Here is a 115,343-nt window from a genome sequence, read left to right on the forward strand (position 1 = left end):
GGGAAAAAAGAGATCGCAGCCAAAGTAGAAGAGGCGCTAGACATGGTAGATTTGTCTCATGCCGCCGCCAAATATCCCAGCCAGCTCTCAGGCGGTCAACAGCAGCGAATTGCCTTGGCGAGAGCGATTTCTCTATCGCCGGATGTCTTGCTTTTAGATGAACCACTATCCGCATTGGATGCAAAAGTAAGACAAAAGCTGCGAAGGGAGATTCGGCGTTTGCATGAGCAGTACGGCATGACAACAGTGATGGTCACGCATGACCAGGATGAGGCATTGACCATGGCAGACAAGATCGTCGTCATGGATCACGGCGAGGTCGTTCAGGTAGGTACACCCGAGGAGATCTATAACAAACCAGCCACTCCGTTTGTTGCTGATTTTATCGGAGCGATCAACTTTTTTGAGTACAGTCGCTTTGAGAATGCGCAATCTGATCCGAATCGCTTACTTGCGATCAGACCGGAGCATGTGCGGCTTTTGCAGAACGAGTCCGAATGTGCCATACCTGCGACTATTTCCGAGATAGAATTTCGCGGTGCTTTTTACCGAATCTTTCTGGAGTGGCAAGAGGAAGGTCAGATAAAAAAAGAGCTTCTGACAATCGATTTGATAGCGGCCGAGGCACAAAGACTTGGAATTGCCCGAGACAAAAAGGTGTGGCTAGAGTTTCCGCTGGAGAATTTGCTGACCTTTGAGCATGCGCCAGCCATAGAGGAACAGGGGTGAGCAGCATGAAGGAAATGACATCGATCTTCGATGGAAAAGCCATGCAAAAGTGGCTCATCGCTCTCATCGTTCTTGGATTGTCAGCGAGTGTTCTGTTGCCAATTGGCCAGCTGTTTTCCAAAGCATTCTATAACAAGAACGGTCAGTTCATCGGCCTGGACAATTTCGTTACGTACTTTTCCACGCCAGCACTGGCAGGGTCGCTGAATAACACCTTGTATATTTCTGCGATGACGACGCTGATCGCAGTTACGCTCGCTTTTCTGTTCGCGTATGCCTTGACGCGCAGCGGGATTCGTGGAAAACGAGTCTTTCGGGCGATCGCACTGCTGCCGCTGTTTGCGCCCACGATGATGCACGGAATCGCCCTGACCTACCTCTTTGGGAATCAAGGGCTGGTGACGACGGGGATCTTCGGGTTGCTCCCGTTTCAATGGGACATCGATCTGTACGGCCCAGTGGGGATTATTTTGGCGGAGATCGTCTATGTTTTCCCGCAAGCATATTTGATTCTCGCTGTTTCTCTTGCTTTTGCCGACTATCAGCTGTACGAAGCGGCGGATACGCTCGGAGCGAACCATTGGCGCAAGTTTTTTGTAGTGACGATTCCTAGCGTGAAATACGGTATCGTCAGCGCCTGCTTTGTCTGTTTTACTCTCTCGTTTACTGACTTCGGAGCACCAAAGGTTGTCGGCGGACAGTTTTCCGTACTGGCGACAGACGTCTACAAGCAGGTCATCGGTCAGCAAAATATGACGATGGGAGCAACGGTTGGGCTGCTTTTGATTATTCCCGCTCTCGTGGCGTTTGTCGTGGACCGGATTGTTGAGCGGAAGCAACACGCGGCTGTAACAGCCAAGTCCAAACCGTATCGAATCAAGGAGAATCGTTTGCGTGATTTGTTTTATTCCATCCTTTGTGTGAGCGTCAGCGGATTTTTGCTGCTCCTCATGGCTGCGGTGGTGCTAGCTTCTTTCATCAAAGTATGGCCGTATAATCTGACTTTTGGCTTGGATCATTACGACTTTTCCAACGTTGCTGGAGAAGGGATCGAGCCACTGTGGAACAGCATTCTTGTCGCCTTGCTGACGGCAGTAATCGGGACGGCGGTCACGTTTATTACCGCCTACACGATTGAAAAATCCCAAGTGTGGAAAGGGCTTCGCCAAGCTGGATACTTCCTGTCGATTCTCCCGCTGGCATTGCCGGGGATGGTCATTGGACTAGCGTACATTTTCTTCTTCAACAATCCGTCGAATCCATTTCACGGTATGTACGGAACGATCTGGATTTTGATTTTGGCGAACGTCATTCATTTTTTCGCAGTAGGCTTCATTACAGCAACGAGCGCGTTGAAAAAGCTCGATCCCGAGTTCGAGCAAGCGGCAGAGTCCATGGGGATCTCGCAGACAAAGCTAATGTGGCGCGTCACGATTCCCGTCTGTATGCCGGCGATTGTCGAGATGGCTGTGTACTTTTTCATCAACTCGATGGTGACGATCTCGGCGGTTGTTTTTCTGTACGCAGCGGATTTCAAGTTGGCATCTGTCTCCATCGTCAACATGGATGACGCCGGGGATGTGGCTCCGGCAGCAGCGATGTCGGTATTGATCGTCTTCCTCAACATCATCGCACGTGCTGGTGCAGAATGGATCGCATCCAAACTTCGCAAGCGGACAACAGGGTCCTACCAAGAGAAAGGTCAGGTGGCATAAAGCATGAAAGCAGTAGTATTTGATTGGGCAGGAACGATGGTAGATTACGGATGTTTCGCTCCTTTAGCTGTCTTTTTACAGGTGTTCAAAAAACGGGGGATTGAGCTGACAGCAGCAGAAGCGCGCGAACCGATGGGGATGCTCAAGCGCGATCATATCCAGGCACTTTGCAAAATGGAGCGGGTAGCAGCGCTATGGCAAGAGCGTTACGGTCGACTTCCAAATGAAGCGGATGTGGACGAATTGTACGCTGACTTCGAACCGATGCTGATGGAGACGCTGCACGAGTACGCCACTCCTGTTCCGGGAGCAATTGAATTGGTAGGACTACTTCGCGAGCAAGGAATCAAAATCGGCTCGACCACAGGCTACACGAGGGACATGATGAATGTTGTAGCAGCATCGGCTAAGCAACAGGGCTACGAACCAGACGTACTTGTCACCCCAAGTGAAGTGCCTGCTGGACGTCCATTTCCATGGATGTGCTATCAAAATGCGATTCTACTGGACGTATTTCCAATGAACGAGATCGTCAAGGTCGGTGATACGACGAGCGATATGAAAGAAGGAAGAAACGCCGGGATGTGGACCGTTGGCGTCCTGAAGGGTGGAAGCGAACTCGGCCTGTCCTTGGAGGAAGTGAATAGCATGCCACAGGAAGAGCTGGATAAAAGACTGGCTATCGCAACAGAACGACTGATGGCGGCGGGTGCGCACTACGTGGTCGCGGAGATCGGATGCTTGGATGAGGTGCTAAAAAACATCGAGATGCTTCATGCAGAAGGAGAGAGACCATGAATCAGACACGACTAACCGACAATTCGTACTTGTTGCTCACCCCCGGACCATTGACCACTTCATCAACCGTACGCGAGGCAATGCTGCGGGATTGGTGCACGTGGGACCGTGATTACAATGAACTCGTACAGGCAATTCGCCAAAAGCTCGTCCGATTGGCAACCTCCCAGGTAGAGGATTATACGAGCGTTTTGATGCAAGGCAGCGGGACCTTTTGTGTGGAAGCGGTGGTGAGCAGTGCGATTCCCACAGACGGCAAGCTGCTCGTCCTGACGAATGGCGCATACGGGGATCGGATCGTGGAAATGGCACAAGTCCATGGAATCGCAACAGAGGTAATTGACTTTGGTGAAGTGACAAAGGCCGATGGAGAAGCTTTGGAGCAAAAACTCGCGGCAGATGCAACGATTACGCATGTGGCTGTGGTGCATTCGGAAACGACTACCGGCATGCTTAATCCCATCAAAGAAATTGGTGAAGTCGCCAAGAAGTACGGAAAAGTCTATATCGTAGATGCGATGAGTAGCTTCGGTGGCATTCCGCTGGATGCAGCACAGCTCTCGATCGACTTCCTGATCTCTAGCGCAAACAAATGCATTCAAGGCGTGCCTGGTTTCGGCTTTGTCGTTGCCAAGACGTCAGCGCTCATCCGATGCAGAGGGATTGCCCGTACGCTGTCCCTCGATTTGTACAGCCAGTGGAAGACGATGGAGGAGCAAAACGGAAAGTGGCGCTATACTTCTCCGACTCATGTCGTGCGAGCCTTTTATCAAGCACTGATAGAGCTTGAGGCAGAGGGGGGAGTTGAAAAACGGTACGAGCGTTACCAGCGAAATCAGCAGTTACTCGCAGAAGGCATGGAGCGTATCGGTTTTCGCATCCTGTTGCCAAAAGAATCGCAATCGCCTTTCATTACTTCCTTTTATTATCCCGAAAGCGAGGCGTTCACCTTCGCGGAGCTGTATGAACGTTTGAAGCAGGCAGGTTTCGTCATTTATCCGGGCAAAATCTCGCAAGCGGACACGTTTCGGATAGGCAATATCGGAGAAGTTTACCCCGAAGATATTGAGAGATTAATCGCTGCGATGGAAAACAATCGTTTCTGGCTGGAGTAAAGAAGAGGAGGCTATCGTGATGAAAGTGTTTTGCTTGGGTGGAGCGGGAAATATTTGTCGGGAAGCTGTGCTCGATCTCGTGTTGCATTCGGATTTTGAGCAGATCACGATCGGTGATTTTAATGAAGAAGAAGGTCGCAAGGTAGTCGAGTGGCTGAACGATCCTCGCGTAGATTTTGTTCCGGTAAATGTACGCGATCATGCGGATACGGTCCAAAAAATGCGCGGTTACGACATCGTCATGGACGGAACCACGATCACACTGAACGGCCTGTCTACTGCTGCGATTGCGGAGGCTGGCTGCCATGGCATCAATTTGAACGGCTTTGGGGAAGAAAACGCCTCGGATGCGATCTTCCGCGACCATGGGAAGACCTGCCTGCCAGGCTTTGGCATGACGCCTGGACTGACCCAAATGATGGCGATGCATGCAGCGAACCAGCTCGATGAAGTCGACGAAGTGCGTGTCAGCCACGGTTCCTTTCGCCCGATTGCCTTTTCCAAATCGATCACAGAGACGACGACCTATGAGTATGATCCAGATTTGCCAGGGCGCGTCGTCTATGAAAATGGCGCATTCATTCAAGTACCGCCATTTGCTCGCCCACGCGAGATAAAGCTTCCTGAGCCATATGGAAAAACCATTCAGTACATCATTCCTCATGCAGAAACGAAGACGCTAGCACAGGCTTTGTCTCCAAAAGGAGTAAAGCTAATCGAGGTCCGGGGAACATGGCCGAAGCAAAACATGGAGCTGGTCAAATCCCTCTATGATTATGGCTTTTTACGGAACGATCCCATCACGGTAGGGGAAACAAAGGTGGGAATCCTTGATTGTATCTCCCAATACCTCTACAATTCTAGGGAGGGAAAAGAGACGGAATTATACGGGTATTCGCTTCATGTCGAGGTAACAGGTACCAAGGACGGCCGCAAAGTAGGGCACACCCTGTACCATACACATCCGGCATCAGACGGCTCTGTAGCTGACTGGGCAGGGCTGCGCGCCTATACCCGCAACGTAGGAATCCCGCTGGCGATTGCGACTGAGCAGATCGCGAAAGGAAATGTAAAAGCAATTGGCGTCATTACACCAGAAGAAGCATTTGATCCGGCTGTGATTTTTCACGAGCTGGCAAAACGTCAGATTTACATCCATGGAGAAAAGATCGAACTGACGTAAAGCACGAGATAGGGGGACATTCGGCGTGTCGTTGTTCGGGGAAGAGCGTAAGCAAATCATTTTGCAGTTGATCAATTCCAATGGCAAGGTGCGGACCAATGAGCTGGTCGAAAAGCTGCAAGTATCGTCTGAGTCTATCCGCAGGTATTTGGAAGAGCTGGAGGCGGAGAAAAAGCTGAAGCGCGTCTATGGCGGGGCAGTAAAGCTGACAGTGGAGCGCTCCGAGCCCTCTCATTTTGCCCGTGAAGTCTTGCGAGCGGAAGAAAAGAAACGGATTGGGCGGCTGGCAGCGGACTTGGTGCAAGATAGCGATACCATTGTCATCGATGAAGGGACAACGCCTTTGCAAATGATCAGCTTTCTCGTGACGAAAAAAGATTTGACGATCCTCACTAGCTCGATCACGGCGCTGAATCGATTAATCGAGTACCAAAACAATGGAATGCTTGCGGCAGATATCTACTTCCTGGGTGGAAAGGTGAGCGCCAAGCATCATCGGGTAAGCGGGACCTATGCAGAGAAGATGATGAAACAATTTTATGTGGACAAGGCGTTTATCGCGGCTGACGGCATCCTGCTCCATAAAGGCTTGACCTGCTATGAGCCAGATCGAACGGAACTCGCCCGTTGTTTCATCGAAAATGCCAATGAAAGCATTGTGCTAGCGGACCATTCTAAGATCGGTGTCAGCACATTGTGCAAGATCGCAGACTTAGGAGAGGTCGACATCGTGATCAGCGATATGGCAGCACCAGCAGAATGGAATAAAGGACTCCAAGCAAAAAACGTAGCATGGATGGTAGCAGAGGAGTAGTAGTAAGAGTAAGCAGGCCAGCGATTCCCCAAGACAGGGAAGCTGGCCTGTTTGCTTCAGGAAGAATGGCGCAGCAAAAGTGGCAGCATTTGCAGCAATCTCTCTCTGGTAAGAGCAGCGCCCCAATTCCATTTTTGGGCTTCTACAAAATAGACATAGCCGTTCTGAACGGCAGGCAGACTCTGCCACCTATCACTTTGCATCAATTCAGAAGTAGCTTGACGCGATTTAGTGTCTTCGGACAGCAGCATAAAGATCCGATCGCCTGCGTACAGGGGGATGTCCTCCTCACGAATTTCGATAAAGCCGTAGCCAGCTTGCAGTACTTCTTGAATTTTATCCACAGGAGAAAAACCGTTTGGATGGTAGAGGGCGGAGGAAAGTCCTGAGGTGCCCATTACGAACAGACGCCCGCCATGCTCATGGATAAAGACAGATGCAGTCTCACCAGGCACAAGCTCGGAGCGGAGCTGATTCCACATGGTGGCAGCATTCATGTGGTATTTCCTGAGCCATTCCCGCGCCTCGTTCTTTTTCCCCAGCCAATCTCCGAGTGTATGCAACCGTTCCTCCAGCGAAGCAAATGAATTAAACGTGAGCGTTGGGGCAATCCGGCTCATCTGCTTGTATTTGTCTTCTTCTGCGTTCGCGAAAATGATCAGATCTGGCTTCAATGACTTCAAATGGTCATAGTCAACGGGAAAGTCGATATCCTGCATGTGTCTTACCTTGTCTCGATAGATGGTTCGTTCCATCCAGGTAAAATTCCCTCCGACGATATTTTCAACATGGAGTGCGAGCAAATCATTAAACGTCTCCCCAATATAAAGGATGCGTTGTGGCTGAAGGGGGATCTCTACCTCATGGCCTGTCCAGTCCTGCACGAGCTCCATGCGGTGAGTCAGCCTGGAATATTGCCTTGGCGTGTAACCGGTCGTCTTTCGAAAGCGACGATTGAAATAATACTCATCCATGAAGCCGACCTGCGAGGCGATGTCCCGCAATGAATCGTTCGAGCTTTTCAGGAGCTCTTTCGCATGATGAATACGCAGCGCTGTCACATATTCCAAAGGCTTTTTACCCGTCAACTGGCGAAAGAGCTGCGTGTACTGCCACGACGGCACATTGGCGAGTTGTGCCAACTGCTTGACCGTCATGTTCTCTTGATAATTTTGTTGGATATAACGAATGCTGTTCTCGACCTCTTTGCTCTTGCTAGGGATAAGGTCAGGAGACAGATTTTGTTCCAGCAAAAATCCGAGCAGCTTCTGGAACCGCAATTGCTGCCAATAGCTGTCCATTTCTGAAGAAGTTGATTTGCCTAAGAGCAAAGCGTCACATAAGCGCAAGAGCCGGGCAGAGGGGTGAGCGGACAGCTCGATACGGCCATCAAGCAATGCGTATGGGTACGGTAGGGGTCTATTGTCTGGATCGAACGAGATGACAGTAAACGAGATTTGGTAGCACTCAGTCGCGCTGTCGTACAAGGATTCGATCGCAAAAGGAGTAGACGGTGAAAGCAAAAAACACTTTCCTGCCAAAGGCGAAATCGTTTGATCGTGAATACGGAGGCTGCCGTAACCTTTTGTGAAGAAGAGCAGGGTATGGAAGGGAGTGGGTGAAGGACTTGCCGTCTGCTCTACTTGACACAACTGAAAATGAAGGGAACCGAGCGGGGGATGAGGTGGTATAGATTGAAGCATCGGTTATGCCCTCCTTTTTTATATGAGAATAATTATCACTCGCTTTATCAATCGTATACAAAAAAAAGAAGCTTTTCAATCATTGTTGAAAAGCTTCTCATGTTTCATTCAGGCGGACATGATGGACTACTTCGCCAGGATTTCAGGAATCCTTTGCAGGAGCCACTCTCTTGTTGTCGCATCACTGCTAGATTTTTCGATGTCGATAAAGTAGACATAACCGTTTTTAACAGCAGGAAGGTCTTTCCAGATGCGTGATTTTAGCAGCTCCTGCGTTGATTTCTCAGCTTCCTCGCTCGCAGTATTCAGAATAAAGATACGATCTCCCGCTATTTCGGGCAAACGTTCCACAGAGATGAGTTCAAATCCTTTTTGTGCATCGAGTATTTCCTGAATGGGCGCAGTGGGCTTGAATCCGTTTGTATCGTAGAGGACTTGGGAAAGCCCTGTTCTTGCCATGACAAACAGCCGATCACCTGGATAATAGGTAAAGACAGAGACGGTCTCTCCTTCTTTCATGATGCCAGACTCCTTCAGCTTCTTCCACATCTCCTCCGATTTGAGCTTGTAATCGGCAAGCCATTTGGTGGCTGCTTCCGGTTTCCCAATCATATCACCGAGCTGGGTCATCCGCTCTTCCAACGGGGCGAATGTATCAAAAATGACGGTAGGGGCGATTTTGGATAGCTGTTCATATTCTTTTTCTTCGGTATTTGCATGGATGATCAAGTCAGGCTGTAATTCAAGGACCTTTTCGAGATTAATGGGAAAACCGACATTCTGGACATCGTGCAGTTGGTCTTCAAAGATTTGGTTGGTGTACCCGAATCCCCCAATCGGCTTCACGCCCAACGCGAGCATATCGCCAAATGTCTCACCGGAATAGATGATTCGTGCAGGGGAGACCGGGATGTTGCCTACATGCCCGAGATAATCAGTATATGGACGCGTTTGGCTTTTCTGACTTGCCTCGCTGCTCGTTGCGCTTGTTGCTTCTTGTCCAAGTGTGGAAGCGGTAGTTGTTTGCGAAGCGGATGGACTGCATCCAATGAGCAAGCTGGCAGCCAGTATGAAAATTCCTAACGTTCCGGTCATGTTGCGCATGTGTTTCATTTCTATTTTCCTCCAGTAGTCGTTTGAATCTGTTTGTTATCTAATGATAATCATTATCAGATATAGCTTAGCAGCTCAATGGACAAACGTCAGATAGCCATCATTGATTTTGTACAAAAAGTAGGATTTTACATGGACAGTTGTGGAGTTTGGACAAAAAATAATGGAGAAAATGCATTGTCAGATGGCGAGGAAACACATATGATCAGGATGCAAATAGTGAGAATGAGAATCAATTCGATAATCATCAACAGATGTGAGAGAGGGTAGAAAGATGGTAAGAACGGTTCGGAATGCAGGATTGGCATGGATGGCATTATTATTGATCATGATGCTCGTGTTAACTGCGTGTGCAGAAAAAGCAGCGGAGCCAACATCCACTGAGCAGAAAGCACCGACAGAGAACACCGCTGCGAAAACCAAAGTGGTGAAAGACGCCTATGGCGATGTAGAGATTCCGGTAAAGCCACAGCGGGTAGCTGCTATTTATCAGGAGGACTTCTTGACAGCATTGGGTGTGACCCCGGTTGTCCAGTGGTATCACCCGGCATGGGGCAAACAGGATTACCTCGGGCTGGACGTGCCGCTTTTTGATATTACAGGAAGTATGGAAGCGTTGCTTGCAGCCAATCCGGATATTATCATTGTGGATGGCTACGCTGATCCCAAGAAATATGAGGAATTCAGCAAGGTAGCTCCTACGTACAAGCTGCCGGATGAACTCCGTAACGACACGATTGGAAGACTCAAGAAAATCGCCGAGGTGCTAGGCGTTCCAGAAAAAGCAGACGAAGCGATCCAAAAGTACAATGAGAAAATTGCGGATACGAAAGCAAAGCTAGAAAAGGCGATTGGCAATGAAACAGTAGCTGTCATTCGTTTGAACGTGGGAAATAAGCCGAATTTGGCCCTCTTCGGAGATGGCAATGTTTACACAGGCATGCTTTATAAGGAGTTGGGCCTTACGCCATATTCCGCTGCCAAAAATCAAGAAACACATGTGGTATTATCAGAAGAAGCCATCCCGGCTATCGATGCAGACCATATCATTGTTTTCCCGTCGAACGGCACGTGGACTTCCGAAGAAAACAAGGATGCGCTCAAGATTTTGGAGAGCCCAATCTGGAAATCTGTTCCTGCTGTGAAAAAAGGCCATGTCTACCCAATGGATCGGACACATTGGCAATCCGGTGCCATACTGGCCAATATGAAGAAGGCAGACGACTTGGTCAAAGCGTTTGTAAAGTAATCGAGTTCAATAGAGAAAGCGCGTCATATCGGCTGATGCGCTTTCTTTTTCATTTGTGGAGCTTGTCCTCGGGATGTTTACTCATTATAATAATAAATGATAATCATTCTCACGAGAAGGGTGAGGGAGATGAATAACGAAGCATCCGGGACCAAGCTATCTCCTCCATCATTCTTTGCAATGACGGCCATCCAAAAAGGAAATGTGGAAAGATGGCAGGACTATCAAGAGCCGGAAGACTACACGATGATTGTAGCGACAGACGGAGAAGGGCTCATTGAAATCGAATCATCGACTTATCGGTTCACTCGGGAGCGTTGCTGGATTGCAGCACCGCGTCAGAACGTTCGGATCAGTTGCACGAGTCATGTTCTCGACTATTATTATCTGACTTTTCGTGTCGTCCACACGGGATCTCCGACGAAGGCCCAATCTTCCGAGGCTTTTTTCTGTACGGGGGAGTTGACCTGCACGCCTTTTTCACGTGTCGTTGAATCGATTGCGGAGATTTACAAGCATCGCGATGCCACGGAGGCGCTGCAACTATTTTTTAATCACGTGCGGTTTGAGGAATTGCTATGCGTTTTGGCCCAGCAAAATGTGCCAGGTAAAACAAGTTTGGACCCGAGGCGAGCTGTTGAACGTTCGATTGCGTATGTAGAGGAGCATTACCAGGAGCCGCTGACCGTAGAGCAGTTGGCAGAGGAAGCGCATGTGGCACGTTGGCGATACACACAGCTTTTCAAAGAAATAACAGGACAACTACCGCTTGATTACATCCATCAGCTGCGGATGAATCAGGCGAAGCAGCTACTGCTCATGACAGGTGATCGGATCAACGAGATCGCCCAAAATGTCGGATTCAACAGCGAGTATTATTTCAATCGTCGTTTTAAGCAGAGTGTAGGGCTCGCGCCAGGAAAATATCGCAACATTCATCGGGATGATTTACGAGTCGTCTCTCTTTATATGGAGGATTATTTGCTAGCTCTCGGCATTCGACCCGTTGTTCAATGGGCGCATACATATTGGGGGCAGCAGGACTATTTGGGCCTGCATGATGTACCGACCTACGATGTGCTGACAGATGACGTGCAGCTCTTGTCCAGTCGTGCCCCAGATGTCATTATGCTTCGCGAATGTACAGGCTGGAAGGAGAATGCGTATGCCAAATGTGCCCGGATTGCCTTCACATGCGTGATTCGGCAGTTCGGTCCTGAGTGGCGAAAAACATTGCGCACCCTTGGTGATCGGTTGGGCCGAAGTGAATTGGCAGAGCGGTCAATCGAGCAGTATGAACAAAAAGTAAGAGCGGCCAAAAATGTAATGGGACGCAGTCTCAAAGGGCAGAAGGTAGCCTTCTTGCGCATATCGGCCGATGAAATCCTTGTGGAGAAAAACTACACATCGCAGGTGTTGTTTCAAGATTTGGAAATGGAGCCAGCTCCACTGGTAAAAAAACAATTTGCCAAGCAGGGGAGAGAAGGGGTATCGTGGGAAGAGTTGTCTACGCTGGATGCTGATCATATTTTTTTCGCCTTTGACAAATGGCATCAGGGAAAACCAGGTGCCGAACAGCTACAGCTCAACCATCCCGTGTGGCAAGCGCTTCCTGCTGTCCAAAACAAGCGGGCGTACCAGGTGGATTTCATGACCTGGATGAACCACGGTGTGATCGCCAACGGGAAAAAAGTCGATGATGTCCTCAAGGTGTTAGCCTAAATGTACAAAGATAAGTGCACGTTTGTCCATTGACACTGTTTTCATACATCGCCTAAAATTCTTTTATGATAATAAGAATCAATATCATCAAAAACAACTCAGCTCCATACTAACAAAAAAAGGTGGCACGTATGAGTCAACACGCACATTCCCTGAAAGAGGGGAATAACGGAAAGCCGGTTGCGTTTCGCTCTCGCCCTTGGGCAGCGACGCTAATTTTGACCGGCGGGGTTTTCGCATTAATACTGGGGATGTTTTTGTCTGTGTCATTTGGAGCAGCCGACATCCACTTTGCTGTCGTATGGGAAGCTATTTTTCAATTTAATCCTGATATTACGCAACACCAAATTATTCAGGAGATTCGTTTGCCGCGACTGCTCGGTGGTGCAATGGTCGGGGCCAGTCTCGCTGTTGCAGGTGCCATCATGCAAGGGATGACACGCAACCCGCTGGCAGATTCCGGATTGCTTGGTTTGAATGCAGGCGCCGGATTTGTTTTGGCTCTCTGCTTCGCTTTTTTCCCGGGTCTGCCGTTCATGTACCTGATTCTCTACAGCTTTTTGGGTGCTGGTGTCGGGGCAGGTATGGTTTACGGGATTGGGTCCTTGGCAAAAGGCGGCTTGACTCCCGTGCGACTCGTTTTGGCGGGTGCCGCATTGACCGCACTATTGTCTGCGTTAAGCGAAGGGATCGCCCTTTACTTTAAAATTGGACAAGATTTGGCCTTCTGGTATGCAGGCGGTGTGGCGGGAACCAAATGGTTTCAGCTTGAAGTCATGTTTCCGTGGATTCTCGCAGCCCTCATTGGTGCCATGATGCTGTCGCGTTCCATTACGATGCTCAGTCTTGGAGAAGAGGTAGCAAAAGGATTGGGGCAGCGCACGGCGTTAGTGAAACTGGCAGGCATGATCATCGTTCTGATTTTGGCTGGATCAGCAGTTGCCGTTGTTGGGGCAGTAGGCTTTGTTGGATTGATCATTCCGCATATGACCCGCTTTTTGGTTGGGGTCGATTACCGATGGATCATTCCTTGTTCAGCCATTTTGGGCAGCTTGCTCGTCGTTTTCGCCGATTTGGCCGCAAGAATGGTAAATCCGCCGTATGAGACGCCGTTAGGGGCACTTATTGCGCTAATCGGTGTACCGTTCTTCCTTTACTTGGCGCGTAAAGAAAGAAGGGAGATGTAATCATGCAGCATATGGTTTCCCATTACCAAACCCGCAAAAGAAATAGAGCCTTTGCGGTTATGACGATACTCGCTATCCTCATTTTCATCGCGTTTATCATCAGTATGAACACAGGCTACATACGATTGTCACCAAGCGATCTGCTGTTGACGCTGATCGGTTCTGGAACAGACAAACAAAGCTTGATCTTGTTTGAATTCCGCTTGCCGCGGATTGTTATTTCCCTCTTGATTGGGGCAGGACTTGCCGTATCCGGGTGTATTATTCAAGGGATTTCCCGCAATGCATTGGCAGAGCCCGGTATTTTAGGGATCAACGCTGGTGCTGGCTTGATGGTGATGCTGTTCATTTCGTTTTATCCATCCACGTCTGCCGCACCTGTTTTTTTGCTACCGGTGTTGGCTTTGCTTGGAGCCAGCGTGACAGCAGCGCTGATCTTCGTATTGTCATATAAAAGACACAAGGGATTGTCTCCGACCCGTATCGTATTGACGGGGATTGCCGTGGCGGCTGGGATGAGTGCCGCGATGATCGTCTTGACGCTGAAGCTGAGTCCGGATAAGTACCAGTTTGTGGCGACTTGGCTCGCCGGTAGTATCTGGGGGACCAACTGGAAGTTCGTTCTTTCGTTGCTGCCCTGGATCGCCATTTTAATCCCCTATGTTTTTTACAAAGCACGTGTCATGAACGTGCTCAATTTGGGAGAAGAGTTGGCGAAAGGCTTGGGTGCACCCGTTGCCAAAGAGCAATTGAAGCTGCTGGCTGCCGCAGTCGGGCTTGCTGCTTCCTGCGTGGCAGTGAGTGGAGGCATCGGTTTTGTCGGGTTGATCGGTCCGCATTTGGCCCGCAGACTAGTGGGGCCAAAGCATGAGATGCTTTTGCCTACATCAGCGCTAGCGGGTGCACTATTGGTCATCGTGGCTGATACCATCGGACGCTGGATCATGCAGCCGTCAGAGATTCCGACTGGTATCGTTGTAGCCGTTATCGGTGCTCCGTATTTCTTGTACTTGCTGGCACGTTCAAAAGCATAGTTTCGCAAATTGTGGATTTGGCGAGCGTTTTCCCGTCTAGTTACGAGGAAGACGCTCGTTTTTGTATACAGCGAAGTGGAGATCAGGCAATTTGGGAATTGAAAAGAGGGAAATGTTGGAGGACAATGGGGGGAAGAAGCAACCGCCTTGTGTTTGCTATAATATCAGCATAAGCATGTATCGGGACGAGAAGGAGTAAAGGCATATGATCGATCGATTAGACCACTTGGTTTTGACGGTAAAAGACATCGAAGCAACCTGTCACTTTTACGAAAAAGTCCTGGGAATGAAGGTTGTAACGTTTGGCGACGGCAGGATGGCCCTGCACTTCGGCCAGCAAAAAATCAATTTGCATCAAAGCGGACAAGAATGGGAGCCAAAAGCGATGCATCCAGTCGCCGGCTCCGCTGATCTATGTCTTGTCACATCGCTTCCACTGGAGCAAGTCATCCAGCATATTCATGCATGCGGCGTCCATTTGGTGGAAGGACCTGTTCCAAAAACAGGCGCCATCGGGCCAATTCGTTCGGTGTATTTGCGTGATCCGGACCATAATTTGATCGAGGTCTCCCAGTACCTGCCACAGGAATCAGGGGCGGCTTCCCTTGCTCCTGCCATCAAGGAGATTTCCAAGAGATTGCAAGAACGTGAACGAGGGACGAGCGGCGCATTCAGTGTCTTGCTCCCGCTCGTCAAAATGGCTGACAACCAGCTAGGCATTTTATTTGAAAAAAGAGCCAGTACGATGCGGCGACAGGCGAACGAGGTTTGTTTTCCGGGAGGGCGTGCTGAGAAGAGTGACGAATCCCGTTGGGCGACGGCTGCTCGGGAAACAAGCGAGGAGCTGGGTATTCCACTTGATCGGATTCATTTTGTAGGCGAACTGGATCAGGTGATTGGGCCAGGCTCCTCTATCATTACGCCCTTTATTGGATACGTGGAAGGAATTCCTGACATGAAGCCGAATCCAGACGAGGTCGGAGAGGTCTTTATCCTTCCACTCGATCGGCTGTTGGCAACACAGCCAGCGAAGTATCTTTCCTCAGTCATGACCGAGCCCGAAGAGGATTTTCCTTATCATCTGATCCCGGGTGGCAAGCGATATCCATGGCGAAAAGGGACAGTCGAGCATTTGTTTTATGAGGTGGACGGGCGTGTCATCTGGGGGTTAACCGCCCGGGTGTTGGCTCAGTTTCTTGAATGGATTCGCAGCGACGACCAATCAACTAGTAAACAATAAAAGCGGTTGTCATTTTGAACAACGATAAGCTGAGGAGTGGATTTACCATGTGGACAAACAATCCTATCACTTCGCGTTTACATTTGAAATGGCCGATTATTCAGGCGCCAATGGCAGGGGGGGCGACCACACCTGCCCTAGTAGCCGCTGTCTCAGAAGCAGGGGGACTCGGAACGCTCGGTGCGGCGTATATGTCACCTGAGCAGATTCGTGAGGCGATCAAGTCTATTCGGGCGTTAACGGACAAACCGTTTGGGGTGAATCTGTTTATCCCGGAAGATTATGATGCCGACCAGCCGATCGCAGAGAGCATTACCCAGGCAATGAATGAGGTACGAGATCGACTGGGCATCCCGCAAAATCCGCAGGTGACGCAATTTACAGAGCCGTTTGGTGAGCAGATGGCTGTCGTTTTGGAGGAACAGCCCGCCGTTTTCAGCTTTACCTTTGGTGTTCTGGATCATCGCTTGATGGCAGAGTTGAAGCAGCGGGGAATCACTGTCATCGGAACTGCGACAACCGTTCGCGAAGCGATTGCATTGGAAGCGAGCGGAGTTGATATGATTGCCGCCCAAGGTAGCGAAGCAGGCGGGCACCGTGGTTCCTTTTTGCCAGATTCACCAGGCAATATGATTGGAACAATGGCGCTCGTCCCGCAAATGGTGGATCGGGTCAAGATTCCCGTCATCGCGGCTGGAGGGATCATGGATGGTCGAGGGATCGCAGCAGCACTCGCGCTCGGGGCACAGGCGGCACAGCTCGGAACGGCTTTTCTGACGTGTAAGGAGAGCGGAGCACATGCCCTGCACAAGAAGGCCATTTTGGAGACGAGGGAAGAGTCCATCGTGATGACACGTGCTTTCTCTGGTAAATGGGCAAGGGGTATTCAAAATGAGTTTATGACAACGCTCGCCCCATTTGATCACGAGCTCCCGACCTATCCGGTACAAAATGCCCTGACCAAAGACATTCGAGCCGCAGCGGGCAAGCAGCAGCAAATTGCGTACATGTCGATGTGGGCGGGGCAAGCAGCTCCACTCAGCCAGGAAATTAGTGCGAGTGAGCTCGTTGAAAAGCTGGCAGCGGAGACGACGAGGATTTGCAGCAATCTGGGGCAACCCCAGTAGAATAAAGGCGCAAAGAAAGCCACGCGAAAGACGGAGGAAATCAAAGTGAACCAGGAATACGCTCTCAAGGGGAACCTTGTCGCAGATGGACAGGAATTGCATAATGGTCTCGTAGTCGTGGGAAATGGAAAGATCACCTATGTTGGCAAGGCTGATGAGTATGGAAAAGCTTTGCCAAATCATGTGGTGACAGTAGAGGATGGCTGGATTTGCCCTGGATTCGTCGATATGCACATGCATGGGATTGATGGATACGACACGATGGACGGGACGCCGGAATCACTTCAGGCTATCTCGACTGCACTTGCACGGCATGGGGTGACGTCTTTTTTGGCGACGACGATGACAGCTCCTTATGATCAATTGGAGCAGGTGCTGGTAAACATCGCGCAGAACAGCAGGCAAGGGCTTCCGGGGGCGCAAACGATCGGCATCCATCTGGAAGGCCCGTGGATCAATCCTCGTTACAAGGGAGCGCAAAAAGAAGAAAACATCGCGATCCCCAAGCTCGATGCAGTGCAAAAGCTGTACGGGTTATCAGAAGGTCTGATCAAGGTCGTGACGATTGCGCCTGAACAACCGGAAGCACTTGAAGCGATTGCATGGTTAAAAGAACGTGATGTCATCGTGTCTGCTGGACATACAGGCGCTACATTTGCCCAGGCGACGGAAGCGGTAGATGCGGGCGTGCGCCATTTTACACATTGCTTCAATGCCATGACAGGACTGCATCATCGGGAGCCGGGCGTAGTGGGCGCCGCGATGTATCATGAGCAGTTGAGCACAGAGCTGATCGCAGATGGCATCCATGTGCATCCAGCAGTCATGAAGATTTTATATCGGGTCAAAACGGCTGAACGTCTCGCCCTCGTCAGCGATTCCATGCGGGCAGCCGCGATGGGCGAAGGGACGTACGACCTTGGTGGACAAGAGGTTCACGTCCACGACAACCAGGCAAAGCTCGCAGACGGAACACTTGCTGGAAGTATCCTGACGCTGAATCGGGCCGTCGGCAATATGGTTACGCTGAGCGGAGTAGCGTTGCCAGAGGCAGTGGAAATGGCTTCCCATACGCCAGCAAGTATCCTTGGCTTTGGCGACAGAAAAGGACGTCTGGCAGCAGGGTACGATGCAGATATCACGGTTTTGAATACACAATTTGACGTGACAATGACTTTTGTAGCAGGTAAAGAAGTTTATCACCAGTCAAAGTAGTTTCTTATTAGAAAAAAGCAGTCCAAGATCGCTCTTGGATTGCTTTTTTTTAGCTTGAAAGAATAAAGATGTCCTTGAACGGTTGTGGTCGGGGAGAAGCCCTGCCACATGTTTTCCAGTCGCCTATATCCTCTCTTCGTTCGGGCGGTCTCCTTCCAAACATGTGACAGGGCTTTCGTACAGCTATTGTTAAGTTCAGGGTTTTACCCCATTTTCTGAGGTCAACTCAGGGATGCTTTCATAATCCTTCGAAGAATGGCTTCTAGTATCACCTTGTTTTAATAAAAAGCCGCGTGGGAAGAAGTGCATTTCCAGTCTAAGCGCCTCTGGAGCCCGCCCCAGCGTAGAAAAGAATGGCGGGGAATTTCAGCTTTTATCACATACAAAAACGTTGGAACGTTTTCTGGTTTGAAGCGCTCCCGCCATTCTTTTCGGAGCGGACAGTGATACCCACAGCGGGGCGGAGGCCGAAGCGTAGACTGGAAATGCACTTCTTCCTCCACCACAACCGCGCCTCTCGTTACAACTGCTGCTGCAACGCCTCCGGCTGAAACCAGATCTTATGAAAGTCTAGCCACCCCGACGAATTGATCGATACGCCTCGTAGAGACTTGTGAAACGACGTAAGGGTCTTTTTCTGAACCAGGTACAAGACAGCATAGTTTTCCTTGATCATGGCTTCGATCCTGGCGAGATGGTGTTCCCGAGCAAGCCGGTCTGGCTCCTGAAACGTCAAGCAAATCTCCTTGTTAATCGCTCGAGCCAATGTTTCATCAAATGCGGGGAGAAAGTAATTTCTTTGCAAATACATCTCCAGCTCGCTAATTTGATCGCTGCTAAACACATTGCCGTACAGCTGGCAGTCATGTTCAGGCAAACAATCGCGATTCGAAAATTCCCATGGTTCTCTCACGGCGACTTCCAGATGAATGCCATAATCGCCGCATCGTTGTTGAATCCATAGCGCATCTTCTTCATGGTAGGCTGTGGTCACGAGACGCAATGTTTCTCCCTGATAGTCGCTTTCCTGTAGCAGGGACATGATCTCAGCATGGCAGAGCTGCTCGTTCTCTCTCGCTCTTACCTCCCTTAAAGCAGGGTGATACGTGCGGAAGCCTTTTGCAGGGTGTATGCGATCTCCGCCCAAATCGGCTATCATTTGATTCCGGTCAATTAGCCGATCCAGCGCTTGGCGGAACTTGAAATGATTGTGCGGACCGCTCTTCCACTGGTTAAAAACAAGCAAATTGCAGCAGGAAAAAAACGCCTCCGTATCGCACCAGTCCTGACCATCCTGAATGACTGCTTCCTTCAATGCTTGTGCTTTCGACTGGACCCCGTGCGACACCATCACTGACGCCCAATTTGGTTCTTTTAGGCGCCCCATATCCAACTCGGGGAAGATCAAAATTTCCACACGATCCAACTGCGGTCTCCCAAGAAAATGAGCTGGAAATGCCTCTAGAATACAGATCCTCTCATCAAGGCGGGTCAGTTGAAAGGGGCCGGTTCCAATTGGCTTTTCTCCAAAGCCTTTTTCATCCTGCCGAACGATTTCTTCTGGAACAATGCTTGCGTGAATCGTTGCTAGTAGCCGCAGCAGCAAGTAATTCGGTTCTTTTAGCAGGATGCGCACGGTTCGCTGATCCATAGCCTCAATCAGTTCTATGTCACGAAACATCCAGCTTGCTTCATACTTGTCTGGATGAAAACGTAGTCGATTCAAGGAAAAAACGACATCATGGGCAGTCAATTCCCGTCCATGGTGAAAAAGCACGTTCTTTTTCAAATAAAAGGTCCACTGCTTTGCATCAGGGCTGCTTTCCCAAGAATGGGCGATGGAAGGCAAAATAGACCGACTGTTCAGATCATAATGGACGAGCGTATTGAATATCTGTCCCGCCAAATGGGCATCGAAGTGATAATAAGCGTGACCAGGGTCCAGCGTCACAATCGTGCGGTACACCGGAAAGCGGATGATATCTTGGGAACGGTTCGATACCGAGTGGTTGGAGAAGCCCATTCCTTCTGAGAGCCAATCCATGATCTGGTCTTTGACGGCAGCTTTGCCGTAGCGATTCATGAGCTCCATCGCTTCTTTGACGTCGCCCTTGTCTATTTGCAGCTTGACCTCGGTGAGGAGGATTTCATCGGAATCAGCATGAAGCGTCATGACCGAGACATTCCCTCGCCCGCGTCCCGCCTTCCATTCGATCCAACGCAGCTCGACTAGCTTACGGACAATCAGCTTGGCGTAGCGAGGCGTGCAATGCCAAATCCCAGCCAGCTTTTCGATGGAGACAGGGAACGGTTTCCCGAGTTCTTCTTGATGAAAAAACGAACGAAGCTCTAAAAAATGCAGAACGGTAACCATGCAGGCCCCCATTTCTCATATAAAAATGCATAGGCGAAAAGGTGATCGAATTCAATCAAATCGAACCCTTTTTCCCCTTTTTCTAGATCCATATACTGAAGATAACACGAGAGATAACAAACGGGAATGGGAAAGAGAGATGGGGAGAATGAGATTTCATCCGGTGGCATGGGGTGTCATTATTGGAACCTTTTTGTCACGCACAGGCTTTTTTATGACGCTTCCGTTTTTAGGCATTTATTTAGGAAAGGTAAAAGGAATTGATCCGGCGATCGTTGGTTCGATCCTCGCACTCAGCTTGCTGGTTGGAACGATTAGTAGCTTTGCCGGGGGAGCACTGTCAGACCGATTGGGCAGATATCCAGTGATGATCACTGCGATGGGAGCTTGGAGCATCGTCTTGATCGGATACGTTTTTGCGACGGAGACGTGGATGTTCTTTGTTTTAAGTGCCTGCAACGGCCTTTTTCGAAATGTATTTGAGCCGACTGCCCGTGCCCTGCTGGCGGATGTCACGTCGGATGATCAGCGGGCAGCTGTTTTCAACGCCAGGTATTTCGCAATCAACCTGGGGGGAGCAATCGGTCCGTTAATCGGCTTGCAGCTGGGCGCAGGGAGCACATCCTTGTTACCCTTCCTCGTCACAGCCATTATTTTTGCCGTGTACGCAGCTGTGTTGGTGGTATTTATGGTCATATTCAAGGAACAGTTGAAGAAGGACGTGGCTGCTGATCCGGTCACCATGAATCAGATGGCACGCATTGTTTTTACAGACAAAGTATTTCTTTACTTGTTGCTCGGGAATTTGTTCGTTGCTGGTGCCTACTCACATCTGGACACCACACTCTCCCAGTACATTGGGCATGATCGAATAGAGGCATATTCCTTTTTGTTTGTCGTGAATACTATCTCGGTTTTAGCGCTTCAATATCCGCTCGCGAAGTTTATGAAGCGGTACTCATCGATGACCGCGTTGAAGCTGGGCTGTCTATTGTTTGGACTGGGGTTGCTCGGTTTCGGGCTATTTACGAATTTATTTTGGCTCTCCGTGGCGATGGTGGTATTTACGATCGGCGAAATCTTGTGCTTTGTCGTCGGAGATATCCTGATCGGTGAGATCGCTCCCCAGCATTTACGTGGAGCGTATTATGGCGCCAGCGGCTTTGCCTTCCTTGGACAGAGTGTTTGTGCGTGGGTCGGCGGGGTATTGCTCCAAGTACTCGGCTTTGGGCAAGGGCCGATCATCTTCGCTATCCTCATGCTGTTGACCTTTATCGCGTTTCCGTTCTATCAACGCGGCCAGCACTTATGGGAGCAGCTGCAACATCAAAGAAAAAGCTGTGAAAAATCATCACATGTAATGATTTGAATAGGGTGCGATCTCTTGTTTTTTCCATATCCAACTGACTAGTTGTTCTTCTGAATGACTCCCCACATGTTTCCGCTCGGGTCAAAAAACTTGAGCACCCATCCGAAGCCATCGTTTTGGTAGTGGGTAATCGAGACTTCATGGGCCTGCAAATAATCATGGAGTGCATGCACATCGGAAGTGGTGTACAAAAAGACAGGCATGGGTTGATGATCAACGGTAAAGGTTGTGGACGTCTGCTCATCCGTTTCCCATATCATCAAGGTGGGCCCCGCAGACAATGCAAGAAAAGCGGAAGTACGATACTGCGCCTGTAAGGAAAAGCCAAGGTGATTGCAGTACCAGACAATGGCCTCTTCCAAATTTTTTACGGGAACTTGTACGTGAAGCAACGATTCCAAATGTGCCATGATCAATCATTCCTCTCTCCATCCTTTTTCTTTATATTGCCAGAATCCCCCATCTTTCGTTATCATTTTTTGAGAGGAAAGATAGGGGAGGCCATGACATGGGACAGATAGAACGGGAAAGAGGTCTGAAAAAAGGCACGATCCTGCAAAAAGCTTATCGGATCAAAAAGACCATTTCCACAAGTGAGCTGTCGAATGTGTATGTGGTCTACCATATGAAAAGCAAGCGGACACTCATTCTCAAAGAGTTTTTCCCTCAAGTATTAGCTATGCGAGATTTGGATCACGTGAAGGTCATTTGTCGCAGACCATCGTTACAAGCCAAATTCGACATGCTACTAGACAGCTTTTGGCAAGAGGCGTCCCTACACCAAGAACTGAATCATCCAACTATCATCGGATACATCGACCATTTTGCCGAAAATGGCACAGGTTATCTCGTCGTTGACTATTGCAAAGGGAAGACGCTGGATGAGTATGTATTAGCCCAAGCCGAGCTTGATCTGGGAGCATTTTTGCATCAGACGGTACTTCCGGTATTTGACGGATTAGACTATTTGCACAAAAAAGGCATCATTCATCGCGATATCAAGCCGAAAAACATCTTGGTCACAGAAGCTGGTCATCCTATGCTGATCGATTTTGGCTCCGCGATCTATTTCGATAAGGATGAACCCAAGCCGATCGTGACGACAGAAGGATATTCACCGCTTGAGTTTTACTCGGGTCAATCCAAGCAAGGAGTCATCTCAGATATTTACAGCCTGGCTGCCACGCTGTATTACTGTCTGACCAAAGAGCGTCCCGTTGATGTGGCGGCAAGAGTGATTGAGGATCGCTTGCCATCGCTTCGAACGATCAACCCTGAGGTTCCGCTGCTTCTGGCGAATGTCATTATGTGGGGCTTGGCCGTCGACTCGAAAAAAAGATGCCCCACACTCAAGCTGTTTGCGACAGCGATTCGTGCAGAGCATCTGATTTGGAAGGGAAAGGCGCGCTTCTCTTTTAGGAAGCTTCCTCACTAGACGTTTTCTTAAAGCGAATTTCGATCTCGGTCATCCGATCCTCGAAGGTCACATACACCTTGTCGTTGTATTGGAGGACGAGCTTTTTATGTCGGGGCATGGCTTCCTTGCCCTGCTCAACTGTGCAGTGACTATGATTGACCAAGAGTAGCGTCTGATTTTTTCCTGGCTGGAAGTAAATCTTCTGCGCTTCGGGCAAATGCTCATTCACGTCCAAACTGGAGAACAGATCCTGCAACGTGATCCGTTGTTTCTTGCCAAAGGAGGCGAGAGGCCAAAACTTGACAGGAATGTCATTGCCGCTTGCCGTGTGCAGGAAATACCCCTCAAGACGTCCCACAAAGGCAGGTTTAGGACGTGTAAGCAGGTAAACACCATAGCCGATCGCAGCTACGAGCAACACAATCATGCCGATGGTGATGTAGCGATCCCATACCGAGTGTACGGTAATGACGAGCGGGCCAGTGACACTTGCTCCTTCCGCATCCGTGGCGGTGATGGTGATTTCTGATGTGCCGCTTTTCTCTGGTGAGAGCTTCAGAGCCGCGTCTTGAATCGTAGCGACAAATCGTTCGTCTGGATCAGCGGTGACGATGGTATAGGTCAGCTTGTCGTTATTGGCGTCGGTGAAGAACGAACCTAAATCGATAGCCTGCTCACCGTTTTCCTTCTCGATCGTCAAGGTATTTACCGAGGCAGCAACTGGCGCGATATTCGTGATATCAAAAACGCTCGTAGCCGTCTCGCGATAAAAGTCCGGGCCATTCATAAAAATTCTCCACTCGTACTTGCCCGTGTGAGGGAAGACGTAGTCGACTGTAAAGCTATCGCCAAGATTCTTCATCGGGACCTTTTCTTCTTTTTTCCCCGCGAGATCGGTTACGATCAGTTCTGCTTGCATGGATGCGTACACATCCTTGTCATCCAGTCGTTTGCCACCCTCCAGATGGTGGAGATAGGTAGTAAACGTAGCAGGATTCCCCTTGATAACAGGTTCAGGTTTGACCTCTACACCAGCCATCAAACTGTAATTCCCCAGTAAATTGATTTTCACCAAATCCCCGGGTTTGCCTCTAAATTTTACGAGATAGTTTCCCTTCTTCGGCTTTTCTATTTTCATCAGGGAGTATTTTTTTGATTTCATAAAATGCACATTTTGCGATTGATAGTACACTTGCGATTCCAGCAGCGGATTGTTCGACAATAGGATAATGTTCGCTTCCTGCATGCTGGCGTTAGGAATGGTCACGGTCACTTCCTGCAAGCCTCCGGTAGCTGTCATCGCCGCCACCGACACGAGCTGCGATTGAATATGCTTGGCAAAAATCTGATTGAAGATTTCGGGCAGATCATCCGTACTTTGTGTGACAAAGGAAGTTCCGCCTGTTGCCTCTGCGATTTTTTTCAGTTGTTCCTTTTGGACGGTGCCATCGCTATTGAGGCCAATCGTATAGATGGGATAGCCTTGCGCTTTTGCTTTTGCGATAGCTGTCTCCACGTCCTTGTTGGATGCTGCCACACTCCTGCCACCCGCATTTTGCCGCAAATCTGTTCCCCCGTCTGAGAGAAGGATCAAAAATGGCTTGCGTGCCGGGTCCTTTGCTTTTTCAATCAGATCTGCCCCTCTGCGCAAACCGAGTCCTAAATCCGAATACCCAGAGTACCGCATCCCTTGAATGGTTCGCTTGAGCTGTTCCCGATTTCTTGCTTCGGCCATGCTCGCTAGAGACTGAGCTTGTACAATTCGATCATTATAAGCGACAAAGCCAATGCGGGTACGCGTGGCTTCGCTCATATCAATGAACATACTCATGACCTCTGCGGCTGTTTTGCCAGGGTCCGTTTTGTTCATGGAATTACTCGTATCAATGACAAAGACCGCGTCTACTCCCGCATCTGCTGTTCCATTTGCCCCCGCAGTAAGAGGGGCGGACAAGAAGAGCATGGGAAGAAGCAGTCCAATGACCACCATTCGAAAAAGTGGCGGCAGAGAGAGGGTTGACTGACGATTTTTGTACATACATTCACCTTTTTTCTGAAAAAAATTTTAAAAAGTTCATACCTTACTAAAATGGGACGATTTACCTATAAATGTTTGTTCGTATAAAAAATCGGTTTCATATTGCCGATGTATATAAAAGTTAATAACACCCATTTATGTAAATATGAGGTGAATGCATAATACTCCCCAGCGGCAACTAGGGAGAAATATCTATCAGTCCTTGTGCTTCTTTCCTAGTAAGAGAGTGGACAAGGCTGTGCTTATCACAATTTTTTCGAAGAACTAGGAAAGGAGACTCTGTGTCTTCAGCATAAAACGAGAATCCAAGAAAAGGAAGATTTGTGGAATAAAATGGGTCTAAATACTGGGAATGGTCTTCGGGATATAGGAAAATCGTCACATTCCGAGGAATGTTGACAAATTATGCGGGCTACGTTTAATTTAGAGGCAAGATTTTTTGCTTGTTTTTGGTATAAATGTCACGATTTTCATTTTCTTTCGAGAAGTAGGACTCATCATCTATCAAGTAGGACTAAGTGGTTATGCAGACAACCGAAAGGGGCCATTTATGGACATTATTAACCAGACCAACCGAACCATGCTGTTCGAAGAGATCAACCCGGAAAAATTGGACCTGATCACTATTGTTGGAGATGTAAAAGGCATCGACAGTCTCAGTGACGACAAGATCAAGGAGATCAACGAGCACCTCCTCGTGCGCAGCTTCGATGAGTTTTTGGACAAGTTCTCCCCGAGCGTGTATTCGTTCTACAATGCAGCGAACCAAAAAGTGATGTACACCTTGAAAAAGCCTGACGGAATTGCAGAGGATGCGATTTCTGAGATCAAGATCGATCAGAGCAACGACTTCTTGAAAATGCTGTTTACCCTGATTGATACGAAGCGTAGCCAAGGGATCACAAATGTGGATTTCAAATTCGAGAATTTGCTCGATATGATTTCCCCGAAAAAAGTGATGGATGACATCCGTCAGGTGCGCAAAGAGATTCACTACTTGTACGGCCATTACGAAAAGCTCGATGATGGCGATCCGAAGAAGCTCGATCTCGGTGACAAGCTGAACACGATGTTCGAGGATGCCAGCAGAAACTACAACAACGTCATGGCGATGCTGCCGCTGGCAATTGAAGATATCAAAACACGACTGCTCTTGGGCGGCGCACAAGAAGAGAACCAATCCGAAGCGATTCAGATCGGGATGCTGACGATTGGGGAAGACGGAGAACTGAAGATCATCGAAGCACCGAAGAATGACAGCCGCGAGCTGATGGTTCTCGATGAAAACAGCGGAAACGGTCTGATGAACGTTTTCGAAGAGGATTACGAGTCGATCACTGAGACGCCATCCTCCTATGTAAAAGATCTCGTGGTGCGCACCTTCTGCCCGCTACCGACGGTACATACCGAAGTCAACATTGAGACAGAAGTACAGAACTACAATACGTATCTGGAGTTTTACAAAAACGCCAAGGACGACTTCGTAAAAACGGTGAAGCCTTTGGTTGAGAAAATTTTGGGCGTGAAGATGTTCTTCGATCAGTACGTGACCAAGAACAAAGGCATGCAGCCAGCTATGCTGATCACGAATACGAAGCTCGACATGCTCGTGAAGTCCAGCAACATTCCACGTCTGGAGACTTACCTGAACACGGTCAACGCGAAAAACGACTTCACGGATACGATCTGGTTCGGAATCGTTCCATCTGTTGATATGGATTCCGCCGGAAAAGCACAAGTGACTCGCGAGCGTTTCCGTGGGAACGAAAAAGTCGTCAAGCAGGACGGCAATACGATGGAATCGCTCACCATGCTGCTCCAAGTCGTCAAGGACTTCAAGGTACAAGTGTTCTTCAGCTTCAGTACAGGTGAAGAAACGACCTTCAACAGCATGGCGACTGCGGGTATTGATAAATACATCGACAAGTGCGGAATCCTGGTGCGCAAAGAATTCAGTGAATTCGCGATCCCGAGCATTCCGAACTTCACGATTATTCCGAAAGATAAATCAGGAGTTGTCATCGACAGCAGAATGCTGCAAACCGAAGACGGCGTGAAGCTGTCCCAGGAAAAAGAAGACATCCTGAAGCTGTGGATCGAGGGTGTTTATGTCGGTGCCAGCTATGTAGCTGCTGGTGTCGTGGCAGCGTACCAGTGTCCAGAGTACTTGCGTGAGGCATTCAAAGTGGTTAGCCGCGAATATCCGGGTGTGCGCTTTGACATCGAAGCAGGTGAAAATGGACTGCGCGCTATCACGACAATGGCCAAAGAAATCTCTGGCTTCACCAACAACATTAAAGATTCCATCAACCGCAAAAACTTTGGATTCGTCTTCTCTTCGGAAAATGCACAAATCCAAGGCAAAGATATCAAGCGCATTACGGTGTACAAGGCACGCAGCCTCGCCATGGCAGAGGACGGCTTTGATTCCATCTACAAAACACTGGTCAGCACCTATATCGAGCGGATTCTCCGCTTCCAGACTGGTGATTTCAAACACGATAACATCGTGAAGTTCTTCAGTAACAATCCGAGCAGCCAAAAAAGCAAATGGCTGGGCACACGCGGCTTCGTGAACTCCATCATTCACGATGGTGATGACATGAGCTACATCATTGATGACAAGAGCAATCTGTGCCATATCGATCTGGTGTTCAACGGCAATGTGAAAAATCTGGAGGTCACCATCACCAAAGGAACGACTCCGGTCAAAGCATAGCATTGATCCCCTGGAGAGCTGTTTATGAAACTTTTTGACACATTACGCAGGTGGTTAGAGGTGTGTTTCCCAAAACGCACCCTTACACATAAGCCTCGAAGCCAATCAGGTATTTCGAGAGCAAGATTTCATTTCAAGGAGGTTTTATCCATGGGTTTTCGACTCAAAGTAGAAGGTTCTGAAACAATTGAGCTGGGCATGGACAACATTCAGACAGTAAAGTACGACACTGACACGCCAGACGATTCCAACGCGCGCTCCACAGATGTGGGTGCAACACTGAAACTGACTGGCAAAATCATCACTGCAACAGATGGTGACAGTGCGGATGACACCATGAAGCTGGCTCTCTGGTCTTTGGTACCAGCAGAAAAAGCGGATTGCTACCGCAAAGTAACACTGGAAGTAATCGCTGCTGATCAAGTGATCCGCAAAATCCATTTCCCGAACGCATTCGTAGTGGATTACAACGAGAGCTTTGGCGATACCGAGGGTGTAGGAACATTCAGCATCTTCATCAAGCAAAAGAAAGACAAAACCGAACTCACCAAAATCGAAGGCGGCTACGCTGTTTAGGTTTTGAGAGAAGTAAGGTAGGAAGAGCCGTACCTCGAAAGCCGTGTTCGAGGTACGGCTCTACAAAATAACGAAAATCATTGCCAGACAGAGGGTGCATGCATGAAAAATTATTACGAGATTCTGGGGCTAACCAAACAAGCTTCCACGAATGACATCAAAAAAGCATACCGTCAACTGGCAAAGCAGCATCATCCGGATGTAAATGCCGGGAGCAGTGAGTCAGAGAGAATTTTTAAAGAAATTACTGAGGCCTATCAAACATTGCAGGACCCAGCCTTGCGCGAGGCGTACGACGCGCGTTACGAAGCTTTTCAGCAGAAGAAACAACAGACAGGCCATACAAGTGGCACGAAACAAGGGCAAAGCAAACAGCAAGCACAGACTGCACCGGGTATGAACTTCGAAGATTTGGGAAGCACCTTTGAACGATTTTTTGGATTTAATCCGAAGACAGGCGAGATGAACGACAGCATGAAGTCCGGCAAAAAAAATCCACTGGATACAACGGATATGTTTGAACAGTTTTTCCGCATGAAGAAAAAATAAGATGGAAAAATCGGGCTTGGATGACAGCTCTTTCATGACATAGAGGTAGTAGCAACCTGCTCCTGTCTTTGGATGGATGTCCATACATACACCATTCGCCCAAAGCTCGGAGCATTTTTCTTGAAAGGAAGTTCAAAAATTCGTCTTTTGATCACGAAGTCATTCGCGAAGTTGATTCGGCATCGAAAGTTACGTTCACCTCTGAAGTCCGGTGCTCATGTAGGGCCCCTACACTGCGCTCCTCCTTCTTCAGGTTCACGTAACTTTCTCGGTGCTGAAAAGACAAATTTTTGAACAAGAGCAGTTATAGGTAGTTGATTGGGGGTAAGGATGTGGCGAAGAAAAAAGGGTACCAAAAGTCCATCAGAGTGAAGCTCATAGAGCTGCTGATTTCCATTCTTGTGATTAGTGCACTCATTTATGTCTTTGGTTATACGGACAGCAACACTCTGAAAATTATTACAGGAATTGCCTTCGGACTCTTTTTGTTCGGGGTCATTATCGTCAAATTCGGAAGCCCTGACGAACCAGAGCCAAAGAAAGAGGATGGCGTCACCAAACTGGTTCTATTAGATGAAGAGGGAGAGAGCGTGAAGGAGTGGTTCATCCAAGGAGAGACATCCCTTTTGATCGGCAAAAGCTCCGCGCAAAACGAGGTCGACATCGACTTGGCGGACGCGGAATACGCTGCTTTGATCAGCAAGCAGCATGCGGTTCTGAATCAAGCGTCTGGGAATTGGTTCATCGAGGATATTCATTCCAAAAACGGCACAGGCATCAAGCAGCCGAACAAACGAGACAAGAGTAAGCTGGAGATTGAACAGCCGCATAACGTTAAGGCTGGCGACATCATTTACATAGCCAATACCCGATTGTTGTTGAAATAACAACGGGGGAAACAGCGCTTTTACACACATACATATCGTCCTTGCACGGAACGAAACGGGGGAGCAGAAGAATGAGTTTGACAAGATGCGCGAATGGTCACATGTTTAGCACCAGAAAACACGGAAGTACCTGCCCTTATTGCAGTATGGTCGTTGAGCCTGGGGCAAAGCCGGACAACAAAGCACAAGCGAGAGTGGCAGACGACGATAAAACGATGCCGTACCTGGGAGAAACAGAAGGGATTGAGCCTGTTACCGGATGGCTGGTATGTATTGAGGGGCCGCAACAAGGTCAAGATTACCGCATTATGGCGGAGAAGAACTTCATCGGTCGCGCAGAGGATATGCATATCCGAATCGTCGGAGACAACACGATCTCTCGCCGCAATCATGCGGTAATTGTTTACGATCCGAAAAAACGCAACTTTTACTTGCTCCCGGGTGATGCGTCGGGGCTTGCCTATCATAACAATGAAGCAGTGTACACACCAGTCGAGCTTACTGCGTACGATGTGCTTCAGCTCGGAAAGAGTACCTTTATTTTCATCCCGCTGTGCGGTGTTCACTTCGAGTGGGACAACTCTAACAAAGGCAAGGAATGATGAGCATGTTTCAACAGGGCGCAATCCCGTATCTGGTCGTCCTCGGCGTGATCATTGCCATTACTCTTTTATTTCGTCTGCGTGCAACTTTGATCCGGCAAGAAAAGAATCCCGTCATCCAGATCGGAAATGGACAGACGATCGGCAGACGAGAAGAACAGGATGATTACTTTTCTACAGCAACATCGTCTCATGGGACGATTGCGATCTTGGCTGATGGAATCAGTGGACTGGCTAACGGCAGACTTGCTTCAACGCTTGCCGTGACTACATTTATCCGCGAATTTACAAAGCTGGACAACCCGAAGCATATGTCCCTCTTCTTTTCCCGGGCTGCTTCTCTGGCCAATTCGGAGATTTTGCAGGCGCTGAGAGGAAGTCGGGGTGGGACCACGCTGGTCGCTGGCGTAATCGTAGAGGACAAGCTGTACTGGGGAGCGGTTGGAGACAGTATCATTACTGTTTTCCGGGATGGAGAATTCATCCCGATCAATCAAAAAGACATTTATGAGTCGGTGCTGGAGGCTCGTTTTCTGTCCGGCGAGATTACGAAGGACGAGGCGCTGGAGCATCCGCAGAAAAAACAGCTGATCAACTACTTGGGTTACGACAACTTTCAAAATATTGAAATTGGACGTGAGCCGTTTCCGCTTGAGAAGGGAGACAAGGTCATTCTGTGTAGTGACGGCGTCTACGATACGTTAACCGAGATGGAGCTCGAGCAGATTTTGTTCCAAAAAATCGCTGCCCATGACGCGGCTGACCAAATCATTGAAGCGGTGGAAAGCAAGCAAAAAGCCAATCAGGACAACGCAACCATTCTCATCCTGGAAAAAGGCTGGTAACGGGGGAGCGGGTAGTACGAATGAGAAAGGACAACAGTGAATTCATTACCGGGTTTCTATCCGAATCAGGCAGCTTCGTTCGCAACAAGGATTACTTTGCCTATGCCGAGCTGGATGATATCGCGTGCTGGGTAATCGCCCGCGGATTGGACAACGATCAGGAAGTAGAGAGTGCAGAGTTGGCGGCCAAAAGCGTTCTTGGCTACTTTTTGCAGAGGCCGTCTATTTCGCGTTATCGCATTCGCCGCTATTTACAGGAGGCCCATCGTGTCTTGCAAGCCGAGAGCCATCGCGTCAGATTAAAAGCGAGCTTGACGGTAATCGTAACGGACTATGCCAGAGTGAGGTACGGTGTCGCTGGTAACACCCGTCTGTATCAGTTTCGCAATGGCCGACTGCAATGGCAAAGCAAGGATCAGAGTCTTGCCCAACAGATGGTGGATGGGGAGGAAATCGCAGAGGACTCGCTTGATCAGCACGAGGAGCGTCATAATCTCTTGAGCTATTTGGGGACACCCAATGAATTTCGCCCGTTTATCTCCAAGAAGCTTCCACTCTATGACGGTGATGTTTTTCTGCTTGCCACCCCAGGTCTGTGGGAAAAGGTGAATTCGGCCGAAATGAAGGACGGACTTCAAGAGGCGACAGATCCGGAAACCTGGATCGATACGTTGGAAGACGTGCTTTTGAGCAAGCAAGAGCATGTCGTTCAAAACTACACGGCAGCCGCTATTTTTGCGAACAAAATTTTCAAGACAGACCCGCAAAAAAAATGGCGGATTATCAAACGGGTGGCACTCATCCTTCTCGTGCTTGCCTTGGCTGGAGGCGGAGCTCTGCTGTTCAAAATGAAAGAAGCGGAGCGCATCGCGGATGCTGCGACAGGCATGTTCGAGCATGAAACAGCCGGAGACGCTTTCATTGCGGAGAGCGATTATCCGAAGGCACTCAAGGCGTACAGCGAAGCCCGAAATGCCGCAAATATCGTCAAAAACAAAATTCAAGCCACTCTCTTGGCGAAAAAAATCCGCATTACACAGTTGATCGTGGATGGAGATACGGCTGTAAAAGATGAGCAGTTCGCCAAGGCATTGGATAAGTACGACAAGGCGCTCAAGGAAATGAAAGGGCGCGAAGATTTTAACGAACCGGAGATTTTGGAGAAGAAAGAAAAGACGCAATCGTATGTACTCGTCATGCAGTGGAAAAAGGAAGGCGATCTCTTGTTTGAGGCGCAGGATTACGCTGGGGCAGAAGCCTATTACCAAAAGGCGCGCAAGCTGGCGTTGGAAACGTCTTTTGTAACAGGAGAAAAGGAGCTTCGCACCAAGCTGGATGAGGTAGCTTCCAAAAAGACCGGCATTGACAAGGAAAAGAAGACGCTCGATGGTGACAAGCTGGAGAAGCAAGGCGACGAGAGCTATGCGGCGCAAGACTTCGAGGGAGCGATCCAATCGTATACGCAGGCGCAGGAAATTTATCAGGAGATTGGTGTGCTGGAAAAAGTTTTGGCGATGGAGCGCAAGGTGACAAAGGCAGAGGAGAAGCTGAATCCTCCTGCTGCTCCACCTTCGGCAGGTGCGCCAGCAGGCCAGCCACCGGCAGCTCAGGTGAATCAAACGGCACCAGTTAACCAGACAGCTCCGATCAATCAGGCAGTCCCAGTCAATCAGGCAGTCCCAGTCAATCCGGTGGCGCCAACGTATCAGCCAGTTCCGGCGCCCCAAGTAGCGCCGACCAATCAAGCAGCCCCGCCAGCCGAGACAGCTCCGGCGACTCAGCCAGTTCAGTCACCGCAAGCTAATCCACCAGCTACAGCCAATCCGACACAGGAGGAGGCAGCGAAAACGCCATGAAAGAGATCGTACTGGATCGTTTGAACAAAATGGAGGAGCTGGAGCAGCGCAGGCTACTCAAGCAGATCATGAACGGTGTCTTCCTCAACCTGGTCGAGTATCAGGAGGAGATGCAGAAGAAGCTGGAGGAGCGTGTTTTTTCCGAGATCGAGGACAAGGAAGATAAGCATGACATCTACGTGACCCTCTGCCATCGCGATGATTTTGACCCGATCCACGAGTATTTGTACCCGATGATCCCTGGCGATGAGGAAAAGAAGATATGTGATCGCAAAGAATTGGCGGTCAGGCTCAGCAACCAGGAAGAAGCGGTCATGATGACGATCTTTTTAGAGTGTGAATATGACAAGATTCAGGCGCTGATGATGAGCAAGCGAACCTTCAAGGGTCGTCTGAACACGGCAGGCAATCACTATCCAATCGAGGTGCGCCTCCAACAAAGTCGTGTGTATATGGATGAGCTGGAAAAGCTGTACAACATGTTTCAAAAGAACGGGATGCCGTGGAAAACGGTGAATCACCCTTACGCCAGCAAGTTTTTCGATGTCATTCTGGTTGCCTGTGAGGGCACGTTTACAGAAGACGAAGAGATACTGGAAATGTCGATGACCCTTGATGAGTGGGAGCCTTACAAAAAGCTGGACGTGATCCCGTTGTGGAACATCGAGCGTTTGGCTTTAAAAAACATCGGCTTTCCCGTACCTGCCATTGACCGGGTGAACTTCGAGCATGTCCTGTCGTTACGCAAGACGGGTAGTGAGCACGGGTATTTGGTGGATGGAGATGAGGAGCTGATTCGCTACATCAAGCGTTCGCCGGAAGAGCTCACGATCGTCTCGCCTCAGGAGAAGTCGGGAGTTTGGAACGTATGCAAAATTACACAGCCTGTCACGACCCGCATCGGGAGACTGGATTACGAATTGGTGTCCAATCGTCGCAAAAACAGCTTCGTTGGGAGCTATGCGCGGAAGCAGGCGATGACCGTACGGGCTAAAGGAGAGATTATCCGAATCGTCCATTCCTTTGAAGCCGCTGAACAATTGGAGCTAGTGAATGTAGAGATCCGGGACAAAAACAATCGGCCTCCCGCTACGTACGGCTTAAATCCGTTCATTAGCGATAACGTCCGTGTAGAAAACGACAAGAAGATCATGGCTCTCGGCTTTCGGAGACGCGGGGCGAACAGCTTTCTTCTCCAAGACATGATGAGCTTCCTCGTCTCCGAGGTTCAGATGTATTTTCCGGAATACAAGTGTGAAGGAGAATGGGCTTGAATTACATCTGGGATTTGGTTATTCGTGCAAAACGCGCCGGGATCGCCCCAAAAGACATCCAGTTCCAAGCGGCCAAAGTGTATTCACCCTACATGGAGCTGAGTCATGAGGCCATCAACGCCAAAACGGTGGACAAGACAGTAGAAGTGAATCCGTACTACCGCTTCGACGATATTTTCCGTGACCTTTTCGACGCCAATTACTCGGACGATGTAGAGCTTCGGCATACCTTGTTTGATATCATCATCCATTTGCTGGCCGAGATTGATCTGTCGCAAGGGATGAACAAGCGTGAATACCACATCCGTTTTGTATTGCGCGATTTGGAAGCGGGGCTGTTCGGCAGTCGGGTACAGGAAAATATCCGACTTTTTACCAAAGAGGAGCGAGAGATTATCGCAGGCAATATTTTGCGCTTGTATGAGACCGGCGAAGCGGTGTACCTGCTCAAGGATACGATGCGCAAAATTTTCTCTCACTCTACGATTTACGCCAATTGCGAAGAAAAAGATGAACTGCTGATTTACGTTGGGCAGTCGGAAAGTGAAACGGCACATGCCAAGCTCGCTTTAATCAAGGATATTTTTCTACCGGTTCGGTTCCATACAGAGATTTATTGGCGAAATCATTTCGGCATTTTGGATGTCGAGGAAACGATGCAAATCGACAGTGTTGCACTGTACTAGAGTTTTTTGACCGATTGACCCCAACGAAGGTCGGGAGAGAGGAGAGTTGGGATGACTACCTATTCATATAAGCTTCATCTCCAAAAAGGCAGCGGGGATGGAAATCAACGCAATCATCCAGGCGAAGCGACCTACACACGGGACGAGCTGATGGAGATGACGACCTTTCAGCTCCGCAATATTTGCTACAAGGAAAAACTGGTCGGCTCTGTCGTGAACAATCTCGATCGGGAGGGACTGCTGCAAACGCTTCTGCGTTTTCGTGGGGCAGAAGAAAACCTTCTGATTGAGCGCGCTGTTCCAGGTGGTATTGAACGCCTCGAAGCTGTACTCCACAAATATTTAAACACACCGATGCCAGGTGTAGATGCGATCAAAATTCCAGCGAAGATGTGCTTGTACATGGGTCTCGCCATTGACAGGCTGGATAACTATCGCGTCGAATCCTCCCAAGGCTTGTCCGAATCCAATGTGCTTTTAGTGAATGACCATATGGAGCTATGCGGCATTCTGCATCTGCATAAAGACAAAGACGATAGGAGAGCGGGGCATTTTACGCTGCACGCTCACCAGGATGCTCCATTGAGAAAAACCGTCAATCAAAACTACAGCCTGCTCTTTTTCCGCAAGCAGGATTCGGAGTATTTGTACAAGGCGTATCACCAGGACCATCCGTTGCCGCCTGTCAATCTCCACTACTACAAAGTACCGGTGACTGACCTCGAGATCAGGGAATTGGAAGAAACAGATGCCGTTCTCGCGATTGATTTTGGTACCTCCTCGACGACAGCGGGTACTTTTCTCGACCATCAGTATGTCAGCTCCCCTTCTAGCAACGACTTGTTGAATGGACGTATACGCTTGAATGCGATCAATTACGTCTCTTTCCCCGATACAACGCAAAAAAACGAGGAATGGATCGAGGTGCTGCCGACGTCTGTCAGCGTGGCGGATTGCTCCTCCCCACATGACGTTCGCTTTCACATCGGTTATGAAGCACTGCGGCACATGAAAAAGAACGGATACAGCACGAACGCGACCGTGTTTCAAGGCATCAAGCGCTGGGTGAACAGCTATCACAAGATCGAAGAGGTCATGGACAGCCAAGGGAATACCGCGACTGTGAAACGAAGCGACATCCTGCGCCAGTACCTTCTTCACGTCATTCAAATGGCCGAGCATCAATTCAAATGCCGCTTTCGTCATCTGCATATCACAAGTCCGGTCAAGCTGAAAACGCAGTTTCTTGAGATGTTCACCGAGATTTTGCCTGAGTACCGCATCGAATCAGAGCACGCTCTCGATGAAGGAATGGCCGTCCTGTTCAACACGATTGCGGATCAAATTGACAAAAACAGCTTTCTGGACGGGGAAACGTACCAAGCGCTCGTCATCGATTGCGGTGGAGGAACGACGGATCTGTCATCATGCCATTTCCGGATCGAGGACGGACATATCTCCTATCGCATCGATATCGATACGACCTATGAAAACGGCGACACCAATTTTGGTGGCAACAACATTACGTATCGCATCATGCAATTTATGAAAATCGTCTTCGCGGACTATTACGGAAAAGGGCGGCAAGTGACCGACATCGACCAGATCATCGACATCCCTGGATCGGAAATTTTCCGGTACGTGGATGAATACGGCGTCGACTCCATCTATGAACGCTTCGAGGCGAGATATCGGGAAGCTGAGGCGATTTTGCCGACTCGCTACAAGGAGTACGAGAACAAGAGCCGGGACGAGTATCAGCGTGTCCGCAATAATTTTCACTTTTTGTGGGACCTCGCTGACCACATGAAAAAAGAATTTTTCCGTCAGACCGGTATTCTGCGAAATCGCTTCACATCCGATACAGAAAATCGTCAAGAGCCTGATCTAAAGCTGACGGCTGTCGAGCGATGGGTGTTGTCGATACGGGAGGATGGTCGCTTCCGGGATGTGTTTGATTTTCCGGATGTCGTTTTCAACGCGAAAGAGATCAATCACCTGATCAAGGCGGATATTTACGAGATTTTGCGCGTCTTCTTGGACGATTTTTACCAACAGGGAAGGCTGGCTGACTTCTCGATCATCAAGCTGACTGGGCAGTCGTGCCGGATTGATGTTTTCCGTGAAGCACTCAAAGAGTTTGTCCCAGGACGCAGTATCGAGTTCCGGCAAAAGTCAGAGGATGCAGGCAAGGTGCCAGATCTGAAGCTGTCTTGCTTACGTGGGGCACTGCGCTATCAAAGTGCCAAAAAGGCAGGCTTCATCGAAGCGCAAATTACGAACCATGCACCGATCGTCCCGTATTCCGTGACCGCCTTCACGCATAACAAGCAAGAGAGAGTGCTGATTCACAGTCAGGAAAAGCTGAGTCTCGTGCATGGCTCTATCTCGCGTCCCTACGGCGTGAGCGAGGTTGAATTTTATCTCAAGGAAAATGACGGCCAGCTGCGCCAGCGGTACTTGTACATGGATGAGCCTGCTCAATACAAAAACGTGTTGTATGAGGACATCGCGAGCAAGTACGGAACGCATATCCCGCAGGATGAGACTGACTCGATTCAAAATGGCGAGTCGAAATACTTCGTTTTTGCGAGCGGCAGTGAGTGGGGATTCCATGTCGTGCCAGTAGCTCGTCTGAATGAACAGCTTGCTTTGGGAAAAAAGGTTTTCTTTGCTTTTGAGAGTGACTTGTCCGAGCTGGATTTCTTTGATGGGATGAAATGATCAAGTAACCAGGCAGCTTAAATGAACAGGAAGGGGGAACAGCGGTGTTTTCCCATCTCTATCCCAATTTTCATAAAGGGCGAATTCTCAAGCGAGAGATGCTTGAAAATCTGCGTGATTACCCGCGGCATTTTGTAGATTTATACTTTCAGGATTATACAGACGGCATTATTTCTGGGGTGGATGTATCGATAGGCGAAGGGCACCTCACTGTCGGCAGAGGAATCGTCAAGCATCAAGGACGGATTTATTTGTTCGACCGCGAAGAGCGTGTTCCTTATGAGGCCACAGGTACGGAGACGGTACTCAAGATTCGCTTTCACGAGGAGACTTCGTTGACCGACTATTACGTTTACGAGACGTCATTTGTACTCGATCAGGAGATAGAGTCACGCCAGGATGAAAAGGAGCTGGGGCGCTTCAAGCTCAAGCAAGGGGCAAGGCTTCGCGGGGATTATCAGGATTTAGCCGATATGGCGACGGAATTCAATACATGGAATATCGTGCATGTCGAACATGCCGGGAGAAACGAGCCAACACTTGCTCCTTTCATCCTGCGGTATTTTGCGAATGAAATGCTGAAAACGGTCACCAATCACCCGTATGATCTCGCCTTTGCCATGCAGTGCTTGAATGCGGACAGGGTAGAGCGGGGGCTCATTCTTCATTACATAGGTAACAGAATGGGGACTGGTTACCGCGAGTACACGAACCTGCAGATTCTCAAATACCTCGCACGTATATTGGATGACGCCAAGAGTGGCGGAAAGTCCTCAAAAACGGAGTGGAAAACAGGCGGGCGTCAGCGGGTTATTGTTGATTAACGAGAGGATGGTGAATGGAAATGGCGCGCATGGATGAAAGCATTATCGGCATGTTGAATGAGCTTTCCGGTGAGGATACACAGCCAGCAGCAATACGTTTTGGTCCAAAGGGCAAAAACCGACTGGATGTCGTGAACAAATCATTTATTACAGTCGGTGAAGAGAGAATTCCCATGGAGGACAAGCGCGTTCTCGACGATCTCGTACAGATTCGACTCCCGAAGACATTTTCCATCATGAGTCCAGAAGTAGCAGCGCTGAAGTATCCATCGGAACGTAGGCCTTCACTGATTTATACGAACGAAACGGCGTCCATTAACTTGGCTTTCACCTATACCGAGAGCAAGCTGACCGATTCTCCTGCACAGCTGAAAGCCTTCATGGATGTCATGAAGCAGGTTTTGCGGAGAACACAGCCACTCGCTCGTTGGCAGGAGGAAGGAATACGTGAGATTGCGGGGAACAGCGTCGGATTTTTCGAGTTTGTTGCGCCCGCATTGGATACGGACATTTACAACCTGATCAGCTTTGTCTCTCTACAGGAACGCGCTCTTCTCTGTACGTTCAATTGCACGGAGCAGGAGCTGTCGGACTGGAAGCCAATAGGCTGGGGGATCATGGATTCCTTGTCGCTCGTATCCACCAATTCGAATGAAAATGGGAAGGGAGAAGGGAAAATATGAGTCTTCCTGTCATTGCCTACAACAATTTGCAAATCTCTCCTTATCAATTGACGCATCTGGTAGAACTGACGATTACGAAAAAGATTAATGAGCACGCTCGCCTGACATTTACGGGGATCGTACCAGAAGAATTGAAGGACAGCTATGTAGAAATGACGGAAGCACAGACCCCGATCGAAATCAGTCAGGTGGATAGCGACGGCAACGCCACGCCGCTTTTTGCGGGGATTGTTCTGGAGATAGGCATCAAAGCCGTACGAGACGTTTATTATCTGTACGTCGAAGCTGTCTCGCCTACGTACAATCTCGACGTGAAGCGCAAGAGCCGTTCGTTTCAAAACAAAGCCATGACCTATGGTGCCCTTTTGAAAACAATCGCAGGAGAATACCCAGGCATGGACATGATGGACATGGCCTCCAATGGCGGGAAGCTGGGCTCCTTTACCATGCAGTATCAGGAGACGGATTGGCAGTTTCTCAAGCGGCTTGCTTCGCGTTTTCAGACCGGACTGATGCCGGCATCCGTTTTTGAAAAGCCAAAGTTCAGCTTTGGTGTGCCAGAGGGTGCCTCGAAAGGTAAGCTGGACGATTTTCACTATCGAGTGCGCAAAAATTTGAACGAATACCGCCATTCCTCGGAAAACGGGGTCAAGGGCGTGGATGAAAATGATTACATCTTTTACGAGGTCGAGACGGATCGCGTGCTCGATTTGGGCAACGGTGTGGATTTCAAAGGGAAGAGCCTGTATGTGTATGAGGCCCATACCGAGATGAAGAAAGGCTTGCTCAAGCATAAGTATTTGCTTGCGTCCAAAAAAGGAATGAGCCAAAAACCGCTCCACAATTCGCTCATTGTAGGGGCATCGGTGCAAGGAAAAGTCATTGAGGTCTCCAAAGACAACGTCAAAATCCACCTTGATATCGACGAGAAACAGAGCAAGAGCGAAGCGCACTGGTTCCCGTATTCCTCGGTTTATACGGCTGAAGGAAACAGCGGTTGGTATTGCATGCCGGAGCTCGATGACTACGTCCGCGTCTATTTTCCGAGCAACAAGGAAAGTGACGGGATTGCGATCAGCTCTGTCCGGAAAAATTCAGACGAGGGCGAAACGAACAAGCTAGGGAATCCCGATATCAAATACTTCCGCACGGCCAACGGAAAAGAACTGATGTTCAGCCCGTCGGAGGTATTGCTTAGCGCAAAGGACGGGGAAATCCTCATTCGCATGACCGATGCGGACGGCATCCAGATTTTCAGCAAGAAAAATATCAAGGTTGTCTCCGAAAAGGACATTTTGATGGATTCTGCCACGAAGGTGATTATCTCGGCGAAAGAGGAGATCAGTCTCACCTGCAAAGAGAGCAACATCAAGATGGACGGAAATACAAGCATCGTCGGGCAGGAGCTCAAAACCAATTGACACACATGGTTGCCACGCGGGTAACCGTGTGTTTGGTGTATGCAAAAACGGTGAGAAGAAGGAGGGATTGGCATGGAGAGAGAGGAAGCCTTGCAGCATTTCAAGGAGCACGAGGTGCCGAAGAGAACCATCGCCAGCCTACATACCTTGGATGCTTACTATCAAGCGAATAAAGAGAGGCTGGCAAAAGAATTTCTCCGTTCCTTTGAAGCAATATGCCGACGTGTGATGGATAAGCAGGAGCAAGGAACAAAAGGCAAACTGGCGTACTTGACCTATTCCATGCTGCGGACGGAGCTTCTTCTTGGAAGCAGTCATTATTTGCTGGAAGCTACAGACAGCAGTTGGTTTTTCGATCCGGTGGAGTGTCAAACCAGCTATGATGCGAGCTGGGCTTTCCGCTTTTTGGATCGGCTCGCAATCGAATGGAACGAGGCTGCCAGAGCGTATGCCGGACACGTAAGACTTCCCGATATCGAACGGATCAAGCTCGTGGAGGCAGAGAAGTTTCATCAATATGTAGTCCACCTGATCCGTTATGCCATGGTGCAGGCTGTTCAGTTGGAAGTCTTTCAACAGGTGGACAAGGAGCCGGAGCTCGAGGTGCGTGTCGGAGAATATTTGGATCAAAGCGAGATCGTGTACTGTCTGGACACTCGCCACAAAGATTCTGAGATGATCCGTGCTTGGCTGGAAGAAAAGCAAGAGCTGGAATACGGCTACAAGGTTTTGGCTGGTCTCGATTTAGCAAAAGGGCATTTCGACAGTTTGGACCTGCGCTATTCGGACTTGTCGGACAGTCACTTAACGAATGCAACCCTGCGAGAAAGTGTTTTGGTCGGAACGAGATGGCATCGTGCCCAGCTAAAAGCGGTTGATTTCGGCGACAGTCTCATTCACGGAGCGGATTTTACCGGAGCGAATCTGCTAGGCGCGAGCTTTCGTGAAGCATCCGGGCCAAGGGGTCTTTTGGAAACAGATGCGTGGGAGATGCCCGGTTTTGATGGTGTCTTGTTCGTCCGGGCGGACTTGACCGGGACTGATTTTACTGGGGCCGATCTGCGCGGCGCAAACTTTACCGATGCGATTTTGACCGGCGCGAATTTTAGCGGAGCGCTTCTGGAGAGAGCCGTATTCTCGGCGGAGGTCAGGGAGTCCATTCTGTTGGATGAGCTTCAGGAGCGACAGGTCGTTTGGCGAGAGGGGAGTCAGGTATGAATTATTTCATCTTGTCACAGGACGAGCGCATCGCGAGTGCGGTAGAGCCAACCAACGTTTTTGACGTCATCCGGCAGGAGTGGCTCACCCCGGATTATCAGGAAGAGCTGGATGAGGCGATCATCCAGTTCGACATCAAGCAAAAGAAAGAGAACGACTATCTGGATTTTCTTGATAGACCGATCCCGCTCTATTCCAACCGCTTAAAGACAATCATCCACAAGTTCGCGCCGAAGCTGTTCGTCAAATCCGTCGTGCTGGTAGACAGGGAGCGGATCAAGCAGGATTTGTACTGGATGATGAGCCTGCCGCGTGTGAACTGTTTGTCAGAGCAAAGCGAGTTTCACAATGACGGCTCACTTAAACGGCTGGTTCTCGATCCAGAAAAGATTGGGCGTCATACGATTTTTCAAATCGAAGGGATTCGTGAACCGTATATCATCATCGATTTGCGGCTGGCGGAAGCTTTGCTGCGCAGGGACTTTTTCGGTATCCGCTTGAAAAAAGCAGAGCAAGCAGGGAGGAGAATGAGTCATGCCCATGATTGAAGATGTCGATGTTGTACCTTCGTCGGCTCCGAAGAAAAGCTACGTCGTGGCGGGAGCAATTCTCACGTGTGACTACGGGAGCCAGAAGAACAAGCTGAAAACGCCGTTTAGTCATGGCGTGTACATTCGCAACCAGGCACAAATGAACGTGAATGACTATATGCCGCAAGTGAACATCATGCCGTTTGGCAAATGCAAATGCGAGAAAAATCCAACCGTCGCGGCTGCTACTGCTGCCAACAACGGTGTACTCAAGCCGATGCCATGCGTTCCTGTAGTCACCATGCCCTGGATCGATGGCAAAGCAGATGTACTCGTGGAAAACCATCCCGCCCTGTTAAACAACAGCACGAACATGTGCATATATGGAGGCTGCATTCGCATCGAAGACGACGGACAGGAGCAATAGTGAGGGGGATTGTATGAATACGACAGAGAAGCTGGCTGGATACGAGAATATCCAGTTGGTCTCACCCTTTGAAATCCAAAGCCTACAAGATGTCAGAATCGTAAGGAAAGTTAATGAGCACGCCAGATTGTTCGTCACCGGAATCATCCCGGAGGAGAAAAGCGACCGGTACATCGAGATGGCGACGAGCGAGGATACAGTCGCGCTGAATTTGGTGGAAAACGGCGCGCTGACGAAGACACTGTTCAAAGGACTCGTGGATTCCGTCAGTGTGAACTTCGTTCACGGCGTCTACCATTTGGAGCTGGAAGCGGTCTCGCACACCCAGCGAATGGATGGTCAGCGCAAGCTGCGTTCTTTTCAAAATAAAAAAATGAGCTATGCGAGCCTGCTCGACGAAATCACGAAGGACTATCCCGGTTCGGATTATTTAGACCATGCTTCGAACGGCGCGCCGCTTGGGACCATCGCGATTCAGTATCAGGAGACAGATTGGCAGTTTTTAAAGCGACTGGCCTCTCGCTTCGGCTCTATTCTCGTCGCAGAGGCTGTCGCGGATAAGCCAAAGTTCTGGTTCGGCTTGCCCGAGGGACGCACCGCCCAATTGACAGACGCCAGCTACACCATCAGCAAAAGGCTGGCGCCCTATATGGAAACGACAGAAAACGGCTACGCAGCAGGTATGTCGGAAAATGATTTTCTCACCTATGAAGTAGAAAGCGGACAGGTGCTTCAGCTCGGAGACCGCGTGAACTACCAAGGCAAAGAGCTGGTCGTCGCCGGGTCAACAACGAGGATCGACCATGCCCTTCTCATTCACACCTATCAGCTCATGCCCGAGGCAGGCATCCGGCAAAACCCTATCCGCAACGACGACATCTGCGGCGCTGCCCTGGAAGGCAAGATCATCGACATCCAGAAGGACACCGTCAAAATCCACCTCGACATCGATCAAAAGCAGCCAAAGGCAGAGGCGAGCTGGTTCCCGTATGCCACGGTCTACTCGGCAGAGGGCAACAGCGGCTTTCACTGCATGCCGCAAATGGGCGACTCCGTGAAGCTGTACTTTTCCACACCAGATGAAGAAGGCGCCATGGCAGTCAGCTCCGTGCGAAAAGGTGGAGGAAGCACGGCGAAAACGGGCAATCCCGGCATCAAGTACTGGGGAACCAACTTCGGCAAAGAGCTGATGATGGGCGGCAAGGAACTCGTTCTTACTGCCAAGGAGAGCAAGGAAGGCAATATTTTTATCAAGCTGCATGAAGAGGACGGCATCGAGATTCACAGTATGCATCCCATTGTTTTTTCTTCGGAGAAGGATATGGAGATTAGGTCAGATACGAAGGTCGAGATCAAGGCCAAGGAAGCCATCTACCTCATGTGCAGCACCAGTAGCATGATTTTGGACGGGGAAGTGGATCTTCAAGCACCGAAGATTGAGATGGTCGGGCTGACGAAGGCGCCTGTGGTTGTGGAGGATTTGCCGCAGGAGGAAGAAGAGGAAGAAGTCGTTGAAGAGGAGCAAGAAGAGGAAGAGTCTGGCTGGGGTGGATTTCTGGATGGTGTACAGTTAGCGCTGGATGTTGTGGGACTCATTCCGGGTTTGGGAGAAATAGCGGACTTAGCGAATGCGGGAATCTCGCTCGCACGTGGAGACTATGCAGGAGCGGCGCTATCTCTGGCAGCGTGTATCCCTTTTGCAGGCTGGGCGGCAACCGGAGCCAAGCTGGGAGCAAAGGCGCATAAAGCACTAAAGGGAACGAAAGCGGGACAGAAAGTGCTCGAGGTAGCAGACTCAGCGGCGGATGTTGTGAAGAACGTAGCAAATGCTGTCGAAAGCACCGTCGGGAAGGTCTGGACGGCAGCCCGCAAAACACTAGACGAGATGGATGTGATGCAAGCGGTCCAGCGAATCAAGGAGCAGTTGTACGCTAGCGTCATGGCCGCAAAAGATGCAGTCATCAACAAGGCAACACAGATGAAAGAACAGCTCAAGCAAAAGGCTAGGAAACTGCGCGATGATATGCAAGAAGGCTTGCAGAATTTAGCGGATAGTTTAGGCCCTCAGTTACAATCGGCGGAAGGGTTTCCAGTAAAATTCTCGAATAAAAATGATGTGGTAGAGCTTGCCCCTACGGAGAACCAACTGAAGTGGCGCGAAACATACGGGGGACCGAATGGGCAGAAGCCGAATCAAAAGCCGCCGGAGAGTACGGGGGACGTTGATACTCCACCTGCCTTCAAGCAAACTGAATTTGCTAGTTCATATGAAGCGCGAATTAATCAAACACCTGCACCAGATAGTAAAAAGTCGAAGGTTTCATTTGAAGGGGAAAGAGGTGAATCTAAATGTACACTAAAGCCACCGCCAGACCCTGAACTCAAAAAAATACTTGATGAAGCTGGAATTGATGGTATCCAGTATAAAAATGCTGTACCTGATTTTTCACCAGTGACAAAAGCGCAGGTGGAGATCGATCATATGGTAGGCGGAACTGGTAGAAATGGAACTAAAGCTAGATACTCTAATTTCGCTCAAGCAAACTCAAAACTAGCTGAACAGCTTAATAAATCACCTGAATTAGCAAGTAAATTTGGAATGAAACCTGGGGAAATTAAAGCGGCTGATGTAGAAGCTTACCGAATTGCAAACAACTTAACATGGCATGAATTAAATGATGTAAAAACAATTCAACTTGTGCCCTCAAAGATAAACAGTTCTTTCGGACACCTAGGCGGAGTAGGGGAAATAAACGCAGGGGCATATAAGCCCGGAGGCTTTGCCAATAAGTCGTCTGTACCTTGAGGATTCGTAAATAAATAAAAAGAAATAAATAAAACGAAATTAAAAAAGGAGATTTTAAAATGACAATAAATGATGCAGTTTTTGGCGAACTCGAATACAATTATGCATGGTTTAAGGATACTACTATTGAATTTTGTGGAGAAGAAGTTGAGATTGCATTAATGATAAGTGGTGAACAAGATGGTAAATTTTCCGAAAAACAATATGCAGCGTATCACTCATTGATTCAAAGTTGGGAGCAACTTCAACAAAGTATTTTACAACCAATTCTAGATTATTACGAACAGAATTATGATGCAGGACTTAACGAGAATTACCCTTTAATTGAAACAGCCGTGCAGCTACTTGATTATATAAGTCTAGTAGGAATATCTATTCCCTATGCGAAAGGTTTGGAAGGCAGATACATCGGTTTAACTTTCGACTGCACATGGGACGAAGAAAATGGGTTAGGTTTACTACTAATAAATGAAGAAGTAGCCAGAGTAGGATACCAGGATGTTGCGATGTAAATAATTTAGGATAGGGGGTCTATCAAGAATTTAGGGTAAACCCATGTCCCCCCAAAAAAACATGAAAGTACAATACAAATCAATTTATAAATAAGAAAAGAAACTCCATGATTAGTTAATTTTCAAAGGCTGATTCCATCTTTCAACAATGAGATGGAATCAGCTTTTTTTGCATGTTCAAAATCAAATGAGCGATGGCTCACCCCGGATTATCAGGAAGAGCTGGACGAAGCGACAATTCAATATCAAACAAAAAAAGAAAATGACTACCTGAATTTTCTCGACAGACCGATCCTGCTTTATTCCGACCGCTTAAAGACAATCATTCACGAGTTCGCGCCGAAGCTGTTTATCAAATCCGTCGTGCTGGTAGACAGGGAGCAGAGCAAGCAGAGAGGAGAATCAGTCATGCCCATGATTGAAGATGTCGATGTTGTACCATCGTCCGCTCCGAAGAAAAGCTACGTCGTTGCAGGAGCGATTCTCACGTGCGACTACGGGAGCCAGGAGAACAAGCTGAAAACACCCTTTAGTCATGGCGTGTACATTCGCAACCAGGCACAGATGAACGTGAATGACTATATGCCGCAAGTGAACATCATGCCGTTTGGCAAATGCAAATGCGAGAAAAATCCAACCGTCGTGGCTGCTACTGCTGCCAACAACGGCGTACTCAAGCCGATGCCATGCATTCCTATGGTGACAATGCCCTGGATCGAAGGCAAGGCAGATGTACTCGTGGAAAATCATCCCGCCCTGTTAAACACCAGCACGAACATGTGCGTATATGGAGGCTGCATTCGCATCGAAGACGACGGACAGGAGCAATAGTGAGGGGGATTGTATGAATACGACAGAGAAGCTGGCTGGATACGAGAATATCCAGTTGGTCTCACCCTTTGAAATCCAAAGCCTACAAGATGTCAGAATCGTAAGGAAAGTTAATGAGCACGCCAGATTGTTCGTCACCGGAATCATCCCGGAGGAGAAAAGCGACCGGTACATCGAGATGGCGACGAGCGAGGATACAGTCGCGCTGAATTTGGTGGAAAACGGCGCGCTGACGAAGACACTGTTCAAAGGACTCGTGGATTCCGTCAGTGTGAACTTCGTTCACGGCGTCTACCATTTGGAGCTGGAAGCGGTCTCGCACACCCAGCGAATGGATGGTCAGCGCAAGCTGCGTTCTTTTCAAAATAAAAAAATGAGCTATGCGAGCCTGCTCGACGAAATCACGAAGGACTATCCCGGTTCGGATTATTTAGACCATGCTTCGAACGGCGCGCCGCTTGGGACCATCGCGATTCAGTATCAGGAGACAGATTGGCAGTTTTTAAAGCGACTGGCCTCTCGCTTCGGCTCTATTCTCGTCGCAGAGGCTGTCGCGGATAAGCCAAAGTTCTGGTTCGGCTTGCCCGAGGGACGCACCGCCCAATTGACAGACGCCAGCTACACCATCAGCAAAAGGCTGGCGCCCTATATGGAAACGACAGAAAACGGCTACGCAGCAGGTATGTCGGAAAATGATTTTCTCACCTATGAAGTAGAAAGCGGACAGGTGCTTCAGCTCGGAGACCGCGTGAACTACCAAGGCAAAGAGCTGGTCGTCGCCGGGTCAACAACGAGGATCGACCATGCCCTTCTCATTCACACCTATCAGCTCATGCCCGAGGCAGGCATCCGGCAAAACCCTATCCGCAACGACGACATCTGCGGCGCTGCCCTGGAAGGCAAGATCATCGACATCCAGAAGGACACCGTCAAAATCCACCTCGACATCGATCAAAAGCAGCCAAAGGCAGAGGCGAGCTGGTTCCCGTATGCCACGGTCTACTCGGCAGAGGGCAACAGCGGCTTTCACTGCATGCCGCAAATGGGCGACTCCGTGAAGCTGTACTTTTCCACACCAGATGAAGAAGGCGCCATGGCAGTCAGCTCCGTGCGAAAAGGTGGAGGAAGCACGGCGAAAACGGGCAATCCCGGCATCAAGTACTGGGGAACCAACTTCGGCAAAGAGCTGATGATGGGCGGCAAGGAACTCGTTCTTACTGCCAAGGAGAGCAAGGAAGGCAATATTTTTATCAAGCTGCATGAAGAGGACGGCATCGAGATTCACAGTATGCATCCCATTGTTTTTTCTTCGGAGAAGGATATGGAGATTAGGTCAGATACGAAGGTCGAGATCAAGGCCAAGGAAGCCATCTACCTCATGTGCAGCACCAGTAGCATGATTTTGGACGGGGAAGTGGATCTTCAAGCACCGAAGATTGAGATGGTCGGGCTGACGAAGGCGCCTGTGGTTGTGGAGGATTTGCCGCAGGAGGAAGAAGAGGAAGAAGTCGTTGAAGAGGAGCAAGAAGAGGAAGAGTCTGGCTGGGGTGGATTTCTGGATGGTGTACAGTTAGCGCTGGATGTTGTGGGACTCATTCCGGGTTTGGGAGAAATAGCGGACTTAGCGAATGCGGGAATCTCGCTCGCACGTGGAGACTATGCAGGAGCGGCGCTATCTCTGGCAGCGTGTATCCCTTTTGCAGGCTGGGCGGCAACCGGAGCCAAGCTGGGAGCAAAGGCGCATAAAGCACTAAAGGGAACGAAAGCGGGACAGAAAGTGCTCGAGGTAGCAGACTCAGCGGCGGATGTTGTGAAGAACGTAGCAAATGCTGTCGAAAGCACCGTCGGGAAGGTCTGGACGGCAGCCCGCAAAACACTAGACGAGATGGATGTGATGCAAGCGGTCCAGCGAATCAAGGAGCAGTTGTACGCTAGCGTCATGGCCGCAAAAGATGCAGTCATCAACAAGGCAACACAGATGAAAGAACAGCTCAAGCAAAAGGCTAGGAAACTGCGCGATGATATGCAAGAAGGCTTGCAGAATTTAGCGGATAGTTTAGGCCCTCAGTTACAATCGGCGGAAGGGTTTCCAATAAAATTCTCGAATAAAAAAGATGTGGTAGAGCTTGCCCCTACGGAGAACCAACTGAAGTGGCGTGAAACATACGGGGGACCGAATGGGCAGAAGCCGAATCAAAAGCCGCCGGAGGGTGAGAAACCACCGAAGACTGAGGAGACTGGTAAACCTGCAACAAGAATTGCAGAAGTGGAAGTTAAGTTTAAACGTAATCCTAAGCATGATTCAGAGGAGTTTGCTAGACAGCTGAAAGATCAGGAAAAAGGTCTTAATGAATTAACTGTAGATGAATTTATAAAGAATAGAGATAAATATATACAAAACGGTAGAGCTAAAGAGGGAGATGCCGCTCAAAAACTAGCTAGAAAAAAAGCATTACAGGATAAAATTGAAGAATTACGAGAGCAAGGATTGTCATATAAAGACGCAGAAATAGAAGCAAATAAATGGATAAAAGATCAAGCAGCACTTCATAATCCCGACCAAATTGCTGGAGGAGATCCGCTTCATATAACCGGTATGGGGGATAAAAGAATTAATTCTTCCATTGGTTCACAATGGAAGAATAATATAGATAGCATGGATAAGCAAATTAGAGATATGGCTAAAGAAATGACAGAGGAAGAAAGGAAATCAACTTATTTAAATATTAAATTAAAACACTAAGACAATGGAGGAAAAATTAATGATGATTAATGATTTCGTATTTATACAGCAGCCCTCTATAAGCTTGATTGAACAATATAAAGGGAGAATTCCTGACCAAGTTATTGAATTTTGGGAAAAACACGGTTTTGGAATTGCGAAAAATGGATATTTAAGATTTGTAAACCCACAAGAATATCAAGAATTATTATCTGAAGTATATGTTCGACATAATTTAGCGGTCCCTTTATTTACAACAGCAATGGGTGACGTTTTGGTTTGGGAAGATGGATATTTATTAGGACTAAACTTTAGAAAGCACGAAGTAAATGTATTGGCGAAAAACTTTAAATTCTTTTTTGGAGATCTAGATGATGAGTATTTTTTAGAGAAGGCTCTTGATTGGTTACCGTATCCAGAAGCTAGTGTCAAATATGGAAATGTGGAGTTTGATGAATGCTTCGGTTATGTGCCGATTCTAGGATTAGGTGGACCAGAAAAAGTGGAGAACTTAAAAAAAGTAAAGCTTATTGAACATATTTATTTGATTACGCAGTTTATGGGTCCTATAGAGTAATAGAATTAATATAAATTACACCATTAATAAGACTTTCAAAAGCTTATTCCGACTTGAATGATGAGGAGGAACGAGCTTTTTTCATGCCAAAGCTAAGGTGAAGATTTAATGGACGATTATTTTGGAGATTAAAATTAGTAAGTATTAGCAAAGGGGGAGCATAATGAAGATACCAAATGAAAGTAAATTACTTGCTAAATCAGCTTTAAAAGCATTTGGTGGCAATCCTGCTATTCACAAATACTGGGATGACGAAAAAATAGGTAATATTGATATTTTATCAACAACGGATAGACCATGCGAAGGTATTACATCGTATTCAACCATTGGATTATATATGCATTCAATAGGAAAAATTGTAGATGAAAAATTTTTGAGGGTAGAAATTGTGGGGGCAAGTGCAACTATCCATGAAGAATTTCCTAATATATTAGCGACTTGCGCTTTTTGTATAATCAATTCCAAAATGCCGATTTATCCAGGTAAAATATTTTTGGATGTGGTGAAGATGTATTATCCTGATATTGAAATGAAGCATGTGCTCTTCGTGCCTCCATTTCTGTGGGAAGATCAGTTACAAACAATTGATCTTCAAGATAAAAAAGTTGCATGGTTACTTTCTGTCCCGATTTCAGAAAAAGAATATTTATTTGCTGAACAACATGGTTCAAATAAACTTGAAGATTTATTTGAGCAAAATCAGATAGACATTTTCGATATTGAGCGAAAATCAGTTTTATAGTATCACTAGGTCTGTCAAAAGTTTTGTGTAAACTTGATATACAACCTCAACAATTAAGAGCGTACAATACAAGCAACAAACCACAACTCGGGCTACCCGCCCGCGTTGTGGTTTTCCTTTTTTGGATATAGAGCGGCGGTTGATGTAATAGCCCCCCTCCCAGTGCGGAATAACCCCATCATTCAACCAATTACACACTTAACCCATGTAATACCCGTATAAAGGTTTCTTCATTTTGGTTGTACGCACATGATGCTTGAATTTTATACCCTATTTAATGCAATAGCGTTACGTTTAACAGGTTTATTATGGTCAGATAATACCATGGTTGACCTGTTTTTTGTAATCTTCTTTTTCTTGGACTACAGAAATTTCCATATCAACTGTAGCACCTAAGAAGTGCGAGGAGGGCAATGTCTTCAGGGTACCAACTGGACAGAAGCCGAATCAAAAGCCGCCTGAAATTGATGGACCCGGAAATGGTCATATTAAACAATTGTTGATAATCCATTTGATGAAACAGGAAAACTTAAACCGAATGTGAAGTATAAAGCAGGTGAACACAAATATGACTATGAAACTGATCATCTGGGCAAAATTGAAAGCTTTAAAGCGGATGATCTGAAATTAACTACAAGAGATGAACGATTACCACATGAATCAAATACGCCAGGTGAGGAACCTAGTGACCATACAGAGCATTTGGCAGGTGATAGGTTTGGGGGGTCACCAGATATCGATAACCTTGTGTGTCTGTTGACGTAAAAGTAAATTATGAGGGGGATTCGCTACGAGCGTCTAGTAATAATATAAATTACATAATAGTTGGTGAGCTAAAAGTTTTCGATTTAATAAATTAAAGGAGATTGGATTATGACAAAAGTATTTGAAGATTATTTTTCAGAACTACAGGCAGATATGGTGTCCATTTGTCTTGAGTATGTAAATAATAAAGCTGATATGATCTATATATACGCTTCGAATGAGTGTGGACAATTTAGTACAGATGTATTTTATCAGATTAACAAGGTTATTGTTAAAAAACACAAGGTTAATGAAAATCTCCGTGAAATTGGTGATTTGTGTAAGAAAAATAACAGGGAAATGCCCACGGAGATGAAAGTGATTTATGATGCATCTGAGAACAAATTAAATGCTCAATATAGTTACGAGATAAAATATACTAATGATCCTGAAAAATTACCTAGTCATATATTCAATGATTGGTTCGAAGAAATGGGTGGAAAAATATAAGGATAGTATATGGGGGTGTTAAAAAAGAACCGTGCAATACAATGAAAAATACTTACAATAAATAACATAACTATCGCATGATAAACTTTCAGAGGCTTATTCCGACTTGAATGACGAGGAGGAACGAGCTTTTTTCATGTCAAAGCAAGGAGACTCCGTCAAACTCTACTTCTCTACTCTAGCGAAGAAGGCACCATAGCAATCAGCCTTTGTTTTATATGCGGAGGAAACACGGCGAAGACGAGAAACCCTGGTAGTGAGCAACATGGTATTGAAGCTTTAGAAAACGTTGTAAATCAATTGAAAGCAGTTGATGCTGCTGGCGGGGAATATGATGATTTTGTTGAGAGACTAGAAGATCTTGGAAAACCAGCTGCATCAAGACGATAAAAATTATGGGGGAACTAAAATGGATAAGACTCAAATTGCAAAAGACATTAGAGGTGCCATAAAAAGTGTTCAACTGGATAGATTAAGAGATTTTCTTGAGAAAAATCCAGAAATGTTAGAATGGATGACGCCCTTTGGTACGTGGTTACATGTAGCAGCAGCTCATGGACACTTAGATTTAATAGAGTATCTTATTAATGCCGGGATAGATATTAATGCACAGGGTGGAATTTTTTCTACAAATGCCCTTGAAAGAGCAACTGCAAAAGGGCATTTAGATATTGCAGAATATCTCATTAGCCATGATATTGAGGTTGATACTAGTGAACCAGAGAGAAATCCTCTGTTTGCTACAATATATGGCGGTCATTTTGAGATTGTTAAACTGTTAGTTGAAAATAATGTAGACATTTCTATAAAATACACTGGTGACAACATGACAGATATGGATGCTTATGCATTCGCCATTGAAAGAGGAGAAACAGAGATTGCAAAATATTTAAAACAAAAACTGGATGAAAAAGAGTAAAAAAGAGTAGTACACAATGCAAATACTTGAAAGCAATTCATTAACTCATATTCGTCCAAAAAATAGAAGACATCTGCACACTCCCTTAGGATGGTTGCATCAAGTCAACTTTAAGAAAGGGGGGAGTGTCAAAAATTTTGTGTGGTACATCTCCAACTACAAACAAGATCGTATAATACAACCAACCAAACACTAATAAGCTTGACAAACACATTTAATAAACGAGCAAAGGCTTATTCCAGCTCGAAAATGAGGAGGAATAGGCCTTTTTAGCATGTCAAAAATCATTAGCGAATTAGCGGAAAGAGCAGAGCTTGTTCTCACTGGAGAGGAGAACAAAGAGGACGGCATCGAGATTCACAGCATGCATCCCATTGTTTTTTCCTCGGAAAAGGATATGGAGATTACGTCAGATACGAAGGTCGAGATCAAGGCTAAGGAAGCGATCTACCTCATGTGCAATCGGCTACACGATTTCAGAAAAAGTAGAATCCATTACGAACGTCTATGGTGAAGCCACTCGTTATGAGTATGACAAGGAATGGCAAATTATTGGGGTGGTAGACCCAACTGGAGCGAAGACCAGCATCGAACGCGATGCCATGGGCAGAGTGACGTCTGTCACCGATCCTTTGGGGAACCGTCAGTGCTATGAATACGATGCGGCGGGACGTTTACTGGCTGTCTATGATGCAACCGGACAGAAAGTGAGCGGGCTCACCTATGATGGCGCAGGCAATATTCTTGCCCATATTGACGGACTCGGACGAACAACCCAATACCAATTCAACAAGCTCCATCAAGTCATAGCCACGACGAATGCGGCTGGACAGAAAACCAAGTTCTCCTACGATGCAGCCGCACGACTGACAGAGGTATTGGAAAATGAAGCAGCCGTCTACAGGCAGCAATACGACGGAGAAGGACGCCTAACGAGCTATACGGATGCCAATGGCAATGCAACCACCCTCTCCTACGATGCCAGTGGTACGCAATGCTACCGGAGAAGGAACGACCTATCGCTATGACAAGCGCGGATGGCTGACCGACAAGACCAATGCGCGCGGTTTGGAAACGCACTACCGCTACGATGCAGCCGGACAGCTTATTGAGCAGCAGGACGAAGCGGGGACTGTTCGCAGGACTTTCGACGCCGAGGGTCGCGTGGTAAGTGTCAAAGAAGATGGAAAAGACACCAAGCGCCGTACCTACGATCTTTTGGGACGAATCGTCTCCAGCACAGATCAGTATGGGAATACGCTACAGTACACCTATGATGCGGGGGGCAGACTGGCAACGCTTATCTATCCAGATGGCAAAACGGTTGGCTATATCTACGATCTCGCAGGTCAATTGACCACGGTCACAGACTGGGCAGGTCGTGTTACAAGGTACACGTACGATGAAAATTACCGCCTCATCCGTACAGAGCGACCGAACGGTACGGTAGAGCAGCGTCACTATGACGCAGCTGGACAGCTTCTGCGTCTTTGGGATCAGAATGCGCAAGGCGTCATACTCCAGCAATATCGGTTTGTGTACAACGAGCTCGGGCAGATCATACAAGAGGAAGAAAAGCAGTACACCTATGATGCCTTGCGGCGCCTGACGAGCGGAGCCATGGCAGGACGAAAGATCCTCTATACCTATGACCAGGGCGGGAATATTACCGCTATTGGGGATTCAGGTTCGAGTCTAGCTACGGCGATGACGTACGCCAAGGACAACCGACTGGACACCGTAGATGGTCAACCCGTTCAGTATGACGAGGACGGCAATCTGCTACTGCTACCGGGCAAGCAACAGCCAGATGCATATGTGTACGATGCCCGTAATCGTCTCGTCCGTGCCGGACAAGCTCGCTACACCTATGATGCCGAATACGTGCGCACCTCCATGACTTGGAACGGAAAGACGACACGGTATGTGGTTGACCAGAACGCCGATTTGACCCAGGTTCTTATGGAACTGGAGGAAAGTGGAGCCGCCAAAGCGTATTATGTATATGGACTGGGGCTCATTGGTCGTGAGGATGAGCAAGGCGATTATTTGTCCTATCACGCGGATACGCGCGGCAGTACGACCCTGTTGACCGACGAGCATGGTCGAGTCACAGACCGTTATACCTACGGATTGTACGGGGAACTGGAAGTACACGAAGGAAGGACAAAACAGCCGTTTTGCTATAACGGCCGCGATGGAGTCATGACCGATCCGAATGGGTTGTACTACATGCGGGCGCGGTATTACATCCGGGTTTGAAGCGGTTCCTGAACCGAGACGTGCTCCAAGGGGACATGACGGACGGGCAGACGTTTAACCGTTTTGCTTATGTGAATGGGGCTCCGATTGGGTTCATTGATCCGTTGGGGTTGATGAAGTGTAAGGATGAAACGGCTAAAAAGAAAGTAACACCAGCAACAAAGAAAGTAGATGAGCTAGGGGAATATTACGAGACAACAATACGTTTTGAAACGAACGTAAAATGGGGTGACGAGTATCGTGATATGAACCGAAGAGATTTTAACCGGAAAGTTAAATATTTGCAAAAATTGAGCGATGCGAATTTATTAAGGAAAGTAAAGCCGGTAAGAGATCAAGAGTTAACAAAGAAATACAAAGCCGCTGTAATTAAGAAAATAATTAAACATTATTATCATAGGGATAAAGAATTAGCTAAAAAGCTAATAGACAAAGTTAGAGATGATTTGGATCCGGATCATATGTGGGATTTAGGACTAGATGGACCAGATGTTAAACGGAATTTAAAACTTATGGATCAATTTACAAACAGAAGATTAGGTGGAGTATTAGGAGTACAATTAAAAGATGTTCCGTATGGTTCTAGAATAAAAATAAAAATAGAAAGGTGAGGAATATGATCGAATTATTAATCAAAAAAATAGATAAAATTAGTGAAATATTAAGTGACGACCCATTTAGTTTGACATTTGCGGACATTACAAAAAATACTAATGAAGAACAATTCACAAATTCCGAGAATAGTAATTTAAAAGATTATTATTTAATTACAAATCGATATGAAAGATTAATTGGAGGAGTTATTAATATTTTGGGTCAACAGAAAGTTGCCGAAATTCAATTTTATGTAGAGGAAATGCAAAGGTTTGATGGTGACTGGATTTGTATAGGAAAAATTGAAAGGTATCCCCTGTTTATTAATAAGGAAAATGGTCAAGTAACGTGTTTATTTGGAGATCCATTAGATCAAAATTATGTTTTGGAGTCGTATGGAGACTTCAATAACTTCTTACTTAACTATTTTCTAGGGGAACAATATGGAGAAATTGGATTGAAGCTTGTTGAATCTGGAGGAAGTATAAATACCGTTGGTTCAAAAGAGGATGAATGGTATAAAATGTTAGAAGAGAATGGTTTGTTAACGCAGTAAGAGCCTTTCAATACAACTCAAAAATTATTTTCATTTGATGAACTTACAAAGGCTTATCCATCTTAAAGATGAGGATGGATAAGCCTTTTTTATGACGAAGCAGGGAGACCGTCAAGTTCTACTTTTCCCTTTATATGAAGCTTTAGCCTTGGAGGTCAGATGCGTGCGCGGTATTACCATCCAGGGTTGAAGCGGTTCCTGAATCGAGATGTGCTCCAAGGGGATATGACGGACGGGCAAACGTTCAACCGGTTTGCTTATGTGAATGGTGATCCGATTGGGTTCATTGATCCGTTGGGGTTGATGAAGTGTAAGGATGAGAAGGGGAAATCTCAAACTAGAACGGAAATAATGGAGATTGTTCGAGAGACTTTGAGTCCTGAAGTGAAGAAGATAAAAAAATTAGATCCAAATGCAAAAGTGGGATATAGAGGTTCCCTAGCTACTCGTAGGAAGGGTAGACACAAGGGATATGCGCCTTTTGATCCAACAGATTTCGATATCGATGCATTTATTGTTAGCGATAAATTAGCTTCAAGATTTAATCCTGATGTCACTTGGAGAGCAGGAACCGAGATAAGAGAAATTAGGCAGATACAGAAGGAAGTAGATAAAACTCTTAGAGGATCTTTAAAGGGGTTAAGAAAGTTCGATAAGAAAGGAAGACCGGATAAATTTACTTTCCGAATATTCACTGAGGAAGAGTTCGCCAACCAATATAGAAAAGGGAGTAAAATAATTGACTAGGAGAATTAGCATATATGAGAAAAAAGTACCCCTATTTTACTTGTTCATTACCAATAGCATCTGAAGAAGATATTTATGGTGTTGCAAATATTATTTCGGAAAAGTTAGTTGGTGGTATTACATTTGGTGGATTAGAAGATTATATTTACGAAGAGGTTCCAACAGTATACATTAATAAGAGTATTTTGGGACTGGAATTTGTTATACAAGGTTATGGAGGTGAAAAAGGATATATAGTAGAAGTTCATTCTCACCCTGGTAATGATGAACCAGATAATGTAAATGAAGTTGAAATTGATATAACATGTTACGTTGCTTCTCTTCTTGAAGGAACGGAAAAAATAAAGATAAAATATGAACAAATTGCTGAACAGGATTATATTATTATCACAGAATAGTTTCCAATACTGGATGAATTGGTAAAAAGTTGTTCATAAAAAGGGGCTTATTCCAACTTGAATGATGAGGAGGAATGAGCCTTTTTAATTTGTTGGTGAACAAAAGAAGATGATAAGTTAACCGATTTTTTAGATTAGTTAGAGCTATGAAATCGGGTATCCTAATATTAACAACATATTTAAAGACCATAAGGAATTGCTCCGAGAATTGATTTTAATTCTTAACTTCCTACTTAATAAGTGCGTAAGATGTAATATTTGGAGCATCTGCTCAAGAGCTAGGTTTCGAAAAATACATACACTCGCTAGTAGCTTTAGGAGATAAGTAAATTGAGCGATGTCATAAGCCCTAAAGACTTAGAAAGTACATTATAATATGTTAGGAAAAGGAAAAACTCGGATAAAAAGTATCACTTGAATAATTGAACGAATGTATCATAAAAGTAAAATATAGGAGGATTATAATGACAAAGAAATTAAGTAGAGAAGAGATTATTGATACGATTGATAAAATACTATTAGCGGAGGGGACAGACGAGGAGGAAGATCTCTGGCTAGAGCAACTTAGCATCAGTGTGCCTTACTATCAAGAGATTTATAGAATTATTGCTACTAGTACCGAAGATTTAACTGCAAAAGAAATTCTTGATAAAGCTAAGACGAATCATAAGCCTATTATTTTATAGTACACTTCACCATAATGGGGTGGCAGGGTCATAACAAAGGCGCTGTCCCAAAAGTGAACTGTAAAACGTCAAAAATTCGAATAAGCGGCTTTGGTCCTCAACTTTAATGGGACTAGAGCCGCTTAATTTTGCTTGGATTGGTTGGTTATAGTACAAACGGATGAAGTCAAACATACTTGAGCTCCTTAAAGGTACTGAATGTATAAAAAAATACTTCAATTATTGTAGCATTCATTAGAAGACTTTCACCGAACCACTATCAATACAACTATTAACTCGGGGCATGCTTTAGGTTACTTTTTCCACTAACAACTTTTTGAATACTAACAGAGTTTATATTGAAAGCCTCGAACACTCGCTGTAAAGCATAGGCTTGCTACTACGGCTCATGGTCGAGTCACAGACCGTTATACCTACGGATTGTACGGGGAACTGGAAGCACACGAAGGCCGGACGAAACAGCCGTTTTGCTATAACGGCCGCGATGGAGTCATGACCGATCCGAATGGGTTGTACTACATGCGGGCGCGGTATTACCATCCGGGATTGAAGCGGTTCCTGAATCGAGATGTGCTCCAAGGGGATATGACGGACGGGCAGACGTTTAACCGTTTTGCTTATGTGAATGGGGATCCGATTGGGTTCATTGATCCGTTGGGGTTGATGAAGTGTAAGGACATTAGTTCAGACCTAGGAATATCAAAAGTAAATGATAAAACGCGTGGTCATGTTGTTTTGGGTGAGCTTGATCACTTAAATCGACCGACAGGTATAGTTGCTACAATAACGAAGGACATGATAGGAACTGGTTCTGAAGCACTGTCCTCAATTAAGCCTCCTGGTTCTGCTGGTGGAAAAGGGACAAAACATGCACGTGGTCATCTCTTAGCAAAAATTCTGGGTGGCTCAGGGAAAGACAAACGAAATTTAGTTACCCTGTTCCAAAATCCTACAAATTCTCCGCTGATGAGAGATTTGGAGTTGAAAATTAGAGATGCTGTGAAGGATGGTGAAATTATTAGGTACAGAGTTATACCTATCTATGATGGTGCAAACCCTATACCAAAAGCTGTAACGATGCAAGCAAGAGGAACAAATGGATTCCAATTAGATATCTCTATTTTAAATAAACCAAAGAAATAATAAGGAGAGTGTCGGAATCGTGGCTATTCAAAAATTAAAAGAAATTTTACCCCCACCTATTAAAGCCATTCATACTGGAAATGAAGAAGCCTTTAATGAATTTCAGGACAAATTAGGTGTGATGCTTCCAAATGATTACAAACAATTCGTATTAACGTACGGTGTGGGCTCAATTGACGACTTCATTTGGGTTCACAACCCATTTGTTGAGAATACAGCTTTAAACCTTAATGAACAAATGAGCGACATGCTTGAGGCGTATAATGAATCACGAAAAAATCACCCAGACCATTTTAAATTTCCAACATTCCCTGAAAAAGGAGGGATTTTGCCGTGGGGAGGGACTGACAATGGGGACGAATTGTATTGGTTGACTCAAGGAGATCCTGAAAATTGGAAAGTGTTAATATATGGTACTAGATCTTCAGATTTTGTACAATACGCTTTGACGATGACTGATTTCTTGCAAAAAGTATTGAACAAAGAAATAATATGCGAGTTTTTCCCTGAAGATATTCCAAGTGAAGCACCAAAGTTTACACCTTATGAATAGGTATTAGTAGAAGAAAATAGAGCCTTGTTGAGGGTCAAACCTCACAAGGCTTGTTATTTTAAAATCCTGTACCAGTTCCGATATTAATTCTTAATTTCTCTATTTAATGAGTGTGTAAGGTGTAATATTAGAAGCTTCTGTTAAGAGTTAGACTTCGATGTATACATTCACTCGCCAGTACCTTTAGGAGGAAAGTAAATTGAGCGATGGGATAATTCCTAAACACTTAGAAAGTACACTTAATATGTTAAAAAGGGCTTATCCAAATGGTATTAGTGACAAAGAATGTTTTCCATTGATGTCATTATTGTACGAACATATGTCTGACAGAAACTTAGCTGAGGTTATTTCTTTTATAACTGGGAAAGAAGTTGCAATCGCTCTTAATGATATTCACAAATCAGTATCAACAAAGCAACTTAGTGAGCAGGAATTAAACATGGTAAGAGAAAAACTGCTGGAACACGGATTTGAAAAATGGATAGATGAGTAATGTCTTTAACGTTGATTGGCTGTTGCCTTTCAAGGTTTCATTATTTGGATGGCTGTTGAAGAAATAACCATCCAACCAATAAAGAATTATTTGTCCTATCACACGGATACGCGCGGCGGATATTTTTAATGATAATATTACTAGTTTTGAAAGGATAGAAAAATGAATCAAGAACTAAGAATACTAATAAAAAAACTTATTGGTGGCGAAATAACAGATCTAGAATTTTTGGATTTGGTCAAGGGAAATATAGAAATAACTAGCTACTTTGACAAACTGTTAGAAGTTATTTGTATAGAAAAAAATAAAGATGACCTAGGATTACTATTTTATATAGGATTTACATTCGATTTGTTTGATGAAAGACATTTGGTAATGTTAAACCAGTTAATTACTGAGGCTTGGCATAAGGCACATGAGGATATTGCTGGCTTGCTTCAATATTTTCAATCAAATTCATCAGTAGAAAGTCTTTATAAAGCAGCAATAACTAAATTTGAGTATCTTCATTACACAAATGCCCTTGCCGTAAAATGTATCTGGGCTCTAGATGATATTAATACGCCAGAGTCTAAAGAGAAATTAGAACTCTTAAGTAAATCAAAGGAAAAAGAAATTAAAAAGAATGCGTTGCACCAATTAAAAAGAATCTCTATAAAGAAGGGATTATAAAATAATTCACCAAAAAGAAAATTTTAGGAAGGAAGGAGACTTTAAAAGTAGATATAACCGCAAATAATACCAGTTTTCAAGATGAGAAAAAACAGCAGTGAAGGAGATTGTGTCATGATCATAAACGATCCGGTTTTTGGTGAACTTTCATACTTTCTTGTTTGGTCAAAGCACATGACCATTCATTTTTGCGGGAAAGAAACCGAGATAGCACTCACGGTAGAGGGTGAGGAAGACGGTAAATTTGATGAAGAACAATACATGGCTTATCAATCACTCATGCAAAATTGGGAGCACATACAACAGCGTGATTTGCAAGCGATCCTCGACTACTACAAGCAAAAGCGGCATGAGCTCGGGTATGATATTGGATACCATGATGATTATCCCCTAATTGAAACACAAGACCAACTACTTAAAAGGATCGTTTTACTTGAAATTGTTGTTCCCTATGGTGATATTTTTGAAGGCCGTGATATCGGATTACTCTTCGATTGCACCTGGGACGAAGAAAATGGTCTAGGACTTCGGCTTTTAAATGAAGAAGTAACGGAAGTCGGCTACCAGGATGTTGCCATTTAACCTTTTATATAAATCGTGGAAAATATTGTTGTTTTGAATATGAAAACGGACTCATTATAGAACGAGAATGTTACCGGATTCGGTTGTTGCCTTTTATGAGGCGTATAATCCTCACTATCTGCCTACTTTAAGCGGTGGAATAAGGCTATTGAATATAGAATCCATAAAGGTAGAGAACTCATCTGCTGTACCAAGTATGTACCTGCTAAAATTCGGGCTGCTCACAATCGCTACAACAATAGGTGGCGATGCTAGTTGTCTCGATTTGAATAGCACAAATGATAGCCAACTACGTGTAGTAATCGCAGATCAAGCGTTTTGCTCCTATAACCATGATCTGAAAGTCGTAGAATGTGTCCTTGTTCAAGATGATATCGCTGAACCCTACGCGGATGACGAGCCTATTCTTTTGTCTTATTCACTCATCAAGCAATGTCTGCCAGAGATAGCACCATCTTTTCGAGCATTTTTAGAAAGACTGTCCAATGAAGCTTATGAGACTATCGAAGAAGGCTTTTTAGCATAACCTAAATAGGAACCTTGTTACACCAAGAACGGTTATATCAAATAGTTTTCTCTGAGTGAAAATCCAGATCGACCCAGGCCTCTCCTAGGCTTTTTGTGTTTTTCCCAAATCCCACACTTTCCCCTTACTTTTCACGAGGTTATCCCGAACATTCCCAATGCTCGTACGTTACGATTGGTTTGTAAGAAACAATAGTAGACAGGGAGTGTTCACACATGAAAAAAATGCTTTCCGTATCTGTAATCGCAGCGAGCTTGTTGGCAACGAGTGCCGTAGGAGCTTTTGCCGCTGAGAAAGAAGGGAAAGAAGCAGGGTGGAAGAGCCTGCCTGAAGTTCAAGCACTAAAAGCACTGCAAGTGGAGCAAAAAGCTCTCCAAGATAAACTGAAAACTCAAACCCAGACTAACAAACAAGCATGGCACATTCTTTGGGGCGATGTGACGCCAGAAGTACGTGAAACTGTGAAAAGCGCGCTTGCAGAGACAAAGCCGCTGCGAGAAGAGAACAAGGCGCTGTCTGCTGAATTGAAAGAAGCGAAGAAAGCAAAGGATAAAGAAAAGGTAGCGAGCATCAAGGCTGAAATCGCCGCGAACCATACAGCTATCGAAGAAAAACTCGCTCATGTCCAAAGTGAATTGGCGCAGGTAAAAGAGAAAAAAGCTTCTTTCAAAGAGATGAACCAAGAGCTAAAGCCAATCCGCACCGAAAAGAAAGCGAACAAAGAGCAAGCAAAAGAACTGAAAACAAATGAGAAAAACGCAGTGAAAGAAGCAAAAGAAGTATTCAAGTCCGGTGACAAGGAGCAAGCAGCTGCATCCTTGCAAGAGGCTGCTGATCTGTTGAAAGAACTGATCGAGGTACAAACCGAGATTTTGGAGCAAAAGCAAGCGATTTCCGAGATTATTCAATAAGGAACGTCTCCGAGAATAGTGACAGCCCGAATCCTGTTATTGACTAGACAGATGTTCCCCCTCACATAAGAGACAGAAAGCCCGTTGCACGCCAGCGGGTTTTTTTCATTCCCCAATTCGTCAAACTCCTTTGGAACATCTATAGTAAAATGGAAAATAACGCCATAGAGGCAGGAGGAGGTTTCGCATGGATATTCTAGAGAGAGCGGGTACGGTTGAGAGCAGAGAGGATATGGTTCAATTCATTTCTCACTTGATTAAGGATTATCAGCAAAATAAAAAAGAGTGGGCGAATATGTCCCTGGAAGAGTTCCTAAGTGGGATGGAGTCATGGATTGAAGATTGTGATAATATGTTAGCTGATCTTGAAGATGTAGACTGGAATTTGTTTGCTACCATTTTAATTGCAGGAAGCCGTTATGAGTAAATAGGAAAGGCCCTTGAACTAAATTCAAGGGCCTTTGACGATATAAGGGTTATCAATTTCTTCCCCGAGATTATCCAAATCTCGCGTAATATTGATGATAATTAAGTATCTCGACTTGCCTTTATGCTTTCCCAGATCGACAACTTGATGTACCTCGATTACATCGTTTTCATACTCTTTATGAGAGTAGCACATTTCATATAGCGTGGATGTAAGATCTGTGTTGTTCAAATTCGCTATCTCCAATTCTACAAATACTTGATTTTTCTTTGTGTTCACCTGGATTCTCTCCCTTGTTTGATCTCTATGAATTCTCCTATCATCCTATAAATGGTAGCGCAAGTGCAAATCGCAGGAATACTCGAGGTAAAAGAAGGGCTTCCATCGGGCTCTCGAGCAGATAAGAAATGGTACAAAGCCTCTCCCTTTGCCTCCAAATCATACCATTCAGGACTAATGACCCATTCAAAAAATCCCAAATAATACCGATTGTAAGATTGTGTGTAAAATAATGGTCTTATTTGGAAGGGTGAATCCATTTCCCTAGGAGCATCGGAGAAGGGGGTTCATCTGGCAGGGAGGGGATACCATGAGCAATCGAACACTCACTTATGGAGATATACAAGTTTCGCCCTATGAATTTACTCATCTGCAAACGATGAAAGTCGTGAAAAAAATGAACGAGCATGCGCGACTGACGCTCACGGGGATTATTTCTGAAGAGCGAAAAGATAGCTACGTGAACCAGACAAATGCGCAAACGCTGATCAGCGTGGCACTGGCGGATGAATCGGGCAAGCCGAAAACATGGTTCCAGGGCATCGTCTTGCGCGTCCATGTTAAAGCGGTTCGCGGTATTTATTACTTGTCGCTGGAGGCAATTTCTCATACCTATTTGTTGGATGTCAAAACGAGAAAGCGTTCGTTTCAAAATCCGGCGATGACCTATGCGGGGCTCGTGAAAACGGTGCTGTCCGGGTACGGAAAAGCTGATTTTATTGACTCTGTTACGAACGGAAAGGCTTTGAATACGTTTGTCATGCAGTATGAAGAAACCGATTGGCAGTTCCTGAAGAGGATGGCGTCGCGCTTTTATACAGGTTTGATCCCGACAACGGCTTTTGACATTCCAAAGTTTTATTTCGGTTTGCCAAAAGGTCAAGATAAAGGAAAGCTTGCGGTTAGTCATTATACGGTGCATAAGCGTGTGGGGGATTATCAGAGTGATGCTGAGAACAAGGTTCCAGGAATCGATGACCAGGACTATACCGTGTATGAAGTACAGAGCGAACGAGTGCTGGAGGTCGGCAATGAGGTGAACTTCAAATCCAGACCACTTGTTGTCGGAGAAGCGGTCACAGAGATGAAGGAAGGCATTGTCACACACACGTACAAGCTTTATCCACGCCTAGGTCTGGCGCGTAAGAAGCAGTATAACCATGCCATCATCGGGGCGTCCATCCAGGGCCGGGTGCTGCAAGTCCAGAAGGACAATGTGCGGGCCAAGCTGGACATGGATGATCAGCAGGATCAGAGCACGGCATATTGGTTCCCTTACTCCACCATTTATGCCTCCGAGGATCAAACTGGATGGTATGTCATGCCAGAGCTGAACGACCAGATTCGGATTTATTTCCCGAGCAAAAAAGAAGAGGACGGTATCGCGATCAGCTCTGTTCTCAAGGAAATTCCAGACGACGACAAGCCAGCGCTCAAACAGAAATCCTCACCGAAAAGCAGTGCAGGAGGAGGCGGCGGTGGAGGAGGCGGGGGAGACCGAATGAAGGACCCTGCGGTAAAAACGTTTCGTACCAAGTATGGCAAGGAAATCGTACTGGCTCCGGACAAAATTGTGATCACGACAGGAGATATGTCGATTACGATCAGTGATACGAGTGGAATCGATATCCAGAGCAGCCAGAATGTGAACATTACAGCCGGTAAGGACATGAAACTGTCAGCTGCTTCTCTTCATATTAGTGCGGATAAAGTAGAACTGAGTGGAAAAGGAAATACGATCAAACTGGAAGAAAAGATCGAGATGAAAGGTTCGGAAATCAAGATGAACTAGAGGGGGCACTTACATCGATGAAGAAAGAGGAAGCGCTCCAGCATCTGCACGATAACACCTTCCGGCCAGCGTTGGCTGAAAGCGTAGCGGCACTCGAGCGCTATTTCCAGCAAAACAAGGATCAGCTCGTCCAGGAGTTCGTGGAGTCTTTTCGGCAAATGCTCCAGCATATTGACTTCATGCAGAACAATCAGGAGCTTCCCCCTGTCGGTTTTATTCACTACTCGTTGCTTCGGACAACGGTATTGGATGGCACACACACATTTTTAATAGAGGCTTATACGGATCAATGGTACTGGGAGCCAGTGGAATGCTATGCACGATACGATGCAGCGTGGACATTGCAAGAGGTGTCCACGCTCATTTCGCTACTGGACGAACGCCGAAAAATGTACATGGGGATCATACACGCAGCTGATGTGGAGTATATGGTCCTAAAGGAAATGGAGCTTTTCTGTCAGTTTGTCACAGCGCTTTCCCGAGTAGCGATTCCGGAAGTTATCAAGCTGCCTGAGTACCAACAGATTAGGAAAGCGGATCGTCTGTACATACGAGTGGGCGAATTCAAAGACATCAGCGAAGTGGTGTACGTAGAAGAGCGAATCAAGCGGGAGGAGAAAGAGAGCAGAAGCCTGCTTGGGCAACCAAAAGGAACGTTTTGTACCCATGAAACATTCGCCCACATGGATTTGCCGCGAAGCAATGTGGATGCACTGGATTTGCGCTATTGCGATTTTAGTGGCAGTAATCTTACGGACAGTCAGTTCCATGAGTGTGTCCTATTCGGAACAAGATGGGTAAAGAGCAAGCTTCAACGCACTGATTTCAGCCATTCGCTTCTTTGTGATGCCGATTTTCGTCATGCTGACTTGAGTGGAGCCATCTTCTCTTATGCCGAGGGACAAGGAGTAAGTGCGGACGAGCTACATTGTGTACCGGGCTTACTCGGTGTCCAATTTGCATATGCTGATTTGGAAGGAGCGGATTTTCGCCATTCTCGTCTGTATCATGCGAATTTTCATGGAGCGAATATGCGGAATGCCGTTTTTTTCGAGAAGGACCGGGAGCGCTTTGCATTGAGTGAAGGACAGATACAGCAGATTGAGTGGAAAACGGAATAAAGGAGGCGGGATGACATGCGCGATTATTATTTGCTAGCAGATGACGGTCGAATAGCTCAAAGGGTCGTACCATCGGGGCTGGGGCTGCAAAAGGAAAACACCTTCGAGCAACTCCCGCCGATATCCGTTCTCGAGGTGAACATGGATGGGGCCAATGCCTGCACAGATTGGTTGGAAAAGCCACTGCCGATGATTTCGGAGCGGATGAAAACCATTACTGCCAAATACAATCCGAGTGTACAATGGAAGCGCGTCGATTTGATCGACAGCGAAACCAATCTGCGAAACGTTTACTGGGCCATGCAAGTACCTGCTGTAGATTGCCTTTCCATGGAGACTGCGTTTCATTTGAATGGAACAGTAAAGAGGCTTGTATTAGATACCGATAAGATAAAGGCACATCATTTCTTTAAGATTCAGGGGGTTTTGGAGCCGTATATAGTGGTGAGTCTGGATGCTGCGGAAAGCTTCCTTCGCAGAAGCTTGAACGGATTTGTTTTGCAAAAAGTGGAACAGGCAATGCGGAGGGAGCCATGACGATCTACTGGGATGAAAAGATTTTGGATGTATGGAACAGCATCCAGACAAGGCGTCAATTAGCTGAAATGGAAGAACAGCAGGTGCAATTGACGCTTGCGGAGTGTTTGGATGGTGTGCAAAAAGGCTACATGGAGTACGAAGGACGCAGATTCGAATTCGAGGAGAAGGTTCTCTTTGACGGGCAGCTCGGCATTCAGTTGCCCCGTTCGATGCAGCTCATGCCGAGGGGACGCGGGTCAAATAGCGCAGGGAATCATCAGCACGAGCAGCTTACCTATAAAGAGGAAAATAGCGAGGTTATGCTCGGCATGAATCATATGGCACATCTGTTACCGATGAGCGGCGTGGAATCGTTTGTGCAGGCGATGACAGCACAAATTAAAAAGGCGCAGGCAGGCTTGCAGGTCGTACATAATGAGCTGATCGAACAGGATGGATGCAGGGTTGCCTGCAGCGAATTCATCATTCCGGTCGAGGACAAAACCTACTATCAAATCTTGTTCGCGACATCGGCGAACGGGCGGGCACTACTCGGGAGCTTTCATTTTGAATCTGAAGAAGTGCTCGTATGGCAGCCTCTAGCCCATGCGTTGATTCGCACGCTACGGGTTGAGCAAAATGTGAACATGACATAACAGGGAGGGTTCCAATTGGAACAGCAGCAACATCAACAGCAACTGCAAGTGAACGTGCCTGAAAATGAACGGGTCATGTCGGTCAAGGAATGGTTGATTACTTTTTTAATTATGATGGTGCCCGTGGTCAATCTCGTGATGTATTTTGTTTGGGCATTTGGCAGTGAAGGCAATCTAAACAGAAAAAACTGGGCAAAAGCGAACTTGCTCATCGTAGGTATTTGCATCGGGTTGTACTTAAGCATATTCTTTTTACTTCTTATCGTGGCATTCATTGCAACATCGGTTAAACAATAGCAAGAACAGTGGAATGGTAAAAAACGTGGAGGGTATAGAATGGATCACCAAACGTATGTGGAAGGAAGCGTAGCGGAAAACGAAAAGGTCATGACAGTGAAAGGATGGATACCCGTCTCGTTGCTCATGATGCTTCCGTTTGTGAATATTGTTTTTTTATTCGTCTGGGCTTTTGGTTCAGATGGGAATCTGAATCGTAAAAACTTTGCCAAAGCTAGCTTGTTATTTATGGCCATTCTTTTGGGTTTATACTTCGTCTTTGGTACGATAACCGCAATTATCACGTTTATTTTAATCGCCATGGAAGGGCAATAAGGGACGATACTAAGACGTCGATAAGGCATATTCCAACTCGAATCACCGAGGAGGAATATGCCTTGTTTTTTTACGCGGAGCATTACACCAGCTTTGCTTTTTTGACGTGCTTTTTCATCAACAGATTGCCGAAATAGCAGCCGAGCAATCCGCCGACAAACGAAATCGAGCACATGGTGAGAATCATGCTGGGGGTTTCAAAGTAATAGAGCATCGCAGAAAGCTGTTCAGGTGTATAGCTTTTTTCCAAGGTCGCGAGATACGATTCGCGGAAGAAAATAAGCGGGACAACCCCGCAAAGCGAATAGCCGACATAAAAAACAGAATAGCTGATTGCATTGCGCACAGGATTCAGATAAGAGCCTTTTCCCCATAGGATCAGTTCGCAGATGAGTCCGATAACAGCTAAGGTAAGTAAGTAATTCGCGTAGCCAAAACCGACAAAATACAATCCAGTCAAGACAGCTGTAAAAAATAGAGTCCCGGGCTTGGCGATTTTATTAGACATGACCATATAAATCGGACCGTTGAGTAGCGCGGTAAAGCCGCCAACCAGCAAATGAGAAACAACGGTAATAATCGGGGCAATCGTCATCAATATGAGCATGACGACGTTAAAGATCGCGAGCGTAATAATATCCCGCATGGTCCATCTGCCGCTTTGGGCAGCTAATGATGTTTGGGCTTGCATGTAACATCCTCCCTCAGACATAAGTAGCCGATCTGCTTGACGAATTCTCTGTACTTGCGATCCCCCTTTTGCAGGAATGCTGGAAAAAGTTTGCTAGCTGTACGCACGGTTGTCAGTATAAGAACACAATATTGATAATGAGAATCGTTGTCAAAATAAAAAAAGCCCATATTTCAATATTTTGGGATATTTTTCGAGCTTTTTCGCCTATTATCTCCGTGTTTTTCCGTTTTTCTTGAACAATCGCCAAAATATTACAAGTCGGATGATCTGCAAAATAATCATTCTGGTGAACGTAGGACGAGATAATCGGGGAAAATCACGGAAATGTACCAAAAAACGGAAAAGGAGGGACTTGTATCTATTTGGCAATGTTGCATGAGGATCATTATCATGTACGTTGTATCAAAGCGTTTAAGCAAGAGACGAAAGGGAGGAGTACATAGGAGCATGGATGCGATAACGAAAACGAAAACATGGCTGCTTACTCAGCCACAAGCAAAAGACAGCATTCGCCTGTTTTGCTTTCCATATGCAGGGGGAGGGGCCTCGATTTACAGGGGCTGGGCACAGGCTTTTCCCAGTGATGTCGGTGTTTACCCAGTTCAGCTGCCAGGAAGGGAAAATAGAATTGCCGAGCGAGCGTACTCAGATATGGGAACGCTGGTGGAAGAGCTGGCCCAAATGATTTATCCGTATTTGGATCGCCCGTTTTTATTTTTCGGTCACAGTATGGGAACGCGAATCGCCTTTGAGCTGGCACGTACCGTACGGAGCAAATGGGGTCGTCTTCCGCTTGGCCTCATCGTTTCAGGAGGACGAGCTCCACACTTCCCGGAGCCGAAGCCTATTTACCATTTGCCTGAAGAGGAGTTTGTTGCAGCTCTGCGACGCTTTTCCGGGACACCAGAGGCGATCCTGCAAAGCAAGGAGCTCATGGAGTTGTTCATGCCGCTGTTGCGTGCGGATTTTACCCTCGACGAAACTTATGTGTATACCGAGGAGCCCCTGCTTAATTGCCCGATTGCTGCGTATTGCGGGACTGAGGATCAGGAAGCCACGCAGGAAGAAATGGAGGCTTGGGCTAGCCATACAAGTGCCGGATTTACGTTGGAAATGGTAAACGGCGGCCATTTTTTCCTGACGACAAACAAAGAGGTGCTCTTGCAATCGGTAACCAAAATGATTGGACAATACCGGAGTGTGGTAGCAGGAAAAGGGGAGCACTAACGAGATGCAGCAGGTGCGAATAACCCACTTGTCTGAGAGGACAAAATCAGCTCTGGAGGAAGCGTCCTCTTGGTTACTGGCTAAAGGGGAAGTACATATTTGGCTGACGTTTGTGCAAGCATGGGTACACAGTATGCAGGAGCTGGAAGGCGATCTGTCTGCCGAAGAACTCGATAAACGGGCACGATTTCATTTCCACGCAGACAGGGAGCGCTATGTTGTCGCACATGGACTACTGAGAAGAATGATTGGGCGGTACCAAGGGATTTTTCCTCGCGCGGTTCAATGGGAGTACAATTCGAACGGGAAACCGTTTTTATGTGGACCAAACAATGATTCCGAACCACTTTTTTTCAATCTGTCGCATTCGAATGAGCTTGTGGCGGTCGCTTTTTCTCGCGATCGCCTTCTCGGCGTTGACGTGGAGCATTTGCGACACATCCCGGAAATGGAACAGCTCATGAGCTACTTTCACCCTGTGGAGCGAGAGGGAATCTTGCGTTTACCCTCTGATGAGCGGCAACAGGCTTTTTTTGATTGCTGGACACGCAAGGAGGCTTTTGTCAAAGCGACAGGGGAGGGCCTGAGCCGTCCTCTCGATTCTTTTTTCATGGAAAAACTGGATGGCAGCTTCACGGTAAACGGAGATGGAATCAGGAGCGGGGAGTGGAAAATTCACGGGTTTACGCCTGGCAGAGGCTATGCCGGAGCAGTTGCAATCGGGATAGGAAGACCGTGAATCGGAGTAGTTGGAACGATAATCTTCTATTATACTGATAAACTTTATCGGGTTTAATGAGACTATATAAGTGTGTAAGAATGTGGAAATCTTACAGTGAGAAACGAAGAAATCGTGAGAAAACGGAAGATAATCCAACCTATTTTTCCCAAATGTAGAAAAAACAGCTTACGGATGAAATTGACAATGAGAATCACTATCAATATCTTGTTGTTAGACAAACCAACATGATGCGTACACCGACAAGGCAGTACTCTGCATGATCCGGCTTCGGGCGCAAAGAGTGACCCGCAGTTACACAGGAGGAGGACGGAATGAAAGTAAGTACGGAGTGGTATGAGCAAGCTGCAATAGCTTATGAACAGCGTGGTTTTTGGGAGCCGTTGACACTTGGGCAGCAATTGCGCAAATGGGCGGAACAGTACCAAAACAAAGAAGCGCTGGTGGAGGACGAGGAGAGACTCACTTATAGCGAGCTCGACAGCAAGGTGGATGCGCTTGCTTCCGGTTTTTATCACATGGGAATTCAAAAAGGCGATAATGTAGCCGTCCAGCTTCCAAATAGAATTTCTTTCGTACTGACTTGCTTTGCCCTGTTTCGCATCGGCGCTGTGCCGATTCTCGTATTGCCTGCCCACAGAGAGGCTGAATTGGACGGGATTTTTGCACTCGCGAGGCCAGTTGCCTACATCATTCCAACGACGTTTCTCGGTTTTGATTACACGAAGATGGCAGAAGATTTAGTCAAAAGGCATGCGTCTGTCAAATTCGTCATGACGGATGGGGACAGTCCGATCGGGCGGAATTTGGCTGAGATAAGTGGACCGCCAATCGAGCTGGAAGCCCCTTCGTACAAAGACACTGCGTTATTGCTTTTGTCTGGTGGTACGACAGGGATACCCAAGCTGATTCCTAGAACCCACGCAGATTACGTTTACAATGCAAAAGCAACCGCAGCTCGTTGCCAACTGACAGAGAAAAGCGTCTATCTCGCCGTTTTGCCGATTGCACATAATTTCCCTCTGTGCTGCCCAGGTATCTTAGGCACACTGTCCGTTGGTGGCAAGATCGTGCTATGTAAAACTACCAGTTGCGACGAAGCTTTTCCGCTGATTGAGAAAGAGCAGGTGACCATTACCGGCCTCGTGCCTTCGATCGTGCAAGTATGGCTGGAAGTGCTGGAATGGGATACAGAAAGCGATCTGTCGAGTCTGGAGGTTCTTCAGGTTGGAGGCTCCATGCTGGATGATAATCTCGCCAGCCGTATCACGCGAGAATGGAAATGCAAGCTCCAGCAAGTATTTGGAATGGCTGAGGGGCTCATCTGCTGCACATCACTGGATGATCCAGAGTCGATCATTACCAGCTGCCAGGGTCGTCCGATTTCCGAAGGGGATGAAGTGCGAATCGTGGATGAACATGGAAACGATGTCGCGCCAGGTGAATACGGAGAGTTGATTGTGCGGGGACCGTATACAATTCGCGGCTACTACAGAGCAGAGGAACAAAACCGCGAGAGCTTTACGCCTGATGGCTTCTATCGCTCTGGGGACAAGGCTAGAATCACGCCAGAAGGAAATATTCAAATCGGTGGACGGATCAAAGAGCAAATCAACCGAGCGGGTGAAAAAATTATGCCAGCTGAAGTAGAGACGTACCTGCGCATGCACCCAGCAATTAAAGACGCGGCGCTGATCACACTTCCCGATCCAGTACTGGGCGAGAAAAGCTGCGCATTTTTGATCACCGACGATGAAATGATCAGCTTGGCGGACGTCCATGCCTTCTTCCAGGAAAAAGGAGTGGCACGCTACAAAATGCCGGACCAAATCGAACTCATCGATTACTGGCCGCTGACCAGCGTCGGAAAAGTCAATAAAGCGAAGCTAAAAGAACTGGCGTTAGCGCCAAAGTCAGAGACGAAGCCAGCGGAAATTGCCTATCTGGAAGAAACATTTGCTTTTGCGGGTGATGGGCATATGGCAGCGGCACTGATTGCAGAGCGCAGCGGGTATGAAAACTACCTGCTCTATGAAAATGGAGATGAGCTTTCGCTAGGAATGGGGATTCATGCGCTTCTCTATGTAGATGGGGAGCAGACGACGTTGACTTATCGCAACGAGACTCTCCGTTTCGACAACAATGAGCTTAGTGAGACGCTCGAAAAAGCAATGGCACAGGTGCCGATTCAAAATTGGCGCGCTTATGGAACGGTTAACTTTGGCATGGCGCGTTATTATCAAGGCTTGCCGCTCATACCAGAAGAGGATGGCTTGCTCAAGCTGTTCATTCCTGAGGTCGAGCTGCGTTTCAACAAAGGAACGGTCCTATTGAGAGCCTTGCGTGAAGAGAAGCGGAGCGAATTCAGCCAACTGCTGAGCGAGCTGTCGATGAATACGCAAGACGAGCAACAGCTGACCCAAAGAGTGGACAAACCAAAGCTGTCCGTCCCGCAAGCCGATACATACGACGCGGAAGCCTACATGCAAAACGTGGCAGAAGGTGTACGCGAGATTCAGGAACGCAAATACCATAAGGTCATCTTGTCGCGGAAAATTCCGCTTGATCACGAGCTGGATCTGGTTGCGAGCTATATAGCTGGCAGACGAGTGAATACGCCGGCCCGCTCTTTCCTCGTTAGCTTGGATGGTCTCGGTGCAGCCGGTTTTAGCCCGGAGACGGTAGTAGAGGTCGATAGCGATGGATGGGTGAGTACATTCCCACTCGCGGGAACACGGGCAAAAGGCAGGAGTGAAGACGAGGCGAACAGGCTCAAAGAAGAGCTGCTGAATGATCCGAAGGAAATTGCCGAGCACGCTGTTTCCGTCAAGCTGGCATTCGAAGAGCTGAAAATCGTTTGCGACTCAACAAGTATCGTCTTGAACGATTTTATGTCAGTAGCTAGCCGAGGAACGGTTCAGCATATCGCTTCTCGCTTGAAAGGGAAACTGAAACAAGAATGCAACTCATGGGATGCCTTCCGCGCATTGTTCCCAGCTGTCACCGCTTCGGGAATCCCGAAAAAAGAATCGATCGAAGCGATTGGCAGATTGGAAACCGTGTCACGAGGTCTATACAGTGGGTGCGTCATGACTTTTGACAGCGACGGTGCCATGGATGCGGCGCTTGTGCTGCGAACGATTTATCAAAAGGACAACCAAGCTTGGCTTCATGCCGGAGCTGGTATCGTCGAAATGTCTTTGCCGTCCAGAGAACTGGAAGAAACGCGTGAAAAACTGAGCAGCTTCTCCAGACAGCTGATTGGAAAAGAATAGGGGCTTGCACGAGAGAGGAGGGAACGAGGATGTCCAAAATGCTCAATGACAGTCTGACCGCAAGTCCCACCGCTTCCTTGAGCTATGAGGAGATGAAGAGGCAAATTCAGGCGTTGCTGCCCGCGCCTGTTGCGTTTTCCGATGATCAAAACCTGATCGAGCTGGGACTGGATTCTTTGCAAATGATGAGGATGGTTAACAAATGGCGCAAGGAAGGCGCAAAGGTTACGTTTGCCGAGCTGATCGGTGCTCCTACCTTGCGTGATTGGCAGGCGTTGCTGCAAAAAAGCAGCGCCTCGCTTCCACGGGTGGACGAAAGAAAAGCAGATGTGGCACTGGAGGTGAATGTGCCCTTTCCACTCACGGATGTGCAATACGCTTACTGGATTGGACGCCAGGATGATCAGCCTCTCGGAGGAATCGGGTGCCATGCGTACTTAGAAATCGATGGTGTGGGCGTGGAGCCGGATCGATTGGAAGCAGCGTGGGGCATGCTGCTGATGCACCATCCGATGCTTCGGGCAAGATTTTTGGCAGATGGACAGCAAGAGGTGATGAGTGCCCCTACAGCCACTGGAGTAGCGGTCCATGATCTGCGGTCTTTTTCGGAGGACGTATTGGCACGGGAGCTAGATCGTATACGGGAGCGGCTGTCTCATCGTCGTCTGGCGGTGGAAGCGGGAGAAGTAGCCGGTTTGGAGCTGAGCTTGTTGCCAGAAGGCCGCACCCGCATCCATTTTGATCTGGATTTGCTGGTCGCTGACGTACAGAGTCTGCACATCGTATTACGCGATTTGGCGGCAGCATATGCACGAGGCAGCAAGCCTCTTGCCCCGACCAACTGGAGCTTTGCCCATTATCTCGGGCAAGAGGCAGAGCGTCGGGCACAGGACAGACAGGAAGCAGCCCGCTATTGGCAGGAGCGCCTTTCCACATTGCCGGGAGCGCCAGGGTTGCCGCTGAAGGAAAAGCCAGAAATGATCAAGTCGCCTGTTTTTACGCGACGGACACATTTCATGAACGCAGTCGAATGGGCACTTTTGCAAAAAAGCTCCGCAGCACAGCGGGTCACACCAGCGATGGTACTGTTAACGGCTTATGTTGAAGTACTGGATCGCTGGAGCACACATTCGCAGTTTCTCATCAACATTCCGCTATTCGATCGCCAAACCGGAGACGCTGGCATTGAAGACGTCGTTGCCGATTTTACCAATCTGCTACTGCTTGCGGTTGACTTGCGGGAGCAAACCTCTTTTCTGGCGCGGGTGCGATCTGTCCAATCGCAGTTTCATCAGGATGTAGCACATGCGGCTTATTCCGGGGTTCAGCTACAGCGTGACCTGGCGCGTGTCCGTCAGGGAGAGCGGGATTTTGCCCCCGTGGTGTTCGCGTGCAATTTGGGTACGCCGCTGATCAACGACGAATGCCGTGACACGTTGGGCAAGCTCTCTTACATGATTTCGCAAACGCCGCAAGTATGGCTTGATTTCCAGTCGTATGAAATGGACGGCGGGCTCCTGCTGGCGTGGGATGCGGTTGATGACCTGTTTCCTGACGGGATGCTTGACCAAATGTTCGGCGCTTTTTGCCAGCTGATGAACTCTTTGGTGACCAAGGACAATGACTGGCAAGCCGCATCCGTGCTGCTCCCCGATTTGGAACAGAAGAGGAATGATCAGGCTGTAGATAATACACAGACGCAATCGAGTCAATGCTTGCACAGTGCCTTTTTTGCTTATGCAAGAGAGAATCCACACGAGCTGGCCGTAATCGATAGTCATGCTTCTACTACGTTTTCGTATGGCGAGTTAGCGCAGTACGCATTGCAGATTGCAGCGTATCTCCAAAAGCAAGGCGTTGAAGCTGGAGACCCTGTGGCAGTCAGTCTGCCGCGCGGAATCGATCAAGTCGCTGCGGTTCTTGGTATCGTGGCACAAGGAGCATGCTACGTCCCGGTTGGAATCGGGCAGCCATCCACAAGGCGCGAGCGCATTCATCAAAAAGCGGGGATTCGCTATGTGCTTACGGATACGGAGATTGCGCAAACGCTGGAGTGGCCGGAAGACGCTGTTGTTCTGTCGGTTACAGATGCGTTGAATGTCTCACCGCTGGCTGAACCCGTGCCGATTTCTTTTGATAGCCTTGCCTACATCATTTTTACTTCTGGCTCTACGGGTGAACCAAAAGGAGTAGAAATCAGTCATTCCGGGGCATGGAACACCATTAGAGAAATAAATAGACGCTACGGAATCGGGCATACGGATCGGATTTTGGCGGTTTCCTCACTTGATTTTGACCTGTCTGTCTACGACCTGTTCGGATTGCTCAGTGTAGGCGGCTCGATTGTGCTCATAGGCGAAGAGTTACGACGGGATGCGGCTCATTGGGCGAGACTGGTGGATCAGCATCAGGTGACGCTGTGGAACTCTGTGCCCGTGCTGCTCGATATGCTCTTGATTGCTGCGGAGAGCGGATCGTATGAGAGCTTGCCGCTTCGCCTAGTCATGCTCTCTGGGGACTGGATCGGTCTCGATTTACCGCAACGCCTGAATCAGCTCGCACCGAACAGCCAGCTTGTGGCGATGGGCGGAGCGACAGAAGCGTCGATCTGGTCCAACTTTTTTGATGTTACGCTGCCCTTGCCTGTTCACTGGACATCGATTCCGTACGGTCAACCACTCACGAATCAGGCTTATCGGGTTGTTGATGCACTTGGACGTGATTGCCCTGACTGGGTAGAGGGAGAATTGTGGATCGGCGGAGCAGGTGTGGCAGTAGGCTATCGGGGTGATCCTGCACTGACCGAAGAGCGCTTTGTCAACTGGAACGGTTCACGCTGGTATCGGACTGGTGATCTCGGACGTTATTGGCCGGATGGGACCATTGAATTTCTCGGGCGCAAGGACTTCCAGGTGAAAATTAGAGGGCATCGCATCGAGCTGGGTGAAATCGAATCGGCCATGAAGCAGCATCCGGGAATTCGCGATGCAGTTGTGACAGCGGTAGGTGATCCGCGGGAGAACAGGCAACTGGTTGGGTATGTGGTACCAGAACGGGAAAGCGAGTCAGCGCTGTTTGATCGTGTAGAGGCTGATCCGAAAAAGAGTGAAGAACTGTGGGCAGATGTCATAGATACGGGGCGTGTGCAGACCTTATCGGAGCATTTTGCAAGCATCAGACCGGAAGATTTCACCTCGTTTTGGACGTACATGGAGCAACTTGCTGTTCGATTCATTTACCGCACATTGGAGATGGTGGGAGTGAAATTTGAGCAAAATGCCAACTACTCCCTCGATGATTTGATGCATAGCTGCGGGATTCAAGAGCGTTATCACGGGCTGGTCAGACAGTGGCTCCAAACATTGGAGGACGAAGGTCTTGTCCGTAAAGACAAATCGGATGTCTATAGCATCACGCAGGCGAACCTGACTGAATGGTTGGAAAAGTCGCAGGTCACTCAGGTATCGCCCGCATGGGAACCGCATGCACAAGCCCTTTTACGTTATTTGGAAAAAGTCAATGACGAGAGTGTTGCGCTGTTGCGTGGCGAGCTTGACCCGTTGGCCCATTTCTTCTCGGAGGAATTCAGTCTGACTCCGAATGATCTGATGCAGACACTCCCTGGTGCAAAGCATCGTGACAGAGCGGCACTGGCGTTGGTGGAAAGGCTGGTCCATCGTTTTGGAGAAAGGTCTGAATCAGAACCGATACGTGTGCTGGAAATCGGGGCGAGGAGCCTAACGCTGACGGAATCATTGCTGGCTGTACTCCCGGCAGATGCGACACATTTTACATGCACAGACACCTCGACTTTCTTTACAAATGCCGCAAAAGCGAGGTTCCGGGAGTACCCGTTTGTGCACGATCAACTGCTGGATATCAATCAAAATCCACTATCTCAAGGGTTTGAAGCACATCAGTTCGACGTTGTGATTGCCTCTGATTCCCTGCATCGTGCGAAAAACATCGGGATGGCCCTCTCGCATGTACAAAGCCTTTTGGCTCCGGGTGGCATGCTGATTTTGCTGGAGATGACCTGCAACAGCCGATTGCAGCAAATCAGCACGGCATTTCTCGAAGATGGCTTTACGCATTTCGAAGATGAGCGCCGTAATGAGCAACGCCCCTTGTTATCGGTGGAAGCATGGCAGCAGACTTTGCAGCAGCAAGCCTTTGCAAAAGTGTCAGCTTTCCCAGAAGACAACGATTTTGGTCAGCATGTACTGGTTGCGCAGGCGCCACTTCAGGCCAAGCGCTTCAATGCTGCACAACTACCCGGCTTCTTGAGTCAAAAGCTGCCTGATTATATGGTTCCGTCCGCTTTTCTTTTGTTGAGCGAACTGCCGCTTTCTGCAAACGGCAAGGTAGATCGGCAAGCCCTGCCTACTCCTGACAGCCTGATGAAGGCCAAAGCAGACAAAGCGTATACAGCTCCAACGACACCAATCGAAACAGCACTCGCGGCTATTTGGTGCCAGCTATTTGAAGTGGAACGGGTAGGCGTCACAGACAACTACTTCGAGCTCGGCGGAGATTCGTTATTGGCAACCAGACTCAGTGCGATGGTTCGCAGCAAGCTTGCGGTAGAGCTGTCGTTAGGGCGCATTTTTGAAAAGCCGACGATTGCCGGACTGGCCCAGCATGTGCAGATGCTTCTCGAGGAAAAAGGAACATCGTCAGGCTTGCCAGCAATTGTACTGGCTCCACAAGACAGGCATCAGCCTTTCCCGCTAACGGATATCCAGCAAGCCTACTGGGTCGGGCGCAGTGGTGTTTACGCCTTGGGCCATGTCTCCACGCATTGCTATTTCGAAATCGAAGGGCAGCACTTGGACCTGGAGCAGATCAATCGAGCTTGGCAACGGTTAATTGACCACCATGAAATGATGCGGGCCGTGATTTTGCCGGATGGCTGGCGTCAGCAGATTTTGGAGCAGGTACCTGCTTACCGGATCGAGGTCACTGATTTGCGGAACCAATCTGCCGAAGAAGCTGAGTCCGAGCTGCAAGCGATTCGGGAAGAAATGTCCCATCAGGTATTGTCTACGGATGTGTGGCCGTTGTTCGAGGTGCGCGCTTCCCGCTTTGGAGACGAACGGGTTCGCTTGCATATCAGCTTTGACAACCTGATTTTTGACGGGTGGAGCATGTTCCACCTCTTGAGCGAGTGGACGAGGCTGTATTATGAGCCGGATGCGCCTATGACACCACTGGATATGAGCTTCCGCGATTATGTACTGGCGCAAGAAGCGCTCAAGTCTACAGAGCTGTACCAACGCGATCTGGACTATTGGATGGATCGATTGCCTGATTTGCCGCCAGCACCACAGCTGCCTTTGGCGAAAAATCCTGACACGATTACCGACCAGCGCTTCCATCGTTTAGAAGCCAGAATCAATAGCGAAGCATGGCAGCGGCTCAAAAAGCGGACAGCAGAGGTCGGTCTAACGCCGTCCGGGATCTTGCTGACAGCGTATGCCGAGACCCTTGGTGCATGGAGCAAGAGTTCGCGTTTTACGATCAACCTGACGCAATTCAATCGATTGCCCTTGCACACGCAGGTAGGCGAAATCGTGGGGGACTTCACTACGCTAACCTTGCTGGCAGTCGAGTTGTCCGCTGGCGAGACGATTTTGGAACGCGGCCGTAATTTGCAGCAGCAGCTATGGCGCGATTTGGACCATCCTTATGTGGGCGGAGTTCAAGTCCAGCGCGAATTGGCGAAGCAAACAGGAGAGCACAATGGTGTTGCGATGCCGATTGTCTTTACGAGCGCATTGGGTGTAGAGCAGTGGAGTGGGTCTGACTCCGATGGCAAATGGCTGGGCAAGCTCGTCTACAACATCACGCAGACGCCGCAGGTATGGCTGGACCATCAAGTGGTCGAGCAAGATGGAGAACTGCTGTTAATCTGGGATGCCGTAGAAGGACTATTTCCAGAAGGACTCCTTGCTGACATGTTTACGGCTTATGGCGAGCTGCTGCATCGACTGATAGAAGAGGATGCGGTATGGCAAGAGTCGGCACCGAGCCAGATGGCTGTCCCTCGACTGGAAGAAAGAATCGCCGCAAACGATACGGCTGCGCCTGTATCCTCAGAGACACTCGTCGGACTATTTGACAAACAAGCTGCATGCCAAACGGATCAGCCTGCCGTGATCTCCACACAGCGGACATTGACCTATGGGGAGCTCGCTGACGCTGCTGACCAAATCGCGAAGTGGCTGCGTTCACAAGGAGTTCAACCAAATACGTTGGTCGCTGTCGTGATGGAAAAAGGCTGGGAGCAGGTCGCAGCCACGCTCGGGATTATGAAATCCGGGGCCGCTTATTTGCCGATTGATCCGCTGCATCCAGAGGAACGACGTTCTCAGCTTTTGCATGATGGACAAGTACAGTTCGTGCTGACGCAGTCTTGGCTGGATGAGCGATTGGGCTGGCCTCTGGATGTGGAGAGACTGATTGTGGACCAGCTGATGACAAGGGACGAGGCAAGCACGGTGAACCCAGTGGCATCAGTTGCCGGACAGCCGGAGGATTTGGCCTATGTCATCTATACATCAGGGTCGACGGGCCAGCCAAAAGGAGTCATGATCGACCATCGAGGCGCGGTCAACACGATTGAAGATATCAATCAACGATTTGCAGTGGGGGCACAGGATCGGGTGCTCGCTTTATCCAATCTGAATTTCGATTTGTCGGTCTATGACATTTTCGGCATGCTTGCCGCGGGTGGAACGATCGTCATGCCGGATGCTGATAAAGCCAAAGACCCTGCACACTGGCTGGAGTGGCTGGAAGCCGAGCAGGTGACAGTGTGGAACACAGTTCCGGCGCTGATGCAGATGCTGATCGAATACGCCGTGGGGAGAAACCTTCACTTGCCACAATCGTTGCGCCTCGTCTTGTTGAGCGGTGATTGGATTCCACTGGATTTGCCAGACAAGATCAAGTCGTTTTTCCCTCACGTTCAGGTGATCGGTTTGGGCGGCGCAACAGAAGCCTCGATCTGGTCAAATCTTTTCGCAATCGAAGACATCGCCCCTAGCTGGAAAAGCATTCCGTACGGTCGCCCAATGGTCAATCAGCGCTACCATGTGCTGAACGAATCGATGGGGGATTGCCCCGTTTGGGTGCCGGGACAGCTGTTTATCAGTGGCATTGGGCTTGCCAAAGGCTACTGGAGAGATGAAAACAAGACGAATGAAAAATTCATTACGCATCCGGGGACAGGACAACGACTGTACCGCACGGGGGATTTGGGCCGTTACTTGCCTGATGGCACGTTGGAGTTCCTCGGTCGGGAAGATTTCCAGGTGAAAATCAGAGGGCACCGGATTGAGCTGGGCGAGATCGAGACGGCATTGAAACGCCATGAAGGGCTCAAAGATGTTGTCGTGGCCGTGCCAGATGACGGTGCGGATGAAAAGCGCTTGGTCGGGTATGTGGTGCTGGATCGTGAAAAGGATTCCGCGTTATTCGAAACAGAGCAGGCCGACCCCGCTGCAAGTGCTGCTCGTTGGCAGGCGATCAACAGCATGGGTCACGCGCAGGCCGATACCATTCCCGCGAGTGTCGATGTGGAAGTCGTCACGCAATTCCTGATGGAGGCTGACCGTGTAAGCACCGCCTACATGTGCCGCACGCTTGAGCATATGGGGATGTTCTCGCAAGTAGGAGAAAGCACTTCAATTGCGGAGCTCATGGATCGTTTTCAGATTCATCCTCGTTACCAGACCTTGCTTGCGCATTGGCTGGAAGTACTGGCAGAAGAGGGAGTGCTGGAAAAACAAGCTGCGGGTACGTACGTGAGTCTGCGTTCATTGCGTGAAGGTGTGCCGGATGTTGTTCTGTCAGCATCCTCGCTTCGTACGGAAGCAGCACGTGAGCTCGAAGCCGTTTTCCGCCGCGACTATCCGTTGTTTATTGGTCTGTTAACTGGTGAGCTCGATCCGTTGGAGCTCTTTCTAGCAGAGGATGCTTTCTTAACACCTGCCGGCTTGAGCCGCTTTGACCTGACGCGGGAGTTTTACAGCAGCCTTGCCGGGGCGGTGTTTGGCAGTATCGTAAACCACCATCCGTCTGATAAGACACTGCGGGTGCTAGAGCTTGGCACGAGAGCCGGAAGCTTGACACAAACACTGGTGTCCACCTTGCCTGCAGAACGCAGTCGTTATTTATACGTCGACGAATCCTCCTTTTTTACCGACAGGGCAAAGAAGGAATGGGGAGAGCAGGCTCCGCTGGAGTACGGTCAGCTTGACATGAACGTGGCACCGCTTGCGCAAGGCTATGATCCGCATTCGTTTGACGTCATTGTCGCGGACAATACGCTGCATCGCTCTCGTGATATAGGGAAAACGCTGGTGTACTTGAAAGGGCTACTCGCACCTGGGGGGCTTCTGTTCCTGGTCGAGTCGACGCGCAACAGTCGTCTGCTGCTAACCACTGTCGGCTTCTTCGAGGATGGGTTTAGCCATCTGGAGGATGAGCGCAAAGCCAATTATCTTCCTCTGCTTACGGTAGAGCAATGGCGAGCGGGCTTGGAACAACAAGGCTTCGCTAACGTCCTTGCCATTCCGGATAAAGCGCAGGTCACAGAGGCGTTCGAGCGCCATCTGATTGTGGCGCAAGCACCGGAGGCGGTTCGTTTGTTCCAGCCGGAAAAATTGTCTGAAGCTCTGCGGAATAGCTTGCCTGACTACATGGTACCAAGTGAGTACGTGTTGCTGGATGAGCTGCCGCTATCCGCCAATGGAAAAGTAGATCGGAGGGCAATCACAAAGCTTGGCAAAAGAAAGGCAAGTATGCCGAAAAAGACGCATGTAGCGCCTTCCAACGAGATCGAAGTCAAGCTCGCCAAGGTCTGGGAAGAGGTGCTTGGTGTAGGGGAAATCGGCATCCACGACAACTTTTTTGCGCGGGGTGGAGACTCATTGCGCGCGATCCAATGCCTCAATCTTATAAAAGAGAGATACCAGATTGATTTGTCTTTGCAAAGTTTGTTTGAAGCTTCCACGATCTGCACCCTTGCCGAGCTGATCAAGACGAGCACACAGGCAACGGAAGATCTCGCAGCGGATTTTGACGAGGGGACCATTTAAAAAAAGAAAAACCGCAGATGAGTAGGTGGGCTGCGACTCAGTGGCAGGAGCAGCCCCGCCTTTTCTTGGAAGAAGAATGCGGGGAGCAGGTCAGGAGGGAGAGAACATTGGGTATCAAAAAGATTGGCATTTTGGGAGCGACTGGTGTTGTAGGCCATACAGCCTTTCAAACGATTTTGTCTAGAACGAACTATCCGATTTTGCTGGGTGGTAGAAATCTCGAAAAGCTAAGTGAGCTTTTTACTGGGACGGAAGGTAGGCTGGAATGCCAGCAGGTGGATGTATGCAACGAGGAGGAACTGCATGACTTTTGCGGTCAAGTCGATCTCGTTATCAATTGTGCAGGGCCCTCCAAGCAAATCGTTGATAAAGTTGCGGTCGCATGCCTCAAACATGCGGTCCATTACGTAGATGTGTCCGGAGATGAGCATCTGTATCAACAATTGCTCACGCGAAAGCAGGAAATCGAGGAAAAGGGACTGCTGTTTATCATCTCTGCTGGCGTTTACCCGGGGCTGTCGGAAGTTTTCCCAGCTTACGTCGCTGAAAATGATTTGGACGAAATCGATTTGCTCGAAGTCTTTTTTGCAGGGCAGGGCGGATTTTCACTCAATGCGGCATATGACATCGTCTGCAGCATTGAAGAAGATACCGGATGGGGAATGTCTTACTTCAAGCAAGGCGAGGTCAAAAAAATAGACGGGCCGTTCCATCGCAACTACACACTGCCGCATCCCGCTGGAAAGCGCGACACATATCCGGTAGTGACAAAGGAATTCGGCCTCATGACCAAGCAGCATAAAATCGAATCCGCTTATTTTTACAACAGCTATCAAAGCAATGCCATCTTGAATCAATTTGTGATGATCAAGGCTTTGCAGCAATACAAAACCGAGGAACAAAAAAGAGCATCAGTCAAGCTGCTGCTGGAACAGTTTGAGGCGAAGAAGCCGGGTGTGAAGGATTTTACGATGTTCCACCTGCATGCGACCGGAAAGCGTGACGGTAAAAAAGTGCGGGTCTTCTCCACTCTTCTGTATCCGGGCGACTGGAATCGGATATCTGGCATCATCGCGGCCACAGTGGCTCACTTAATCGCGGAAGATCCGAACAGAAAAACAGGCTGCTTTTTCGTGGCAGAAGGCGTATCGGCGACAGGTTTGATTGATGCACTTCGCGAGCAGCAGGTCGAACTCATGCATTCCATCATGGAAATGAAGTAGGGGTGACGTATGACAAAGAATCGTAAGTTGCGTACCGTGGTATGCGGTTCCCGCTTTGGACAGTTCTACTTGGAGGCGGTGAAGGCATTGCCTGAGCAGTTTGAATTGGTAGGGCTGCTGGCAAAAGGAAGTGAACGCTCGCGTCAATGCGCCGAGCGAAATGGCATCCCGCTGTACACCGATGTCAATCAATTACCTGCTGACATTGATCTGGCTTGCGTCGTATTGCGTTCCACCGTGATGGGCGGCAATGGAACAGAGCTGTCGATCCAACTGCTTGCCAAGGGCATTCACGTCATTTCGGAAGAGCCGATCCACCATAAAGATTTGGCGCTGTGCCTAAAGCATGCCAAGCAGAACGGTGTTCATTTTATGACGGGCGATCTCTACGTACATTTGCCTGCTGTTCGCCGCTTTATTGCTTGCGCTCGTACGATGCTGGCTGTGCAGCCTGCCTTGTACATCGAGGCTGCTTGCGCTACACAGGTGTCCTTCCCGCTCATGCACATTTTGCAGGAAGCCCTCCCTTCTATTCGTCCGTGGAAAATCAGTCATGTCATCAAGGATGAGGGACCGTTTCAAGTGTTGATCGGACAGCTGGGCAAAATTCCAATTACGCTGCGCGCCCACAATGAAGTCGATCCGGATGATCCAGACAACCATCTGCATTTACTGCATCGCGTGACGATTGGTGTAGCTGGCGGGAGCTTGTCGCTTACAGACACGCATGGCCCTGTCGTGTGGCAGGCGCGTCTGCACGTACCGGATCTTCCCGACATTCACGGTGATCTGACAGTTTCCCCACCTGCACACATGCTGGAAAACAGTACACACATATTGGGACCGCAGGAGACGCCGACTTATCGGGACATTCTTACGAAGCAGTGGCCGCAAGCTATCGGACGCGATTTACTCATCATGCGAGATAGGATCATGGGGCAGGTCGATAAGGCTACGATGGAAACACGCGCGCAGCAGGAACTATTGTGTTCACGACAGTGGCAAGAATGGACGCAGGCATTGGGATATCCCGTGTTGCGCTCGAATGGCAGTCATGAGCCGTTGACGTTAGCGTCTCTCGAACAAGCAGCCTGGAGCATTCCGGACGACGAATTTCACGGCACTGCATCACCTAATGATGCGACTTTGGCGGAAAATAACGATGTTTTTGTATGCACGGCGTCTGCCGAGAGCGAGCTAAAAGGGATCGATGCTGTGCAGGTAAATACGTGCATTGAGTGCCTGGATGCAGCTGCGGTGGCCTCCATGCTGCTCGCGCTGCAATCTCAAGGAGCACTGACAGCGGGACAACATTCCTTTGCGGCGTCAGATATTTTCACTGCTGCAAACATAGCAGAGCGTCATCAACCAGTCATCAAGCGCTGGCTGCACATACTGACGGACCGTGGCTACCTGAAATTTGCTGCTGGCGAGTATCAATGCGGCATTCAGATGACGCGAGAGGAAGTAGAACGACGGTGGGATTTAGCCAAAAATGCCTGGAATGGCAAGCTGGGCTCACCGCTCGTCATGGACTATCTCAAGGACAATGCGGATCGGCTGCCACAGCTGATGGATGATACCCAACAAGCTGCTTTGCTGCTATTTCCTGAGGGGCGTATGCATGTTGCCAATGCGCTTTATCGGGACACCCTTGTGGCGCGTTATTTGAACAAGTCGGTCGCAGAGGCAGTAGCGCGGATCGCGTCTACGACAAACTCGCTTCGCATTCTGGAGGTAGGCGCTGGGACTGGAGCAACGAGTGATGTGGTTGTGGACCGCCTGAGGGGGTCTGTTTCCAAAGGACTGCATGTGGAGTATGTGTACACGGATGTGTCCCACTTTTTCTTATCCTCTGCACGTGAACGCTACAAAGCTTGCCCATGGATCAAATATCAGGTGGTTGATATCGACAAAAATTTGTTTGCACAAGGCCTCACAGAAGGCAGCTTCGATATCGTGATTGCGGCAGGCATGTTGAACAACGCGCGGGATACGGATGAAGTCATCCAAGGGCTGTTGAAGACCCTTGCTCCAGGAGGCTGGATGATTATTACCGAGCCAACTCGAGAATTCGTAGAAATGCTCATCTCCCAAGCTTTCATGATGACTCCACCAGTAGATGACAGGAAAAATACGCAATCGACCTTCATGACTGTCCAGCAGTGGCTCGATGTTTTTGAACGGGCAGGTGTCAAGGAGCTTGCGGTCTTGCCTGAGGAGTCTCACCCACTGGCACCACTTGGACAAAAGCTGTTCCTCATCAAGAACAACATCGATGTTGGCGTACGTCAGCAGCTTTCCCCAAACGAAAACGAAATGGCGAAGCTCATTTAAATAGGAGAGTGTGCATATGCCCCAAAACCTCAAGACAAATAGTGTCGAGCTCTTGATGCGCCTACGCAGAGATGGAATTTTTTTATGGGAGGAAAATGGGAGCCTGCGTTACAAAGCCCCAAGAGGAACACTTGCAGCCGATGATTTACAGGCGTTAAAAGAACAGAAAGCAGACATTCTCGCTCTTTTGCGAGCCGAATCCCAACCGGTGACGGTGATACCCGATCCAGCAGCGCGATTTGTACCTTTTCCCCTGACAGATGTGCAGTCTGCTTATTTACTGGGACGGTATGAGCTGTTTGGCTATGGTGGCGTGGCGTGCCATATTTACATGGAGCTGGACTATCCTGAGCTTGATCCGAAACGGGCGGAGGATGCGTGGAACCTGCTCATTGCAAGACATGACATGCTGCGTGCAACCATTGATCAGAACGGTCAGCAGCGCATTCTAGAGAAGGTCCCGCATTTGACGATTACCTATACGGATACAAGTGGCATGGATGAGCAGGAGGCAGGAAGAAGGCTCGATGACATACGCGAAGCGATGGGACATCGCGTGTATGATACAGCCAAATGGCCGTTGTTTGATATCGGCTTGACGAAAACGAGCGACAGGGCTGTGCTCCATGTATCGATGGAATTTCTCATCGCGGATTGGGCGAGTATTTGGCTCTTGCTAGGTGAGTTTGAGGCCCTTTATAAAGAACCGGAAAAAACAATGCCCGCGCTGCCGATTACGTTTCGCGATTACGTCTTCGCCGAACGCAGCCTAAGAGAGACTACGGCATATGGCAGAGACAAAGCGTACTGGCAGCAACGGATCGATGCATTGCCACAGGCTCCAGACCTGCCAATGGCGAGACAGCAGACCCAGAATGGAGACGCACGCTTTCGCCGTCGCTTCATTCGCTTACATAACGCTTCGTGGGATACCTTTAAGCAGCGTGCCCAGCAGCGAGGATTGACGCCAACCTCCGCCGTGATGACTGCCTTTGCCACTGTGATCGAGCGCTGGAGTCGAAATCGTGCGTTTTGCCTGAATTTGACGTTGCTGAACAGACAGCCGCTACATGAGCGAGTCCATGAGATTGTCGGGGATTTCACATCAGTCAATTTGCTTGCGGTTGATTGGGGATTGGAGCGTTCTTTTCAAGGGCGGGCGAAAACTATTCAAAAGCAGTTGTTTGAAGATTTGGATCACCGTTTGTTTTCCGGCGTGGAGGTCATGCGCGAGCTAGCGCGTAGGCGCGGTCGTGAAGCTGCTCTGATGCCAATCGTTTTTACGAGTGCAATTGGGTTAGTAGAACCAGCGGAAGGCGGTCAGCTACAGGGCAAAATTGCTGGGCACGGAATCAGTCAAACACCGCAGGTTTTCATCGATTGCCAAGCCATGGACAGCTCGGCAGGCTTGCAGGTGAACTGGGATGTGCGGGAGGGTGTTTTCCCAGAGCATGTCGTTGACGACATGTTTGATACTTTTGCAAAATTACTGCAATCTTTGGCGGACAGCGAGCAAATGTGGGAGGGAGTTGACGAAATTACGTTGCCAGACTGGCAGTGGGAAGAGCGTCAGCAGGTAAATGAGACCACGGCAGCTTTACCAGAGTACGCCTTGCATCAGCCAATCGTCGCACAAGCAATGTCGACGCCAGATCGTCCGGCTGTGATTGACAGTGAAGGACAGATCTCCTACGCGGAACTGGTCAAACGTGCTGCCGCAGTAGCAGGGAAGCTTAAGGAACTAGGCTGCCGCGAGCAAGACCGCGTTGCTATCGTAATGGATAAAGGCGTGCATCAAGTCGCAGCCGTACTCGGTACATTGTTTGCCGGAGCTGTCTATGTACCTATTGATCCGAAGCAACCCGAGATGCGTCGACAGGTCATGATGGAACAGGCGGACATTCGTTATGCTTTGACGGTATTTACCAACCAGTTGCAATGGTCAGACGCTATTCAAACGATTGCAGTGGATCAAGTAAGCCCGCAGCATGAACCATTGATACTGCCTGAATTAAACCCGGATTTGCCTGCGTACATCATTTATACGTCTGGTTCCACGGGACAGCCTAAAGGGGTCGTCATTAGCCACCGCGCAGCAGCAAATACGATCGAGGACATGCTTCGTCGTTTTGCGATCACGGAAAAGGATCGCGTGCTTGGCCTTGCCCAGCTGAGCTTTGATTTATCTGTCTACGATATTTTTGCCACGCTCTCTGTGGGTGGTGCAGTTGTGTATCCTCATTCCGACCGGCAAACAGATCCTTCCCATTGGAGTGAGCTGATAGCCCGGCATGACATCACCGTATGGAATTCCGTGCCGGCCCTGATGCAGATGCTGGTCACGTATTTGGATGCCACGCCAACTGTCAAAGTAGACAGCTTGCGACTGGCCTTGCTTTCCGGTGACTGGATTCCCTTGACGCTACCTGATCGGATGCAAAAATATCTCCCTTCTGCACAGATCGTCAGTCTCGGCGGTGCCACAGAAGCATCGATCTGGTCGAACTATCATCTGTACAACGGACTGGAAGCAGACTGGAACAGTATTCCGTATGGCCGCCCGCTCGCCAACCAAGGCTTCCGCGTCCTCGATTCACAGATGCGCGATTGCCCAGTGTGGATGATCGGGGATCTGTATATTACCGGAGCAGGCTTGGCGGAGGGCTATGTCGGAGATCAACGGCTCACGGAGGAAAGGTTCTTTTCCCACCCTGTGGATGGAGAGAGACTCTACCGAACCGGTGATTTGGGCCGCTACACACCAGGGGGCGAAATCGAGTTTATCGGTCGCGAAGACAATCAGGTCAAAATCAGAGGGCATCGGATCGAGCTAGGTGAAATTGAATCGGCCCTGCTCAAACACCCTGCTGTCGCCGCAGCTGGTGTCGTGCTGGATGGAGCGAGTGACGAGCCTGTTTTTCTGGGGATTGTGGAGTGCGCCCGCAAGATGGATCGGGACCTTGGGACGGAAAGAGCGGAATTCGCGATGCTCGTAAATGGGATCAGTGAAGAAGTGGACATCGAGGTCAATCAGCGCATTGTCATGCTTCTGCAAGAGATTGCGCGACAGCATACGAGCATGCCTCTACGGGTATTGCAAGTCGGCGCAGGGAACGGGGCGTTAACAGAGCAAGTCTCGCAAGCGTTGGAAGGCCATGATTTAGAATATATAAGCATGGATACAGTTGAAGAAGAGTATCGGGCACAAGGATTGGCACCGAACTCGTTCGACGTAGTGTTCACTGATGGAGCGATAGATAGCTCTGACATGAACAAGCTGAAAGAACTGATTTGCCCGGGCGGGTGGCTCATTCTTGCCAAATGGACAGAGGCGTCATGGATAAGTGAGTTGCAGAAGGAAGAAGACGGTCTTGTGTTCGTGTTGCAAAAGGAGGGAGAAAATCATCTGCTCGCCCATCGCGTGAAGCTGGACAGGGTGAGGGTCAGTGCCGCAGAGCTGGAAAAATTCCTTTCCCTTCATCTGCCTGCCTATATGCTGCCTGCCCACTTGCAAGTCGTAGACGCACTGCCACTCACCGGAAATGGAAAAATAGATCGCCGTGAGCTGGCAAAATGGCGCCCTGCATCGACGTTCGAACAAAGTGCTTTTCTGGACGCTACAGAGGGGGCTGAAACTGATCCGTTAGAAGTGCAGCTTGCACACGTCTGGGCTGAAGCATTGGGACTCTCGGGAATCGGCCGAACCCAAAGCTTTTATGAGTACGGTGCAGATTCTCTCATCATGGCGCAGGTAGCCGGAAAGTTGCGCGACAAGCTGGTGGAGGACCCGACGCACGCTGCCATTCCGTTTGATGTCTTGCTCCGACAAATGCTTAACTTCCCGACCGTGGAAGCACTGGCTGGCTTCATACACATGCGCAATCAGGAAGGGCAGCAAAGTGAGGAAGTCGCATTGCCGAAAAAACGCAACAAGTCGAGCAATGCCGTGCTGATTCCATATGGCGGTGACGAATCTGGGCCGCTGCGGGTTGTGTTTCATGCCGTTTTGGGGACGATGGACAGTTTTCGCCCATTGATTGAACAGCTCAAAGCCCAGCAGACAGGAAGCATCGTCGGGGTCGCCATTGACGACAGCGAACGTTATTGCGCGCTAGAACCGTCTGAGCTGATAGAAACTGTGGCCGATGATTATGCCGAATGCTTGATCGACGTCTTGCGTGAAGGAGAGCAAAGGCCTGTACAGCTCATCGGCTATTCCTTGGGCGGGTTGATTGCCATTGAAGTGGCGAGAAGACTTGGGGAGCAGGGCGTCCCACTTCTGGACTTGGTTTTGATCGACATTCCTCCGATCCTGACAGAAGTGAATGATGATCTCTTGATTGAGGCACTCTTTGTTCCAAACCTGAACATCACGCTGGAACAGGCTGGTTTTGGAAAAGTGGATGAGCATGATTTTTCCCGGGCGATTTTGCAGCTCGTAGAAAAACACGGGGATTGCATCCCGCAAGGCTCAGCGTGCACCATCAGTGGAGATGATGGGCTAGACCAGGTGGGAGAGATATTCCGCAAATTATCCACGTTTGACAGAAGAGAACGCTTCACTGCTTATGTCCATGCGCTAGGCAAAACATCAGGGGAACAGATGCCAGTGGAAATGGCAGAGGGCCTGTGCAAAGTGTTTGGGCAGAGCTTTAAAGCTGCTCGCTATACTCCTTTGCCCTATATGGGAGACATTCGCTTCCTGCTGGCTCGCGAGCCGTTTCAATTTTTGCCAAGCACGAGCGAAGAGACCATCGCTTTTTGGCAAGATATATGCATTGGAGAACTGGAAGTGACAGAAATCGCCGGTAACCATTACAGCTGCATGGTAGGAGAGAATGCGGTCAAACTGGCGGAGCTGTTGACAGTACCACTCGGCACCAAATAACTTCTTTGGTAACAATCAAGACAGCGGGAGACAAGGACGACAAAACAACGTCCTTTGTCTGCTGCTGCTCCTTTTCCTTAAATTACCAAGTCAAGAACCGTCATAGATACGATCAAAGACTGTGTTGAAATTCGTCAGCTCATTTTTCCAACCTTTGTAGCAAATGTGTAACGGAGCTTTTCTCCTATTCGTGATATCCTGAAGATAGTAGCAATTCCGATCACGCAGAAAGGAAGAGGTCCATGTCAGCTGAGAAAGAGTCCCGACTCTGCAAACGCTCTAAACAGATTCATAACCGAACGTTTGTCGTGACCTGCAAAGAGTTTTTGGTGAAGCAAGCAGACTTTCTGTTGGACGTATTCGCCGATGTAGAAGACGAGACTGGTCCTATTAAGAACGGTGCGAAAATTCAGGTAGGCTGGACCATTCTGCTGGTTTTCGAACGAGATGGGTATATGGAAATCGTGGCACCCGACTACGATGAGAATCCTTTTTCCGAAACAACTTCTGACCTGTCTGTGTCCTTGGTCGTGCAAATGGCGCAAAACAACTGTTTGCAAACCGTGCGAGCAGAAGGGGAAGCTGCTTTGTTCCAAGATAAAATCGTGGTGGCAAAAGGTGCATTTGAACAAGAACATGTCTATTTGCAGCGTGCAGAAGATGTTCGAAAAGGTGACTCCGGATGGTATCTCGGGCCTGTGGAAGGCGAAGTAGACAGTGACCAGCTAGAGTCATACTACGTTTACCAACTGCTAAAGCTACGTCCGTCTCTTTTGCAAGCATTGGCTCTTCCACGAGGGTATATCGTCGTGTTCCAAGGAGATCTGATTGAAGCAGTCTTGGATGAGCACGATGAAAATGTATGGCCGACACTCCATTAGCGGCTGTTATTTAACTTTGCCGATACTTTATTCACGAGCTGATCCGCTTGCCGCGTCGTTTCGGGCAAACGATATTTGGGAGAGAGCTTGGTGATCCATGCGCATGCAGTTGGCAAAGAGATTCCGTGTCCGATCGAGACGAATATCGGTTTGATATTCGGTTGTGTACGCAAGACTCCACCGATGATTTCACCCTGATCGATCAAAGGGGAATACACGCCTCTTTCCTGTGCGGGTTCTTCGTATTCGCCTAGCAGTCTCGTTTTTCCACAGCCAATGGTAGGAATGTCAAACAGGACGCCCAAATGACTGGCTAGTCCGAATCTTCGTGGGTGAGCGATTCCTTGTCCATCGCAGACGACAAGCTGCGGTGTTGTTTTTAGCTCCTTGAATGCACGGACCAACGGAGGCAGCTCTCGAAAAGAGAACAGGCCGGGAATGTACGGGAATTCGACGGTGTCTTGAATGACGACAGACTCGACGACTTGCAGGGAATTAGCGTCGAGGATCACGACACCAGCAACTAACAAATCAGACTCGGCATGATAGGCGACATCTACTCCAGCGATAAAGCGTACGTCCGCTAGTTGATCTTCTTTTTTCACTTGTTGGGCTAGTTGTCGCTGTAAGTTGATAGCCTCTTGCTCATCAATGCTCCAAGGATGTTGGATAATCGGCTCCATCTGGTTACCTCCGGATGATAGAAGATTTGTTCATTATATCCAATGGAGGCATTGCGCTCCAAGTCTTCTTAGGAACAATCCTGAGAAAATACGTTGACTTCTCGGATGAAAAGCACTATTTTGTAACCGACAGAATGATCATGTTCGAGATGGAACGAGGAGGGCTTGTCGTGAAAATCGCAGTAGTAGGAAGCATCAATATGGATCTCGTAACCCATGTACATCATTTGCCCAGAGCAGGAGAAACGATCGCAAGCCATCACTTCGAGCTGATCCCGGGTGGAAAGGGAGCGAATCAGGCAGTAGCAGCGTCTCGCCTGGGTGCGCATGTCTCCATGATTGGAATGGTAGGAGAGGATGAGAACGGCCGGGTTATGCTGGGAGGGCTAACGGATGCACACGTTCACATAGAGGGGATCAAATGCTCGGGTACGACAGGCATGGCTTTTATCAATGTCAGTGATGACGGGGAAAATAACATCGTGCTCGTTCCGGGTGCGAATGCGCTCGTCAGCACCGAGCATATTGCAGACAATCAGTCTATTTTAAAGGACAGTGACATCGTATTGCTCCAACTGGAAATCCCGATGCATGTCGTGGAATATACCGTCAAAGAGTCTGCTCGACTCGGCAAGCTGATCATTTTAAATCCGGCACCTGCACGCGAGCTATCCAGTGAGCTATTAACCCATGTACATACCTTAACCCCAAATGAAACAGAGCTTTCTATTCTCACGGGAATGCCTGTATCCACAATAGATGAAGTGCATGCCGCAGCCCAAAAGCTTTTGTCTGCTGGACCAAAGCGCGTCATCGTAACGTTGGGGGAAAAGGGCGCTCTCTTAGTAACCGCCGATGAGGCGACCCATATCCCGGCATTCCGCGTAGAGCCAGTGGATACAACTGCGGCAGGTGATTCCTTTACGGCAGCTTTTGCAGTTGGGATCACACAAGGAATGACAGAAACGGAAGCGGCCACTTTCGCCAGCAAAGTAGCAGCGATTGTCGTAACAAGGAACGGTGCTCAACCATCCCTGCCTACTTTCGAAGAAGTACAAGCATACTCTTTTTAATGGGGACGATAGATGGAGAAGGTCAACTTAGCTGAAGAGTTTACGTTATTCCAACAGTGACAGATGTAGAGTCGATATAATCAATGATTAAGCCTATTTTGAGAGATGATTTTCAAAATGGGCTTTTTCTATAGGTATGGTTTACAGTTGCAGACATTTCATTTGTTGACCGAACGGTACATAATGTGTAAGATTTCCATAACAGTTGGAAACGAAAGGAGGATTCCGTTGAACAAACGCGGCAGACCTCGTGATTTTGATTACACTTCCATTGTAGATGTGGCCATGAAAACATTTTGGTCAAAAGGCTACAATGGTTGTTCTACGCATGATTTATGCAGTGATACTGGACTAGGTAAAGGCAGCTTGTACAATACGTTTGGCAGCAAACAGGACCTTTATCTAGCAGTGGTGGAACACTATCACGAAACTGGAATTCGTGAACAGCGGGCATTATTGGAAAGTCCGGGTTCTGTGAAAGAACGATTGCAAAATTTTTTAGCTTGGGCATTGGTGGAAGACTTTGAATCTAGGAATCCAAAAGGATGTTTGCTGATCAATGCGGGATTGGAACGGGCAAAAGACGATCCCAAGATTGAAGAAATAGTCTCCAGACATGTTGAACTTTTGAAGCAAACCATGGAAAAAGTGATGGAGGAAGGCTTGCGAACGGGCGAAATCTCCAAAAAACGATCTGCTGTGGATTTGGCTAGCCTATTTTTAAGCAGTTACTACGGCTTCCGTGTGTTGAATACATCTACACAAAATCGGACATTGGCTGAACAAATCATGAACGGCACCATGGAATCTATCTTCGGCGCGTAATGCGCTCTTTTTTTGAGTTATTTTTGTACTGATTGTTACAATAATAAATAGAGGAGTGTTCCTTCATGCCGTCGATGATTTATTTGTTAGCGATAGCGATTTTTGCGATGACGACTTCTGAATTTATGGTGGCAGGTATGATGAACGAGCTTGCCGATGTTTTCGACGTGTCGATCCCATCCATCGGGTATTTTATTACGGCGTATGCAGGAGCAATGGTGATAGGTGGCCCGATCCTAACAGCAACTCTCTTGCACATTCGCCGAAAACAAGCGCTGCTTTCTTTGGTTGCCGTCTTCTTTATTGGCCAATCGCTGGGAGCCATGGCTTGGAATTACGAGTCGATGATGCTTGCACGTATCCTAACAGGTATTGCTTCATCCGCAGCGTTTGGTATCTCCGTCAGTATTTCAGCCAGCTTGGTTCCCCCTCATTCACGGGGAAAGGCAGCTTCGATTGTTTTGGCAGGCTTAATGATTGCTACTGTCATCGGCCTCCCTCTGACAACCGTGATTGCACAATATTTCGGCTGGAGAATGAGCTTTTGGGCAGTTGCAGTCGTCGTATTGCTATCTGGGATCTTGATTCAATGGTTGCTTCCTTCCTCCGCACAAAAAGACCAGCTGAACGGAAAGGATGAGCTTGCCAGTTTTCAAAATCCACACCTTTGGGCCGCGTATGTAACGAGTATGCTGATCATTGGCGGTACCTTCGCAGCGTTTAGTTATTTTACTCCGATTCTTACGGATGTAACGGCATTTTCGGATGCGAGTATCCCGTATTTGCTTGCCCTTTATGGCATCGCGACCGTGATCGGAAATATCGTGATTGGCAGACTTGCTGATCGTTTTACCATGCGCATCCTTGTAACGGGATTAAGCATACTCTTAGCGGCATTGGTTCTATTTGCCGTAGGCGCCGAAAATAAATGGATCGCTGTGCTATCCATTGTTCTGATTGGGTTGACGGGTGTCGCGATGAATCCGGCCATGATCGCACGAGTGATGAATACAGCAGGCAGTGGGACAATGGTAAACACTATGCATACTTCCTTTATTACATTGGGTGTTGCCATTGGTTCTTCCTTAGGCGGGATCGGGATCAGCAGTGGCTATGGGCTTGTTTCACCATTGTGGATAGGCGCTTGTTTAGCTGTTATTGGGTTACTTTCAATCGTTCCCTATCTGCAAAAGGGGAAAGTGTAAAAAACCAAACAATCCCTCTTGAAAGTCAAAAAAGGTCAAACTATAATAAAGTCAACGAAGGTCAGGAAAGGTCAAAGATCTTCTGAATTCCAAAACAACGCTTTTGGGGGGATTGAATATGCATTGTGAAATCTGCAAACAACGAGAAGCAACTGTGACTGTTCATATACGCGTACAAAATCAGCAACAAAAATACGATCTGTGCAAAGACTGCCAGACAAAGCTGACCAACAAAATGGGAGTGGGTATGGGCTTTAGTCCTTTCTCCTCCTTCTCTGGACTGGATGAGTTCCTGCAAGGCTTTGCCCAAGGCCCGATGAATCCGGGCAAATCTTCCAGCCAAACGCAACCACAAGCACCAGAGCGAGGTGGAGGCATCCTCGATGATCTGGGGCGTAATCTAAACGATGCGGCACGTGCCGGACTGATTGACCCTGTGATTGGACGCGAACAGGAAATTGAGCGTGTCATTGAGATTTTGAACCGACGCAATAAGAACAATCCGGTTCTGATCGGGGAGCCAGGCGTCGGGAAGACGGCGATTGCGGAAGGCCTCGCCCTGCGTATTACGGAAGGGCAAGTACCGACCAAGCTGAAAAACAAGCAGGTGTACATTTTAGATGTCGCCTCTCTGGTTGCAGGGACGGGAATTCGCGGACAGTTCGAGGAAAAAGTGAAGCAAGTGATTGCCGAGCTGCAAAAGCGCAAAAACGTCATCCTGTTTGTGGATGAAATTCATCTACTGGTGGGAGCAGGCTCTGCGGAAGGATCAATGGATGCAGGGAACATCCTGAAGCCTGCACTGGCTCGCGGTGAGTTGCAACTGATTGGGGCAACTACGTTAAAAGAGTATCGTGTGATTGAAAAAGACGCAGCTCTGGAGCGCCGCCTGCAGCCAGTCATGGTAAAGGAGCCAACCGTAGAACAAGCCATCGAGATTTTAAAAGGATTGCGTCCGAAATACGAAGCATTCCACCAAGTCGCTTACTCGGATGATGTCATCCGTGCCAGCGTGGAATACTCCCATCGTTACATTCAGGATCGATTCTTGCCTGACAAGGCGATTGATCTCATGGATGAAGTGGGCTCGCGTTTGAACCTGAGGTCCTCCGCGGTTGATACGGCAGAACTGCATGAGCGGCTGGCGCAAATCAATCAGGAGAAAAAGGAAGCGACGGAGCAAGAGGCATACGAACGAGCTGCCCGTCTGCGAGACGAGGAAGCAAGCATTTTAGAGAAGCTGGATCAGATTGAGGGCAAGGAACAACGCGTCCAGGTTGACGTCTCGGACATCCAAGCCTTGATCGAGCAAAAGACGGGGATTCCTGTTACAAAGCTGCAAAGTGATGAGCAGATGAAAATGAAAAACCTAGCGGCTCATTTGGAAGCAAAAGTCATTGGTCAATCCGAGGCGGTCACACAAGTCGCGAAGGCGATTCGACGCAGTCGTGCAGGTCTGAAACCGAAAAACAGACCGATTGCTTCCTTCCTGTTCGTCGGTCCAACTGGCGTAGGGAAAACAGAATTGTCCAAAGCATTGGCAGAGGAGCTGTTTGGTACCCGCGATTCCATGATCCGCCTCGATATGAGTGAGTACATGGAGAAGCACTCGGTATCCAAATTGATCGGTTCTCCTCCTGGCTACGTTGGTCATGAAGAAGCAGGTCAGTTGACAGAACGCGTTCGCCGCAACCCGTACAGCATTATTTTGCTGGATGAGATCGAAAAAGCACACCCGGACGTGATGCACATGTTCCTGCAAATTCTGGAGGATGGTCGTCTAACAGACAGTCAGGGCCGTACGGTGAATTTTAAGGAGACGGTCATCATTGCGACGAGCAATGCCGGCGTGAGCGAGCGTAAAATCTCTGTTGGCTTTGGAGTAAAAGCGCCCGAGCCTGCCACCGTGCTGGATTCTCTGGGGGCATACTTCAAGCCAGAGTTCCTAAACCGCTTCGACTCGATCATTTCCTTTGCCCATCTGGAAAAACAGGATTTGGTCAAAATCGTCGATCTGCTGCTGCAAGATGTTAGGGGCAATCTGTCTGAGCAAGGAATGGAGATCAGCGTGACAGATGCCGCAAAAGAAAAGCTGGCTGAGTTGGGCTACAACCCTTCCTTCGGGGCACGTCCATTGCGCCGCGTAATTCAGCAATATGTCGAGGATGGCATTGCGGATCTGGTGATGGAAGAAGACAATGTGACAGCGATGCTGATTGATGTAGAAGAGGAAGGCATTCGTGTCAAAAAAGCATAACAGGCGTAAAAAAAGAAACCCCAATGTGTGAATTGGGGTTTCTTTGCTATTTATTCAGGACTTTCTCATTGATGCCATTGCTGACGCCAGCGTTTTCCATTTTCAGCTGGCGGCGCTTGGTGACAATTTTCTTCACCCATAATCCGCCCAAGATGAGCGGCACCATGATGAGGAATATATAGAGAGAAACGTTATGGACCATATTTTCCGCCATTTTACCGTAAAAATAAAACAAAAATCCGACTGCGTAAAATTTGACTGCCCGTCCAATTGCCGCATACCCAAGCAATTTCCACAACGGGAATTTCAAGCAACCTGACATGATTGTAAATACTTTAAACGGAATCGGTGTAAATGAACCGATGAAGATCGCGACTTCGCCCTTCTTTTGAAACATCGCTGTGGCAGAATCAATCCATTCCTTCTTGAGGATTTTGTACAGAACGGATTTGCCCAGGACTTTACCGATAAAATAACCAACGGGTGTCCCTAAGAGACAAGCGATATAGCCTACCGTTGCAATCCACAATGCCTGCGAAGGATCAACGAGACTGAGTGGCACTTGAAGAAAGAAGGCAGGAACGGGAAAGATGACTGCGTCTGCAAAAGAATGGATGAACATTCCCAAATAGCCGTATTCCATTAAGAAATCTAAAATGTTCTGAAACATCTATTTCTCCTTTGTCATTCTATCGTTAACTGCCAGTCATCAACTTTGGAGGCCTTTTTGCGCTTTGTCGGAATATTCAGCGTCACGCCGAGTAAGCCCAACAAAATACATGTGTCTAGATGCGATTCTACTTCAAACTGGCCGACTATGGAACGAATTTTTTTGAATTGGGATTCACTTACTATACAACGATATACCGCATTTGATGCATTTTAAAACCATTTTCTCTGCATATTTTCTTTTACAAAGCCGCCATCATTCTGCTAAAACCATATTCCTGTATTTGTAATACGTTGTAGATCGTTAATAGGTTACGTACCAATCAATTCACATCCGCCTGTGTGCTATGGATCAACTCAACAGCTCTATTATGGAGATTTTTTGGTTGTCCAAAAACGCACCCTCGTCGGATTTTATCTGCGACTTAAGGCGGAGAGGTTAACGGTGCATGCGGCGTAACACATCCATCAACACCTCAATCCCTTGCTCAATCACTGCTTCCTTGGCATAGGACACATTCAGCTTCAAAATATTTTCTTGCGGAAAGCCCACCAAGTAATTTTTGTCAGTAGCATCCACAAGAATGGAGTACTTTTTTAGCTGGTTGATAACAGCAGGGACCGGGATGGCATCGTTCAAAACAATGTGCGTATGAATCCCCGGATACGCAAAGGGCTGAAAGGTGAACAGATGCTCTTCATTCGTCGCAAAATGGTTCAAAGACGCCATCAGCAGGTTGGATCGCCGTTGATAGGAACTGCGAATTTTTTGCTTGTGACGCTCGAACATTCCGCTTTTTAGGTAAATTTCCAACGCAGCTTGAGATAGCATGGAGCTGTCGATATCCATGAGTCGCTTGTGCTGGTTAAAGGAATCCTTTAGCGCGTCAGGTATAACGGCCACACCCAAACGCAACCCAGGAAAAATAATTTTGGAATAGCTTTTTAAATAGATGGTGCGAGAAAAGCGATCATAGGTAAAGAGGGGATCAGCTTTGCTGTCATGCTCAAGGTCTGCCATGTAATCGTCTTCTACGATATAGACGTCGTACTGTTGGGCAAGCTCCACAATGCGCTGTTTATCCTTTCGACTGTACGTCGTACCGAGCGGACTATGGTAGCGAGGCATCGTATAGAAAAACTTGATCTCTCCCGTTCGGAAAATAGACTCCAGCTCTTCTAAATCGATTCCTTGGGCAGTGCGCTTGATCCCGACGACAGGATGCTTGCGTACTTGCAAACTTTCAATGAAAAGATGGTAGCTGGGCTGCTCAATCAGAATCGTTTCCTTGCCATTTGGAAAAGGCAGACTGCACAGCAAGGATAGCGCTTGTTGGACACCGGAGGTAATGAAAATATTACCCGGGTCCGTAAAAACCTGATGGTTCCCAAGCAGCCTGGCGATGACGGCAATGAGCGATGGCAAGCCTTGGGTGGTTCCATATATGAAAAGATCGTTTTTATAGGTTTCAATCGCTTTATTGATGCAGTGTTGAAAGTCGACATAAGGAAAGAGGTCAGGATCGGGAGCAGAGGTCGCAAAATCGATCACCGACGTATCTGCAGGTTGGATCTTTCTTTGTTTTTTCACGACGTAGTAGCCGCTTCGGTCGACCGAGTAGATGAGGTGACGCTTTTCGAGCTCATCCAAAGTGCGGATTACAGTGCTCTTGCTGCATTGGTAACGAGAGGCGAGCTCCCGAATAGAGGGAAGCCGGTCTCCGTCTCGATAGGAGAGGCTTTCAATCAACGTTTCGAGTTCATTTTGTAGCCGCAAATATTTGTGCATCCAAAAAACATTCCCTTACCGCTGGATTTGTATCGGTACAGTTACTCCTTTTTTGCATTGTAGCACGATTGATCCCCCATTACTATTAACCTAAGACGGCCGTCTGTAAAAAGTCCCCAGTAGGAGAGATACATACGATGAAAGACCAACGAAAAGCGATTCTTGCGGCATTACTGAATGCAGGGATCACCGGCTTGTCGTTTTTGTTTCTGAAAATGGCACTCGCTGTAACCAGCCCGGTTGATACTTTGGCGCACCGTTTTACCGTGGCATTTATCGCTGCATCTATACCGATCGTGTTTGGGTGGATCAAGCTGTCCATCAAACCAAAAGACATGCTCACGATTATACCGCTCGCCATGCTGTATCCCATTCTGTTCTTTACCCTTCAGGCGTTTGGACTGGTGTATACCACTTCGTCTGAAGCAGGGATTATTCAAGCAACCGTTCCGATTTTTACTATGATCATGGCGGCATTCTTTTTGGGGGAGTCTTCTACGTGGCTGCAAAAGCTATCCACGCTTTTATCCGTAGGAGGTGTCGTGTACATTTTTGCAATGAAGGGGCTCGGTGTCAGCTCAGGCTCAGGGAGCAGTATCGGTACCATTCTCATCCTGTTATCCGCGTTTTCTTTGGCGGGGTATAGTGTTCTGGCGAGGAAAATGACTAAGTCCTTTCATTATATAGACATGACATATATGGTGGCGTTACTCGGATTTTTGTTTTTTAACGGCTGGTCAGTCATTCGCCATAGTGCAGAGGGGACTTTGTCGACGTATTTTGCCCCTTTCGCCAGCTCATCGTTTATCATCTCCATTGTATTTTTGGGGATACTGTCCTCGCTCATGACGTCTTTTATGACCAACTTTGCCTTGTCCAAGATGGAAGCATCCAAACTCAGCGTGTTTAACAATTTGTCTACGTTGGTTACCATCGTGGCAGGCGTCATCTTTTTGCAGGAACAACTGGCATACTACCATCTTATTGGCGCGGTGATGATTGTTATCGGGGTGATTGGGACGAATTTCCTAGGGGCAAAAGCGAAGAACCAGAATCGCACGCCTCAACCAAAATCCACTTCTGTGTGAGAAAATAAAATGGATAAGCAACGGAGCGAATGTTTATTCATTGGCTCTGTTTGTTTTTGTGGAGGAATCTCTCATCCTTGCTGGTCGCAAAAAAATCATTCTAGACTTGGTGAAACTGTTTACAAATCGTATCATACACGATATAGTTACCTAGATTGTGAGTATAATGACATATGGTGAGATGACGGAATGAAAAAAATTATACATCTGGATTCGATTGAAAAGAGATTTGCAGATACTGTCGTCGTCCCCTCTTTTTCTCTCTCCATTGAAGAAGGGGAGTTTTTGACGTTACTCGGCCCAAGCGGCTGTGGGAAAACGACACTGCTTCGAATGATTGCTGGCTTTGAGCAGCCAACGACTGGGGAAATTTTCCTGGACGAAAAACCCCTCAGCCATGTGCCGCCGTATCAGCGCGATATGAACATGGTGTTCCAGCAATATGCTTTGTTTCCACACATGACAGTGGAGCAAAACATCCTGTTTGGTTTGAAAATGAAAAAAGTCAAAGCAGCTGAACAACAAAAGCGTTTGGAGGAAGTACTTCAGTACGTCCAACTGACAGAATTGCGGAAGCGCACGCCAAAGCAGCTGTCTGGTGGACAACAGCAACGCGTAGCAATCGCACGGGCGATTATTAACAACCCACGTGTTCTGCTTCTGGACGAGCCTCTAGGTGCTTTGGACTACCAATTGCGAAAAAGCTTGCAGCTTGAACTGAAAAACTTGCAGAAAAACTTGGGAATAACGTTCATTTACGTCACACATGACCAAGAAGAAGCGATGGCGATGTCCGATCGAATCGCGGTTATGAACAAGGGACGAATTGAACAGATTGCTTCTCCAGCAGAGATTTACAACTCCCCGCAAACCTTGTTTGTGGCTACCTTTATTGGGGAAAACAACATTTTCCGGGAAAACGGAACGAATGCAGCCGTACGTCCAGAAAAGATCAAGTTGTACCCGATTGACTCCGACAAGGATAAGCACAAGAAGCTGGGCACCATTGCTGACGCGGTGTTCCTCGGCAATTTGCGCAAGGTATTTATCCGCCTCGAGGGGCAGGATATGACCGTAATGGCACACCAGTACGCAGGTGACGGTCTTGACTGGCAGGTGGGAGATCAAGTGGCCATTGGCTGGGCACAGACGGACGAGGTGATTCTTCCTTGTTAAACAAGAAGCCGGTAAAACTGCTCGCGCTTCCCGCCCTTTTGTGGATGGGTGCGCTTTTCGTCCTGCCTATGCTTATGATCGCCGTACTGTCTTTCCTCAAAAGAGGCACGTACGGGCAAGTTGTCTATGAATTTACGTTGAACAATTACATCCGTATTTTCGATCCGCTGTATGGCCAAATTTTTTGGGATACGCTGGTCGTAGCGGTTTTAACAACGGTATTTTCGATTTTGTGCGGCTATCCGTTAGCGTATTACATTTCACGACTGGAAAAATCGACTCAGCAAATATGGCTTTTGCTCGTGATGATTCCGTTTTGGATCAACTTCTTGGTCCGTTCCTATGCGTGGGTAATCATCCTGCGTTCGCAAGGTGTAATCAATACGTTCCTGCAATCGCTGGGCATTATTTCAGAGCCGTTGCCGCTTCTGTACAATTCGGGTTCTGTCCTGCTCGGGATGGTGTACACACTCATGCCATTCATGGTCCTGCCGATTTATGTGTCACTGGAGCAGATGGATCGTCGTAAGCTGGAAGCAGCGTATGATTTGGGCGCAACACCTTGGAAAGCTTTTTGGCACGTGACTCTGCCGATGACCAAGACAGGTGTCGTCACTGGATCGATCCTCGTATTTGTTTCTTCCATCGGGATGTTCGTCGTTCCGGATGTCATGGGAGGAGCGAAATCGGCTCTGATCGGAAACGTCATTCAAAATCAATTTTTGTCTGCGCGTGACTGGCCGTTTGGTTCTGCCTTGTCCATCGTGCTGATGCTATTGTCCATGCTGTTGATTCTTCTTTATTTCCGCGCTACCAAAGCGAGCGAGACGAAGGAGGAATCAGCATGAAAACATTACGTCGAAACGCACTATCTGGATACTCGTGGCTGATGCTGGTCTTTTTGTATCTGCCAATCTTGATCCTTGTCCTTTATTCGTTCAATGATTCACGGATCAATGCTACGTGGACTGGTTTTACGTGGAAATGGTACGTTTCTTTGTTTGAAAACAGGCAGGTCATGCAAGCGCTGATGAACAGTATGACGATCGGGGTTATCAGCAGCGTCATCGCAACGGTTTTGGGTACGGCTGCCGCTCTGGCGGTCAAGCATTATTCGATTCGTTGGAGCAACATCTTCAACGGGCTGATGTACTTGCCGATTGTCATCCCTGAGATCATGATGGGATTGGCTATGCTCGTGCTGTTTAGCCAGGTACAGATGGAGCTGGGGAAAGTGACCCTGATCCTGGCGCATGTTACGTTTAGCATGCCGTATGTGATGGTCATTATCTCAGGACGTTTGGCTGATATGGGCAAAGAACTGGAAGAAGCGTCTCAAGATTTGGGAGCAACTCCATGGGAGACATTGCGCTATGTGACGCTGCCTCTGATCATGCCAGGGATCATCGCAGGCTTCCTGATGGCGTTTACCCTGTCGCTGGACGATTTCATTATTTCGTTCTTCGTGGCTGGTCCGAATTCGACCACATTGCCACTCTACATTTATGGGTTGGTAAAACGAGGCGTCTCGCCAGAAGTGAATGCACTCTCGACACTTTTGATCGTGAGTACTGTGCTGTTGGTTGTGGTGGCAGAGATTTTCCGCCGTAAAGATTCGAAAAATAATCAATCCATCTTTTAGATCCATCATGGAGTTTTCATAAAAGCAATCCCATAACTGATTTGGAGGTTGAGAGGAAAAAATGAAACGTTTCAAGTCCTTGATGATCGGCGCTTTGACCGCCGCACTTGCGGTGACTGCTGTAGGCTGCTCATCGTCATCTGAGCAAGAACAACAAGTATTGAATATTTATAGCTGGGCAGACAACTTCGACCAAGACGTCATCAAAGATTTTGAGCAAAAATTCAACGTCAAGGTTAACTATGATGTATACGGCAGCAACGAAGAAATGCTGGCAAAAGTTCAAGCAGGTGCATCCGGCTACGACTTGATTCAACCTTCCGATTACATGGTAGGCACGATGATTCAGCTGGGCCTCCTGGAAGAGTTGAACAAAGCCAACATCCCGAACATGGGCAATATTGTGTCTACGTTCAAGACACCTCCTTATGACAAAGAAAACAAGTATTCACTCGTATATACATGGGGAATTACCGGGATCGCTTACAACAAGAAATATGTAAAAGAAACCCCGACAAGCTGGAACGATCTGTGGAATGAAGCTTACAAGGGCCGTGTCATCATGCTGAACGACCCGCGTGAGGTTATGGGAATGGCACTGATCAAGAATGGCTTCTCCAATAGCACGACGAACAAAGAGGAACTGGAAAAGTCCTTTGCTGATTTGAAAAAGGTAGTACCGAATGTTGTTGCCTTTGATACAGACAACATCAAGCAAAAGATGATTGCTGAGGAAGCATGGATTGGAACGGTTTGGTCCGGTGACGCCGCTTTCATTCACGCACAAAATCCAGATGTTGAGTACGTCATCCCGAAAGAGGGCGCAACGATCTGGGCAGACACGCTGGCAATTCCAAAAGGCGCTAAGAACAAGGAAATGGCTGAGAAGTTTATCAACTACCTGATGGACCCAGAGGTCAGTGTGAAAAACTACGAGTCGATTGGCTACAGCAACCCGAACGAAAAAGCATACCCACTGCACAGTGAAGAATATCGTTCCAATAAAATGGTCTTCCTGGATACAGCAGACATTGCCCGTGCAGAGTGGCTGGTGGATGTAGGAGAAACCTTGCAGCAATACGACCGCTACTGGACTGAAATGAAGAGCGGCAGATAAATAGTGGTGAACGAACCGAGATGGAGTATTTCCGTCTCGGTTTTTTTGTGTTCATTTTGTCTGGGAGCTTACTCTTCGGCTGGAAAGGGGAATAGAGCGAGGGCATTGGAAAAATAATAAGGGGACACCATATATTGGGGTAAAAATAAGATGACAACTAACTTGATTACTGAATCCGTCAGCGAGACGCGAGAAAGATTATGGGATCACATGCGAAATCCGCGATTGGTGTTTCGTAACCTTTCTTGTGGAACCAATAGCTTGTTGCTAGCCTACCTCCCCTATCTAGTGGATACGGTAATTCTCCAGCAGGTGTTGCTTCCCTATTTTGAAAGGTTACCTGACGAGAAGATCGTTCCTGATACGATTTTGGGGAATGTTCCTGTTGCTCATGTCACCCAAACCATGGATTACAGTCAAATCAGCGATTATCTCGTGAGAGGATGGATTTACCTTCAAATAGAAGGAACGGCGTGCGGGATTCTTCTTTACGTAGCAAGAATACCGAGTCGTTCTTTGGGAGAGGCTCAGGTCGAAACCCAAATTTTCGGTCCCCAGGTTTCTTTTACGGAAGCCTTGGAAACCAACTTAGGGGTTCTACAGGGATATCTGTCGACTGATTTGCTTACCAACGTATCCATTACGATTGGGAAACGTAGCATGACGAATATGGAAATATGTTACATGGAGGAACTGGCTGCTCCTGAAAATGTGCAAACCGTCATTCAGCGTATAAGCGATCTAGATATAGACGGCGTGATTGACAGCGGAAAATTGGTTCAACTAATTGATGACAATACGTTTTCTATTTTTCCGCAGCTAATCCTAACAGAACGACCTGACCATGTAAGTGAAGCCCTGTTGGAAGGAAAGGTTGTCGTGTTTGTGGAGGGGAGCCCGTTTGCTATCGTCGGTCCCAGTTCCTTCGTTGACTTTTTCAAGGCCAATGAAGATCTCTATATTCGGTGGCAAATGGCTTCTTTCATTCGATTGTTACGTTTCTCGGCCCTTTTTGTCTCTTTGTTTTTTACAGCTACTTATGTGGCTGCACTTACGTTTCACTATGAAATGATTCCATCTGCTCTCCTTGTATCGCTAGTAAAGTCTCGTTCCAAGGTGCCTTTTCCCCCGTTGTTTGAAGCTTTGCTGCTTGAGATGATTATTGAATTCTTGCGGGAGGCTGGAGCAAGACTTCCTTTCAAAGTTGGGCAAACGATAGGGATCGTCGGCGGTATCGTAATTGGACAGGCAGCCGTTGCAGCGGGTTTTACCAGTAACATCTTGATCATGATTGTGGCACTCAGTGCATTAGCTTCGTTTACTTTTCCTTCCTACATGATGAGTACGGCAGTACGCATCCTCCGCTTTCCGATTATCCTGTTAGCTGGAATTTGGGGAGGGTTTGGTATTATGCTTGGCGCGTCTTTTCTATTGATACACATCCTACGTCAATCAAGTCTGGGACGTCCGTTTTTTCTCCCGTTTTTTCCTTTTCGCTTGCAGGATTTTAAAAACAGTCTGATCCGGTTTCCTTTTGACTCTCTCGGCAAGCGTCCGGTTATGACACGTTCTCCTGACGATACCCGTGTGCCTGATGAAGTAGGGAAAAAAAGACCAGTTCAGTAGGTTAGGTGTTGAATGTGAATGTCACTATCCACTTTTCGGCGGAATAGCCATATGGCTATCAGCGTATCGCTTGCGCTATTTATGGTTCATGGCAATCAGGTTGGAATCGGCATAGCGGGCGTACAACGGTTTATTTATGATAGGGTGCAACAAGACGCTTGGATTGCGGTCATAATAGCAGGCATTATGACCCATATAGCAGCGTGGTTCATGCTAAAAATCCTAGCGAAATTCAAAGACATGGATTTGTATGACATTCATCAAAGTGTATTTGGAAAATGGCCAGCTCGCATTCTCAATTTCATCTTTATCATATATATCATGGGTTCTGCCTTAACGATCTTGAGAGGGTACATCGAGATTATTCAGTCATGGATGTTTCCAGAAGTGCCTTCTTGGATATTAAATGCCTCCTTGCTTTGCCTGACCATTTATGGAGTGACGGGTGGCATTCGGGTGTTGGCTGGCATTAGCTTTTTTTCTGTTGGATTGACGATTTTGCAGCTGTTGCTCATGGCTTATCCCTTGCAATACGCTGATTTTCATTTATTGCAGCCAGTATTTCATCATGACATTGGACAGTTGTTGGACGGTGCGAAGAAGATGTCTTTTTCCACTATCGGATTTGAGATTATTTTGTTCATCTATCCTTTTGTGAAGGAAAAGAAAATACTACCGCGGTATGTACATGGTGGGTTGTTTATGACTACCTGCTTGTATGTTGTCGTCATGCTGGTTACACTCTTGTACTTTCAAGGCGAACAGCTTCAGCATCTTATCTGGGCAACGTTCATGATGATGAAAATTGTAGAGTTTCCGTTTTTGGAGCGTTTTGAGTTTGTCTCCATTTCACTGTGGATGCTCGTCATGCTGGATAATTTGCTGATGGACTTGTGGATAGCCATGCGGGGGGTTCACCATATTAGTGGGGTCAAGGAAAGAATGGCCCTTTTCGGGATTGTTGGTGTCATGTTTTTTGCTAGCAACTTTTTGGAAACACGCCAGTCGATTAATCTCATCACGGATATTTTCGGTGGAGTAGGTTTCTATATCATTTTTATTTATCCTATCGTGCTTTATGTAGTGATTCGGCTGTTTCGGAAAGGAGCAGTCCGGACATGAAAAGGTTACGTTTGCTTGTTCACTATTTATTAGTGGTCGTGTTATTGAACGGCTGTGGGGAACAACATGTATTAGAAAAGTTGGGACTGGCGGTTGCAGTGGGGTACGATCTTAGTAAAGACGGAAAGCTTTTAGGTACCACGGTATTTTATCAAATTGATCCGGAGGCACGTGAGTTGGTTACTGTGATTTCTGGCACAGCGCATACAAGCAAAGGACTTACCGTTGCACAGAACAGGGAGTCTTCCAAAAAAATTGTAGGCGGTCAAATTCGCGTCGTGGTCTATCATGATGAGCTAGCGCGTAAAGGGATCCTTTCTCTTGTGGAAAACTTAACGCGTGATGCCTCCATTGGAAGCAATGTCTATTTAACTGTAGCCAAAGGGCGAGCTTATGATATTTTGACACATCGCTATCCCGAGAACAGCAACATTGGAATTTACCTCTATCAAGCCATACGACAGAACGTCGATGGAGAGAATATGATCTCCTCGAAACTTCATGAGTTTATGAAAGATTTTTATGCAATCGGGAAAGATCCTGTGATGCCTTATATCGAAAGAGTAAAGAATGAATTGCATATTAATCAAATTGGTCTGTTTCGAGATGATCGATTGGTGGCAGAGATTACAACAAGGGAGGGATTTTTCCTCAAGGTATTACGTGAGCGTTACAATAAGGGAGAATTGGAAATAAACATTTCCCTCGATAAAAAGCGTATTTTTACTGTCATTGAACATATCTCAAGCAAAAAGCAAATGAAAGTGCTGGATTTGGAGAAACCAAGATTTTCTGTGAAAGTCAAGATGACAGCGCAGATTCAGGAAATGGCTGAAAAAATTGATTTATCAAAGCCTGAGCAATTGAAAAAGGTACAAAAAGCAATCGAACTGGCAGTGAAAAAAGAGACGGAACATTTACTGGAAAAGTTAAGAAAATACGACGTAGATCCGGTAGGATTTGGGGAAATCTACAATATAGCCAGTCAAAAGAGCGGGAAAAAGAAATTGAGTAAAGATGAATGTCGGGAAATCATCAAAAGGGCAAAATATGATGTAGATGTCGAGATCAAGATTTTACGTACAGGCGTCATTGGGTAATCACAGGACCGTTTGAAAAGGTATGGATCGGAGAGATTTTCCGCTCATGCCTTTTTTTGTTTTCAACACTTTGCCACATCAGATAGCCCGATGGAGCCATATAGATTCTCGTAGTATTTTGATAGGATTAAGGACGAAATAAGGAAGCAGGTGATAGGGTGACATATAACATCAGACATTATGCGGTTGTGTTTTTGCTCGCCTTCTTACTTGTACTGACAACGGGTATGACGACTGCTTACGCCCATGCTGGGTTGATGAGCAGCTCACCGCAAGATGGTGAGGTACTGAAGGCGAATCCGGGACAATTTTCTGCGCGGTTTACCGAAACATTGGAGCCAGACCTCGTTACCGTTCGTCTATTTGACTGGGACGGCAAGGAAATAAAAGTAGAGCGGCCGACATTGCAGCCGGGTGATGCCTCGCAGTTAAATGCGAATCTGCCGAGCGATTTGGCTGAAGGGACGTATTCGGTTATCGTGTCGGTCGTTTCCGAGGATGGACATCCAATTGAAGAGAAGCTCACGTTTTCCATCGGACAAAAAAGTGCGGTCGTGGTTCCGCCAAGTGAGCAAAAAGCAGATTCAAGCTACTTGATCATGTACCGCTATTTAGCGCAAGGGATTATTCTCGTAGGTGGCGGCTTGTATCTAGTAGCGTGGGCAGCTCAGCGTCATGGCTTGCCTTCGCTTGCCCAGCTCATCGGGATTGGCAGACAAATCGGATGGAGTTTGGCGATAATCGGACTTATTTTTTTGTGGTTCTTGTATGACGAAGCGTTAACGGCTGTATCACTTACGCAAGCACTGTGGCAGATGGACGGGAACTTGCTCAGTCAGTCTCCGTTTGCGATCATGCTGCTGGTGTCCTTTGCATTACTGCTATTGATGGCGATCCCCAATATGGTGTCTGGCTGGTATGTGGGAATCTGGATTCTCGTGATCAGCGCACAAGCTTTTGGTGGTCATGCATGGGGCATTGCTCCTGTCTGGCTGTCCATTTTGCTGAGACTGTTGCATGTATTGACGGTCGCCGTGTGGATGGGGGCACTTGTCTACTTGCTACTAACAGTCAAGGTAGCTGAAAGAGGACAGGAGTCGTTCAAGAGGTTCTTTTTGCAGACAGTTGCTGTGGCGGCAGTGCTTGCTGTAGTGACGGGTGTTGTCATGCTCATCGTGCAGACGGATGTCATGAGTATTTTCCAGAGTACAGCGGCATGGAGCTATCTGTTATATGGAAAAATAGCAAGTGTCTGCCTCATGCTTCTTCTAGCCTTTAGGCAAACAAGACGTTGGCGGACGAAAAATACCTTGCAGCCCGCTTACTTGCGTTGGGAAATAATATTCGGGATTATCGCTGTTCTGGCTGGACTTTGGATGAGTCAGATCAATTACCCGACTGCGACGACAAATAATCAGGCCGTGATTCAAAATGATAAAAACTAGGGAGGATTTCATACGATGAAAATGACAAAATGGATGAGCAGTGTACTGGTAGCAGGTGCAGTTTTGACATTGGCGACAGCAGCACAAGCACATGTGAACGTATATCCGAAAGAGACTACTACAGGCTCCTATGAAAAATACTCAGTGCGTGTCCCAGTAGAAAAAGACGTCAATACGACAAAAGTGAAGCTGGAATTCCCGGCAGGTGTGAAGGTAAATACTGTACAACCGATTCCGGGCTGGACCTACGAGTTCGAAAAAGATAAAGACGGTGTGAACACAGCGCTTGTGTGGACAGCAACAGAAGGCGGAATCAAGGCGCATGAGTTCCAAGAGTTCACGTTTGTAGGGGCAAACCCGAAAGAAGAGGGCCAATTGGCTTGGAAGGCTTATCAGACCTATGCAAATGGCGAGGTTGTGGAATGGACAGGGGACAAGGATTCCAAAACGCCAGCGTCTGTTACTACCATTAAGGCTGGTGTAGGCGAAGCAGGGCATGAGCATGGACAAGAACAAAAGCCAGCAACCGCTCCTGCCGGAGAAGCGGCTGGTGCAGGCAGCAACAATACCCTGCCATTGGTACTTTCTGGTTTGGCGTTGCTGATTTCCATCGTTGGTCTGTTTAGAAAAAAAGCGTAAGTACTTCATAATCAAGCTGTGCAGTGTGTCCAATCATGCTGCACAGCTTTTTTCCATTGTATGACAATTAAAATCATTCTATAATAGCTGTAATTACTTTCGGAGGTGCATATCACATGTTAAAAACACTATTCAGAGCAAGCAAGTACACAGAAGGAAAAATAGGAACGGCAGCTTGACGCGTACGCATTTTGCACAGTAGAGGATTGTAGAGTAACAATCAGTATGTGAAAACGGAACGCGTCATCTGCCTAAAAAAGGTGGATTCTGCTTCCATGTCTATGAATGCGACAAAAGTATATACGATCAAAAGCTTTTTGACTTCCCTGGCCAATACGACCATGTTCACGACCTATGCGCTTTACTACATCGTGACACTGGGTTTTAACCCGTTTGAATTGCTTTTGATCGGGACGGTATTGGAGTTATCCGTGTTGGTGTTTGAAGGGATAACAGGAGTAGTTGCGGATACGTACAGTCGCCGTCGCTCCGTCATTATCGGGATGTTTTTGCTGGGAATCGGATTTGCAATGCAGGGGATTGTTCCCACGCTTGATGCTTGGGTACCGTTTATTTCTGTCTTCGGCTTGGTGCTGTTTTCGCAAGTCGTTAGTGGTCTCGGGTATACGTTTATCAGTGGAGCGGATACTGCATGGATTGTGGATGAGGTCGGAGAAGAGAAGATCGGTACGATTTTCATGAAGGCCAAGCGCTACTCCTTGTTTGGGAATCTGCTCGGGATTGCACTTAGTGTGGCATTGGCAACACTCGCTCCCAACTTGCCTTACCTCATAGGTGGCCTCATGTATCTGGGGCTTGGTGTCTTTCTGATTCTGTTCATGAAGGAGACCGGTTTTGTTCCTCGTGAGCGTGAGCAAGGTGCTTCCCACGTGAAGGAAATGATTCAGACGTGGACTTCGGGTGCCAAAGTGATTCGCAGCCAGCCGATTTTGATGTTGATCTTGTTCGTGACGCTGTTTACGGGTGCAGCTTCTGAAGGGTATGACCGTTTGTGGGAAGCGCATTTGATCGCAGAAATTGGCTTTCCAGAGCTGGCTGCTATTTCGATGCCAATGTGGTTCGGGATCATTGCCGCACTCGCAAGCTTACTCGGCCTCATCGTCGTAGGCGTTGTGGAAAAAAGGCTGGATGTGAACAATGAGCGGGTTGTCCTTGTGGGCATGTTCACGTTGACGGGTCTCAAAATTGCAGCGATGATTGCTTTTGCCTTTTCCCCTAGCTTTAGCTGGGCGTTAGTAGCGTTGCTGTTGATCGGTGTGATCCAGTCATTAAGCAGTCCGCTGTATGATACGTGGCTGAATCTGAACATTGAGAGCAGTGTGCGAGCGACGGTTTTGTCGATGATGGGCCAGTCCAATGCCTTGGGACAAACGGCAGGTGGTCCGGCTGTCGGATGGATCGGGACCCGGTTTTCGATTCGCGCTTCGCTGGTTGCGGCGGCCATCTTGTTGGCACCGATTCTGATTGTGTTCGGACGTGCGCTTAGAAGGCGCTGAGTTGTAACAAGCATAAGGCATGTGTCCATTTTTAGGGCGCATGCCTTTTTTGTTGAGGGAATAGTTGGGTGTTGAAAACAAACTTGCGAACAAATGTTCTCTTTTGGTATGATGATCTCAACAACAAGAAGACACATTTTGTGGTGGTGGCAGCATGATGATTTTGGAGTTGAGAAGGTACGCGGCCCGGCAGCAAGCAGTGGAGATCATCTATTTGAAGAAGAATGGAGAGGCTAGCAGGCGTACGATCCGTATTGTGCATATTGATGAGAGCAAAGGGAGCTTGAAAGCATACTGTTATAGGAGGAAGGCGTTTCGCGTGTTTGTGTTGGATAACATTTTTGCGATCGCACCTGTGTCTGGTCATTTTGCCGGATGAAAAGGAATCATCCTCCACGCCCCCAGCCTGTTCCAGCGGTACTATGTTATACTAAATAGGTAAACAACTTCAAAAAAGAGGAAGGGCGGGGACAAATTATGGAGTTCTTCATTGTCATCGTCATCATGTTTTTGATCGTAGTATTTGTCTTGGCGTCCAAAGCTGCAAAAGGCGGAAGTGGGCGCTCTCATTCCTCTTCAGACAGTGGGGGCGGAGCCTTCTATGTCGACAGCAATCACAATCACCATCATCGAAATCACGACTCAGGGGATCGTTGGGATAGCTATGACAGCGATAGCGGAAGTGGTGGAGACAGTGGTGGTGGCGGAGATAGCGGAGGAGGCGGCGGCGGGGGAGATTGACGCTGTTGCATTTTGTTTCATTATGGTACAATAATTGGGAAATATGATTCCAAACCTGAATGATAGGTTTGCTAAAGGAGAGATGTTTTATGGTAGCCATCAAATTTGTTCAGAGTGTCGTAGTCGGGGTCACAGGAATCCTCCTTTCAAGCGAACAGTAATATCGTTCACCAAATGAGGATTCGACTGTGACTGGTTCTGGCTGATAGCCATATATTTAACCAATTGCAGGGGGAATCCGCAGTGAATCAACTAACCAATCAACAAGTATTGCAATCTATGGGCTGGAATGAGTATTTTGCTAATCATTTTGCCCCTTATGCCGAGCAAGGCTACAGTGTGGGACGTATCACACTCGAACATAAACGTATTTATCGTCTGTGGAGTGAGCATGGTGAACTCTTGG

At 47.8% G+C, this 115,343-nt stretch carries 98 protein-coding genes (2 of these 98 cut by a window edge); 88 read left to right on the forward strand and 10 right to left on the reverse strand.

The features are described from left to right. The 6 genes in view from HPY28_RS16485 to HPY28_RS16510 are tightly spaced (at most 25 nt apart) and all read left to right on the forward strand, a layout consistent with a single transcriptional unit that may run on beyond the window. A protein-coding gene (locus HPY28_RS16485; RefSeq protein ID WP_173624000.1) for a putative 2-aminoethylphosphonate ABC transporter ATP-binding protein crosses the window boundary here: on the forward strand, positions 1–729 show its 3' portion. Its footprint begins 321 nt before the window's first position; only the last 729 of its 1,050 coding nucleotides appear in the window; the start codon falls outside the window, past its left edge; it ends in the stop codon at positions 727–729. A gap of 5 nt (positions 730–734) precedes the next feature. Continuing rightward, positions 735–2,444 (forward strand): putative 2-aminoethylphosphonate ABC transporter permease subunit, encoded by a 1,710-nt coding sequence (locus HPY28_RS16490; protein WP_174230955.1) that lies wholly within the window; start codon positions 735–737, stop codon positions 2,442–2,444. 3 nt (positions 2,445–2,447) lie between these two features. After that, complete coding sequence (gene phnX, locus HPY28_RS16495) at positions 2,448–3,242, forward strand: phosphonoacetaldehyde hydrolase (protein WP_174230956.1); 795 nt, start codon at positions 2,448–2,450, stop codon at positions 3,240–3,242. Beyond that, entirely contained in the window at positions 3,239–4,357 is a 1,119-nt protein-coding gene (gene phnW, locus HPY28_RS16500; protein ID WP_174230957.1) for a 2-aminoethylphosphonate--pyruvate transaminase, read from the forward strand. Before phnX ends, phnW begins: the two co-directional genes overlap by 4 nt. A gap of 19 nt (positions 4,358–4,376) precedes the next feature. Further along, on the forward strand, positions 4,377–5,540 hold the full coding sequence (locus HPY28_RS16505; protein ID WP_017252102.1) for a saccharopine dehydrogenase family protein: 1,164 nt from the start codon (positions 4,377–4,379) through the stop codon (positions 5,538–5,540). Between the two features lie 25 nt (positions 5,541–5,565). Further along, the gene (locus HPY28_RS16510; protein WP_017252101.1) at positions 5,566–6,354 is read left to right on the forward strand and encodes a DeoR/GlpR family DNA-binding transcription regulator; all 789 of its coding nucleotides are present in this window, start codon (positions 5,566–5,568) and stop codon (positions 6,352–6,354) included. Between the two features lie 56 nt (positions 6,355–6,410). Here HPY28_RS16510 and HPY28_RS16515 read toward each other — a convergent pair whose 3' ends face one another. Together HPY28_RS16515 and HPY28_RS16520 are read right to left on the reverse strand one after the other, a co-directional pair. Beyond that, positions 6,411–8,057, reverse strand: a complete 1,647-nt coding sequence (locus HPY28_RS16515) for an AraC family transcriptional regulator (RefSeq protein WP_017252100.1) — start codon at positions 8,055–8,057, stop codon at positions 6,411–6,413. 126 nt (positions 8,058–8,183) lie between these two features. Beyond that, positions 8,184–9,170, reverse strand: a complete 987-nt coding sequence (locus tag HPY28_RS16520) for an ABC transporter substrate-binding protein (protein ID WP_174230958.1) — start codon at positions 9,168–9,170, stop codon at positions 8,184–8,186. A 274-nt stretch (positions 9,171–9,444) separates the two neighbouring features. Here HPY28_RS16520 and HPY28_RS16525 point away from each other — a divergent pair, with 274 nt between their 5' ends. From HPY28_RS16525 to nagA, 7 genes are all read left to right on the forward strand, one after another. Beyond that, positions 9,445–10,419: an ABC transporter substrate-binding protein gene (locus tag HPY28_RS16525; protein ID WP_174230959.1), complete on the forward strand. Its 975-nt coding sequence runs from the start codon at positions 9,445–9,447 to the stop codon at positions 10,417–10,419. Between the two features lie 129 nt (positions 10,420–10,548). Beyond that, the gene (locus HPY28_RS16530) at positions 10,549–12,141 is read left to right on the forward strand and encodes an AraC family transcriptional regulator (RefSeq protein WP_174230960.1); all 1,593 of its coding nucleotides are present in this window, start codon (positions 10,549–10,551) and stop codon (positions 12,139–12,141) included. A 131-nt stretch (positions 12,142–12,272) separates the two neighbouring features. Next, positions 12,273–13,328, forward strand: a complete 1,056-nt coding sequence (locus HPY28_RS16535; protein WP_069848110.1) for a FecCD family ABC transporter permease — start codon at positions 12,273–12,275, stop codon at positions 13,326–13,328. Positions 13,329–13,330: 2 nt separating this feature from the next. Beyond that, on the forward strand, positions 13,331–14,362 hold the full coding sequence (locus HPY28_RS16540) for a FecCD family ABC transporter permease (protein ID WP_174230961.1): 1,032 nt from the start codon (positions 13,331–13,333) through the stop codon (positions 14,360–14,362). 205 nt (positions 14,363–14,567) lie between these two features. Continuing rightward, a complete protein-coding gene (locus HPY28_RS16545; RefSeq protein ID WP_174230962.1) occupies positions 14,568–15,602 on the forward strand; it encodes a VOC family protein in 1,035 nt (344 codons plus the stop codon). 47 nt (positions 15,603–15,649) lie between these two features. Then, positions 15,650–16,729, forward strand: coding sequence for an NAD(P)H-dependent flavin oxidoreductase (locus HPY28_RS16550; protein WP_174230963.1), 1,080 nt, complete (start codon positions 15,650–15,652; stop codon positions 16,727–16,729). Between the two features lie 45 nt (positions 16,730–16,774). Further along, positions 16,775–17,944, forward strand: a complete 1,170-nt coding sequence (gene nagA / locus HPY28_RS16555) for an N-acetylglucosamine-6-phosphate deacetylase (RefSeq protein ID WP_174230964.1) — start codon at positions 16,775–16,777, stop codon at positions 17,942–17,944. 520 nt (positions 17,945–18,464) lie between these two features. On the opposite strand, the gene HPY28_RS16560 is transcribed toward nagA, so the two are convergent. After that, entirely contained in the window at positions 18,465–20,318 is a 1,854-nt protein-coding gene (locus HPY28_RS16560) for an SgrR family transcriptional regulator (RefSeq protein WP_174230965.1), read from the reverse strand. A gap of 148 nt (positions 20,319–20,466) precedes the next feature. Here HPY28_RS16560 and HPY28_RS16565 point away from each other — a divergent pair, with 148 nt between their 5' ends. Further along, a complete protein-coding gene (locus tag HPY28_RS16565; RefSeq protein ID WP_174230966.1) occupies positions 20,467–21,687 on the forward strand; it encodes an MDR family MFS transporter in 1,221 nt (406 codons plus the stop codon). A gap of 38 nt (positions 21,688–21,725) precedes the next feature. Here HPY28_RS16565 and HPY28_RS16570 read toward each other — a convergent pair whose 3' ends face one another. Then, a complete protein-coding gene (locus HPY28_RS16570) occupies positions 21,726–22,097 on the reverse strand; it encodes a VOC family protein (RefSeq protein WP_026043370.1) in 372 nt (123 codons plus the stop codon). A 98-nt stretch (positions 22,098–22,195) separates the two neighbouring features. Here HPY28_RS16570 and HPY28_RS16575 point away from each other — a divergent pair, with 98 nt between their 5' ends. Further along, complete coding sequence (locus HPY28_RS16575; RefSeq protein WP_173623989.1) at positions 22,196–23,122, forward strand: serine/threonine protein kinase; 927 nt, start codon at positions 22,196–22,198, stop codon at positions 23,120–23,122. Here HPY28_RS16575 and HPY28_RS16580 read toward each other — a convergent pair. Continuing rightward, complete coding sequence (locus HPY28_RS16580; RefSeq protein WP_174230967.1) at positions 23,103–25,142, reverse strand: VWA domain-containing protein; 2,040 nt, start codon at positions 25,140–25,142, stop codon at positions 23,103–23,105. The two genes, HPY28_RS16575 and HPY28_RS16580, sit on opposite strands and share 20 nt — an antisense overlap. Positions 25,143–25,692: 550 nt before the next feature. On the opposite strand from HPY28_RS16580, the gene HPY28_RS16585 reads away from it, so the two are divergent. The 41 genes from HPY28_RS16585 (at position 25,693) to HPY28_RS16785 (ending at position 63,876) form a co-directional block, all read left to right on the forward strand. After that, positions 25,693–27,861, forward strand: a complete 2,169-nt coding sequence (locus HPY28_RS16585) for a transcriptional regulator (RefSeq protein ID WP_173624061.1) — start codon at positions 25,693–25,695, stop codon at positions 27,859–27,861. 150 nt (positions 27,862–28,011) lie between these two features. Beyond that, positions 28,012–28,437 carry a hypothetical protein gene (locus HPY28_RS16590; RefSeq protein WP_017252084.1) on the forward strand — a complete coding sequence of 142 codons (426 nt, stop codon included), beginning with the start codon at positions 28,012–28,014 and terminating at the stop codon, positions 28,435–28,437. A 102-nt stretch (positions 28,438–28,539) separates the two neighbouring features. After that, a complete protein-coding gene (locus HPY28_RS16595; protein WP_017252083.1) occupies positions 28,540–28,986 on the forward strand; it encodes a J domain-containing protein in 447 nt (148 codons plus the stop codon). A 332-nt stretch (positions 28,987–29,318) separates the two neighbouring features. Continuing rightward, positions 29,319–29,873: an FHA domain-containing protein gene (locus tag HPY28_RS16600; protein ID WP_106834193.1), complete on the forward strand. Its 555-nt coding sequence runs from the start codon at positions 29,319–29,321 to the stop codon at positions 29,871–29,873. 71 nt (positions 29,874–29,944) lie between these two features. Next, positions 29,945–30,475 (forward strand): FHA domain-containing protein, encoded by a 531-nt coding sequence (locus tag HPY28_RS16605; RefSeq protein WP_174226070.1) that lies wholly within the window; start codon positions 29,945–29,947, stop codon positions 30,473–30,475. 5 nt (positions 30,476–30,480) lie between these two features. Continuing rightward, the gene (locus tag HPY28_RS16610; protein ID WP_017252080.1) at positions 30,481–31,320 is read left to right on the forward strand and encodes a PP2C family protein-serine/threonine phosphatase; all 840 of its coding nucleotides are present in this window, start codon (positions 30,481–30,483) and stop codon (positions 31,318–31,320) included. Between the two features lie 20 nt (positions 31,321–31,340). After that, the gene (locus HPY28_RS16615) at positions 31,341–33,176 is read left to right on the forward strand and encodes a PP2C family protein-serine/threonine phosphatase (protein ID WP_174230968.1); all 1,836 of its coding nucleotides are present in this window, start codon (positions 31,341–31,343) and stop codon (positions 33,174–33,176) included. After that, positions 33,173–34,450 carry a normocyte-binding protein gene (locus HPY28_RS16620; RefSeq protein WP_173623985.1) on the forward strand — a complete coding sequence of 426 codons (1,278 nt, stop codon included), beginning with the start codon at positions 33,173–33,175 and terminating at the stop codon, positions 34,448–34,450. The genes HPY28_RS16615 and HPY28_RS16620 overlap by 4 nt, the downstream gene beginning before the upstream one ends. Next, entirely contained in the window at positions 34,441–35,136 is a 696-nt protein-coding gene (locus tag HPY28_RS16625) for a hypothetical protein (RefSeq protein ID WP_017252078.1), read from the forward strand. Before HPY28_RS16620 ends, HPY28_RS16625 begins: the two co-directional genes overlap by 10 nt. A 51-nt stretch (positions 35,137–35,187) precedes the next feature. Continuing rightward, positions 35,188–37,860, forward strand: coding sequence for an acetate and sugar kinases/Hsc70/actin family protein (locus tag HPY28_RS16630; RefSeq protein WP_174230969.1), 2,673 nt, complete (start codon positions 35,188–35,190; stop codon positions 37,858–37,860). A 44-nt stretch (positions 37,861–37,904) separates the two neighbouring features. Next, complete coding sequence (locus HPY28_RS16635; RefSeq protein ID WP_069848077.1) at positions 37,905–38,684, forward strand: DNA and RNA helicase; 780 nt, start codon at positions 37,905–37,907, stop codon at positions 38,682–38,684. Between the two features lie 14 nt (positions 38,685–38,698). Next, on the forward strand, positions 38,699–39,367 hold the full coding sequence (locus HPY28_RS16640; protein ID WP_017252075.1) for a hypothetical protein: 669 nt from the start codon (positions 38,699–38,701) through the stop codon (positions 39,365–39,367). Then, positions 39,364–40,788 carry a contractile injection system protein, VgrG/Pvc8 family gene (locus HPY28_RS16645; RefSeq protein WP_017252074.1) on the forward strand — a complete coding sequence of 475 codons (1,425 nt, stop codon included), beginning with the start codon at positions 39,364–39,366 and terminating at the stop codon, positions 40,786–40,788. The genes HPY28_RS16640 and HPY28_RS16645 overlap by 4 nt, the downstream gene beginning before the upstream one ends. A 72-nt stretch (positions 40,789–40,860) precedes the next feature. Next, complete coding sequence (locus HPY28_RS16650; RefSeq protein WP_174230970.1) at positions 40,861–42,006, forward strand: pentapeptide repeat-containing protein; 1,146 nt, start codon at positions 40,861–40,863, stop codon at positions 42,004–42,006. Further along, on the forward strand, positions 42,003–42,554 hold the full coding sequence (locus tag HPY28_RS16655; protein WP_017252072.1) for a hypothetical protein: 552 nt from the start codon (positions 42,003–42,005) through the stop codon (positions 42,552–42,554). The genes HPY28_RS16650 and HPY28_RS16655 overlap by 4 nt, the downstream gene beginning before the upstream one ends. Continuing rightward, on the forward strand, positions 42,541–42,963 hold the full coding sequence (locus HPY28_RS16660) for a DUF4280 domain-containing protein (RefSeq protein ID WP_017252071.1): 423 nt from the start codon (positions 42,541–42,543) through the stop codon (positions 42,961–42,963). The genes HPY28_RS16655 and HPY28_RS16660 overlap by 14 nt, the downstream gene beginning before the upstream one ends. Before the next feature lie 13 nt (positions 42,964–42,976). Then, positions 42,977–45,769, forward strand: a complete 2,793-nt coding sequence (locus HPY28_RS16665) for an HNH endonuclease (RefSeq protein ID WP_174230971.1) — start codon at positions 42,977–42,979, stop codon at positions 45,767–45,769. A gap of 59 nt (positions 45,770–45,828) precedes the next feature. After that, positions 45,829–46,281 carry a DUF6985 domain-containing protein gene (locus tag HPY28_RS16670; protein ID WP_174230972.1) on the forward strand — a complete coding sequence of 151 codons (453 nt, stop codon included), beginning with the start codon at positions 45,829–45,831 and terminating at the stop codon, positions 46,279–46,281. 408 nt (positions 46,282–46,689) lie between these two features. Continuing rightward, positions 46,690–47,112, forward strand: coding sequence for a DUF4280 domain-containing protein (locus HPY28_RS16680; protein ID WP_174231019.1), 423 nt, complete (start codon positions 46,690–46,692; stop codon positions 47,110–47,112). Between the two features lie 13 nt (positions 47,113–47,125). After that, the gene (locus HPY28_RS16685; RefSeq protein WP_174230973.1) at positions 47,126–49,855 is read left to right on the forward strand and encodes a polymorphic toxin type 15 domain-containing protein; all 2,730 of its coding nucleotides are present in this window, start codon (positions 47,126–47,128) and stop codon (positions 49,853–49,855) included. 19 nt (positions 49,856–49,874) lie between these two features. After that, entirely contained in the window at positions 49,875–50,411 is a 537-nt protein-coding gene (locus HPY28_RS16690; RefSeq protein WP_174230974.1) for a T6SS immunity protein Tdi1 domain-containing protein, read from the forward strand. A 163-nt stretch (positions 50,412–50,574) separates the two neighbouring features. Further along, positions 50,575–51,153: a suppressor of fused domain protein gene (locus HPY28_RS16695; RefSeq protein ID WP_017252068.1), complete on the forward strand. Its 579-nt coding sequence runs from the start codon at positions 50,575–50,577 to the stop codon at positions 51,151–51,153. Between the two features lie 540 nt (positions 51,154–51,693). Further along, the gene (locus HPY28_RS30255) at positions 51,694–51,918 is read left to right on the forward strand and encodes a DNA/RNA non-specific endonuclease (protein ID WP_017252067.1); all 225 of its coding nucleotides are present in this window, start codon (positions 51,694–51,696) and stop codon (positions 51,916–51,918) included. A 108-nt stretch (positions 51,919–52,026) separates the two neighbouring features. Continuing rightward, positions 52,027–52,407: a DUF600 domain-containing protein gene (locus HPY28_RS16705; protein ID WP_174230975.1), complete on the forward strand. Its 381-nt coding sequence runs from the start codon at positions 52,027–52,029 to the stop codon at positions 52,405–52,407. 409 nt (positions 52,408–52,816) lie between these two features. Beyond that, complete coding sequence (locus HPY28_RS16710; protein ID WP_174231020.1) at positions 52,817–53,326, forward strand: ankyrin repeat domain-containing protein; 510 nt, start codon at positions 52,817–52,819, stop codon at positions 53,324–53,326. A gap of 274 nt (positions 53,327–53,600) precedes the next feature. Continuing rightward, entirely contained in the window at positions 53,601–53,840 is a 240-nt protein-coding gene (locus HPY28_RS16715; protein ID WP_174230919.1) for a hypothetical protein, read from the forward strand. 43 nt (positions 53,841–53,883) lie between these two features. After that, positions 53,884–54,354 carry a hypothetical protein gene (locus HPY28_RS30925; RefSeq protein ID WP_483297551.1) on the forward strand — a complete coding sequence of 157 codons (471 nt, stop codon included), beginning with the start codon at positions 53,884–53,886 and terminating at the stop codon, positions 54,352–54,354. Next, positions 54,284–55,588, forward strand: coding sequence for an RHS repeat domain-containing protein (locus HPY28_RS16720; protein ID WP_254613142.1), 1,305 nt, complete (start codon positions 54,284–54,286; stop codon positions 55,586–55,588). The genes HPY28_RS30925 and HPY28_RS16720 overlap by 71 nt, the downstream gene beginning before the upstream one ends. Before the next feature lie 35 nt (positions 55,589–55,623). Next, complete coding sequence (locus HPY28_RS16725) at positions 55,624–56,199, forward strand: hypothetical protein (RefSeq protein ID WP_254613143.1); 576 nt, start codon at positions 55,624–55,626, stop codon at positions 56,197–56,199. 5 nt (positions 56,200–56,204) lie between these two features. Beyond that, entirely contained in the window at positions 56,205–56,738 is a 534-nt protein-coding gene (locus tag HPY28_RS16730; RefSeq protein ID WP_174230976.1) for a hypothetical protein, read from the forward strand. 159 nt (positions 56,739–56,897) lie between these two features. Beyond that, a complete protein-coding gene (locus HPY28_RS16735; RefSeq protein ID WP_174230977.1) occupies positions 56,898–57,485 on the forward strand; it encodes an RHS repeat-associated core domain-containing protein in 588 nt (195 codons plus the stop codon). A 14-nt stretch (positions 57,486–57,499) separates the two neighbouring features. Next, the gene (locus tag HPY28_RS16740) at positions 57,500–57,883 is read left to right on the forward strand and encodes a hypothetical protein (RefSeq protein ID WP_174226080.1); all 384 of its coding nucleotides are present in this window, start codon (positions 57,500–57,502) and stop codon (positions 57,881–57,883) included. 464 nt (positions 57,884–58,347) lie between these two features. Further along, positions 58,348–58,569: a hypothetical protein gene (locus tag HPY28_RS16745; RefSeq protein WP_174230978.1), complete on the forward strand. Its 222-nt coding sequence runs from the start codon at positions 58,348–58,350 to the stop codon at positions 58,567–58,569. A gap of 420 nt (positions 58,570–58,989) precedes the next feature. Then, positions 58,990–59,712: a DNA/RNA non-specific endonuclease gene (locus HPY28_RS16750; RefSeq protein WP_254613144.1), complete on the forward strand. Its 723-nt coding sequence runs from the start codon at positions 58,990–58,992 to the stop codon at positions 59,710–59,712. A 19-nt stretch (positions 59,713–59,731) separates the two neighbouring features. Then, a complete protein-coding gene (locus HPY28_RS16755) occupies positions 59,732–60,265 on the forward strand; it encodes an SMI1/KNR4 family protein (protein WP_174230979.1) in 534 nt (177 codons plus the stop codon). Positions 60,266–60,464: 199 nt separating this feature from the next. Next, complete coding sequence (locus HPY28_RS16760; protein ID WP_173623980.1) at positions 60,465–60,758, forward strand: DUF3349 domain-containing protein; 294 nt, start codon at positions 60,465–60,467, stop codon at positions 60,756–60,758. A 162-nt stretch (positions 60,759–60,920) separates the two neighbouring features. Continuing rightward, the gene (locus HPY28_RS16765) at positions 60,921–61,430 is read left to right on the forward strand and encodes a HEAT repeat domain-containing protein (protein WP_174230980.1); all 510 of its coding nucleotides are present in this window, start codon (positions 60,921–60,923) and stop codon (positions 61,428–61,430) included. A gap of 114 nt (positions 61,431–61,544) precedes the next feature. After that, the gene (locus HPY28_RS16770) at positions 61,545–62,012 is read left to right on the forward strand and encodes a DUF6985 domain-containing protein (protein ID WP_174230981.1); all 468 of its coding nucleotides are present in this window, start codon (positions 61,545–61,547) and stop codon (positions 62,010–62,012) included. A gap of 148 nt (positions 62,013–62,160) precedes the next feature. Continuing rightward, complete coding sequence (locus HPY28_RS16775; protein WP_174230982.1) at positions 62,161–62,538, forward strand: hypothetical protein; 378 nt, start codon at positions 62,161–62,163, stop codon at positions 62,536–62,538. Between the two features lie 215 nt (positions 62,539–62,753). Next, complete coding sequence (locus tag HPY28_RS16780; protein ID WP_174230983.1) at positions 62,754–63,449, forward strand: hypothetical protein; 696 nt, start codon at positions 62,754–62,756, stop codon at positions 63,447–63,449. 187 nt (positions 63,450–63,636) lie between these two features. Then, a complete protein-coding gene (locus tag HPY28_RS16785; RefSeq protein WP_056493578.1) occupies positions 63,637–63,876 on the forward strand; it encodes a DUF7660 family protein in 240 nt (79 codons plus the stop codon). A gap of 24 nt (positions 63,877–63,900) precedes the next feature. Here the strand turns inward: HPY28_RS16785 and HPY28_RS16790 are convergent, their stop codons facing one another. Next, positions 63,901–64,155 (reverse strand): hypothetical protein, encoded by a 255-nt coding sequence (locus tag HPY28_RS16790; RefSeq protein WP_174230984.1) that lies wholly within the window; start codon positions 64,153–64,155, stop codon positions 63,901–63,903. Positions 64,156–64,465: 310 nt separating this feature from the next. Between HPY28_RS16790 and HPY28_RS16795 the strand changes: the two genes are divergently transcribed. Genes HPY28_RS16795 through HPY28_RS16820 form a run of 6 tightly spaced genes read left to right on the forward strand, consistent with a single transcriptional unit; the run spans position 64,466 to position 68,855 of the window. After that, entirely contained in the window at positions 64,466–65,947 is a 1,482-nt protein-coding gene (locus HPY28_RS16795) for a contractile injection system protein, VgrG/Pvc8 family (RefSeq protein ID WP_174230985.1), read from the forward strand. A 17-nt stretch (positions 65,948–65,964) separates the two neighbouring features. Next, entirely contained in the window at positions 65,965–67,068 is a 1,104-nt protein-coding gene (locus tag HPY28_RS16800) for a pentapeptide repeat-containing protein (protein WP_174230986.1), read from the forward strand. A 15-nt stretch (positions 67,069–67,083) separates the two neighbouring features. Then, a complete protein-coding gene (locus HPY28_RS16805; protein WP_106834172.1) occupies positions 67,084–67,605 on the forward strand; it encodes an imm11 family protein in 522 nt (173 codons plus the stop codon). Beyond that, complete coding sequence (locus HPY28_RS16810) at positions 67,602–68,243, forward strand: hypothetical protein (RefSeq protein ID WP_174230987.1); 642 nt, start codon at positions 67,602–67,604, stop codon at positions 68,241–68,243. Before HPY28_RS16805 ends, HPY28_RS16810 begins: the two co-directional genes overlap by 4 nt. 15 nt (positions 68,244–68,258) lie before the next feature. Beyond that, positions 68,259–68,540 (forward strand): hypothetical protein, encoded by a 282-nt coding sequence (locus HPY28_RS16815; RefSeq protein WP_174230988.1) that lies wholly within the window; start codon positions 68,259–68,261, stop codon positions 68,538–68,540. 39 nt (positions 68,541–68,579) lie between these two features. Next, positions 68,580–68,855, forward strand: a complete 276-nt coding sequence (locus tag HPY28_RS16820) for a hypothetical protein (protein ID WP_069848020.1) — start codon at positions 68,580–68,582, stop codon at positions 68,853–68,855. 82 nt (positions 68,856–68,937) lie between these two features. Here the strand turns inward: HPY28_RS16820 and HPY28_RS16825 are convergent, their stop codons facing one another. After that, positions 68,938–69,546, reverse strand: a complete 609-nt coding sequence (locus HPY28_RS16825; RefSeq protein WP_017252058.1) for an MptD family putative ECF transporter S component — start codon at positions 69,544–69,546, stop codon at positions 68,938–68,940. Positions 69,547–69,996: 450 nt separating this feature from the next. Here HPY28_RS16825 and HPY28_RS16830 point away from each other — a divergent pair, with 450 nt between their 5' ends. The 8 genes from HPY28_RS16830 to HPY28_RS16865 all read left to right on the forward strand — a co-directional run bounded on the left by HPY28_RS16830 (position 69,997) and on the right by HPY28_RS16865 (position 93,223). Next, on the forward strand, positions 69,997–70,776 hold the full coding sequence (locus HPY28_RS16830; RefSeq protein ID WP_174230989.1) for a thioesterase II family protein: 780 nt from the start codon (positions 69,997–69,999) through the stop codon (positions 70,774–70,776). A 4-nt stretch (positions 70,777–70,780) separates the two neighbouring features. Then, positions 70,781–71,515 carry a 4'-phosphopantetheinyl transferase family protein gene (locus HPY28_RS16835; protein WP_174230990.1) on the forward strand — a complete coding sequence of 245 codons (735 nt, stop codon included), beginning with the start codon at positions 70,781–70,783 and terminating at the stop codon, positions 71,513–71,515. A 314-nt stretch (positions 71,516–71,829) separates the two neighbouring features. Next, positions 71,830–74,790, forward strand: coding sequence for a salicylate synthase (locus tag HPY28_RS16840; protein ID WP_174230991.1), 2,961 nt, complete (start codon positions 71,830–71,832; stop codon positions 74,788–74,790). Positions 74,791–74,819: 29 nt separating this feature from the next. After that, positions 74,820–83,894, forward strand: coding sequence for a non-ribosomal peptide synthetase (locus HPY28_RS16845; protein ID WP_174230992.1), 9,075 nt, complete (start codon positions 74,820–74,822; stop codon positions 83,892–83,894). Between the two features lie 107 nt (positions 83,895–84,001). Next, positions 84,002–85,117, forward strand: a complete 1,116-nt coding sequence (locus tag HPY28_RS16850) for a saccharopine dehydrogenase family protein (RefSeq protein WP_174230993.1) — start codon at positions 84,002–84,004, stop codon at positions 85,115–85,117. Between the two features lie 9 nt (positions 85,118–85,126). Beyond that, positions 85,127–87,454 (forward strand): bifunctional Gfo/Idh/MocA family oxidoreductase/class I SAM-dependent methyltransferase, encoded by a 2,328-nt coding sequence (locus tag HPY28_RS16855; RefSeq protein ID WP_174230994.1) that lies wholly within the window; start codon positions 85,127–85,129, stop codon positions 87,452–87,454. A gap of 16 nt (positions 87,455–87,470) precedes the next feature. Further along, on the forward strand, positions 87,471–92,342 hold the full coding sequence (locus HPY28_RS16860; RefSeq protein ID WP_174230995.1) for a non-ribosomal peptide synthetase: 4,872 nt from the start codon (positions 87,471–87,473) through the stop codon (positions 92,340–92,342). A 242-nt stretch (positions 92,343–92,584) separates the two neighbouring features. Next, positions 92,585–93,223 carry an immunity protein Imm33 domain-containing protein gene (locus HPY28_RS16865; RefSeq protein WP_035291949.1) on the forward strand — a complete coding sequence of 213 codons (639 nt, stop codon included), beginning with the start codon at positions 92,585–92,587 and terminating at the stop codon, positions 93,221–93,223. Here HPY28_RS16865 and nfi read toward each other — a convergent pair. Continuing rightward, on the reverse strand, positions 93,220–93,906 hold the full coding sequence (gene nfi / locus HPY28_RS16870; protein ID WP_174230996.1) for a deoxyribonuclease V: 687 nt from the start codon (positions 93,904–93,906) through the stop codon (positions 93,220–93,222). The two genes, HPY28_RS16865 and nfi, sit on opposite strands and share 4 nt — an antisense overlap. A gap of 170 nt (positions 93,907–94,076) precedes the next feature. Here nfi and rbsK point away from each other — a divergent pair, with 170 nt between their 5' ends. The 4 genes from rbsK to HPY28_RS16890 all read left to right on the forward strand — a co-directional run bounded on the left by rbsK (position 94,077) and on the right by HPY28_RS16890 (position 99,266). Continuing rightward, a complete protein-coding gene (gene rbsK / locus HPY28_RS16875) occupies positions 94,077–94,979 on the forward strand; it encodes a ribokinase (protein WP_026043361.1) in 903 nt (300 codons plus the stop codon). A gap of 228 nt (positions 94,980–95,207) precedes the next feature. Next, positions 95,208–95,804 (forward strand): TetR/AcrR family transcriptional regulator, encoded by a 597-nt coding sequence (locus tag HPY28_RS16880; protein ID WP_017252047.1) that lies wholly within the window; start codon positions 95,208–95,210, stop codon positions 95,802–95,804. Between the two features lie 65 nt (positions 95,805–95,869). Then, entirely contained in the window at positions 95,870–97,009 is a 1,140-nt protein-coding gene (locus HPY28_RS16885; RefSeq protein WP_174230997.1) for an MFS transporter, read from the forward strand. Positions 97,010–97,127: 118 nt separating this feature from the next. Beyond that, positions 97,128–99,266: an ATP-dependent Clp protease ATP-binding subunit gene (locus HPY28_RS16890; RefSeq protein ID WP_174230998.1), complete on the forward strand. Its 2,139-nt coding sequence runs from the start codon at positions 97,128–97,130 to the stop codon at positions 99,264–99,266. A 46-nt stretch (positions 99,267–99,312) separates the two neighbouring features. Here HPY28_RS16890 and HPY28_RS16895 read toward each other — a convergent pair whose 3' ends face one another. Continuing rightward, complete coding sequence (locus HPY28_RS16895) at positions 99,313–99,936, reverse strand: YqaA family protein (protein WP_017252044.1); 624 nt, start codon at positions 99,934–99,936, stop codon at positions 99,313–99,315. A gap of 438 nt (positions 99,937–100,374) precedes the next feature. After that, positions 100,375–101,724: an aminotransferase-like domain-containing protein gene (locus HPY28_RS16900; protein WP_174230999.1), complete on the reverse strand. Its 1,350-nt coding sequence runs from the start codon at positions 101,722–101,724 to the stop codon at positions 100,375–100,377. Positions 101,725–101,861: 137 nt separating this feature from the next. Here HPY28_RS16900 and HPY28_RS16905 point away from each other — a divergent pair, with 137 nt between their 5' ends. The 14 genes from HPY28_RS16905 to rsgA all read left to right on the forward strand — a co-directional run. Next, positions 101,862–102,812, forward strand: coding sequence for a DMT family transporter (locus HPY28_RS16905; protein ID WP_174231000.1), 951 nt, complete (start codon positions 101,862–101,864; stop codon positions 102,810–102,812). A gap of 189 nt (positions 102,813–103,001) precedes the next feature. Continuing rightward, the gene (locus HPY28_RS16910; RefSeq protein ID WP_017252041.1) at positions 103,002–103,988 is read left to right on the forward strand and encodes an ABC transporter ATP-binding protein; all 987 of its coding nucleotides are present in this window, start codon (positions 103,002–103,004) and stop codon (positions 103,986–103,988) included. A 44-nt stretch (positions 103,989–104,032) separates the two neighbouring features. Further along, positions 104,033–104,836: an ABC transporter permease gene (locus HPY28_RS16915; RefSeq protein ID WP_173624058.1), complete on the forward strand. Its 804-nt coding sequence runs from the start codon at positions 104,033–104,035 to the stop codon at positions 104,834–104,836. Further along, positions 104,833–105,630, forward strand: a complete 798-nt coding sequence (locus tag HPY28_RS16920; protein WP_017252039.1) for an ABC transporter permease — start codon at positions 104,833–104,835, stop codon at positions 105,628–105,630. The genes HPY28_RS16915 and HPY28_RS16920 overlap by 4 nt, the downstream gene beginning before the upstream one ends. Before the next feature lie 61 nt (positions 105,631–105,691). Beyond that, on the forward strand, positions 105,692–106,747 hold the full coding sequence (locus HPY28_RS16925; protein WP_017252038.1) for a polyamine ABC transporter substrate-binding protein: 1,056 nt from the start codon (positions 105,692–105,694) through the stop codon (positions 106,745–106,747). Between the two features lie 150 nt (positions 106,748–106,897). Beyond that, a complete protein-coding gene (locus HPY28_RS16930) occupies positions 106,898–108,373 on the forward strand; it encodes a spore germination protein (RefSeq protein ID WP_174231001.1) in 1,476 nt (491 codons plus the stop codon). 18 nt (positions 108,374–108,391) lie between these two features. Further along, positions 108,392–109,495 (forward strand): GerAB/ArcD/ProY family transporter, encoded by a 1,104-nt coding sequence (locus HPY28_RS16935; RefSeq protein ID WP_026043360.1) that lies wholly within the window; start codon positions 108,392–108,394, stop codon positions 109,493–109,495. After that, positions 109,492–110,595 (forward strand): Ger(x)C family spore germination protein, encoded by a 1,104-nt coding sequence (locus tag HPY28_RS16940; RefSeq protein ID WP_017252035.1) that lies wholly within the window; start codon positions 109,492–109,494, stop codon positions 110,593–110,595. Before HPY28_RS16935 ends, HPY28_RS16940 begins: the two co-directional genes overlap by 4 nt. A gap of 158 nt (positions 110,596–110,753) precedes the next feature. Beyond that, positions 110,754–112,040 carry a copper resistance CopC/CopD family protein gene (locus HPY28_RS16945; RefSeq protein WP_017252034.1) on the forward strand — a complete coding sequence of 429 codons (1,287 nt, stop codon included), beginning with the start codon at positions 110,754–110,756 and terminating at the stop codon, positions 112,038–112,040. Positions 112,041–112,055: 15 nt separating this feature from the next. Continuing rightward, entirely contained in the window at positions 112,056–112,679 is a 624-nt protein-coding gene (locus HPY28_RS16950; RefSeq protein WP_069847975.1) for a YcnI family copper-binding membrane protein, read from the forward strand. 275 nt (positions 112,680–112,954) lie between these two features. Beyond that, positions 112,955–114,196, forward strand: coding sequence for an MFS transporter (locus HPY28_RS16955; protein ID WP_174231002.1), 1,242 nt, complete (start codon positions 112,955–112,957; stop codon positions 114,194–114,196). A gap of 154 nt (positions 114,197–114,350) precedes the next feature. After that, positions 114,351–114,575, forward strand: a complete 225-nt coding sequence (locus tag HPY28_RS16960) for a WYL domain-containing protein (protein WP_017252031.1) — start codon at positions 114,351–114,353, stop codon at positions 114,573–114,575. A gap of 98 nt (positions 114,576–114,673) precedes the next feature. Further along, entirely contained in the window at positions 114,674–114,937 is a 264-nt protein-coding gene (locus HPY28_RS16965; RefSeq protein WP_017252030.1) for a hypothetical protein, read from the forward strand. A gap of 243 nt (positions 114,938–115,180) precedes the next feature. Beyond that, positions 115,181–115,343: the 5' portion of a ribosome small subunit-dependent GTPase A gene (gene rsgA, locus HPY28_RS16970; protein WP_017252029.1), read on the forward strand. Its footprint extends 923 nt past the window's final position; 163 of the gene's 1,086 nt are visible here — the first part of the coding sequence; it begins with the start codon at positions 115,181–115,183; its stop codon lies off the right edge, out of view.

The sequence above is a fragment of the Brevibacillus sp. HB1.2 genome (assembly GCF_013332495.1).
GTDB classification, from domain to species: Bacteria; Bacillota; Bacilli; order Brevibacillales; family Brevibacillaceae; genus Brevibacillus; species Brevibacillus porteri.

What these genes read in the sequence shown, in the direction of transcription:
- HPY28_RS16910 (WP_017252041.1), top strand. Translation starts at nt 103,002, where the DNA reads ATGAAAAAAATTATACATCTGGATTCGATTGAAAAGAGATTTGCAGAT.
- HPY28_RS16845 (WP_174230992.1), top strand. Translation starts at nt 74,820, where the DNA reads ATGTCCAAAATGCTCAATGACAGTCTGACCGCAAGTCCCACCGCTTCC.
- HPY28_RS16590 (WP_017252084.1), top strand. Translation starts at nt 28,012, where the DNA reads ATGGGTTTTCGACTCAAAGTAGAAGGTTCTGAAACAATTGAGCTGGGC.
- HPY28_RS16640 (WP_017252075.1), top strand. Translation starts at nt 38,699, where the DNA reads ATGGAAATGGCGCGCATGGATGAAAGCATTATCGGCATGTTGAATGAG.
- phnW (WP_174230957.1), top strand. Translation starts at nt 3,239, where the DNA reads ATGAATCAGACACGACTAACCGACAATTCGTACTTGTTGCTCACCCCC.
- HPY28_RS16570 (WP_026043370.1), bottom strand. Translation starts at nt 22,097, where the DNA reads ATGGCACATTTGGAATCGTTGCTTCACGTACAAGTTCCCGTAAAAAAT.
- HPY28_RS16710 (WP_174231020.1), top strand. Translation starts at nt 52,817, where the DNA reads ATGGATAAGACTCAAATTGCAAAAGACATTAGAGGTGCCATAAAAAGT.
- HPY28_RS16560 (WP_174230965.1), bottom strand. Translation starts at nt 20,318, where the DNA reads ATGGTTACCGTTCTGCATTTTTTAGAGCTTCGTTCGTTTTTTCATCAA.
- HPY28_RS16665 (WP_174230971.1), top strand. Translation starts at nt 42,977, where the DNA reads ATGAATACGACAGAGAAGCTGGCTGGATACGAGAATATCCAGTTGGTC.
- HPY28_RS16895 (WP_017252044.1), bottom strand. Translation starts at nt 99,936, where the DNA reads ATGTTTCAGAACATTTTAGATTTCTTAATGGAATACGGCTATTTGGGA.
- HPY28_RS16515 (WP_017252100.1), bottom strand. Translation starts at nt 8,057, where the DNA reads ATGCTTCAATCTATACCACCTCATCCCCCGCTCGGTTCCCTTCATTTT.
- HPY28_RS16965 (WP_017252030.1), top strand. Translation starts at nt 114,674, where the DNA reads ATGGAGTTCTTCATTGTCATCGTCATCATGTTTTTGATCGTAGTATTT.
- HPY28_RS16705 (WP_174230975.1), top strand. Translation starts at nt 52,027, where the DNA reads ATGACAAAAGTATTTGAAGATTATTTTTCAGAACTACAGGCAGATATG.
- HPY28_RS16580 (WP_174230967.1), bottom strand. Translation starts at nt 25,142, where the DNA reads ATGTACAAAAATCGTCAGTCAACCCTCTCTCTGCCGCCACTTTTTCGA.
- HPY28_RS16835 (WP_174230990.1), top strand. Translation starts at nt 70,781, where the DNA reads ATGCAGCAGGTGCGAATAACCCACTTGTCTGAGAGGACAAAATCAGCT.
- nfi (WP_174230996.1), bottom strand. Translation starts at nt 93,906, where the DNA reads ATGGAGCCGATTATCCAACATCCTTGGAGCATTGATGAGCAAGAGGCT.
- HPY28_RS16805 (WP_106834172.1), top strand. Translation starts at nt 67,084, where the DNA reads ATGCGCGATTATTATTTGCTAGCAGATGACGGTCGAATAGCTCAAAGG.
- HPY28_RS16525 (WP_174230959.1), top strand. Translation starts at nt 9,445, where the DNA reads ATGGTAAGAACGGTTCGGAATGCAGGATTGGCATGGATGGCATTATTA.
- HPY28_RS16615 (WP_174230968.1), top strand. Translation starts at nt 31,341, where the DNA reads ATGAGAAAGGACAACAGTGAATTCATTACCGGGTTTCTATCCGAATCA.
- HPY28_RS16800 (WP_174230986.1), top strand. Translation starts at nt 65,965, where the DNA reads ATGAAGAAAGAGGAAGCGCTCCAGCATCTGCACGATAACACCTTCCGG.
- HPY28_RS16810 (WP_174230987.1), top strand. Translation starts at nt 67,602, where the DNA reads ATGACGATCTACTGGGATGAAAAGATTTTGGATGTATGGAACAGCATC.
- HPY28_RS16650 (WP_174230970.1), top strand. Translation starts at nt 40,861, where the DNA reads ATGGAGAGAGAGGAAGCCTTGCAGCATTTCAAGGAGCACGAGGTGCCG.
- HPY28_RS16735 (WP_174230977.1), top strand. Translation starts at nt 56,898, where the DNA reads ATGCGTGCGCGGTATTACCATCCAGGGTTGAAGCGGTTCCTGAATCGA.
- HPY28_RS16645 (WP_017252074.1), top strand. Translation starts at nt 39,364, where the DNA reads ATGAGTCTTCCTGTCATTGCCTACAACAATTTGCAAATCTCTCCTTAT.
- HPY28_RS16585 (WP_173624061.1), top strand. Translation starts at nt 25,693, where the DNA reads ATGGACATTATTAACCAGACCAACCGAACCATGCTGTTCGAAGAGATC.
- HPY28_RS16890 (WP_174230998.1), top strand. Translation starts at nt 97,128, where the DNA reads ATGCATTGTGAAATCTGCAAACAACGAGAAGCAACTGTGACTGTTCAT.
- HPY28_RS16730 (WP_174230976.1), top strand. Translation starts at nt 56,205, where the DNA reads ATGATCGAATTATTAATCAAAAAAATAGATAAAATTAGTGAAATATTA.
- HPY28_RS16840 (WP_174230991.1), top strand. Translation starts at nt 71,830, where the DNA reads ATGAAAGTAAGTACGGAGTGGTATGAGCAAGCTGCAATAGCTTATGAA.
- HPY28_RS16545 (WP_174230962.1), top strand. Translation starts at nt 14,568, where the DNA reads ATGATCGATCGATTAGACCACTTGGTTTTGACGGTAAAAGACATCGAA.
- HPY28_RS16885 (WP_174230997.1), top strand. Translation starts at nt 95,870, where the DNA reads ATGCCGTCGATGATTTATTTGTTAGCGATAGCGATTTTTGCGATGACG.
- HPY28_RS16565 (WP_174230966.1), top strand. Translation starts at nt 20,467, where the DNA reads ATGAGATTTCATCCGGTGGCATGGGGTGTCATTATTGGAACCTTTTTG.
- HPY28_RS16770 (WP_174230981.1), top strand. Translation starts at nt 61,545, where the DNA reads ATGATCATAAACGATCCGGTTTTTGGTGAACTTTCATACTTTCTTGTT.
- HPY28_RS16550 (WP_174230963.1), top strand. Translation starts at nt 15,650, where the DNA reads ATGTGGACAAACAATCCTATCACTTCGCGTTTACATTTGAAATGGCCG.
- HPY28_RS16785 (WP_056493578.1), top strand. Translation starts at nt 63,637, where the DNA reads ATGGATATTCTAGAGAGAGCGGGTACGGTTGAGAGCAGAGAGGATATG.
- HPY28_RS16925 (WP_017252038.1), top strand. Translation starts at nt 105,692, where the DNA reads ATGAAACGTTTCAAGTCCTTGATGATCGGCGCTTTGACCGCCGCACTT.
- HPY28_RS16595 (WP_017252083.1), top strand. Translation starts at nt 28,540, where the DNA reads ATGAAAAATTATTACGAGATTCTGGGGCTAACCAAACAAGCTTCCACG.
- HPY28_RS16935 (WP_026043360.1), top strand. Translation starts at nt 108,392, where the DNA reads ATGTCACTATCCACTTTTCGGCGGAATAGCCATATGGCTATCAGCGTA.
- HPY28_RS16795 (WP_174230985.1), top strand. Translation starts at nt 64,466, where the DNA reads ATGAGCAATCGAACACTCACTTATGGAGATATACAAGTTTCGCCCTAT.
- HPY28_RS16780 (WP_174230983.1), top strand. Translation starts at nt 62,754, where the DNA reads ATGAAAAAAATGCTTTCCGTATCTGTAATCGCAGCGAGCTTGTTGGCA.
- HPY28_RS16920 (WP_017252039.1), top strand. Translation starts at nt 104,833, where the DNA reads ATGAAAACATTACGTCGAAACGCACTATCTGGATACTCGTGGCTGATG.
- phnX (WP_174230956.1), top strand. Translation starts at nt 2,448, where the DNA reads ATGAAAGCAGTAGTATTTGATTGGGCAGGAACGATGGTAGATTACGGA.
- HPY28_RS16490 (WP_174230955.1), top strand. Translation starts at nt 735, where the DNA reads ATGAAGGAAATGACATCGATCTTCGATGGAAAAGCCATGCAAAAGTGG.
- HPY28_RS16855 (WP_174230994.1), top strand. Translation starts at nt 85,127, where the DNA reads ATGACAAAGAATCGTAAGTTGCGTACCGTGGTATGCGGTTCCCGCTTT.
- HPY28_RS16825 (WP_017252058.1), bottom strand. Translation starts at nt 69,546, where the DNA reads ATGCAAGCCCAAACATCATTAGCTGCCCAAAGCGGCAGATGGACCATG.
- HPY28_RS16715 (WP_174230919.1), top strand. Translation starts at nt 53,601, where the DNA reads ATGTCAAAAATCATTAGCGAATTAGCGGAAAGAGCAGAGCTTGTTCTC.
- HPY28_RS16625 (WP_017252078.1), top strand. Translation starts at nt 34,441, where the DNA reads ATGGGCTTGAATTACATCTGGGATTTGGTTATTCGTGCAAAACGCGCC.
- HPY28_RS16905 (WP_174231000.1), top strand. Translation starts at nt 101,862, where the DNA reads ATGAAAGACCAACGAAAAGCGATTCTTGCGGCATTACTGAATGCAGGG.
- HPY28_RS16915 (WP_173624058.1), top strand. Translation starts at nt 104,033, where the DNA reads ATGGGTGCGCTTTTCGTCCTGCCTATGCTTATGATCGCCGTACTGTCT.
- HPY28_RS16505 (WP_017252102.1), top strand. Translation starts at nt 4,377, where the DNA reads ATGAAAGTGTTTTGCTTGGGTGGAGCGGGAAATATTTGTCGGGAAGCT.
- HPY28_RS16745 (WP_174230978.1), top strand. Translation starts at nt 58,348, where the DNA reads ATGACAAAGAAATTAAGTAGAGAAGAGATTATTGATACGATTGATAAA.
- HPY28_RS16720 (WP_254613142.1), top strand. Translation starts at nt 54,284, where the DNA reads ATGCAACCACCCTCTCCTACGATGCCAGTGGTACGCAATGCTACCGGA.
- HPY28_RS16860 (WP_174230995.1), top strand. Translation starts at nt 87,471, where the DNA reads ATGCCCCAAAACCTCAAGACAAATAGTGTCGAGCTCTTGATGCGCCTA.
- HPY28_RS16610 (WP_017252080.1), top strand. Translation starts at nt 30,481, where the DNA reads ATGTTTCAACAGGGCGCAATCCCGTATCTGGTCGTCCTCGGCGTGATC.
- HPY28_RS16685 (WP_174230973.1), top strand. Translation starts at nt 47,126, where the DNA reads ATGAATACGACAGAGAAGCTGGCTGGATACGAGAATATCCAGTTGGTC.
- HPY28_RS16900 (WP_174230999.1), bottom strand. Translation starts at nt 101,724, where the DNA reads ATGCACAAATATTTGCGGCTACAAAATGAACTCGAAACGTTGATTGAA.
- HPY28_RS16940 (WP_017252035.1), top strand. Translation starts at nt 109,492, where the DNA reads ATGAAAAGGTTACGTTTGCTTGTTCACTATTTATTAGTGGTCGTGTTA.
- HPY28_RS16820 (WP_069848020.1), top strand. Translation starts at nt 68,580, where the DNA reads ATGGATCACCAAACGTATGTGGAAGGAAGCGTAGCGGAAAACGAAAAG.
- HPY28_RS16680 (WP_174231019.1), top strand. Translation starts at nt 46,690, where the DNA reads ATGCCCATGATTGAAGATGTCGATGTTGTACCATCGTCCGCTCCGAAG.
- HPY28_RS16950 (WP_069847975.1), top strand. Translation starts at nt 112,056, where the DNA reads ATGAAAATGACAAAATGGATGAGCAGTGTACTGGTAGCAGGTGCAGTT.
- HPY28_RS16630 (WP_174230969.1), top strand. Translation starts at nt 35,188, where the DNA reads ATGACTACCTATTCATATAAGCTTCATCTCCAAAAAGGCAGCGGGGAT.
- HPY28_RS16690 (WP_174230974.1), top strand. Translation starts at nt 49,875, where the DNA reads ATGATGATTAATGATTTCGTATTTATACAGCAGCCCTCTATAAGCTTG.
- HPY28_RS16725 (WP_254613143.1), top strand. Translation starts at nt 55,624, where the DNA reads ATGACGGACGGGCAGACGTTTAACCGTTTTGCTTATGTGAATGGGGCT.
- HPY28_RS16765 (WP_174230980.1), top strand. Translation starts at nt 60,921, where the DNA reads ATGAATCAAGAACTAAGAATACTAATAAAAAAACTTATTGGTGGCGAA.
- HPY28_RS16660 (WP_017252071.1), top strand. Translation starts at nt 42,541, where the DNA reads ATGCCCATGATTGAAGATGTCGATGTTGTACCTTCGTCGGCTCCGAAG.
- HPY28_RS16670 (WP_174230972.1), top strand. Translation starts at nt 45,829, where the DNA reads ATGACAATAAATGATGCAGTTTTTGGCGAACTCGAATACAATTATGCA.
- HPY28_RS16740 (WP_174226080.1), top strand. Translation starts at nt 57,500, where the DNA reads ATGAGAAAAAAGTACCCCTATTTTACTTGTTCATTACCAATAGCATCT.
- HPY28_RS16955 (WP_174231002.1), top strand. Translation starts at nt 112,955, where the DNA reads ATGTCTATGAATGCGACAAAAGTATATACGATCAAAAGCTTTTTGACT.
- HPY28_RS16620 (WP_173623985.1), top strand. Translation starts at nt 33,173, where the DNA reads ATGAAAGAGATCGTACTGGATCGTTTGAACAAAATGGAGGAGCTGGAG.
- HPY28_RS16530 (WP_174230960.1), top strand. Translation starts at nt 10,549, where the DNA reads ATGAATAACGAAGCATCCGGGACCAAGCTATCTCCTCCATCATTCTTT.
- HPY28_RS16540 (WP_174230961.1), top strand. Translation starts at nt 13,331, where the DNA reads ATGCAGCATATGGTTTCCCATTACCAAACCCGCAAAAGAAATAGAGCC.
- HPY28_RS16520 (WP_174230958.1), bottom strand. Translation starts at nt 9,170, where the DNA reads ATGAAACACATGCGCAACATGACCGGAACGTTAGGAATTTTCATACTG.
- HPY28_RS16930 (WP_174231001.1), top strand. Translation starts at nt 106,898, where the DNA reads ATGACAACTAACTTGATTACTGAATCCGTCAGCGAGACGCGAGAAAGA.
- HPY28_RS16655 (WP_017252072.1), top strand. Translation starts at nt 42,003, where the DNA reads ATGAATTATTTCATCTTGTCACAGGACGAGCGCATCGCGAGTGCGGTA.
- HPY28_RS16575 (WP_173623989.1), top strand. Translation starts at nt 22,196, where the DNA reads ATGGGACAGATAGAACGGGAAAGAGGTCTGAAAAAAGGCACGATCCTG.
- HPY28_RS16535 (WP_069848110.1), top strand. Translation starts at nt 12,273, where the DNA reads ATGAGTCAACACGCACATTCCCTGAAAGAGGGGAATAACGGAAAGCCG.
- HPY28_RS16960 (WP_017252031.1), top strand. Translation starts at nt 114,351, where the DNA reads ATGATGATTTTGGAGTTGAGAAGGTACGCGGCCCGGCAGCAAGCAGTG.
- HPY28_RS16605 (WP_174226070.1), top strand. Translation starts at nt 29,945, where the DNA reads ATGAGTTTGACAAGATGCGCGAATGGTCACATGTTTAGCACCAGAAAA.
- HPY28_RS16830 (WP_174230989.1), top strand. Translation starts at nt 69,997, where the DNA reads ATGGATGCGATAACGAAAACGAAAACATGGCTGCTTACTCAGCCACAA.
- HPY28_RS16865 (WP_035291949.1), top strand. Translation starts at nt 92,585, where the DNA reads ATGTCAGCTGAGAAAGAGTCCCGACTCTGCAAACGCTCTAAACAGATT.
- HPY28_RS16695 (WP_017252068.1), top strand. Translation starts at nt 50,575, where the DNA reads ATGAAGATACCAAATGAAAGTAAATTACTTGCTAAATCAGCTTTAAAA.